Consider the following 115,343-nt stretch of genomic DNA (forward strand, 5'->3'; position numbering starts at 1 on the left):
TCCCGCATCACCCAACTGGCACTTGAACAACGCCATGCCGAGACGGGAGTAAAGGATACCAAGAGTATCATGACCGCCATGGATGAGCAGCGTGAATCTGTCGCCGGGGTAAACCTGGATGAAGAAGCTGCCAACATGCTCAAATATCAGAGAGCATACCAGGCTGCTGCCAGATTAATGAATACATTTGATCAAATGCTTGAACTGGTTGTCACCAACCTTGGTCTGGCTGGAAGATAACCGGGAGGTGTATTATGCGGATAACAAACAGAATGGTTGTCAACAACAATATCAACAATATGACAGATGCCATGGATAAACTCTATGACCTGCAGAAACAGTCTGCAACTCATAAGAAATACTTGAAAGCGTCAGACAACCCGAGCAATAATGCCAGTGTATTAACCCTCAAATCCGCTCTTCAAACCTCACAGGTTTATGAAGCCACTGCTCAGAGTACAAAGGACTGGATGGATGCCACTGATTTTGCGCTGCAACAGGCTGGTGATATCACTCAGCGGGCTATTTCTGCGGTGATGCGCGGGCTTTCTGATACATCAGGGGCAGATACCCGCAAGACAATCGCCGAAGAAATTGATGGCATGATCAAAGAAGCCATGGATGTGGCCAATACCAAACACTTGGACCGATATATTTTCTCCGGATTTACGACCAACACTGTACCATTTACCATGGGAACAGATCCAGCTGATCCCACAAAGGATATGGCTATTTATAAAACCGGTCTGCCCCAGGATTTTCAAGCCATACGTCGGGATATTGGGCCGGGGGAAACAATAACAGTAAATATTGACGGCAAAACCACATTTGAACATATGATTAATACCCTGATCAAAACGCGGGATGCCCTTAAGGACAACAATACGACTGAACTGAGAGTCCAGGCCGCTCAGTTGGATATTTCACTGGATGAAGTCACACTGGCTACCACTATTAATGGATCGCGAATTCGGGCTCTTGAAGCTGCCCAGGATCGGATCAGTGAAAGCAATAAAGAAATAAAAGCCCTGATTTCTCAAAAGGAAGAGGCCAATATGGCTGAAGTGACGGCAGAGCTGGCCAATCAGGAAAATATTTACCAAACGGTGATTACCATCAGCTCAAGAACTCAATCAATGGTGAATTTGTTCGAGTCATTGGGTTAAGCGTATAATTCAACTACATAGTCAGAACCTTGAGACACAATGGAAAATTGCGTTCTGAAAAGGATTCCCAATGCTCGTTCTCACGCGAAAACTGGAAGAAAGTATTGTTATTGGTAAAGATATCACCATAACAATTCTCGCCATTGATAAAGAAAAAGTGAAAATTGGGATTAATGCACCTCGAGACATCCCGGTGGTTCGAAAAGAGCTGTTTCAGGCTATTCAGGAACAGAGTGCTGTGGCAGAACAACTGGCTGCCCAGAATAAAGTTGACCATTTTGAAAGTCTGAGGGATTTATTACTCCAACAGACTCCTTCTGAGGAAGAAACTGAAAAGGACTTTGATCAGGGAAAATAACAACCTGGCATCTTTATAGATTTTTACGCAGGTTTCATCCCTGATTTACGGAAGCACAAAAGACTATAGGATACAGTAATCTGGAACGAAAATCATTCATCCGGATTTACATATCATATGGTTATTAACGAGCCTGCAGAAAATCTTACCAATCTCACCGAACTGACGCGATTACGCGATCTGGGGCGATACTATTTACAGCGCGACATGGTTGCCCGGGCATTGGAGACATATGCATCATTATTGGAGAAATTTCCGGATGATGTATCTACAATGGTAATCATCGGGGATGCATACTTGATGGCCGGTGATACTCAGGCGGCGGGAATAATCTACAGGTTGGCCGCAAAGACCGAGCCACAACGTATCGATATTCAACAGCGGTTATCCCTGGCAGATACTGCCACGGCAGATCATGTCAGTATTGCCGGAGGATTTCCTCCATTGCATCCACAGGCGATCAACCGTCTGGCAGAGAGTTTAACCGGGCATTCTCTGGAGATCGATGAGGGACAGGTCAAACGGGCGGCAGATCTCCTGGAAAAGACCATGCATAGCGACTCACCGGCAGAAAGTGTTTCGGAACATCTCGATGAAATTGATGCTCTGCTGCCGGCTATTTTGGAATTGAATATTCGTCAGGCCCGGTCTCAGGGTAGAGTTGACCTGGCCGCAGAGTTAATTGATTTGCAGCGTACATTAATCTCCAATACCGAACAAAATGCAGAAATCATTTCAAATGATTCAACTGAAAATTCCATAACTGTTTCGCAGGAACAAAAAGCGGTTCGTGCAATTCTGATTGGTGAACCTTCCATGTTCTCCCCTTTGCGTCTGCCGGTGATGCAGTCTGCCCTGGAACAGAGCGGTACTATCATCGAAACTCGCTGGGAAAACATCTCACTCCCCTGGGAAGGTTATGACCTGGTCATCGCTCATAATCCTCATGGTAACCCGGTTTTTATGAAAGCTCTGGCTGCCTGGGCAGGGTCGGGGAATCCGGTGGTTATGGATTTGGACACCGATTTTCGGATTCTTCCATCCGGACATCCGGCCTCACGGTCTTTGAATAACACCAATCTGGCTGATCCGCGCACTTTTACAGCGGCGCTTCAGCTCTCCGATATCCTGGTTTTTCCATCCAGTCAGGCGGCGTTGAAGTTCTCTGACGAGGGATACCAGGCTTACACCATACCTGATGGCTGGTCCATGAAAAACAGCCTTTGGACAAAAACCACAACTCCCTCGGCGCGGGTTAACCTGGGTATTTTCACCGAACCAGGAAACCTGGAAAACGTTGCCTCCATACGACGTGTGGTGATTCGGATATTACGTGAATTTCCTCAGACTCGTCTGGTTGTCAGCGGGGATCCCGAAGCATATCAATTATTTGATTCCATTCCAGATACCAGGCGAATATACCTTCCACCAACAGAACCCGAAGATCATCCTTTCCTTCTCGCGCAGGCTGATATTCATTTATTCCCCATTCAAACAATGGATGAGGTAACCCGGTTGGAAGGAGATCGAAAATACCTGGAAGCGGGTGTACGCAAGGCTGCCTGGGTAGGGTCACCTTTGCCTGCTGCAGAAGAATGGCATGCCGGCGGGCTCATCGCCAGATCTGTGGACGATTGGTATAGTCATTTGAAAACGCTGATCACCGATACAGAACTTCGATCCAAATTGGCAATGGATGGTTTTGAGAAGGCAGGCAAACGGGAAGCCCGGCAAATGGCTGCCCAGTGGAGTGCGATCATTCAAAAGGCTATCCATGCCACCCAGTCAAAGCCTTTCCCCAAGGAGGGTAAATGAATTTTGTATTTGTTTGCCCTGAATCTGAAGAATTAAGATGTTCTGTCGAAAGACGCTGCGTAGCACCGGCCAGGGTGATTAACCGCACCGGTCGTTATTCTGCCGACCTGATCAGCTGGCATGATTTCGCCGTCAATACAACGGAAGTCAATGATCTGCTCGAAAACAGCGACTATATTATCATTCACCGGGGATTATGGCCTGAACTCCTTCCCCGAATTCAGCATTGGAAAGCCCGTGATAAAACCATCATTGCAGATTTTGTGGATGCCTATCAACTGATGAATGAAGATGAACTGGCCGATGTCCATGACATGGAGATTAATGGCGGTCCACAGGCAGGTAAAGCGGCTGATAACCAGACAGCTTTATTAACACAATTGAAATGGACACTTCAGTCAACTCATGGGGCGACCACACCATCACAACGCCTGTGTGATGATTGGAATGCCTATACACGAACCCTGGTGCTTCCTGATTTTCTCGATTTGGAACGTCTGAGTTTGATAGCGCCGCAGTCGCACAAAGGGATTACCCTTGGCTGGAGGGGCACCGTACGCCGCCTTCAATCCATGAAACAGAGTGGTGTATTAATGGCTCTGGAAGCTTTGTGCCAGATGCGCCCGAATGCCCGCATCATCTTTTCTGTTGACCATCCAGAAGCGGTAGGGGCATTAAATCTACCCACCGGTCAGGTGGAACTTGTTGATTGGAATTCATCCGGTGGATGGTACCGGCTGCTCAGTCAGATAGATATTGGCCTAATTCCATATGTAACTGATTTAGAGCAACGGAACTCCTGCAGTGCGATCCTGGAGTACATGGCGTTAAAAATTCCATGGATAGCGAGCCAGGGTGCTGCTGTATACGATCTGCAGAGCTATGGATGGATTGTGGAAAATACCGCCGAGGGATGGCTAAAGGCGGTTGTAGAGACTGTGGATTACCTGGCGGATTATCAGGCGGAAGCATCTGGTGCACCGTATTTGTATGCCCTATCCAGAAGTCTGGAGGAGAATATTCAGACTATTGTAGACACGTATGTGCGTCTCGGCAGCCTGTATTCCACCCGCCCGCTGGGAGCTCCTCCTTTAAATAACAGCAGCCGGCTGCTGTTGACATCGCAATGGGAAAACGAATTATGAAGAATCAAGATTATATAGCTACCATGAAACAAATCCAATCATTGATTGATAAACGTGAATGGCAGGCTGCCTGGGAAAAATTATGCATGGCTGATTCGAGATTCCCGAATACACCGGCCATCCTCACCGCCATGGGAGACTGTCAAATTCACCTTGAAAAACCGGAAGGCGCTGTTGCCCGGTTTATCCGAGTTACAGAATTAGAACCCGAATCGGTGGAGGCGTATAACAATCTCGGTGTAGCTTATATGTTTTCCGGTGATTTCCATCAGGCTGAAATTGCCTATCTTCAGGCTTTGCAATTCAAGCCCAATCATGAACAAACTGTCAAAAATCTGGCTTTTTTATACTTTCAACAGCAGGACCGATTGGGTGATGCTGCCACATTGCTGGCTGGTATTGTGAGAAGCAATCCGTCTGATTGTGAAGCCCTGTATCTTATGGGGAAATGTTATGAAATGGGCGGGGATTTGGCTTCTGCCAAACTATGCTTTGAACGTATATTAATGTATCAATCTGATTCCCAAATGGCTATCGATGCCCTTAACCAGCTACAAAGTGTGAATTAATTTTTTCTGCTGGTTTATAATTTAATTAAAATTAGAAATTAAGGTTAAAAAATGTCGCCCATCCCCCGGATGCATCCTTCACAATCATCAAAAAATGGCAGCGTTGGTACGGCCAAAAGCAATGCTTTTGAGCCTAAAATGGTCTATGTACCGGCAGGACCTTTTTGGATGGGAAGTTCTGAAGACCATGTGATGCTCCTTGTTCAAAATGAAGATTGGGCGCATGAATGGTATGAAGACGGACTCTTCCGTATAGAACAACCCTGTACCCAGGTGATTGGTAAGGAATTTGAGATCGGGATGACCCCCGTTACCAATCTTGAGTATTTTTCGTTTGTCTGGAAGACCGGCTACAAAGTACCCAAAGGTTGGCAGGGATTTAAATATCCCGAAGGAACGGAATTTCTACCTGTGGTGAATGTTAGTAAAAAGGATGCAGAAGCTTACTGTGCCTGGTTAAGTGAAGTTACTGGTAAGCATTACCGACTTCCCACAGAAGGGGAGTGGGAACGGGCGGCATCTGGCACCGACGGCCGTATCTATCCCTGGGGAGATGATTTTGATCCCTGGCGGTGCAATACACAGGATAGCGGAAAAGGCGGCCCAACTCCGGTTGGATCGTATTCTCCGGCAGGCGACAGCCCGGTTGGTGCCGTGGATATGGCTGGAAATGTATATGAATGGACCAGCGATCTGCTTCTCCCTTATCCGTACGGAGAAGTTCCGCCGACACCGCCAAAAGATCCGAAATACGTAGTTCGTGGTGGGGCGTGGTACTACAGCCATCGGCTGGCGCGCTGCCAGAGCCGCGAAGGTCAAATGGCTGATCATATCTCCTTTGCTGTAGGTTTCAGAATAGCCCGATCTTTGGATTGATCTGTGAAGTACGGAAAATGAGACCCGGTGGATTAATCATTCACTGGATCAGTTATTGTTAAGATTCATTGTGGTGAGCATGGCCGCACCCAGGAGCGTTTCTGTTCCATCGAAAAATGAATGAACCAGCTTGACCCGTTGTTGAAAGAGCGGAGATAGGTATTTCTGTGTTGCTTTTATTATCAAAGGATACATAACGTCCCAGGATCGGGTAACGCCGCCTCCCAGTACGATCAACTGTGGATCAATCAACTCAACTACATAGCTGATCCCCAACCCAAGTGCATCGATTCCCCGTTCAACGATTTTCACAGCTTGAATATCACCTTCACGACAGGCCTCAAATAAGAGTTGAGCATCGATCTTGCCAAGATTATTATTCCCCAGGCGGTACAGTGGACTGTCCATTTCGGCATTCTGGTAGGCTTCAGTTCCGTATTTACTGAACGCCCATCCTGAGGTGAGAGTTTCAACACAACCATACTTTCCGCAGGCGCATAACGGACCATCCGGTTCAACCGTCATATGGCCGAATTCACCGGCCATGCCCTGTCCTTTGAAAAGCCGGTTGGAAAGGATCAGTCCAGAACCCACCCCTGTGGATATTTGGATGTAGAGCATATCTGATACGCCTTTACCGGCACCAAATATCCATTCTCCGATGGCGGCTGCGTTGCCATCGTTTTCCATGTACGTTGGCAAATTGAACAATGATGAAATCTTTTCAGGAAGCGGAAAGTTGTTCCAGTTTTTTACATGCATTGATTTCACCACAGATTTGCCATCATCACTGATAATCCCTCCAAAGCTGATACCGATCCCCTTGATTTCTTCTCTGGGTATGGCGCATGAATCCAAAATTGTCGAACCGGTTTTTACCATCGCCTGAAAACAGGCATCAGCTCCCTGTTCAGCGGGAGCCGGAAGACGGATGAGATTGGATATGGTACCTGTGGCTGTATTTATCAGACTGGCGGCCAGTTTTGTTCCACCAAAATCAAATGCCAGTGCAAAGTTGGCTGTGTTTGTCATGTTGTCACCTCAATATTGCCCAGTATAGATATTTCTAATTAGTTTGTCGAATGGATGATATTGCATACAATGACAAAATAAAATCTTTTTTTCCGGTGTAAATTTCCTGATGTATCGAAATCCTTTGTTCACACCAAACGTTGGCGATCTTGTATTCCAGAGATATACGGGATTAAAAAAGACTAAAAAAGGAAAATTTTCAGATAAGATTAACAGATTCTTGTGCTAAATGCTGATAGAGTAATAAAGTTACAATTGTTCGTGAGATGACCAAACAAACCGGAATTTTGAACACTTCTTTTTATAAAAGGTAAGGCGACCTTCTATGGCTAAAAACAGAGAGAATACGAGTAATAAATCATCGAGTGGAAACGCCCCCAAAAAAAGTGCATTGAATTCAGGAACTGACAAAGTTCATCCAAAAGGAATGCCGATAAGCCCTTCTGAAGAGGGAATTTACGAAATCAATACAGATGGGCAGGTGAATACTCCCCCAGAAGAGTCTCTGGAAAAGACCCGGCAAAACCGGGTGACAGCCATACTGGGAGACCGGTCAGAGCTTGTGACCCTTTTTGTCCAGGCGTATAACCGGCTTGACAAGACAAAAACATGCCTCGAAAGCATATTGAATTACACCAAAGGTATTGATTTTGAATTGATCCTGTTGGATAACGGATCCACGGATGGCACACTGGATTTCTTCAAGCAGGTGCCGTATGACAGGAAGAAAATCTATCACATATCTCAGAATGTTGGCAGTTTAGCTCCTGCTCCCCATATTGAATGGTCTGGCCGGTATATTGTTTATATTCCTGCTGATACGTATGTCACAAAGAACTGGTTGACGAATTTACTCACCTGTGTGCGAAGTGATCCCAAAATCGGTGTGGCGGCTCCAATAATTTTTAATGTGGACCATAATGAAACGCCGACTTTTACCTTTTCTTCTTATGAAGAAATGCAGGAAAAAGCGGCAAAACATAATATCTCGGATCCGCGCCTCTGGTATGAGCGTCTCATCATGGAACCGTCTGGTGGTGTGTACAAACGTGAAGCGCTGGATATTGCCGGAAAGATCAGTGATTATGGTTTCTTCCATTCTAGCTCAGACTATGATCTGGCGTTTCGTATCCGCCGGGCCGGGTACAAAACCATTCTCTGCCAGGACACGTATGTTCACCACGACCATCCCCGCACGAATCTTCAGGGAAAAGATCTTGAAGACCGTTCCAGAGATTTACGGGCGGCCGCACGCGATTTTGAACAAAAGTACTTTGGCATTAATGGCTGGATTGATGGTAGTAACTTTGAAACGATCCTGTTATCCACGGTGGATATCGAACAGTACAATGGAAGAAATAAGCTCGAAATTCTGGGGATTGATGTTCGGTGCGGCGCACCCATTCTTGAATTAAAAAATAAACTGCAAATGGGCGATCATTTTGATACGCGCCTATCTGCATTTACAACCGATCCAAAGTACTGGCTTGACCTGAAAACCATCTGCGTCGGTGAAGTCACCTCAGACAGGATTGAATACCTGAGTGAGCATTTCACCGATACATTGTTTGATTTTATTTTGCTGGGCAGGCCGATCAATACATATGCGGTTCGGCCTGTTGATTTATTAAACATCCTTTTGAAAAAAATAAAACCCGATGGGCATCTACTTATAAAATTACGGAATACATTCGATGTGGTCACCACACTCAAATCACTGGGAGCCAACCTCAATGTTGGTGAAGCCGCAGATTTGCCAGCCTGGCAAATAAATATTGAGGATTTCAACAGACATGTGAATACTCTTGGTTATCAAATCAAGAAAATCTCTGTTGAAAATTGGCCAATGGATGCCAATATTCAGGATGTTGTGAAAAGAATAGTGAATTCAGACAGCTTCTCTGACAATAAGAACGAAGTATTAACCCGCATACTGACCAGAGATTATGTCCTGAACCTGGCGCGGTAAAACCGGTCAAACTGATATTGACAATTATTTGGTTTTGGCCCGAAGTCTATTTCTTACAGACTTCGATGACATAATCTCGGATTAATGCCCTTGTAAAAGCTTCTTCCGGGTTAATTCCCACGCCTGATGCCATGATTGTTCTTTTTAATACATCCCGGATATTGCCATCCAATGGCCAATTATCAACCAGAAATTTGCGGGGATAACATCCGGAGTCTTCCATGAGTCTGACAAACTCATCTATATGTACCTGTGCAAATCTTTCATCTGGATTGGTATTCAAAGTTGAGAGTTGAAGATTGGCACCACACGTCTGGAGGACGGCGAATACATCGTATGAGTTGTGCAACTTTAGTAACAGACTACCATTTTTGTCTAGTAGCGGCAACAAACTTCGGAAAAGAGCAAATGGATTGGGAAATGCGTTTATTGGTTTGCCCAGTAAAACATAATCAAAGGTCTGATTTTTGAATTGCGCACTCAGCGTTTCGATGGGATCACAGACAACCTGCCCGTCACAAATTGTATGTAGGTCCAACCAATACCTGGGATCGCTGGAAAATGCATTTAATTGACAAGTTTTCCCCCCATATTCACGGATTTTATTTTTTAATTCAAGCAGGGGAGTGCCACACAAAACGTCTATTCCAAGAGCAGAGAGTGGATTCTTTGATGAGATTTTCTCCGGGGAAATCAAAGATATCAGGGAACTTTCAAAATTATTGACATCATCAAATGCATCAATACCGAAATACTTCTTCCGAAACTCTTTTCTCCCGGTTTCAAAAGATACATTTTTTTCTGTCTGATTTTTCTCCTGTGGATTATTTCGATCATGATCATGGTGGACAAATGTATCTTTACATAAGATCAATTTGAATCCGGCCCGGCGAATGCGAAAGGAAAAATCATTATCTGCAAGATAATGGTGAAATCCTGTGTCTCCGAGGCCGCCCAATTCGAGAGCTTCCCGTCTATACAGACCAACAGCCGGAAAGAGAGCCAGTCTTTCTTGCCAGAGAGCAGGATTCGACGTATTGAAAGCGGCAGCTTTTTCCTGCATCTCTTCTAGTGTATTGAATTTTAAATCGACTGTTTGCAGGCTGACATTGGATGCCACTGGTGATACCATCCCGATGGTGTCATCACTTTTCATGCAGGTGAGCAGATTCTTCAACCAGTTCTTCGTGACATAAACATCGCCCATAATGTAGGCAAGATAACGCCCGGAATAGTGGTTGAAGACGATATTGACAATCCCGCCGAGGTTTTTTGTTACCCGGATGATCTTTTTTCGCGGATGGTTAATCGATTTGAAGTAATCCAATGTGCCATCCGTTGATCCATTATCAAACAGGATGAGTTCATAATCAAAATCATTCGTCCACCGCAATATGGAGTCAATACATATTTTTGTTTTCTCAAGCCTGTTGAACGCCTGCACGGCTATGCTGACCATGTCTGCTCGATCTCCCAGAGCCGCGATGACCTTTTCTCTTCTCGCTGTCAACATGTCGTCGTCTGGCTGGGATGGACGGTTATGATCTGTGTTGATGATGATGATTTCATTCGATGGGCCTGCCAACTCTCTGACGTGGTTAATTTCACTAATTCCTGCTACTGTCAAATTGGCTGCTGAATCATTCTGTTGAAATTCTTTTTTATTCGGTGATTTTCTATTTGATAGTTCACTCATTGCATTGCTCCTTCCATGTTCAACAGTGATTCCAGGAATTTACGACACAGGCTGACGATTTTTAATTTGTCTGATTGATCAGTGACAAAATTTCTGAAATATATGGATTTTTATTGATTCGCTGATCTGCATATTTCATTAATGGTTCTGCAGACGATATGGCTTCCTTGATTTTTCCCTGTTTCCATTGAGATAGCGCCAGAATGGCTATGGCATTCGGCTCCAGATCACCTTGAGATGCTGCCAGCAGGCTGGTTTTTTCTGCCTGGGCAAAATTACCAATCGCATAGAAATAATCGGTCATACAAAGCAAAACATACAGCGATTTCGGCGCAATCCGCCAGGCTTCGGCCAGAGCCGGCCAGGCAGTCTGAAGATCACCCATCTGGATGCACACAGCGGCGAAATTCGTGTAGCGGGTTACATCAAATGGGAATCGGGATATCTCGTTTGCATAGAATTGACGGGCTTCCATCAGCTGGCCTGAATTCAAAAAACTTATGCCCTGTTCGGACGTTCGGAAATAATCAACCAGCTCTTGACGGGGATGTATGTCATTCTGGTTTTCATTTTCGATTGACGGCAATTCAGGAACAGGCACGTGAGCTGCCACTTCATGGAGGATTTGTGGCAGGTCCCCTTCAAAATCATCCGAAGCAGGCAGGTGTTCTCTGTAATGATTTTGGATAATGCTTTTTATTAACTCTATTGCCCGGTTGTCTTCAACGGTGGAAAACCTGTTGACATTGGCCCAATGATCTTCTGAGTACTGGATTCCTGCTCCACCTCCCCTCGCCATTTTTATTTTCCATTCTTCTTCAGAGCGGGTAAAGTAATGATTGATATGAATTGAATCGGCATGGCAGGGAAATTCTTGTGCATCGACACGCAGTTTTTTCTCATTAACACAATATGCACCTTCCTTAAAGAGGAAGGAATGAGGAGAGATAGGGTAGATCACTTTTTCGGGTTGGACGATCATTTTCACGAAACGATTCCGGGAAAATCTTTCAGGGGTTCGTTTTCGATACCCGGCGATCTGTCCGGCAGGTGGACTGTGTTTGTGACCGTTATCGCCAAAGAAAAGTGAGCTAATGGCGAATCCGCCGTATTGTTCAAAATCTCTTAAGTAAGTACTTAAGAGATTGGGAGTGTGAGGAACGATAAACTCGTCTGTATCGAGAAAACCAATCCATTTACTGAGGCGGCCGTATGTCTGAATGCAGTGATCATAGGCATACATCTGCACTACCCGGCCTTCAATATGGTGGACGGTCACCCAACCCGACTGGATATAAGTTTTAAGTGTATTCTCAACCGGAATGGTACTTTCGTTATCATATATCCAAAAATGCTCAACACCCAGGAGAATATGATAATCAATCCATTCCTGGAGGTAGTTGTTTTCATTTTTTACGATCAGACACAGGGAGAGGTACATATATCCTCATGAAGGGATAAGGAGTCTTTCACGCGGTGCCTATCAAGAAAGAAATTCATACTGAGCCCAGATCTTCGCGGAATCGATTTTGCCATTGTCTGGCGATTACTGGCCAATCATAATATTTAACGACATCCAGATTGTGCAATGCCAGACGTTCGTATTCATTGTCATCTGAAAGAATTTTTATCAGGGCTTTTTCCCAGATTCTGAGCCAGTCATTCCCTGGAGCAATAAGCGGATTTTGCCAGGCGGTCTCAATTAATGCACCCACGCTGGTGCTCACCACAACGCACCCGGCGGCCATAGCTTCCATGGCCGCAATACATGATGTCTCTGGGAATGTGCATGGATAGGCAAGGGCACGGCAAGATTCTGCGGTTTCACGCAATTCTTTTTGCCCGACCACTCCACGATAATTTATTCCCGGCAGGTTTCGGGCTTTTTCGAAAAGCTGCAAAAATTCGATGTTATCTTCTGCATTGTAGACTTTCATGGATGAAAAGATATGCAGTTGAGCACGGGGTACCGCCTGACGGATAGCCGGCCAGGATTGCAATAACAGATGAAGCCCTCTGAATGGTGTAGAAGCATAGTAGCACCAGGGTTTACGCTGACGTAATGTGGTTGGATTCACATGGAATTTTTCCATTGGAATCCCATTGGTTGTCGGGATGATCTTTTCAACCGCAAGGTGCAGTGATTTAATCCACCGTACCTGTTGATAGGTTGAGAGCAAGAAAAGGCCGGTCAGCCGTTTATAAATCGGTAAAGCGACTTCCGGTTTATGAAGGTCTTCCACCAGTTTCTGGTCAACATCATCTTGGCACCAGAGATAGTTAACCTTACCCGGATATAAACCCAGCTGGAAAACTTGCCACACGCGTAGAGAAACAAATACATCGCAAGTCAGGCCATTAAGTAGATCCGCATCTGTAATAATCCGTACCTGGTTGCCCATTTGCCTGAGGGTATCTGCCAGCCGCAGGGCGGCTGTCTCACTGCCACCCAGCGGATTGAGTTCGGGATAGTCGGGTTCGTGAAGGCGTTCTCCGTGGGAAGAGAGGATATAAAAGACGATATCCAGCGGCCTGTCTTGATGGGTGTGTCTATTTCTGGTCATGACCGACCTTTCCTTCCAGATTCATCAGGGATACCATTTCCTGGAACAACACATGGCTGGATGCCAGTTCGGGTGTCAGCTGTGGAAGTAATAACCGGGCTGTTTCCATAGCCTGCTCCTTCTTCCCCTGTTTCCATTGTGAGAGCGCCAGGGCGGCAACGCCCAGCGGTTCCAGGTTGCCATAACTCTGGATCAGGTAGGAACATTTTTCCGCCTGGGCATAGTCACCGATGGCATAAAAGTAATCCACCATGCAAAACAGAAGTGTCCAATTTCTCGGTGACATCCGCCAGCCCTGTGCCAGAGCTTCCCAGGCGGCTGGGAAATCTTTCATTTCAATACAGGCAGAGGCAAAATTGCCGTAAAAATTCAGATCATGGGGGAACTGCCGAATCAGTCGGCTGTATAACTGCCGGGCTTCCAGAAATCGGCCAGAACCCATATAGTCCATGCCGTCTAGAAGATCCTTAATAAGGTCTACCATTTCTTTGCGATCAGTGATTTCCTCCACCGGCGCTGCGTTACATGGGGGAGGAAGGACTGATTCGGCTGCCGTAGACATCAGGCCAAGGAACTGTGTGGATGTCGGGTCGGTGAGGGCAGCGAAATTTCTGGCTCTGGCTGGCGGAAGTTTAAGATGATGTATGATTGCCCATGGCGCGGCTTCGTCACGAACTGTGCTGTTTTTCGAGATATCAATCCAGCGCTGGTTGGAATAGGCGTCACCCATGTCTCCCCGGCCGCGGGATAGTTTATCTTTCCATTCCTGCGCCGAGCGGGTATAGTAATGGTTCAACTGGATTTTCTGTACACTGCAGGGAAAATACTGTGTATCCACCCGGCTGCCCTGTTCATTTACGCAATAGTATCCTTCACGAAACATGAAGGAATGCGGCGAAACCGGAAACATCACTTTTTCCGGCTGGATGATGGCTTTCACCGATCGGTTTTTGGATAGCTCTTCCGGGGTTCGCATCAGATAACCGGCTACCTGCCCGCAGCGGGGACGGTTCTGGTTGCCGCCAGGCCCGAAGAAAAGCGAACTTAAAGCCAATCCGCCGTATTGTTCAAAATCTCTAAGGAATTCGGGGATGTCTTTCCCTGTTTTGGGCAGAATAAATTCATCGGTGTCGATAAAACCGATCCAGCGGGAGTAATGGCCGTAGGTTTGCAGGCAGTGATCATAAGCAAAAAGCTGCCTGCCTTTGCCATGGATGGTATTGCAGGTTACCCAACCTTTCTGGATGTAGTCACTGATAGATTCAGCCAAAGGAACAGTGGAATCGTTGTCATATATCCAGAAATGTTCCACCCCGAATAAGATATGGTAATCAAGCCATTCCTTGAGGTACGTATTCTCATCTTTGGCGATCAAACATAATGAAAGGTACATAGAATTATTGTAGTATATGTGCTTCAGCCGGTTGTGGTTTTAGTCCCCAATATTTATGCAATATTCACGCCGAAATTCAAAAAGGGCTTAAGTTTTCAGGCTGATCTACGATAATCTTCTATAGATTGATCAAAGGATACACTGAAGGAGGCATTATCGTAGAGATACCTGCCAGAAAATAGTGAAGGAACGCGAACCGGTTATCAGGGTTCCAGACCGGAAGCGGAAAATAAAAAAAAAAGGAACCCAAATTCCCAAATGCTGGGGGAAGGAACCCCCGGCGAACCACAAACATGGAGGTTTGAAATGGCTAATCAAGATGTAACTCGTATTGCTTCAAATATCGGCGCTTTGAATTCCCTGTGGGCTTTGACCTCTGTTAACAAACAGTTAGGCGTTGCCCAGACCCGGTTGTCAACCGGTAAGCGCATCAACTCTGCCGCCGACGATCCCGCCGGCCTGACCATTGCCACCAAATTGAATGCCCGCAGTCAGGGTTTGCAGGTGGCTCTTTCCAATATTGGCGATGCCAAAAACTTGCTGGCTGTTGCAGAAGCCGGTGTCGGCCGCATTACCGACATTCTTGTGCAGATGAAAAACAAGGCCAGTCAGGCAGCTTCTGACACCATGGGTAGCGCAGAGCGCGATGCCATTAAAGAACAGTTGAATGCCTATGCCGCACAGATCGATGATATCGTTGACCAGACTGCCTGGAACGGCAACAAATTGATCAGTGGTAATTATAAAGACACGGCTCTTTCCTTCCAGACAGGTGCCGATGCCAATGACATAACCAATGTCAGTGGTCTGGTCAACCTGGCCGCCACCGGTGATACCGGTCTTGGTCTGGCGGTGAAATCCACAACTTCTGAAGCAAAAGTTGGCGCACAGGCCACTACGGTTTTATCTGCTGCCACCACAAGCGGCACAATCAATGCCAACCTGACCCAGCTGGGGACCGGTACTTACACCGTACGCGTCACGGTCAACTCCAATACCGGCGCCGATGACAAGATTGAACTGCTTGATGCTTCCGGCAACGTGATGAATATTGCCCAATCTGATACCGGTACTGGCACTGTGGCCAAGAGCTGGACGACTGATCTGCATGCTGGCGGCGACATCGATTTTGGTAATGGCCTGGTTGTCACTTTTGCGGCTCTTACCTCTGATACCGCTCCCGTAACTGCCACAGTCAACTATTCCGCCCAGGGTGAATACACGGTAAAAGCGGGTGGCTCAACAGGCAATGCTCTGACAACCGCAGCAGATTATCGGCAACTGATGACCACGTTGGAAGAAAAGCTGGACACAGTCAACGGTATTATGTCCAAGATTGGTGCCTTCACCGGCCGGTTGGAATTCAAGGAAGAACAGGTATCTGCCGCCCAGATCAACGTTGAAGCTTCTTACAACCGTATTATGAACGCCAACATGGCGGAAGAGCAGGTGAATTCGAGCAAGTTCCAGATCTTACAGCAGACAGCCATTGCGATGCTGGCTCAGGCCAACCAGGCTCCTGCTTCCCTGTTGACCCTCTTCAAATAATCCTTTGATCAAAACACCCTTCACTAACACGTTTTGACCCCGATGGGGGGAGCCGGTAACGGCTCCCCCCAAAGTACAATCAAGAACCGCCGCGGAGGCGAAAATGGCAAGTTCAGTTTCTTCATCCACTTCCAAATCCGGCATCGAAAACCTGGATTCTTACTATCAGAATCTGATCAATTACACTCTTACCCAGGAAAAACAGCCGCTTACCCGATTAACGGAACAGAAAGATACCATCACCCTTAAGAAGGCGGCGTATACGGATTTAAAAACCAAGTTTGATGCCCTGCAAACCGCCATCAATAAACTCCGCAGTTCAAACACCGCCTACGATCTTAAACCGGGGCGCAGCGTTACCGTAACACCGCTGACCTCAGGAACCACTGTGGCCACGGCAACCGTAGGTTCAACCGTCTCCGCCGGGACATATAAATTATCGGTGACTTCGCTGGCGACTGCCCATGAAGTCCATTCCACCCGCCAGACCTATTCCAACCAGGCTCTCGGCCTGACTGGAACATTCGTCATTGGCGGTGCTGCCCAGCGGAGCGTTTCTATTGTCGATTCTCTGCCCGACACAGTTTCTTCTGTGGATGCTGGCAGTTCCAGTATTATCCTGCCCGGACAAAAAGAGCTGGGTACAGGTTCGTATTATGTTGAAACCCGTAACGATGCCACTTCTGGCTGGCAATTCCGCATAGTGGATTCAGAAGGCAATGCCCAGAGCATTCAGGAAGGTTCGTCTGCCGAATTTACTTCTGCCTGGCAAAGCATACCCACTAACGGCGGCAACTACGATACCGGCCGCGGGCTTACCGTAACATTTGGTACCAATTCAAGCCTGTATACGGCTGCCAACAAAGCCAGCGGTGCTGTTCAACTTTCATATACAGCCAAGGGCGCTTCCATCTCTGTAACAAGCGGGATGAGCCTGGTGGATATCAATTCTGCTATTAATGCCGCCACCTATGGCACCGGGAATGAAGTGGTATCTTCGATCATCAACAACACACTGGTGTTGAAGAACGGGGCGACTGGTTCAGCTCATGTGATGCAGGCTTCCGACACGACCGGGAGTGTGCTTTCCAATCTGGGGGTTCTCTCCGGCGGCGTACTCAATACCAAAGTCAGCCCGATCAATGCGTCTTTCTCGATCAATGACATGGAAATGACCCGAAGTTCCAACACCGGGCTTACCGATGTTATCAGCGGCATGACGCTGGATCTGGCTTCTGATGCCGAAGGGAAAACAGCCAATATCGTTGTCAAGAGTGATGCCTCAACCTCAACATCAACGATCAATAGCTTCTTAACTGCTTTCAACGATCTGACATCCTATGTTCGTACCAAGACCAGCACAAAAAAGAATGATGATGGTACCTATACTCGTGGTACGCTGGCGGGTGAATATGCTATACGATCAGTTGGCAATGAATTGATTGCCCTGATGAATCAGGACTTCACCAACACTGGCATTTATTCCAATTTGTCAGAAATCGGTATCACTGTAAATTCTGACCTGAGTGCCACCATCTCGGATTCTTCTGCCCTGACTACTGCCCTGAAAACCCATTTCAGTGACGTGACGGCATTGTTAGATGCTGCCATGAATTCCATGGCGAGTAAGGTGGATTCTTTTGCCGGAACAGAAGGATATGTCAACAAAACCATAACCACCCAGAATTCCACCATCACGAATCTCAACAGCCGGATTAAATCCATCAATGAACGATTAACCCGCCGAGAGGAATCTCTGGTGAAATACTATGCTGATTACCAGGCGCAGATGGAGACCTTTATGAATCAATCTAAGATCAATTCAGCGCTCTACGGATAATCAGGTTTTAACAAGTGTTGTACCGTCCCTGACAAGGATGTCGGGGCGTTGGGAAAAGGAAGGAGCCATGTCTGATCCTACAATTTCCTCCCTTGGCCGGGCAGCTGTTGAACTGACCGGCAGCCTTACTTCTCCAAAGCAGGAGAAGAAACCGGAAAAGCCAGCGGGCCAACCGGTGAAAGCAACACAGGCAGCACGCTCTTACAATGCTACCAAGTTGCAGTTCCAGGTGGATTCCAAGACCAATGACGTTATTATTTTGATCAAGGATAAGGAATCGGACAAAATTGTCCGAACCATCCCTGCAGAAGCCATCAAGGATATTCCACCAGGTCAAATCCTGCAAAAGTCAGGTTAAGGCGGCAAGAGGCTGTCACCGAAGGGACAGCCTCTTGCTTTAATATATTTCAGACTTGTCGAGTAAAGTCAATCCAGACATAAATTTAATGGGTTGCTCTATTCCAATCCCCAAAAACCTCATTCGAGTTTTCCAATTTGTTTCACATTCTCGATTTTGCCCGGTTTAAACTCTTTCGTGGTTGTAGAAAATCCATAAAAATGGATAAATCAATTCAATAAATCTCTAAAGTATTTTTCCATTTTGCCGATAAGAAGAACAGAGATAAGAGTAGTAATCAGCAGAATGCATTAACCATGAAGGTTGATGCACCCGAAATAAGAATTCGGGGCAGAAAGGCAGGATGCCATGTCAAATTCCATTTCTAATCCCGTTGGACGCGCAGGAATTGAATTGATTGGTTCGATGAATCGAACTGAGCAAAAGCCGCGCCCGGCCGTCAAACAGCAGGAAGCCAAGAGTGCTTATGCATCGAATTTAGCTGGCAATAACACACGCCTTCAATTTAGAGTCGATGATAAAACCAACGATGTGACCATCATGATCATGGATAAGGATACAAATAAAGTCATTCGGACCATCCCACCGGAAGCTATCAAAGATATTCCCACCGGTCAATTGATGGAATACTCTACCTGAGTTTTATTAACGGTATCAATCGCGGAAGCGTGTCTGCCAAAGGCAGACACGCTTTTTTTATTTCAGACTTTAATTCTCTCTTTATGCATAAAATCTATTGATCAACCGATTATAGATATAGAACTGGTCATGGAGGACCAGTCCAGCAAGCGGCAGAGATTTATCTGCCAGTGGACGAAAGGAAGGATCCTATGTCTGAGTTCTTTGTTTATTCTGTTGGAAAGTCCAGGCAGCAACCACCGGCGCAGGTAGAACCACGGCACACATCTGCTGAACCATCTGAACCGAAATCACCTGTTCCCATGTACACCTTTCCTGGAAACACCCGGTTGGTTTTCAAAGTGGATGAGACCAAACACGAAGTTGTCGTTATGATAATAGATGAGGCCTCGTCTAAAGTCATTCGCACCGTGCCTTTAGACGCATCACAGGAATCGCAATCAGGCGGTTTGATCCAAAAAGATGCGTAATCATCTTTATGCCAATTTTACAGAATGGCACTTCAGAGACAGACCGAATAACCGAATATAGTATTTGTAACACCAGTGAAATTCAGGAGGACGCATTCAATGTACAACCAGGGCCAGGTTTATCGGAAACAGGAAGTACAAACAGCCACGCCGCTGCATCTTGTCATCATGGCCTATGATCTGGCGATCCGGTCATGTGATCAGAAAGACATGGTTACAGCTTTGAAAGCGGTCAGCGCCTTGCGGGATGCCCTCGATTATAACTATGCTGAAATTGCTATGAATCTTCTGGCACTGTACAACTGGTGCCTGGATTGCATCCGGAAACAGGAATACAAACAGGCCAGGCAGACTCTGGCAGAATTACGGGAAGCCTGGGTTACGATTGAAAACCAGATGAATGCTCCAAAAGCTCATCCGGCCTCTACTGGAGTATCAATGGCTGTTCGCACAGCCTGATAAAAAAGCACCAACCGTGTAATCCAATCTATTCGCTCTGGGAACAACCGTCAGAGGGGGCAATCTGGCGGGGTTTCCGATTCTTAGACTTCTTTCACGCGTTTTTTACACATCATTCATTTCACTTTTACTGTTAATAAAAGGTGGTCATGTTAACCTATTTCCAGAGCGAAGAAACGGTTGTCCGATTTCGTTAATTGTTAACGGAGAGTCTTATGAGTTTTTGGACGAGTTTAAAAATCTCATCATCTGCCCTTTTTGCACAGCGTTTACGTTTGGACACGATTTCCAATAATGTAGCCAACGCCGAGACTACCAAAACTGAAACGGGCGGACCTTATCAGCGTAAGGATGTGGTTTTCACTGCCAACAACAGAGTGCCATTCCTGGCGAACCTGATGTTGACAAACCGGTCAATTGGCGAAAAAGCTCTGAATCTTCAGGGTGTGAAAGTGGCTCAGATTAAGACAGATACAACTCCCGGCGAGACTGTCTATGATCCAACAAATGTAAATGCTGATGCCAATGGTAATGTCACGTATCCAAATGTGAATCTGGCGGTGGAAATGACCAACATGCTTTCTGCCACCCGTTCATACGAAGCCAATCTTTCCATGATCGATGCTGCCAAGACAATGGCCACTAAAGCCATTGAAATAGGCAGCTGATCTCCACTGATTGAATAAGAGGAGAGCACTCCTATGAATGTTCCAGGAATTCGTACATATCTGCCTTCACAGGTTAATTCCACCGGAAAAACGCCCGCTACGAATACGCTAAAAGAGGTTGGCAAGACCTTTGACAGCATGTTGCAGCAGTTGAGCGATACACAGCAGACCAGTGATGATCTTCTGACCAAATTGGCGGCTGGTGAAGATGTAGATATCCATCAGGTGATGATTGCCGCAGATCAGACGGATATCAGTTTCCGGATTGCCCTCGGTATTCGTGACAAACTGGTAGATGCCTACAAAGAAATTTCTCGGATGAGTGTTTAGTCCCTTCGGGGTTCCAGATAAGACTAAGGATTCGGATATATGTTAGCAAAAGTAACCACCCAGGCCACATCTTTTTGGGAAAAACAAAAACCGACACAACGCGTGTTGATCATTGCCGCGGCCGTTCTGGCTCTTGTAATGGTTCCGGTATTGTTTACCTGGGCTACCCAGCCGACCTATACAGTGGCTTACAGCGGCCTCGATGAAACAGATGCCGGGGCAATTGTGGAGCAACTCAAAACACTGGGTGTTAGCTATAAATTACAGGGAACAACAATCCTGGTTCCCGCCGATAAACTGTATGATGTACGCCTGCAAATTGCCAATGCCGGTTTGCCCAAAGGCAGCAGCACTGGCTATGAATTATTCAGTCAAAATACACTGGGGATGACGGAATTCACCCAACGGGTAACCTACCAGAGGGCTATTGAAGGTGAATTGGAACGCACGATTGGAAGCCTGGATGCAGTGGAAGGTGTTCGGGTTCATATTGTTCAACCCGAAAAAACTTTACTGGCTTCAGATCAAGCTCCTACCACAGCCTCGATCACCATTCAGGAACGGTCTGGCCGACAGTTGGATGCCGGTCAAATTCGTGCCATCACGTATTTAACAGCCAATGCTGTCGAGGGGTTAACCCCTGAAAACGTGGTTGTTGTAGATACAAACGGCGTTGTGCTGGCTGCGGGAACCAGTGATGCCAATTCTGGCGCACTCTCACAGGTAGACAGCCGGCGGGCGGCTGAACTGGCTGCTGCCCAGGATGTTCAGAAGAAGGTTAAGAGCCTTTTGGATACAGCTCTGGGTCCAAATAAATCGGTGGTACAGGCTTCTGTGCGGTTGGATTGGAGTGACAAAGAAATTACATCCACCACCTTTGAGCCGACCCCCAATGCTATAAGCAGCTCTTCCAAAATATCTGAAAGTTATACATTGGAAAACGGCACTGCGGGCGGTGTGGCAGGCGCCACATCAAATTTGCCTACACCGGCAGCCGCTGCCACTACTACCACAGGTTCTCCAACGCTTTATCAGCGTTCAGAAGAAACGATTAATTACGAAATGGCCCAGGTTCAAAATCACCAGATCATCCGGCCTGGCATGGTGGATAACATCAGCCTGTCTGTTCTGGTGGATGGAATCAGTGACCAGCAGCAACTTCAAACACTGCAGTCGGCCATTGCCGCTGCCGCTGGAATTGACCAGAAACGCGGTGACCAGCTTTCAGTGCAGTCGTTGACATTCGACAAGACCTATGCACAAAAACAGGAAGAAGATCTGGCTGTGGCTGACCGTACCCGCATCATCATCATGGTGGCAGAAATCGTAGGAGGGCTCCTCCTGCTGGCCGGTCTGTTCTGGTACATCAGCCGATTATTGAAGAACCTGAAAGTAGCTTCCATCGATGTCTGGGAACCTGTTTTAAAGGCTGCTCCTGAATTGGCAGCTCCTCAAACGGCTGGCGGATTGGAGCTGGCCTCTGGAGCTACCAGTCAAAAACCTGCTGGATTATCGGCTGCTGCGGCTGCAAAGAGCAGTAATCTGTTGCAGGAGGCTTCGGCTAAATTCCAGCCCAAGGTGACCAGTGCTGAAGAACAGAAGATGCAGCAATTGATCACACGTCTGGCAGAAGATAATCCTGCGAGTGTGGCGGATGTCATTCAGATGTGGATGAACCAGGATAAGAAGAATGGCTGATCAGGAAAGTCAGATAACCGGCCTTGAAAAGGCCACGGCGTTATTGCTCACTCTAGGCGTTGAAACGTCTTCACGGGTATTGCAATACCTGGGTGAAGCTGAAATGGAACGTCTTCTTCTAACCATCAGTGAAAGCGGATCTGTACAGCCGGAAGTCCGACAGACGGCTCTTGAAGAAGCGTATGCTCTGAGCATTTCCGGGGTAGATCTGGTTGGCGGTGGAACCGAATACACACGCCAGCTTCTGGCCAGGGCAGTAGGTCCACGCCGTGGCGCAGAAATTTTGGAACGTATTTCAGCCCGGCAGCAGATTTCTTCGTTTGAGATGCTTCGAAATGCTGATCCGGCTCAGGTTGCCGTGCTATTACAGGATGAACACCCGCAAACCATTGCATTGGTGCTCTCCTATCTGGAAGCCAAACTGGCTGCCGATATCATGACCAATCTGCCAAGCGACCTGCAGATCGAAGTTACATTGCGGCTGGCCCGCATGGACAGAGTATCACCCCAGGTTGTCCAGGTGGTCGAACGCAATTTGAAACAAAAACTATCTGGTGTGCTTTCTGCCGCAGATTTTCGGGCAACAGGTGGTGTAAATTTCCTGGTCAAAATGATGAATCAGGTGGACCGGGATGTTCAGAAACGGATTTTTGAAGCCATGGAGCCAAAAGATCCGAAACTTGTGGAAGAGATCCGGGCCTCCCTGTTTACCTTTGGTGACCTGGCGAGTATGGATGACCGCACCATGCAGCGTGTACTGCGTGAGGTGAATAAGAATGACCTGGCACTTTCACTCAAAGGCGCTCCGGAAAAACTTAAAGAATTGGTATTTCGCAACCTTTCTGAACGCGCCCGCGATAGTTTGAAGGAAGAAATTGAAATTCTCGGTCCGCAGTTGGCGAAGGATGTTTACGCTGCACAAAGAAAAATCATCGAATTGGTCCGCGCCCTGGAAGAAGCTGGTGAAATTGTGATAGTCGGTTCAGGTGGAGGATCTGGTGATGCCGTCATCCTTTAGGGTGATCAAAAACGGACAGGAAGATGGTATCTCTCCGTTTTCATTAAACGGATTGAGTGCTTTTACTGCCGATGAGGTTTCGTCTGGGGACGCAACCCTTGAAACTTCAGCCACCGTTGTCCATCCATCCGAATCCCAGCCGAAAACCACCCAGGCAGCGGTTGAATCACCTGCTGCCCGAGTGACAACGGCTGTCTGGTCAAAAAAGCATTCACCTATCATCGAGGATAACCAGGCAAGGAACGATATCCGAATGTGGGTGGTTCAGGAATTTATCAAAGAGAATCGCAAGAAAAGTGATAATCCTTCAGAACCGGCCGCTCCTGTTGCGGCGCCTCCCGTGCAGGATTATTCTCATCTGCTGGATGAAGCCAAAGCGAAAGCCGATGAGATCATCTCGACAGCCGAAAAAAATGCGGCTGCCATTCTTGAACAGGCCAATACTGACGCTGAAACCATCAAGCAAAAAGCGTTTATGGAAGGCATGACAGCTTCCCGTAACGAAATCTCTCAGACGCTGCATCAGGTGAAACGGATATTTCAAGAGGCACAACTCTGGCAGGAACAGGTCATGCGGGAGAGTCAGGGTCGGATTATTGATATGGTTCTGGCAATAGGAAAAAAATTGTTTGGTAATGGTTTTGAATTACCTGCCGAACAAATTGATCATATCGTCAGCCGGGCTATTAATGAAGCCAGTCGATTGGGGAACCTGCGGATTTACTTGAACCCGGAAGATGCCAAATTGCTGGTTAATCTCTGGCAGGAATCAGAACTGACTATTAACGGCCAGCAAATACAGATTGTATCCAGCCAGAATATTTCACGCGGCGGTTGTTTTGTTGATGGACAATTCGGTATTGTAGACGGACGGGTGGAAGAACAAATTGATCAGATTAATTCTTCCATCAAGACAGCGGAAACGAATATGGAGATAAAAGAATGAACCAGGTGAATCCTGTTGATTTCTCTCCATTGCTCCGCTCGCTGGATAATTGCAATGCTTTGCGTGTGTCTGGCAGAGTGGTTCAGGTGATCGGACTGACAATTGAGGCTGTAGGGCTTGATTGCCAGATCGGTGAAGTTTGTGAAATTCGAGCCCGTTCAGGCGAGAAAATTCTCTCAGAGGTGGTGGGTTTCCGCAACAGCACCACTTTGCTCATGCCTCTGGGGAACATGGAAGGAATTCAACCAGATAGTTCCATCTATCCGCAAAAAACTGTTTTACGGGCACCAGTCGGATCTCAATTGCTCGGGCGTGTGCTTGATGGACTGGGCGAGCCAATCGATGGCAACGGCCCGCTGGGAGAAGTCGAGACACGGCCGATTAACAATGCCGCGCCCCACCCAATGGAGCGGCAAATTATCACCGAACCCCTGGTGACGGGTGTACGGGCGATTGATGGATTCTTGACCTGCGGTAAAGGTCAACGTATGGGCATCTTTGCCGGTTCAGGTGTTGGTAAAAGCACTCTGATGGGGTCAATCGCCCGCAGTTCCCATTCCGATGTATCTGTGATTGCCCTGATCGGTGAACGCGGTCGTGAAGTTCGCGATTTTGTCGAAGGTGATTTGGGTAAAGAAGGTCTTGAACGATCTGTGGTGGTAGTTTCAACATCTGACAAACCGGCCTTGATGCGCTTAAAAGCGGCTTACGTTGCCATGACGATTGCCGAAGATTTTCGTGATCAAGGTATGGATGTAACCTTCTTGATGGACTCGGTCACCCGGTTTGCCATGGCACAACGAGAAGTTGGACTGGCTATTGGTGAACCGCCTGCTAGCAGGGGCTACACTCCATCTGTATTTGCCCTGCTGCCTAAACTGTTGGAGCGTGCCGGTACCGGACAGCGCGGTTCAATCACAGGTTATTTCACCGTATTGGTGGAAGGCGATGATTTCAATGAACCCATTTGTGATGCCGTCCGCTCTATTCTGGATGGGCACATCATTCTCAGTCGTCAACTGGCCACCCGCAACCATTACCCGGCCATTGATGTTCTGGGAAGTATATCCAGAGTCATGCCGCACATCACCTCTCGTGAACACCGCAGCTGGGCGGCCAAAGCACGGAGATTACTGGCCACATATGAAAAAGCCCGCGATCTGATCAATATTGGTGCCTATGTGGCTGGCAGTGATCCCGAAGTGGATGAAGCAATTTCTGCCATGCCCATCATTGATTCATTCCTGTTACAGGGAAAAGAGTTCTCTGAATTTTCAGAGACGTTATCTCAATTGGAGAGCATCGGGGGAGAAATAGGAGTTGATCATGCCGCCTAAATTCTCTCTGCAGAATGTTCTGGATTATCGACACAGTAAAGTAGAGAAGTTGGAAGTCACATTTGGTCATTTGCAGAACCAATTGCAGAATGCCAGGGATCAACTGGGTTCTTTGGAAAAAGAACGCGAAGGGTTGCTGCAAGAACTGGCTTCATATCAGAATGGTGATCTAAATCTGCAAAAAATTCTTCAAGCCCGCACATTCTTAAAACGTCTTCAAAAAGGGATTGACCGCCAGAAAGGTGAAATCGCCAATCTGGTCATTGAAGTGGAGAATGCCCGTCAGGCGCTGATTCAGGCTAAGCAGGATGAAGCCGCTCTCGAGAAATTAAGCGAGAAAGAATTGCAGATATATACCGAACGCGTAAATATGCGTGAAAAACAACAACAGAATGATATTTACATCAGTCAGGCGCATGCTGCCAATGAAAAGAAAATGCGCGAAAGGGTTTCCAATGTTCGATATGTCTTCTAGCTCCACCTCAAATGTTCAGATGGTCATGATTCAGGCTTTGATCAAACTGCTCGAAAAGACGCTGGCCGGTAAGGGATTATCCGGTGATCTGTCTGAATTATCGGGTTCCTCAACAAGTAAAAAAGCTGGTAGCTTTGAATCGATCATTCAAAAAGCCAGTGCCAAATATGGCGTTGATGCTGATCTTGTCAAGGCGGTCATTCAAAACGAGTCTGCGTATGACCCGGAGGCCGTTTCTTCTGCCGGGGCGATGGGACTTATGCAGCTCATGCCGGCAACGGCAGCCAGTCTGGGGGTTGAGAATCCACTCGACCCGGAAGAAAACATTGAAGGTGGGGTGAAATTACTGCGTGAATTATTAAACCAGTTTGGCGGAAACCTGACCAATACTGTGGCTGCATACAACGCCGGAGCCGGCGCGGTGCAGCAATATGGCGGAGTTCCCCCGTACCAGGAAACGCAATTATATGTAAATCGGGTTCTTTCTACCTATGGAAAGAGCTAGAAAGGGATTCTAGATATGACAGATCCAATCACGGGTGATTCTTCTCTCAATATTGCCAGCAAGGCAATGGATGGGTTGTCTTTACGCAGAAATGTCATCAGTCAGAATGTTGCCAATGTGGATACCCCAGGGTATCACGCCCTGGAATTGAACTTTGAAAGCGAGTTGAAGCGGTCCATGAGTTCATCACCGAAATTGAGTATGAAACTGACAAGCCCCAAACATCAGCTTCCAAAGGATCAGGCATCCGGTCCTTATATGGCAAAACTCCGCTCGGGAGGAACTGAACGGGCGGATGGCAATAATGTCGATATCGACCAGGAGTTAGTGGAAATGACCGAGACCGGCATCCGGTACAGCGCACTGACTACGGCCGTTACGAAAAAACTCAGTCTTTTAAAAAATATAGCGAGGTGAGCCTATGATATGTGCAGATGTGCAATCGTTGGCGCGTGCTGCGCCAGAAACGACATCCACCCCAAAAATTTCGTATGGGGATCCGGGCAGTTCGTTTGATCAATTCCTGCAAGCTGTAAAAACTGATCGTTCTGTGAAGAACGAAACCTCTTCCACTGATCGGATGGTGGAACGGAAATCTTCTCGAGAAGACAGGCAGCCTGAACGGACAGAGACGGTGGACGAGAAACCGGTTGAACAGAAACCCGTCGCGCAGAAAAAGACCGACGAAAAACCGGTAAAAGAAACCAAACTCGATGACACTGCCCCATCGGAAGATGCACAAAAGGCAGAAGAGATTGATAAAACCCTGCAAGAGGCTATGGCTGCTGCTCTAGCTGTACAATCTGCTGCTGCCCAGGTACAACAGCCGGAGACACAGGTTGACACAGCTAACGCTGATGTCGCTGATGCCGAAGTAGCTGTCCCTGCTGCCAATGTGGCGGTTATGCAAGCTCCGCAGCAAACTGTCATACAACTGCCGGAAACCGAACCTCAGCCGTTGCCGGACGAGCTGAAACAGGCTGTTCAACAGCCAAATACCGAAGTGAAGGATTTTCAGAATCTGGCAAATACTGCCGCTCAGAACCTTGAGAATCAGGAAGCGGTCAATCAACCGGCCGTCAATACCGCGGTAACCGAGAGCACACCCAAGGGCGAGTCTTCTCAGTTGAAAAACCTGGATGCCCAGGAACCAGCCGTCAAATTGGTTGACATCACTGCCCAGGCAGATGATATGGCGCAGGTGGATACAAACAACCAGATCAATAATGTCTATGCCCTGGCGAATGCCAAGACCGACAATCTGGTTCAACCGAAAACGCTTCCCATGATCCAAAAGATCAGCCATGAAGTGACCGAACTGGCTCGTGAAAACGGGAAATCATTGCGCATTCAAATCCATCCTGAAAATCTGGGAAAAATCGATCTGAAATTGATGTCAAACAGCGATGGGTTGAAAGTTGTCATGACGACCGAAATCCCGGCTACGGCAAAACTTCTGGAAACTCACATGGATCAATTGCAGCGTTCACTGGCCGATGCCGGTCTTTCCCTCAGTGGAATGTCAGTTAACAGTCAGGGTGCGCAAGGCCAATCCGCAAATTCTTCACTCAACCAGTCACAGCCTGGCAACACAAAAAATTCTCTTCCTGTTTTCCAACAGGATACAGAGGCAACTGTACCAGTGAAAAGCCAGGTTTCAACGTCCGGTTTGGATTACCGGGTATAAGCGAGGTAGAAAATGATAAAAGTTGGAGATCGAAACTATACCGGGGCCGCGAGTGAAACATCCTCCTCGAGTAAGTCAACAACGTCAACCCAAAATACCAGTGCTGATTTTATGAGTTTGCTGCTGGCTCAGTTGACTAACCAGAATCCTCTTGAGCCTATGGATGACACCGAGATGGTTTCACAAATGGTTTCAATGAACAGTCTGGAAGAATTGCAGAAGATCACCAAAGCCATACAGACCATGTCACAAACCAACCAGTTTGCTTCAGCCGCTACTCTGATGGATAAAACGGTTACCTATCTGAACGATGACGAGGAACCTGTTTCAGGCAAGGTAAGCGGAATCACCATGGCCAATTCCGAAGTCTACCTCACAGTAGGTGGCACATCCGTAAAACTTTCGGATATCGTCAAGGTTACTTCTTCTTCGACAGATAATTCAACTGTTAAAGAAACTGATGCCACGGAAACGGAGGCATAGGAGAAGCTGATGGTAGATCCGATTCGGGTAAACGCTGTTCAATCACAGACTACCCAATCTGGCAGTCAGGCAACCAGCCGGGTTCAATCAGGCGGCAGCAGTTTTGCCGATACTCTGGCACAAGCCCAGGGAGTGCGTTTTTCAAACCACGCCCAAAAACGGTTGGATGATCGGGCAATCAATCTCCCGGAAGATGGCCTTCAACGATTAAATAATGCTGTTGAAAAAGCCAAAGCCCGCGGTGGAAAAGAATCGCTCATTCTGATGGATGATCTGGCGTTCATCGTCAACGTAAAAGATCGGGTGGTCGTAACCACTATGGATGCAAAACAACGCGGCGAGGGTGTCTTCACCCAGATTGATAGTGTTGTTTTTGCCGATAAGGCCGAAGGTTCTGCGAAAACGGCCGATAACCAGTAATACTCTAGTTTCATAGGCCGGCCCTCTTGGAGGAAGCCTGTGAGAAATGTTCGGAGGGTAAAATGATACGTTCTATGTTCACAGCGATCAATTCGCTGTATATCAATCAGCAATACCTGGATGTTGTGGCAGATAATCTTTCCAATGTCAACACACCGGGATTCAAATCAAGTTTTGTGCGTTTTATGGACCAATTCGCCCAGGATATGAGTGTGGGCGGTGCCCCTACTGCTACCTCTGGCGGCACCAACCCTATGCAGATCGGTCTGGGTACCAATGTGGCTACTATTGGAAAGAGTTTCACCCAGGGGCCTCTCTCATCCACCGGTAACGATCTGGATATGGCTATCTCTGGCGATGGTTTTTTTGTCTACAACAACGGCGTAACCGACCTGTATTCACGGGATGGCTCACTGGCGATTGATGCACAGGGTTACCTGGTGCATTCTTCTTCCGGTGATCGTATCCAGGGCTGGATGGCTACTGGTTTAGGCGCAATCAATACCGGTTCAAAGTTGGAATCCATAAAACTTCCCATTGACTCTACCGTTGCCCGGGCTACAACCCGCGCCTATATCCTTGGCAACCTGAATGCCAATACCACCATACCGGCGACCACTTTTCACGCCTCTCTTTCCGGAACTTTAAATGCCAATGCAGCCGTAGGCACAACCTATGACACCAGCTTTGTGGTTCAGGATACCACTGGGGCTTCCCAAACAGTAACATTTCGATTTTCAAAAACAGCAGCCAATGAATGGGATTACACCAGTATTTCGCCAAATGCTACTGGAAGTGGAACCGTTATATTTGACACGGATGGCAATTTTGATTCAGGTGCATCAACCATTGGGACACTCCATGTGGGAACCGGCCAAATTGAATTGAATTTTAACGACCTGACACAACCGGTGGGTGCAGCCAATAACGTCATCCTGGGTACACAGGATGGAACGGCGGCTGGATTTTATGATGTCACCATGGGTGTTTATGATGAGTTGGGCGTATTGACTCCTGTTACCATACGCTATACCCGCACCAACAATGCCAATGTATGGACATATGATATTTCGCCCACAGATACAAGCGGCGCCTCCATTGTGGATGCGGATAACAACCCGATCGATAATGGTACGATTTCCTTCGATACAAGTGGTCAATATGTAAGTTCTTCAGGGCGGGTCAGCGTTCCCGGTTCCCGGGGTGCAGCTACCCCCACTCTGGTCGATATGAACCTTTCAGGAATGACCATGCTTTCCACAGCCAGCAGCGCCGCCCTGGGCAGCCAGAATGGTCTGGCGGCCGGTTCTTTGTTAGGCTTCAATGTATCTGCCAACACCGGTGAAATCTACGGCGCTTATTCCAATGGTGATCAACGTCTGGTTGGTCAGCTGGCTCTTGCAATGTTCGTCAATCCGGCTGGCCTGGTTCGTACAGGCGGCAATAACTATGTGGCCGGGTTGAACTCCGGTGAAGCCCGGATTGGCGCTGCCAATGCCGGCGGCCGCGGCAAAATTGCATCCGGGTATGTGGAAGGTTCCAATGTGGATATGAGCCGTGAATTTTCAAACATGATCCTGGCGCAGCGTGGTTTCCAGGCTTCATCACGCATCATCAACACATCAGACTCACTTCTGCAGGAATTGGTCAATCTTGGCCGGTAATCAACACCCGGAAAGATGGACTATGGGATAACGTGAAATGCTAGTCCAGGGTTTGCAGCCGGTTCAACCCGGAGCCCGACCGATCGATCAGCCATTACAACTGCACCTGAATCAGAAGGTGACAGCCGAAATATTGAGTGTGAATGGTGAACAGATTGATATGGTCATTCAGGGAATTCGGGTGGTTGGTCGGCTGCAAACCGGCGATCAGGCTGCCCTGCTTGAAGACCATAAACTGGCGCAATTCATTGTCAAAGGTTCCATAGATGGGATTCTCCAGCTTGCGCTGGCAAAACCAAATGAAACTACAGTGGCAGCACAGCCATCGTCAACACTGGCTGTGCTGTCACAAAATTTGCTTGTTCTGAATAATATTGAAATTACTGAACAAAACCTGATGTTGGGGAAAGCTCTACTGAATCATGGACTTCCCATCAATCAGCAAGCCATTGACGAATTGTCTCAGGCTTTGAATGGTATTGGGAACTGGGGACAGGCAGAAGCCGATATGGCAGCTGCTCTCAAAGCCGGAGGAATGCCATTAACAGAAAACACCCTGTCATTGGCTATGCAGACATTGCCAAACATGGTTGACAGTATCAATAAATTACGGAGTCAATTGTCACGCCTGGCTGCCGGCCAGGGTGGTCCTGAAATCACCCGGCTGGCTGAACAGGCGTTGAAATTGATTCAATCTGGCACGATTGATTGGTCGAAAGATTTACCTAACCTGTTGAATGATTTGAAACAGGCAATATCTGTGTGGGGAAAATCACTTGAATCAGAACTGGCACGACAGGTCAAGGGGGATACTGTTCAGGGTAATGAAGGGTGGTTATCCCTTATACAATTACGAAAAGCACTTGATTCGAGTGGGTTCAGAACGGCAGTTCAGTCAATTGACCAATTTATGGAAGGTGTTCGACAGATGCAATTCCTCAACACCGCCCGTCCGATTGAAAATGGGAATCCGCCCTGGTTGTTGGTGAATCTACCAATCGCTGCTCATATCCCCGGGCAGACAACCCAGCAGAACACATTTTTCCCGACCAGTCTGCGTATAGCCTACCGCACCCAAGGGAATGTGAAACGAATTGATCCGGATAATACCCGGTTGGTATTAACGGTAGATCTTCAGAATGGTGACTATGTTACCGCCGATTTGTCTGTAATAGGAAAGCGGGTGGGTGCGTGGCTGTCTGTTTCGACAGAAGAATTGAAAGAGAAGGCTGTGGCCACGTTGCCTGATCTTGAAAGCCGGTTGGAATCACTGGGGTTATCATTAAAAGTTGCCCACTGCGATGTGGCCGCCATTGGGCCTGTTCTCTCGCAGGAAGAAAAAGAAGTTTTCCCTGGCTCACAGGGAATCAATATTGAGGTCTAAGCATGGAACAACCGGCTGATCCTCAAAAAAGAAATCCGATAAAAACAGCCATTGCGCTGGAATATGACCCGAAAAAAGACGAAGCTCCCCGGGTTATTGCTACCGGCCGGGGAGAAATTGCTGATAAAATCTTAGAGATCGCGCAGGCAAATCAGATACCCATTCGGGAAGATCCGGTGCTTGCTCAGGCATTATCCATGGTGGATCTGGAAACAGAAATCCCGCCAGAGTTGTATGCCGTGGTTGCCGAAGTATTAGGTTGGGTTTACCAGCTTCGAAAAAAATCTGTCGAGGAATGACCCTGATATGTCTCTTCCCCAAAAACCGGCTGTAGAGCGCAGACAATACTACCGGCTTATTTACCCACCGGAATTAGCGCCCGAGGTAGTAATATCCAGCATCACGTTCAAAGTACTGGATATTTCTGAAAAAGGGGTAAGATTTCGAAAAGATTTCAACACACGCCTGGATACAGGTCAGACCGTTCAGGGGGTGGTTATCTTTCAGGATCTTTCCAAGTTTGAATTCAAGGGCTATGTTCTTCGCGTAGTCAATCGCGAAGCTGTTGTCATCTTTTTAAAAAACCTGCCTTACCAAAAAATCATGACCGAACAATTGTATATTCAAAGGAACTCCTGACTATTTACATATCACATTAATATTTAATTCCTCTCATTTTTATGAGAGGTTTACAGTGGTAAAGGGTGGATATCGTTAGGATAATATAAGAATTCTGCAAAGAGTTCTATCGCTATTTTGCACTATGATGGTCAATTCATTTGTTGTATGCTAATACGTGAAGATGCTTTTTAGCATCGTATTTGTGTGCTTTTATCTCACTCACTTCAGGAATACAGCTGGACATCCCGTCAGAATGGACTAAGGATACTTCTATGGAATTGATTTTTGACCTGGCAGAAGACGAATTTCCAATCTTTATGGCTGAAACCGATGAACAGCTTCAAGTACTTGATGATGGCCTGATCCGTCTTGAACGGGAAGGCGAAGACATGGAGTTGCTGCAGGCATTGTTCAGAGCAGCTCATACTCTAAAAGGTACCGCAGGAATGATTGGCCATAAGCGCATGGTCAACCTGACGCATTCGATGGAAACAGCATTGGATTGTTTGCGGAAGCATACAATGCCTGTGACAACCGCATTAATCGATCTGTGTTTGGAAGCTACCGATGCACTCCGTAGTTTAAGGGAAGAAGTTATTACCCATACGGAATGCGGTGTTGCAGTAGATACACTTACAGATCGGTTTTCCAGTCTCGTGCTGGCAGGAAAACCAGCCGCACAACCTGCTGTAAAACCGACAGAATCCCCGGTGCAAACACCTGCACCGGTCATCAAACCTGAACATCAAAATGGGGCATCCTCTGTTAGAACGACGGCAGAAAATGTAACCATCCGGGTAGAAATTTCGCAGAACAGCATAGCTTCCGCTGCCCGGGCGTTCCAGGTCATGATGGAATTACAGGGATTGGGTACCATCAGGCAGATGGACCCAACTCAGGAGGTTATAGAAACCTCGAAACCTGTGCATGTTATGACGACTGTGCTTGAAACATCCCGATCGGATGAAGACATCCTTAAAGCGTTAGATACCCTTTCAGAATTAGATAAAGTGGAGATATTCCCGGCGGGGGCTGTTGTTCCAGTCAGCACGCCAGTACAGGCTGTGGAGACTCCAGCTGTACCACCTCCACCACCCGTTGTGGCAACGCCTCCACCTGCGGCCATTAAACAACCGGCTGCTCAGGCAGAACCTCAACCGAATGCTGTTGCGCGACCAGGTGCAGCCCCTGTTTCTGTAGAGAAAACGGTCCGTACCAGCGTGGAACGCCTCGATAATCTGATGAATCTGGTCGGAGAATTGATCACAGACCGAAACCGCCTGTACCAGATCCGCAGCACACTGGAAATGTCCATCCACAATAGCAACCAGTTGGATGTTCTTTCCGATACCATTACCCACGTTGGCCGCATCACAGACCAGCTGCAGATGGAAGTCATGGGTATTCGAATGCTACCTATTTCGAATACTTTTAGCAAATTTCCCCGCATGGTACGGGATCTCTCTGCAAAATTGAACAAGAAGATTGATCTGGCTATTGAAGGTGAAAACACAGAACTGGACCGATCTGTCATTGAAGAGATAAATGATCCATTGATTCACTTGATACGTAATTCAGTGGACCATGGGGTGGAATCGGCGGAGGAAAGGTTGCAGGCTGGCAAGCCGGAACGGGCGCTTGTCAAATTGACTGCCCGGCATGAACAGGGTCGTATCATTATCACCGTGGAAGATGATGGCAAGGGAATTGATCCAGATAAGATTCGGGCGGTGGCTGTGGGAAAGGGAATTCTTACAGAAGCAGAAGCCGCTTCATTAAGTGATGATGAAGCCATTAATCTGATCTTCTCTTCAGGTTTTTCCACCGCAAAGGTTGTCAATGATGTTTCGGGCCGTGGTGTAGGGCTTGATATTGTACGAAATAACATTCAACGCCTGAATGGTACTGTCATGGTAGAGACAGAAAAAGGGAAGGGTACCCGGTTCATGGTCACTCTGCCTCTGACATTGGCGATTGTACCTACATTATTGGTTTCTGTCGGTAAGAACACTTTGGCTATTCCGCTGGTGACAGTACTGGAGACACTGCGGATATCCACCGATGAAATCCAGACGGTAAATTCCCGGCCTGTCATTCGATTGCGTGATAAGGTGCTCCCATTATTGGAGATGTCAGAAGCATTTGGATTCCAATCAACGAAAAAAGACCAGGGATACCGGTATGTTGTGGTTGTCGGTATGGGCAAACAACAGATGGGGCTGGCTGTTGACAGGCTGCTTGGACAGGAAGAAGTTGTGGTCAAGTCCCTTGGTTCCATCATTGGCGAAGTAGTGGGCATCGCCAGTGCTGCGATTCTGGGCGATGGTTCGGTAATCCTCATTGTTGATGTTCAAGATCTATTCCAGATTACCGGGCAAAAATCCGGCACAAATAAAAAGGAGTAAATAATTATGACCCCGGACGAACGAAAGGTTGACGAGAACCTACTGGCAAAGATGCGAATTGTCGCTGCCCGTGGCTTTTCCAATTCAGCCCAGGGTTTATCACAGATGATCGGGCAAGATTTGAGCGTTCATTCTCCCGACGTGGATATGGTTCCCCTCGCTGACATTCCTGAAATTCTTGGCGGCCCTGATAACGATGCCGTTGGAGTATATCTACGAGTAGATGGTGAACTTATTGGTCAGATTATGCTGGTCATCCCATATCAGCAGGCGCTTGAGTTTTGTGACATGGTGATGGATGTCCCTTCTGGAACAACCAAAGAATTTGGCCGCATGGAACGATCTGCTCTGGCGGAAATTGGTAATTTGACAGGTTCCTTCTTTTTAAATGCTATTTATGAAATAACGGGTTTATCTTCTCATCCAAGCCCCCCGGCCGTGATGGTAGATATGGTTGGATCTATCCTGGATGTCGTCATCGCCACCATGGGGGCTATTTCAGATCATATTATGATGTTCAAGGCTTCATTCCAGATAGGTGATCGGAAAATCCAGGCAGATTTCTGGATTATTCCAGATCCGGTAACACTGGAAAAATTAACCGTAGCGGAGATGAAAAAAGAATGAGTGGAGCCATGTCCTCTGTCGGCCTGGGTGAACTCTGTATCAGCCGTGATCCTACGGATGTTTTGATTGCGTTTGGATTGGGTTCATGCCTGGGCATTGGCATGTATGATCCAGTGACCAGGGTTGGAGGATTAATCCATGTAGTCTTACCTGAACAAAAGGCTGGTAACGACCCCAATACGGCGAAATTTGTTGATACTGGTATCCCGCTTTTATTGGGTAAATTGGTTGAGGCAGGTGCTCAACAATCGCGGTTAATCATCAGGATGGCTGGAGGGGCTAACATGTTAGTCTCGCCTGGTCTTTCAGGCACATTTGATATTGGAACACGCAATATCAATATGGCCCATGAAGTTTTTAAAAAGTTGAACCTGAAATTGCAGAAAGAAGAAGTAGGTGGGCAGGTTGGAAGAACTGTGCGCATGTATATTGCAGATGGACGCATGACGGTTCGAATGATGGGTTCTCAGGAGCGCGACCTGGGAGCTGTATAAAAACGGAAAAGGAGTTGCAGAATGACAAAAGTCCTTGTTGTAGATGATGCCGAATTCCTTCGAGTTCGCATTACAAAAATGCTTGCAGGTGAAGGTTATGAAGTGAATGAGGCAGAAAATGGCGCGAGAGCGCTAGAGATGTATCAACAAATAAAACCGGATGTCGTCCTGATGGATATCACCATGCCCGAAATGGATGGGTTGACTGCATTAAAAACCATCCGGGGAATCGATCCGAACGCACGGATCATCATGCTCACGGCATTGGGTCAAGAATCAGTGGTAATGGAAGCGGTAAAAGCCGGCGCAAAAGACTTTGTCGTCAAACCTTATGATTCTGACAGAGTTCTGCAGGCGATCTCTAAGGCAATTAAATAATTCCTATGGTCACTCCTGCATCTGGAACACCTCCTGTGAAGGTTTTAGTGGTTGATGATTCAGCCTTCATGCGATTCACCATTACAAAACACCTGAATGAATTTTCAGGGATCACTGTTTTAGGCGCGGCCAAAGATGGCCGCGAAGCTCTCGATATGATCCCGAAACTCAAGCCAGATGTGGTCACTTTAGATGTGGAAATGCCCAATTTGGATGGCCTTTCTACACTGCGAGAGATCATGTCCAGGCATCCATTACCGGTGGTCATGCTTTCCAGCCTGACATCAGAAGGTACTCTGGAAACAGTAAGGGCACTGACACTTGGTGCTGTGGATTTTGTGGCCAAACCGGATAACAAAGCCAATATGGCTTCCATTCTGGAAGAAGTGGGGAACAAGGTACTTCGGGCAGCCAAAGCAAAAGTATGGCAGACACCGGCCAAATCTGCGTATATCGAAACGGCGCCAACCGCCCGAGTCCTGGAGAAAAAAGTTCGTTCACTTCGGAATCAAGACAAAATCGTGGTTATTGGTTCATCAACAGGCGGTCCGCGAGCTTTGAACACCGTGGTTCCAATGCTGGATGCCAGCATACCGGCTGCATTTGTCATTGTTCAACATATGCCCGCCGGGTTTACGCGTTCACTTTCTGAAAGATTGAATGGAACATCGGAATTGTATGTAAAGGAAGCCGCCCCTGATGACCGGTTGGAAGTGGGAAAAATTCTGCTGGCACCCGGCGGATTTCATATGGTTTTTGACGAAAATGAAAAAGTAACGTTAAACCAGAATCCCACCGTACATGGAGTCCGTCCGGCGGTGGACGTAACACTGCTTTCCATTGTGAAGCTTTACGGTCCCAGGGTTGTCACAGCCATCTTAACAGGCATGGGAAATGATGGAACCAATGCCGCCCTTATGGTACATAACTCGGGTGGCTGGGTTATATCTGAGGCAGAAGAAACCTGTGTTGTTTACGGTATGCCAAGGTCAGTGTATGAAGCTGGTGCTTCCAATGAAGTTGTTCCCCTAGACAGGGTAGCTGAAGCCATAAAGGCGGCAGTAGGAAGATAATATGGAGCAGGATGTTTACGAACGCATTAAGAAAGTGGTCAAATCGAGCGTCGGGATAGACCTCGAGCATTATAAAGACGAACAAATGCGCCGCAGGTTGGATTCATGGTTGGTTCGCTCGGGTATGAAAACCTGGGATGATTATTTTGCCAAAATTAAAGTAGACCCCGATGAGCTGCTGAAATTCCGCAACTACTTGACGATTAATGTAACAGAGTTTTATCGTGATGCAGAACGTTGGAAACACCTTCAAAATACGGTTCTGCCTATGATTATCCGAGATGCAGGAGCCAGAACCGGCCTGCGAATCTGGAGTGCCGGCTGTTCCATTGGCGCTGAACCTTTTACCCTCGGTATGATCCTGGACGAGCTCACCCCGAATAGAAAACATTATATTCTGGGCACCGATCTGGATAAAGGTGCAATTGCCAGAGCCATGTCTGGCGGGGCATTTATTACCGAAGAGGTGAGGGGACTCTCACCTGCACAGAGGTCAACCTACCTGCGGCCAGGCGGACCTCCTTTCTATGTTGTCGAATCTTTAATTAAAAAGATCACTTTCCGAGAACAAAATATGATTTCAGATTCTTTTGAGAAAGATTTTGATCTGATCGTCTGCCGGAATGTGGTTATTTATTTCACCAGCGAAACCAAAGAAATTCTTTACAGGAAATTTGCCGAAGCCCTGCGTAAAGGCGGCATACTTTTTATTGGTGGTACTGAAATTATCCCTCATCCACAAGATTTCGGATTGCGTAGTATTGGCATCTCTTTTTATCAAAAACTCTGATGGTTATCAGATCTTCTGGAGTACATACGATGGCAAATGTAAAGTTCATGAATCCTTTTGTTGAAGCAGCTGCTGAAGTTCTGGCGAAAGAAGCAGGTGCCACTGTAGAACGTGGAACTCTTAGCCTTCAAAAATCCTCCATGACTTCCGATCAAATCACTGTTCTGTTGAGCCTGGTAGGTCAAGTACAGGGAGTAGTCCTTTATGGGCTTTCCATTGAGACCGCCTTAAAACTCGTTTCTAAAATGATGGGGCAGGAGTTCACTGAGTTTGACAACCTGGCTCAAAGCGGTGTTGCAGAACTTGGCAATGTGATTACCGGTTGTGCTACTGTCAAGTTGAGCAAAGAAGGATTTGATGCGGAAATATCTCCACCAACCCTGGTTCAGGGAGAAGGGATACAGATATCCACCCTTGATTTCCCCCGAATCGTTGTCCAACTTAAAACTGAAATGGGTGATATTACAGTTCATCTGGCCCTGCGGGAATCCCCTCCGGGAAGTGAATCTGGAAAAAATTATGTTCCCATTGCCATCCAGATGAAATAGGAAAGGAGTAAAAATCATGAAAGTTCAATACCTGATTCCTTTTGTGGAAGCAGCGTATGAGGTGCTAAAAGCAGAAGTGAATATTCCGATGCAACGGGGTGATCTGTCACTGGATAAAGGCGCGTATATTACAGATGATGTTACTGTTATTATCAGTCTGGTTGGTGATATTGAAGGGATCGTCTTTTATGGTTTTAGCAATGAAGCCGCACTGGGGATTGCCTCAAGTATGCTTGGTGAAAATCTGAGTGAAATGAACGGACTGGCCCAGAGTGGCATTGCTGAATTAGGTAATGTGATTACCGGCCGTGCCAGCGTTAAGCTTTCAAAGAGTGGTTTCCAATCGACCATATCGCCCCCTACAATGCTTCTAGGAAAAGGAGCCACAATTTCAACTCTCGATTTTCCACGTGTTGTTGTTCCATTGACCAGCAACATGGGCAGGATAACCATTCACCTGGCATTGAGGGAAGCGCTTCGACAGGGTGCTAATGCCGCTTTGTTGAAGGTTCCTGAAGCACCCGGATTAAAAGATACACCTGGCAAGGATTCATAGGAGTTTTATTGTTTATTTACTTCTCCTTAATTCGTACGTCTGCAGGAAAATTGTAGAATAAAAATGGACATTCTTTCTCTGAAATTGTCTATTAGCTATTGTTCGAACGACGGAAATATTGGAGAAGTACGATGTTGGAACCAATAAAAAAAACCGATGATGATTTGGGAAAAGTAAAAATGGACCGTGAGGCGTTGGAATCAACCATGAAGTCGTGGTTGATTCCAAAATCTACCGGAGCACTCCATCCATCTGAGAAAGTAGATGGAGACAGTGAGACATATGAATTTCCCAATCCTTTAATTAATGACGATGAAGGAAAAGCATCGTAATCCACGAGATTTTGAGGAATTCCATGGCACACGTTGTAGCGATCAGCAATCAAAAAGGCGGTGTGGCAAAAACAACGACTTGTATTTCTCTTGGAGCCTGCCTTACAGAGCGGGGACATAAGACATTGCTGATTGATCTTGATCCGCAGGCGAATCTCTCACTATCACTCGGGCATTTTGATGATGCCCCCGGTGAAACTATTACAGATGCCCTGGAAACCACCCTGAATCCGAGGAAAGTTGACTGGGATAATCTGGTCAGACCTACATCAATGCCACATCTCGATGTTATTCCCTCTGATGCACGCCTTTGGTCGGTTGAGCGTTTAATATCGGAAAAGACCGGGTATGAATTTGGCCTGAGTCAGCTTATTGGGCGATGGATGGATAACTACGACTATATATTATTCGATTGTTCTCCCTCTCTCGGCCCTTTGATTGTGATGGCATTGACGGCTTCCAACCGGGTGATCATTCCCATTCAGACGGAATTTCTCGCAGCCGTGGGGCTGGTTCGTTTGATCGAAACTGTGGATGCCATAAGAGAGCATACAAATGCCAATCTGGAGTTTAATCTTTTGGCGGTAATGTATGATCAACGTAACGGTATATGCCGGGAAGTTTTAAATAAATTGCAGGAGAATTTTTCTGCCCGGTTATTTTCAACGGTAATTGGTGTTGATACCCGTCTGAAAGAATGTGTGGCTACAGGCCAGCCGATCAATCAGTATGATCCTAAAACCAGAGCGACACAACAATATGGCATGCTCGCCGCTGAATTGGATCAAATGGTGATCGGTGAACAGGAGGGTAAATGAATAAAAAAACAAAAATAAAATCAACTTTAGATAGCCTGTTTTCTGGAGGTAAACTCACAACCGGTGAGGATAAAAAAGTTGTTGCGGAAAAAGTGGAAAAACCTGAGGAAAAATCTAAAGCCGTCCGACCTTCCAGAGTATCGAAGACACCCCAGCAGGAAAAATCCGCGGCAGTCATTCCATCGAAAACCGTGAAGGCTGATCCTGATACTGAACCTGTTATTTCAGCCGCAACCGAATCTGTTGTAGAAGTATCAAAAGAACAAAAGGTGGATATCGTGGAATCTCCCCAAAAGGAAAACCCTGTGGAAACTCCCGCTGAAAAAAGTATTCAACCAGCAAATGGCTCGTCTGAACAAAAAGTTCCTCAAACATCAAGCACCAATAAAAAGACAATAGAAGATGATGCATTAAAGGTTGCCAGAGAAATTGACCAGGCTGTTGCACATGGTGATGGTGATGAAGAGCATCTTGTCATATTCTCTCTTGGCAAAGAGCTATATGGAGTGACCATCCATGCCGTAGAAAGCATCATCAAACTACAGGCAATAACCGAAGTTCCTCGAACAGCTGCCTTTATTCTGGGTGTTACCAACCTGCGGGGGACTGTCGTTCCTGTAGTAGATTTACGGAAACGATTTAACCTGACATCCAATGAAAATACACCCAACACCCGAATCGTAATAGTCAATGCTGAAGTAGGAAAAGTTGGAATTGTGGTAGATGAAGTGACTGAGGTTCTAAAAGTACCACGAGAAGCTGTTCAACCGCCACCGCCAATGTCAACAACTATTGAATCTGCCTTTATCAATGGCATTGCCCGTATCGCGGACAAATTGGTTATTCTATTGGATCTGGAAAAAGTATTGGCTTCTTCCACAAAACAACATAACTGGTAGCTTTGCAGATTACATTTTAGAGCACTACCCATAAATGGAGTATTCTCCAACAGGAGGAAAGATGAGAGTGCTGAATAATATACGTATACGAACCAAGCTTCTTGGAAGTTTTGTCATAATTATCGTTTCTATGATAATCGTGACACTTCTAGGCGCTGCCGGTTTAAGAACAGTGTCAGATTACAGTTCTGCCATGTATGAAAACCGGTTGATTCCCGTTGAGCAACTCGGCCATGTTGAATCGTTGATGTTTACCATACGCGGTGATTATTACAAGATTTATGCTGTTGCCGGTGAACGGACGAAATACATAGGGGAGATGAACGACAACCTTGCGTCCATTTCTACTGAAATGGATGAGTATCGAAAGGGGAAACTGCTCGATTCAGAAGTCACCGCCCTGGAAACTTTTGATACAGCTTTTAAAGAATTCTCCGCAGCTCTGAGTGTGTTTGAAGACAAAATCAAGGCTGGTGACGAAGAAGGAGCGTTTGGGTTAATCAGCGGCGACGGCCGGGTGGTTGCTGCCCGTGAAGGTTTGGGAAATGCGATTGATGCTTTGTTGACAATCAATCGTGAAGAAGCCAAGCGGTTGAAAACTGAATCACAAGAAGTTGAGCAATCGCAAATCATATTTATGATTGTTGTTGGCACTGCAGGTGCTTTTATTGGTTTGATCATTGCCATTTTGATTAGCAGTTCATTGACCAGCGGAATGAAAACGCTGGTCAATGGATCCAAAGCAATGTCAGAAGGCGATCTTCTGCGTGATATGGATCAAAAAACCAAGGATGATCTTAATAACCGCGGGGATGAATTGGGTGAAGTGGGGAAGGCATTGAGGGACCTGATTTCGTACCTTCAGGAAATGGGTAAAACGGCCAATCAAATCGCCAATAATGATATTTCTATGACCATCCACCCCATTTCTCCTAAAGATGAATTGGGAGTGGCATTTAAACGCATGACTGAGGGATTGCGCGATGCTGTGAAGTTGATTGCAGAAAGTGCAGATTCTGTTACATCTGCTTCCAAAGATCTGGCGGATGCATCGTCACAGGCCGGAAATGTGACCGGGCAAATCTCAGCGACCATCCAGGAAGTTGCCAAAGGTACAACAATACAGGCAGAGAATATTTCCAAAACGGCTTCTTCTGTTGAGCAAATGTCCAGGGCGATTGACGGGGTAGCGAAAGGGGCACAGGAACAAGCCAGTGCTGTAGGGCGGGCCAGTGAGATCACTGCTTTGATAAATAATACAATCCAGAAGGTGGCTGCCAATGCACAATCTGTTACAGATGGCTCCCTGCAGGCAGCCAAAGCTTCACGTGACGGTAGCAAAGTGGTCGAAGAGACTATTTCTGGAATGGAGATCATTCGTCAAAAAGTAGGACTTTCGGCTGAAAAAGTGCAGGAAATGGGATCTCACAGCGAGAAAATTGGCGCAATTATCGAAACTATTGATGATATTGCTTCGCAGACAAACCTGCTGGCCCTCAACGCAGCCATCGAGGCAGCCAGAGCCGGGGAACATGGAAAAGGATTCGCTGTGGTGGCGGATGAAGTGCGTAAACTGGCAGAACGGTCCAGTAATGCAACCAAAGAAATTGGCGAGCTGATCAGAGGCATCCAGAAAACTGTTGGAGAGGCTGTGGCTGCCATGGAAGAGGGAGCCAATGAGGTTGAACGCGGTTCCCAGAAAGCCAATGAAGCCGGTCTGGCATTGGATGCTATTTTAAAAGCGGCAGAAGAAGTCAACCGGGAAGCTGAACAGGCGGCAGAAGCAACCAGGCAGATGAGTATGAATGCGGATGAATTGGTCGCATCCATGGATACAGTGTCGGCTGTCGTTGAAGAAAACACAGCCAGTACAGAAGAGATGGCAGCAGGTTCATCAGAGGTTACCCAGGCTATTGAAAGTATTGCCAGTATTAGTGAAGAGAACAGCGCGGCGGTTGAAGAAGTGAGCGCATCTGCTGAAGAAATGACAGCCCAGGTGCAAGAGGTCAGCGCATCGGCGCAATCGCTGGCAGAGATGGCTGACAAGCTGCGGGCTGTTGTTCAACGGTTTAAATTGAATTAATGGCTCTTGCAAAATTAAGCGAACTGGAAAATAATGCTTTATAAAGAGAGGTATACAAATGGAACAACAACTTGTGGTTTTTGAACTTGCGGATGAACATTATGGTGTGGATATTTCAACGGTGGAAAGTATTATCAAAATGCAGGAGATAACACGGATCCCCCATTCACCATCTTTTGTGGAAGGTATTACCAATCTGCGCGGTCTGGTTCTTCCGGTTATAGATCTGAGAAAACGATTCGGACTGGAACCGGTAGAAACATCACGAGATTCACGCATTATGGTTGTTGCGCTTGGAACCGTCAAAGTGGGCATGATTGTGGATGCCGTGTCTGAAGTGCTTCGAGTGCCATCTGAATCCATTGAGCCGCCACCCTCCATGACGACTTCTTCGCGGGCCAACTTCATAACCGGAATTGCTAAATTGAACGATATTCTGGTCATACTGCTGGATATGAGCAAAATCCTCACATCTGATGAACAGATTGAGTTGACGGCAGTAGCCTGATTCAATCGGCCTTGAATTGGGCAATCTACCATAAAGGTGCGAAATACGTCGTAATTATCGGATTGTTCTGCACCATGTAATTTCACTCCGGAGATTAATACTCCGGAGTTTTGTTGATGGATTAAAATAGACGAACCCCTCTTTGAGGGATTAAGAAAAATCTTTACCAGATATCCCAACAGCCCTGGTTTTTGTGGATTGGAATTAAATGAAACGTGCCTCTTTATTTTTTCTATTGGTCTTGTTGATGACTGCCTGCAACTCCGGAAAACCTGCCGAATCGGAAGGAAAACCGACTTCCTTAGCCACTGAAATTCCCTGCCCGGGTGTCACCCCGAGGGGAGTTATAAAAGGTGGAATGGCGTATACAGTAATAAATGGGTCAGTCCTATCTGTTGATTTGTATTCCCGACCTGAAAGCTCTGAAAAAATAGCCTCAATCGAACACCATATTCGAGTCACCGTGCAGGATGGCCCTGTTTGTTCATCTGATTCCGCCTGGTGGCAGGTTGCCTTGCTGGATGGGAAGAAGGGATGGCTGCAAATCGGCAATAAAATAAAAGCTGGTGATTCTACGTATGAACTTGCCCTGGAACCATATAAAGATGATGCTGTTCAGCGTGATGTACCGGATAACCGGAAGACAGAAGCTCAGATACGTTATATCGTGGCAGACATTGAACTGGGGGGATCGGATGTTCGGAAGTATTATGAAGATCAGATCGCTGCCAGACCCGACGATCCAGAGACCGACCTTATGAAAACAGCCATAGACATTATTCAAACTGGAAAGAACGGACAGGTGCTGGCCAATGCTTCTGCGTTTGAACGCAAGCCGTTGCGGGGCGGGACGTCAGTTGTTGATGCTGGAACGGAATATGTTCAACCTGGATTGGATATTATTTTGACCCCTTGCGATGGAGCAGCGGCGGATCCGGTTTGTGCAAAGCTTAAACCATAAACAAAAAGCAGTCTGTCTGAAAACAGACTGCTTTTTTTCAAGTTGTGTTATTGTCTATTCGTACTTAATTTCCACTCCAGCCATCTGCTCAATTACTTTTACAAAAGCAGAGGCGTTTTCATCTCCCCAGCCTTTATTCACACCTGTTTTAATCACTTCACGGATGGCAGAGCTGGCTGGCAGGGGCACGTTCAAATCCTGAGCAAAGGATGAAATCAGATTGGCATCTTTCAGCATGAGTTTCAAGTAAAACGAAGGCGAGAAATCTCGCCGGCATACGGCATCGCCAACTCCGCTGAGAATGGGAGACTTGAAATCCGTCACAGCCAGTACTCCCAGAACATCTTTTATATTCAACCCGGCTTTTTGTGCCAGAGTAAGTGATTCGGCTACGGCTTCAATTTGAGATGCAACAACAAGATTCCCGACAAGTTTCATGGAAGTGCCTTTGCCGTTCTCGCCCATATAATGCTGGGTGGCACTGATCTTTTTCAAAACCGGCAGGACCTTTTCAAAGGTAGATTTTTCTCCGCCCACTACAATCCATAGACCGGCATCACGAGATTCGTTCTTGCTGCCAAATACTGGCGCATCAAGGAATTGGACTCCTTTTGCATTAAAAGCAGCGGCTTCTTTTAGAGAGGTTTTGGGGAGACATGTGGTTAAATCCAGGACAATCTGACCGGATTTGACTCCGTCAATGACACCGTCTTTCCCAAAGACCACCTGGTCTATTCCGGTATCATCATTCAGCATAATCATCACAATATCGGCACCGGCAACAGCTTCACGAGGCGTTCTGGCTTGAACAGCACCTTGTTTTACCAGCGGCAGACATTTATCTGCCGTCCGATTGTATACGGTAACGGGATGGCCCGATTTCAAGAGGTTGACAACAATATTATGGCCCATCACACCGATACCCAGGAAGGCGATCTTTTCCATCTTCGTTTTTCCTTTCTGACTAACGATATTCTTAATGTTCATTATGATTTTATCAAACAACAAACCGGTTAAATTTACCTGTGGAGTTTTGTACAATATAGCCGGAAAATTGTTCATTCCGAATAGTAGGATGTTATGATTGCATTTCTCATCACACACACGGTGGAAGAACTTGGACGATAATTCCCTGCTGGCTGGTCTTGCTCCACATTTTCAAGAATTGCGGCGTCGATTGCTCGTCGCATTAATTGCCCTGGTGGTTTGCGTTCTGGCGAGCTTTGTATTTGCTGATCGAATCATCAATTTTCTTGTTGAACCAATTGGAGGGCTTCAGAAACTGCAATCCATTGAAGTCACCGAGAATATTTCGGTGTTCATGAAAGTGGCGTTGTTATCTGGATTCATTCTGGCACTCCCCATCATTGCCTACGAGATTGTGGCGTTTATCGTGCCTGGATTGGAACCGAGAGAAAAGCGCTGGCTTTTTATCAGCCTGCCGTTTATTGTGATTTTGTTTGTGGCAGGTGTGGCCTTTACCTATTTTGTTATGTTAAAAGCTGCCATCCCATTTCTGGTTAATTTCCTCGGGGTGCAGACGGTTCCTCGGCTTTCCAACTATGTTGGATTTGTCACCAATCTAATGTTTTGGATTGGTTTGAGTTTTGAATCACCCCTGGTGGTTCTACTGCTGGCAAAATTGAAACTGGTAAATGCCAGAATGCTGCTGAAAGGCTGGCGGGTAGCCATTATTGTATCTGCGGTATTGGCCGCCATTATCACCCCAACGACCGATCCGGTGAATATGGGATTGTTAATGGTCCCTCTTATGGGGTTATACTTAATAAGCATCTTCCTGGCCTATCTGGTACGGTAGAGAACCGGGAAGTTACCAATTGGAGGATTTATGAGTCTGGGTATGCCTGAACTATTGATTATTCTCGTCATCATTCTTCTGCTATTCGGCGTAGGCCGCATTTCGAAGATCTCCGGCGAACTGGGTAAAAGTATTCGTGCATTCAAAGATGGCCTTAGCGGCAAGGATGATGAAAATTCTGTTGATAAATCAAAGACCGATGATTCTGATAAGAAATAAGCTGACAACCTGTTCTGGTTGATTGTAATGATCGATGGAAATTTTTAATATTGGCCCCTGGGAATTACTGCTGATCCTTGTTCTGGCGCTGATTGTCTTTGGCCCGGAAGGGATGGTCAAATTTTCCAGAGATGCCGCCCATTTTATACGCAAATTGGTTCGTTCTCCCCTGTGGCGTGACCTTGTATCTACGTCGGAAGAGCTGAAGACAATCCCGCAGCAGATTATTAAGGAGACTCAACTCGAAGAGAGTATGCGGGAGATTTCCCATCTCAGCAACACAATCTCACAATCAATTTCCAGTGATTTATCTGAAACTATAAATCTCGATGATAAATTGCAGGATGCAGAAGACAAAAACGATTCGCACCATCCATCCGATTAATCGTTTTATCTACAAATTCAGGTATTGATACGACCAGAATCTATTCAAATGTTATCGTATCACCCCCAAAAAAAGAATCATTCCACGGTTTAATCACGCATGGATGAAAAACCATTGCGGAATTCTTAAATGAACAGTGCCGGTTAGACACCCGGCACCCTCAGGTGATCCACCAGGGACTTGAACCCTGAACCCACTGATTAAGAGTCAGTTGCTCTGCCAATTGAGCTAGTGGACCGCGAACACGTATTATACCCGAAAGCCGGAAGGTGTCAAATCAGGCAGCAGCCGGTTGATTTCCGGTGCCGCGAAGTTGTTCCAGAACTTTACGGTACTCAATCGTATTTGGCGGCCCCAGTGCAATGATGGTTTCCAGATGGACAATGGCTGCAGCGGTGTTTTTGTTTTCCAGTAACTCATCGGCATAGGAATCAAGCAGAGAGATAGCATCGGGCATATTCTTTACCCGATGGCTGACGGCAAATAACCGGCTTTGCATATCCTTGTTGTCTGGCCGAATAGCCACCAGATTGCTGACCATACGCATGGCTGTGGGAATCTTATTCATCGAATCATAATACGTCACGGCACTATCGAGCTCACTGATGGCAGCGGCATCCTGCCCGAGGCGGTAATTTAACTCCACCAGGCTGGTGCGGGTTTCCACATCATCGGGATCAAGTCCTCTGATTTGATCAAAGATACGAAGTGCCTGCCGCCAATCCAACCGCTGCAGGTCAATATCGGCTACTCGTTTCAATATTTCAATATTCCAGCTTTTATTGGTCTCGCCTTTCTGCGACAACCGTAAAACATTAAGATACGTTGCCCGGGCTTTATCCAGGTCGGCCAGGCGGTAATATGTTTCGGCCAGGTCCAGATATTGCTGGATGGCATCATCACGCCGGTCGAGTGAAAAGAGCAACTCGATCAGCCGGTTACGAATGGCTAGATTGGTCGGCGCCAGTTTTTGGGCCTGCATAAGCACTCTGACAGCCTGATTCCTATCGCCGGTGAGTTCATACTTGCGGGCAATCAATAGATACTTGTCGATGGCTGCATCAACATGCTCACGTTTGATCATCATTGAGGCGATCAATTCATGCAGCAATGTTTCTGTTGGGGCAAATTGAAGGTCGTAATATAGCTCTTCGAGCGCAGGCAGCAGGGCATTATTGCTGACCAATCGTTGGGCACGCGATAACCCTGCCACAATCTGATTGCTGTTGGGTAGGAGCATCAACATTACCAGTGCGCTGGGCGGTGTTTCGTCACTAACCGGGGGCAGCAATTGCCTGATGTTGGATACCTGCTGCCGCCAGCCGCGCCGCATGATTTGCCCGCTGATACTGCGGCACACATATCGTAGCTGGTCTGGATCGTTGACTTTAAGAATCTGGTCGCTGATCTGACGGTATTGCAACCTTAACGGAGCAGACATCTCAACCGGCAAGGTGGTGGCATCTGCCTCATACATGGCTTTCAGGTAGGCATTGGCAGCTTCTTTCAGGTTGTCAGCTTCCTCTTGCACCTGTCCTATCAGCAATTCAGAAGCCATGGCAAGCCGGGCATCAGATGCCGAGCGTGATAAAGCCTCAAGAGCCTTTTGTCCATCATTCTTATGAGCTAAAAATCCCAACAGATAAAACACAGCCGGATGAACCACGCCGGCATTTATAGCTTTTTCTGCTTCGGCAGCGGCCTGAACAGATCGCCCACGGCTGTGAGCTTCTACAGCAGACAGCAGGTGATTCAATGCGGAAACGCGATCCATTTCGTTTTTTACAGCAGGCGTTGTTTCATTTAGATGAAGTGTTTGGAATAGGGGATTGCTTTCAGAGGGATCAAGGACCAGGTCGGCGATAATGCCCAGAGCGTAATGAGTGGCATCTTCAATGGGATCCCGCAAAGGTTCGCGTCCTCGAGCCTGATCACGCTGACCAATTTTCCCCAGAGGGCCAGATTTGCCGGGCTGATAAATCGGCAACAACTTGCCAGCTCTTATCCGCTCATACGCTGACAGAGCTTCTTCATTGTTTGGCTGTATTTTTAGCGCATATTCCACCATCTGACGGGCGGTCTGTGCGTCACCATTATGCTGGGTGATGCTGGCCGCCGCCAGATATTCTTTCACAGCCGATGGGAATCGCCCAATGCGTTCATAGATTACAGCGAGCTGAGTATGCGCCCGCATGTTTTGAGGACGGTAGGCGCTTGCCCGCAGCAGGTTCTGTACTGCCCGGTCAGCGTTATGTGCCTTTAAGTACAGGTCAGCAGCCTGAAAGGAAAGGAGGACAGCTTCTTCTATGCGATTTTGCGCTTCATAGATTTTCGCCATGTTCTCCTGCGGGGCTGGATCTTCGGGAGAACGCTTGGCGGCTTTTCGATAAACCTGAAGTGCCTCGTCATATTGTCCCTGTTCCATCAAGGCCAGACCAAGGCTGTTTAATGCGAGGTAATCTTCCGGGACTTCTGCGAGAGCCTGACGGTAGTATCGGGCTGCCTGCTCCCAGTGTTGATCCCAGGCAGCAGAATGACCCTGACGCATTGCTTGAGTGTAGTTTTCTTGATTCAATCTAAACCTGCATATCCAAGAATAATACTATTTATACTCTGATAGTGGCAACATGTCTTCCCAGTTTTGACCATATTTTGCTTCCGTCAACAATGGGATGGATAATGGATAAGCTGATTCCATTGTTTGCATCACTATTTTACCGGTATCAATCAATTCTCCTTCAGGACATTCGAGTACGAGTTCATCGTGCACCTGGAGGATCAGTTTGGCCTGTAATTTTGCCTCGGCCAGGGCAGGTGGAACTTTGATCATGGCCAGTTTCATGATATCCGCCGCTGTCCCTTGAATGGGTGCATTGATGGCTTCCCGTTCTTCACGGTTTCTGAGGTTAGGATTCATTTGATTACGAAGATTTGGAAAGTATCTGCGCCGACCCAGCATAGTTTCAACATAACCCTGACGGGCAGCCTGTTTCCGCAAGCCATCAAGGTAATTTTTTACGCCCGGGAATTGACGGAAATACGCGGCTACAAAGTCTTCCGCTTCTGCCAGGGTGAGGTCCGTTCCACGACTTAAGCCAAAGGCACTCATTCCGTAGATCAGGCCGAAATTGATTGCCTTGGCATGGCGGCGTTGTTCTTTTGTTACTTCACTTAATGGGATGTTGTAAATCGCAGCCGCTGTAGCCGCATGAATGTCCTGCCCGGCATGAAAAGCCGCCAACATGGCCTCATCATGAGCCATATGGGCCACAATCCGCAATTCGATCTGAGAATAATCGATGGAGAGAAGCAGCCAGCCGGGATCGGCGATAAATGCATGCCGGATTTTCCGTCCCAATTCAGTGCGTGTCGGAATGTTCTGCAAATTCGGTTCTGAAGATGCCAGCCTGCCTGTGACAGAACCCGTTTGATTATAACTCGTATGCACTCGCCGGGTTTGAGGATTGACCTGTTGGGGAAGAGCTTCTATATAGGTGGAAACAAGTTTGGATAATTCGCGGTGTTCCAGAATAAGGTCAACTACCGGGTGCTTACCTCGTAAAAGTTCCAGTACATCTGCGGATGTGGAATAATGCCCGCTGGCGGTGGTTTTTCTTTTGTCCGGTGGTTCAAGTTTCAATGTGGTGAAAAGCGCTGTGGATAATTGTTGTGTGGAATTCAGATTGAATGGATAACCCACCCCTTCCTGCACGTTTCGTTCAATCTCTTTCAATCGCTCCGTCAATTCGCGGGACATGGTCTTCAAAAAATTGGTGTCCAACCCGATACCCGTCTGTTCCATATCCGCCAGGATCGGAAGCAGCGGCATTTCAATTTCATCCATCAGCCGGGTGGACTGATGTTCGTTCAATTTGGGTTCGAGGGCTTCTCGCAATTGAAAAGTGATTTCGGCATCTGCGGCGGCATAGGGTGCTGCTTTTTCAACGGAAACATCGGCCATACTTCGCTGGTTCTTGCCCGTCCCGATCAGTTCTTCGATATGTGTCATCTGCACACCGAGGACATCTTCTGCCATGTCTTTTAATCCGAGACGGTGGGAAGCCGGATCAATCAGCCAGGCGGCAATCATGGTATCAAAGGATGCTGGTGATACTGGAAGTCCATGCCGACGGAGCACCAGCATGTCATATTTTAGATTGTGCCCGACCTTCCGAATTTTAGGATCAATCAAGAGCGGCCCCAGACTCTTCTGGATATCGGATAGGAATACCTGAGGAGTATTGTCGCGGTGCCCAACTGGGATGTAATAGCCGGTACCGACTGAGTTGGAAAGGGAAATGCCGACCAGATTTGCCTGCATCGGGTTTGTTGATGTGGTTTCGGTATCCAGTGCGATCCAATCAGATGTAGAGAGATTGGTGCACATTTCTTGAAGACCGGCAGTATCGCGAACAATAATCGTCTTTAATTCATGTTTGGGATTCTCCCCCAAAATCTTCGGAGTATCATCAAAAAAAGTCAATTGAGCCTGCTTCAAGGGTGCAGCCGGAAGGGAGGCTCCGGAAAGTACTTTCAACCTGTTTTGAAGTGACCGAAATTCCATATCGGCAAAGAAAGCTTCCACTTTGTCAAATGGAATGTGGTCGGTTTTTGCCTGTGTCAGGTCGATCTGGATCTGGAGGTCTGTGCGAATGGCCGCCAGTTTTTGGCTCATTTCTGCATTTGCCCGGTCAGATTCAATTTTGGCTTTTATTCGGGGAGGCAGTTCATTCAAATGTTCAAAAATGGCTTCTAATGTGGGATACGTTTCAAACAGACTGATGGCCGTCTTTTCCCCAATACCCTGTACTCCAGGAATATTATCCGACTTATCGCCAACCAGTGCCTTGTAATCCACCACCTGGTTAGGCCAAACGCCAAGGAATTCTTTTACATCAGGAGCAAAAAAATCTTTTGCTTCTGACAGACTTTTTCCGGCCAGATTGACGATGATGTGATCATTGACCAGTTGAAGCAGATCACGGTCACCCGTAACAATTTTTACGGCAAGTCCTTTTTCAACAGCCAGTCGGGCAACACTGCCCAGAATGTCATCGGCTTCAAATCCTTCCATCTCTAGCCGTGGGAATCCAAAGGCATCTACCAGCTGTCTGATGCGTTCTATCTGAGGCCGCAGATCATCGGGCATCTTTGCCCGTGTCGCCTTATAAGCCGGGTAGATATCATCGCGGAAAGTTTTACCTGTGTCAAAAGCCACCGCGAGATAATCGGGTTTATTTTGTTCTAAAATCCGGATCATTACCGAAGCAAAGCCATAGATTCCGGCTGTCGGTTCTCCAGACCGTGTGGTGAAATGAATACTGGGGGAAGAACTCAGGGCAAAATACGTGCGGTATGCCAGAGCATGTCCATCGATGAGGTATAGGGTTGGCGGCACAGAGACATCTCCTGTCAGTCCGGGAAAATTAGCAACAATTGTGCCACATTACGCGATCTCGTGGGTTTTTCGCCGCAAAATAAAGTTTTGCCAGTGAATGGAAGGGATGAAATCTTTACCCGGTGCGCTCATACTTTCAGATGCCCAGAATTCTTCCTCTGTGGCTGATTCGACAAAGCCCGATTTTTTAATCTCTTGTGTGGTTTCTTTCTTCACAATATTGACCATATCTTCTGGAGCAATGGATACGGGAATGGTGACCATCCATTGCATATATGTAGGGCGGATGGTGAGGTTGTCGAGTTTCCAGTTGAACGCCAGGCAGAGCCTTGACATTGTCTGATTCAGGATACCGGCCAATTGACGGTGCAAAATGGTGCTCTCGAGGCGGGGAACCATGGCTACGGTGTACGTCTCGGTTTCTACCTCATGGTCTGGCTCTTCGAGATGATTCATTTTCAAGAGGAGATTATCATCAGGCGGTTGCAATGAGGCCTGTAAAGGAGATACACCGGCAACAGAAGATTCAGACGATTCAACCGAAGCATCTTCTTTAGTATCTTCCGCCGCAAACGGGGTAATCACAGGTTCTGTAAAGCCGGTGTGGATTGTCTCATTGACAGGGGCCTGTTCTTTATCTAAAGGTGCCATCTGACTTTGTGTTTCTGGAATCGGTTCCGAGTCTATCTCTACTTTTTCCTGAGCTGTATCAACATAAGAGAGATATCTGTCAAGTATCTCTTCTTCCATTGGGGCAACGGCTTTCTTTTCTTCCATATCCCCAGATGATGAGAGTTCCGGTTCTTGATCCAATCCAGAATCGGCACTTACTTCAGGATTGATCTCTTTGTCAACCGGAATGGATTCGTTCGGTTCTTCCCTAATTTGCCTTACCAGCGGTTGTGTAATCTCAACAGGCGGATGTTGATCTGCAGGATTATCCAATTTCTTCTCAGTTGAAGTATTGACAGAAGAGGTAAGGTTTTCTTTTTTCCGTCCCAGAGGAATGGGTTGCATTGAATCCAATCCGTTATCCACGTAAGGTTCAACAGTGAGGTCAACGGAAGGGAAGTGTTCTTTTTCGCTTTCAACCGTCGAAGTCAGTGGTTTTTCCTGTATTTCAACAGGACTGATGGGAACATTACTATTAATTGTTTCTACCGGAGATTGTTCCAACCTGTCATAAGCAGAAGAACTTTCCACCGGTTCGGGCTCTTCGGTCAATTTATTTGATTTTTCTGCATCAGGTTCATCAGCGGATATTCCAACAGGCGTTTTACCTGAATTTGTCTGTTCAAATTTTTCTGTTTCATCCGCAGGAGTGTATGGAACCTGATCGGATGTATTTGCCTCTTGTTCAGGATTTCCCTTCTCAGATGATTGATTGAATTCGGGCAGGTCTGCCTCTCGGAACCATTCCACAGGGAAACTGTTCTTAATCACGCGGGGTGCTTCAGGCTCAAGTTTTTGTCCGAGGATTTCATGCAGTTTGGGCGGCTCAGGACTTTCAAAAAACCGAACCTCTGACGTTTTTTCTTGAACAGCCGGTTTGACCATGAGAGTAGAAATCTCTTTGGCCATATTCAGTGTCTGTGAGCGTACTTTTGTGACAGGTGTCTGCGGTTGAAATAACAAGGCAAGAACAGAGCCGTCTTCCACTTTGGAGGCGTACATCATCCATTCCTGCCCAGTAACCAGGTCTTTTACATACCGCATCAGGTCAGAAGATTCATCCGGGTTCCAAAACCTTAAAACGGAAGCGGTTACCTGTTGTTGAAGGGCTGCACTGATTCCGGGTGTACTGGCTATTACCAGACCATTCTGGATGATTAATCCACCCGTGGCAGCCGTTTCAAGGATGCCTACTTGAAATGCATTCCACCAGGATGTGTCTTTTCGGATGATCGGTTCTGGTGAAGGATCAACTGCAACAGGAGTTCTTTTCTTCTGAATGGCAGCTCGGACGGTAGCCTGAAGAATGGACGAATCAAATGGCCGCGAAACATAGCCAGCTGCCGGAATGGATCTTATCGCTGTCGAATCCATGCGATGATCCGATGGGATTAATAACAGGGCAATCCCTGGGAACTCGTCTTTTAAAAGGGCAGAAACCTGCGTAGGATCAGGTTGAAGGAAGGAGCAGTCGAAGATCACCGCCTGAAAAGTACTTTCCTGTAATGTTGACCGGAGTTCACCGCTGTTATCCAATAATGTGCAGCGAAATTCCGGATCAGCTTCCAATGTCAGTCGGATTAATTCCCCGAATGGTCCAGAAGGTGTGGTAACCAACACATCCAACGGCATATGTAGAGTTTATCACGAAATGAATGTGCCGATTTATCTCTATGCAGGGTTAATGAAAGGCTTTTTCTGCCCAATAAATTACAAATGTCATGCAAAATGACCCGGCTCCCAGAGCAAATAAAACCAATCCGGTTGTTAAAATTGACTGGTAACGGGTGGTATTCCGCTCAATGACTGCTTCTTCTGGATGCAGAGGATCGTAATACACTGTAACTGGAGCTCCGGCCACATACCGGTCGGCTATTTCCCGAGCTTTGCTCTCTGTGTATTCCAATTGGTTGAAAGTTACCCGTAAGCCGGCAAAAGTCCTTCCAGTGCAGGTATATTGATAATGAACCAATGGGGAGAAGACTGTACGATCCTGATTGCCGGGTTTTATGGACTGGTGTTCCTTTACCTCACTGCTCAGTATGACTCCGGCGGCTGGAAGCCAAGAATTGGTTGTGATCTCTGTCCGCTTCCTGTGCAATGCCATGACGATTAAAGCGCATCCTGCTCCACCGGCGAGTATACTGAAAACCAGAGGGATCAATGTTCCGAGGTTGATATTGTTCAAGATTTCACCACCGTGTAGTAGAATTCACTTTATTATAGATATATTTTGTCGCTCCGGCAGGGCTTTTCATGCCTTATGAATCATGGGATAATTCCGGGCGCAGTAAAACTACCTTTCAGGTGATCCTGTGAAATTTGAGAAAATTTGTATTCTGGGTATGGGGTATATTGGTCTACCAACCGCCAGCACATTTGCCACACACGGCATTGAGGTGGTCGGTGTAGATGTTAATCCTCATATTATTGAGACGCTTCAATCTGGTGAGCTGCATATCTACGAACCCGGTCTACGTGACCTGGTCAAGACAGCCGTTGAGAATGGGAAATTGCATGTTCAGGCGAAACCGGAAAAGGCAGATGCGTTCATAATTGCCGTTCCCACTCCTTTTAAAGGGGAAAAGCTGGCAGACATGTCTTTTGTTACATCGGCTGCTCATGCCATTGTTCCCTGTCTTCGAGAAGGCAATCTGGTTGTTCTCGAATCCACATCGCCACCATTAACCACAGCCGGATTGGTCGCACCCATTCTGGAAGAGAGCGGCCTCAAAGCTGGTAAAGATTTCAAATTATGTTATTCGCCTGAACGGGTGTTGCCCGGTCAGATTTTGCGTGAATTAATTGAAAATGACCGCATTATTGGCGGTGTTGATCGGTCCTCAGCAGAAGCAGGACGCGATCTCTACAGCGCATTTGTCAAAGGAACTATTCACCTGACGGATGCCACCACGGCCGAAATGGTCAAGTTAATGGAAAACACATACCGCGATGTTAATATCGCGATTGCCAATGAATTCTCACGACTGGCTGACCGGTTTGGAATTGACGTCTGGGAAGCTATTGCTTTGGCCAATAAACACCCACGGGTGAAAATCCTCAATCCCGGCCCCGGTGTGGGCGGGCATTGCATCAGTGTTGATCCCTGGTTCCTGGTCGAAGCAGCTCCCGATATCACCCCTCTGATTCATACAGCACGGAAAGTCAATGACAGCCAGCCTGAATTTGTTGTCAAACTGGTAAAAAAAGCTCTGGGTTCTTTACGCAACCGGCGGATAGCCTTGCTCGGATTATCCTATAAAGCAGATGTGGATGATATGCGTGAAAGTCCGGCTGTGGAAACAGCCCACCTTTTGGTGCAGGAGGGAGCAAAGGTAAAGGCTTTTGAACCGTATAAAACTACAGCCGAAATTCCGGGGTTGGAATTGGTGTCTTCTCTGGCTGAAGTTTTTGCTGATGCCGAGGCTGTTCTAGTCCTTGTTCCGCATACCCCCATCCGGACTCTGGAACCGGAGGTTGTGGCAAAATTGACTCCAGCTCGAGTTGTGATAGATACTGTCAATACATGGCCGCAGGATAAATGGACGGCCGGCGGTTTCAAGGTGTTTCGATTGGGTGTGGGACGTTTCTGATTCGCAACCTGATAAAGACCTAAAATCATTGAAGACTGTCAGAGTGCTCTCCATATTTGGAACCCGTCCGGAGGCTATAAAAATGGCCCCCGTAGTAAAGGCGTTGCAGGCAAACCCGTCTATTGATTCCCGTGTTTGTGTCACCGGACAGCACCGTGAAATGTTGGATCAGGTCTTATCATTATTTGATATTCACCCGGATGTTGACTTGAACTTAATGCAGCCCAACCAACAACTGGCAGGGTTGACGTCTGAGATTCTTGTACACCTGGATGCGATATATTCCAAAATGAAACCTGAATGGATTTTGGTGCAGGGAGATACCACAACTGCCATGGCTTCAGCTTTGGGGGCGTTTTATCAACGCATTAAGGTGGGGCATGTGGAAGCTGGATTGCGCACCTTTGATAAATGGCAGCCATTCCCGGAAGAAGTCAACCGCCGAATCATCAGTACGGTGGCAGATTTGCATTTTGCACCAACAGAACATAGCCGGAATAATTTGCTTCACGAAGGTATTCCTGATGAGTCTATCAAAGTAACGGGGAACACTGTTGTGGATGCCTTGAATACCATTGTTAATCGTCCGGCTCCCGTAGAGGTGACGGATCTTCTGGAAACATTGGGGATATCCGAGACCCGCCAGTTAATTCTGATAACGGCTCATCGGCGGGAAAATTTTGGAGAGCCGTTGGAGCATATCTGCCAGGCCATACTGCAATTGGCTGATGCCTTTGGCGATCAAATGAGGTTTGTCTACCCTGTACATCGGAACCCCAATGTTTCTGAACCGGTTCACAGACTGCTTGGTCATCATAAGAGCATTCAACTCCTGGACCCGCTTGAATACTTGCCGCTCGTGCATTTGCTTAAAAACGCCAGACTGGTGCTGACAGATTCCGGTGGAATACAGGAAGAGGCTGTAAGCCTTGGAAAACCGACTCTCGTACTTCGAGAGAAAACGGAACGTCCTGAAGGACTTGAAAGTGGGATTCTTAAGCTGGTGGGAACTGACCCCAAGACCATAGTAAATGCAGTAAATAGTGTGTTGAATTCTTCTGATCAGAATTTTCGGCAAGGGTATTGCAACCCCTTTGGTGATGGTCAGGCTTCCCATCGGATCGTTGATGCCATTCTTGACCACAGGGAGTTTACTGGTTGATGCAGCCTACTTTATCAGGTGTTACGAACCGGGGTGTATTCATCCTTCCTAAGATAGATGGCTTAGGCGGACCTGCCTCTTTCCGCGGCCGGTTGACCCGTGGATTGAAGGAAAGAGGTATTGAAGAACTGGATTCCATCGAAGATGAACGATGCGGTGCTGTCCTTGTCATCGGGGGAACAAAAGACATCGGCACGCTTCTCAAAGCAAGACGGAAAAATCTTCGGATTGTTCAACGGCTGAATGGCATGAATTGGATACATCGGAAACTCAGAGTGGCTCCCGATTATTACGTTCGTTGTGAAATTAACAATCTTCTCTTGCGATATATTCGTAAAAATTTGGCCGACCGGATTGTTTATCAAAGCCAGTTTGCCAGCAAGTGGTGGCAGACGGTTTGCGGGACAACCCGGGCTCCTTCTTCCGTTGCTTATAATGGCGTTGATTTGAATGAGTTTTCCCCGGCAGGAAGTGAGGAACTTCCATCCGATATCTATCGGCTATTAATGGTAGAAGCTCATATTGGCGGTGGGTATGAACGTGGTTTGGATACTGCAGTCAAGTTGACCCAACTTTTGAATCAACAAATGGATAAACCTGTTCGATTAACGGTGGCCGGGAGTGTTCCAGAGCACTTGAAAACTTACTGGTCACGCCAATCGGGCGGTCAGGTTGACTGGGCGGGAGTGGTACCTGGAAATCAGATTGCCTCTTTAGACCGGTCTGCACATCTACTGTTTTCAGCTGACCTAAATGCTGCCTGTCCCAACGCCGTCATCGAAGCCCTGGCTTGCGGACTGCCTGTTCTGGCATATGCTACAGGTTCTCTCCCTGAAATCATTACGGGAAATTCGGGTTTGGTTGTACCCTATGGATCCAACTACTGGAATTTGGAAAATCCGGATATTGCCGGACTGGCAAAAGGAGCGGCTGAGATCCTGTTGAATCAGGATAAATTCCGTCAGCCGGCCCGCCAGAGGGCGGAAGAAGCATTCGGTATATCCCGAATGGTGGATCAATACACTTCGATCCTTTTTGATTAAGGTCTGCTTCTATAAAGGGGGTTCCATGCCTGGAAGTAAAACACCATCCTGCCCCCGGCTGATTTCCCATGGGTAAACGATATATGCATCGGTAATTGCTGCATAGAAATCTGGCCTGACGTTGCCGAACAAATTCCGATATGGATTAAAGTGAAGCACACAGGTGGAAGGCATTCCACCGGCGCCGGAAATGCGGTTTTTGACGGCTGTTATAGTTCGCCCGGAACCCCAGACATCGTCTACGATAAGAATGCGTTTATCACGAACCAGGGTTTCATCGGGAAATTGCAGGAATTTTGGCCAAACGCGCAACCGGGCATGTTCCTTTTCCCCTTCAATTTCTGCCGGAAAATCAACGGCTGCTGTCAAAATAATCGTGATACTTAATGCTTCTGCGAGCAAACCGCCTGGAACGATCCCCCCGCGGGTAATCATCAGCATGGCATCAAATTCTGATTCAAACTGGGGAATGATGTGGTCGACTAATTGATCAATATCCTGCCAGGTGAGGATTTCACGGCGCATGTTGGATCACCCTTCCGCTAGTAATTGTGACGAATAAATTATAGCAAACACTCCCTATAAATCGAATATTTGCGTCTTAATCTAATTATAAAAATACGAGCGGTGAACCAATAATCACCGCTCGTTTATAAGAGTATGGCTAACTATTAAATCGCTTCAACGGAAGGATTGTTTTTCTGCTTGAAAACCAACCACATGGCGCCGACACCCAACAGGGTAGCTATGATTCCGAATAGAAGACCCAGGAATGGGATGGCCCGTAATATGGCATAAACGACTACTCCAATGATCAATGGCCAGACAATATTTGAATTTGTCGGCGCAAGTTTGGAGAAAATCCATTGACCGGCAAAGTACGACACGATGACTTTGCTGATGAAGGACACAGCCAGACTGAAAATGGCACCCGCAGTTGCCAGAGCGGAAAGTCCTAGAGCCACTGTGATTCCACCCAGACCACCCACTGTTACAAATCCGATGATTACTCCCACCAGAATTATGAGGAATAATGCCAGGAAGAGGGCTGCATACCCCACAATAACGATGACGAAACCGTAACCCGTGGATTGCCAGGGTTTCATTTTTACCATGTCAATATTCTCGTTAAGTAGGGTCGGAAATTTCCAGAGTAATAAGGCACCCACCAGCAGAAGAGAGATCAGGTTGCTTGCAAATCCGGATAGAGAGCTAAAGATGGCCAAAGCTTGACTTGCAGGAGAAGGTGCAGGAACTGGCTTTGTGGCTGCGTTAGTTTCTTCTTCAGATGGGACAGGAGTGTGGAAGACGATCCCACCGGCAGGGGTGGCGGCAATAGAACTGCTTTGATTGACTTTGCTGGTATATGTCATTACACCACCAATCATAGCAACCGGATCAACGCGTAAACCGGGTTTAAGATTGCGGGAAACACCCATATTTTGGATGAATGGAGGTGTTTGATTAACCTGACTGGATGGATTGCCGACAATGAATTCTGCATTACGGCCAATTTTCCCGCTGACTTCAATAGCTTCGCCGTATACAACGGCATCTTGCCCGGTTTCACCGTCTAACACAGCCTGGTATAGACCGGCGCGAATATCCTTGCCGGTTTTTGAACCAGCCGATTGAATATAGCTGTATCCAGCATAATACAGGTTGCGGTCAATGGCAGAAGCAGCTCCATTGGTCAATGTTGCACTGGCACCGAGAACACTTCCGGTTACTTTGCCATCTACAGTGATGTTTTGGGCTGCCGTAAAGATATTTCCATCAATTGTTGCTCCTTCAACTATGGTAACTGCGCGCCCCAATGCGATCAGATCGCCATTAACATCGCCTTTGATGATGATATCATTTCCAAAAGCCATCAATGTGCCATTAATGGTTCCGTCCATACGGACGGTATCGGCACTGAGGACAAGATCATCATTGATCGTTTCGCCTTCTTTGACGACGCCTGAATTATTGATCTCGGCGGCATGCACAGGCGGAACTATGGTAAATAACGCCATAGCAAGAATAAAAAGAGCGGCTATTCCCCGCCAAATGAAATTCCCTTTACTCATGTTCATCTTTCCCTTCCTTTGGTTAAATGGGTATACCCCATCTTTCTATTAAACATCATGTTTCATGAAATAATACGAGTTTCTGTATAATTCGTTGCAAACCTTATTTGGAATAGTACCGATTGTTATTAAAGAAAGCAGAATCTCCCGCTCAAACGGGAGATTCTGCATATACCTCGGGTAAAGATTGGAGGAAATGTCTATTGTTTTCCTAAAACCAGCAAAGTTCCACCAATCGTTAATGCAAGTAGAATCCCACCCCCCAGAACAATTCCCAATGTTTGATCGCGATTTTCTTCGATTTCAATCTGATAAGCTGTAGCACTGGCTGCCAGTTGGGTTGGATTCGGTGGGGCAATGTGCTCGCTTTGCGGTGCTGGCGGAAGGTCTGCCACTTCAAATGGATTGGGCTGAATGGCAATCCAGTAACATACCAGCAGAAAAACAATGACAACCACAAACTGTGCCACAATTTGCTTATCAAGGTTTTGAAAGAGTTTGGTCCATTTTGTCATGGAAAAAATCCCGGAGTTATTTTGACGCCGGAGCGGCGAGGCGTTCTTGTACTGTATTAGCCGCTTTGGCAGGATCACTTTGTTTTTTCAGGATCAAGATGGTTGCCTCCTGTACAGCAGGACCCAGTGTAGCCATGATTTCAGCCGGTGGGCGGATTTCTGCTGCCAGTGCAATCAGGTTTAGTTGAGACTTGAGAGGAGTATCCGGCCAGGAAGTCAGCGCAGACGGCCGGGGGGGAAGGCTGTTATTAATCAGATTCCATTTTGCCAGAAATTCACTGCGAGTGAGAAATTCAGCCAATCGCACACTTAATTGCCGCCGTTCAGGATTGGTATCAGTGAGTGCCCAGACTGTGCCGCTGGCATATGTGGCACTCTCATCGCCGAGCGACGGAACCGCATATATGCTGGTGTCTTCTGGTTTTACCGCAAGATAATTTGACAACCAGGTGATTACCCAATTTCCCTGCTGGTTAATAAAAAGATCAAAAACCTGTTTGTCGGTCTGGTAATTGATCAACCAGGTTGGAAATACATTTTTCTCCACACCGGAAGCAAGCAGTGAAAGTGTTTGTTCCAGTTTTTCTGTTTGGATTTGCGGAAGGAATTGTACATCCTGGGTGCTTCCACCGGCGGACCGATACAAAGCCAGCGGAACGGCCGCTTGTGGGTCTGCTGCTGCAAATAATACTGACGTTCCTAATTTTTTAATATCTTCCCAGGTTGGAGCTTGAGAAGCCTGACGATTACTGCGATTGACCAACACCAGGGCATCACCGGTTAGAGGCAAACCATAAGTGTCATCCTGGAATGTGGAAAGTTCTCTGGCGAAGGGATACCAGTCTGTTTCATCCAGCACATTTGAGAGCCCGTCATAAGGGAAAATGATCCCTTTTCGGGCGGTATCTTCCATTTGACTCCGATTAAGAAGCGCCAGAGATGGCATGGCATCCGGAGCTGCGGCAGAGGTAAGTGTCAATGTTTCCAGTAATCCCGAGGTTCCGCTGTCAGCTTTAACCCGAATATCAACACTAACCCCGGGATTTTGTTCCTCGAATTCTGAAATCGTTTTTTGCAGCAATTCAGAAGCCTGAGATTTTCCCGCTGGATCAAATTGCACAGGAACCCAGATGGTCAATTTTTGCAGATTCTTTGTTGGCGGAATGCTTGTAGCGGTTGGACTTACCGGGCTTGGTTCAGGAGTCTCAACCGTCGGAAGCTCAGGCGTAGGAGTTGATGCCGGAAGAATGGAACATCCGGTTAGCAACAAAGATATCAGAATTAATGAGAGAAATCGCATTTATAGATTTATTGGATCACTGAGGAATGATAGGATCAATCGAACAGCGTTTTCTACATCATCCATATCAACCATTTCGGAAGGCGAGTGAACGTACCGGCATGGGATCGAAATACTACCTGATGGAACACCGGCACGACTCGTTTGAATAGCCCGTGCATCTGTTGTGCCGCCTTCAAGGACTTCCAATTGATACGGAATTTTCTTTGATTCGGCGATTTGTATAAAATGTTGAACAAGACGGGGATCTGCCAGCATCCCGCTGTCTCGTACTTTTATTGCCGGTCCTTTACCCAACGATACTGACATACGGGCGGATTTTGGTGTATCACCGGTTACTGTGACATCAATGGAAATTCCAAGATCTGGATTAATTCCATAGGCTGAAGTCGTTGCACCGCGGGTGCCAACCTCTTCCTGGGTACTAAAGACAAAGAATACATCATGAGGCGTTTGTTTCAACTGGCGCATTACATCAATTTGAATAGCCACACCAATACGGTCATCCAGCGCTTTGGATACAATCCGTTTTCCCATATCGATAAATGGTCTTTCAAAGATAGCAAGGTCACCTACTTGGAGTGGACATTCCTTCCGGGTTGAAAACCCGCAGTCAATATATAACTGATCAAACGTGGGGACCTGATTCGCATTTTCAAGTTTTTCCACAAAAATCACACCGTGAAGTCCATTCAAGAATTGGACACGCCCGCCAATACAATTGACTGCTCTGACACCGCCGATGGTGGTGAAACGGAGAAAACCATTGTCATCCACATGGGTGACAATCACTCCAATTTCATCCATATGGGCGGATAGCATAATACTCAAACCGCCGGGTTTCTTGTTCCCCATGTGGGCAATCACATTACCCAGAGCATCAACTTTAACATCTTTTGTATAACGAGAGATATTTTCTATGACAAGGTCGCGTACTTTACTTTCATATCCTGATGGACCTGTGGTTTCGACCAGTTGTTGAATCAATTCTTTCATGCCAGTCTCCTGGAAAATCGTATTATTCTTGGTCTAGCGTGGTAATGCGAGAATATCGTTATTAATCGTATGGAGCACGGATTGAAGCAGGTCAACCATACCAGCTATATCCGAGTGCCAGGCAACGGAACAGGGTGTATGGGCAAACCGGATGGGTACGGATATTGACATGCTGGGTATGCCTTCACGCTGTTTATGGATGGAACCAGCATCCGTCCCTCCGCCGCCAGGTTGACGGATCTGGTAGGGAATGGATGACTTTTGTGCACAATCTTGTACCAACCGGACAAGACGCGGATCAGATAGCGTGTAGCCATCTGCCACATACAACGCCGGGCCGAATCCCATTCGGGTGTTGTACCCGATATTTTCATCGTCATTCCACACAGGTAAATCGTTGGCTGGAGTGGCATCCACAGCTATGGCAGCATCAGGATTAAAGGCATAGGCAGCCGTCCGTGCACCGCGAAGTCCGATTTCTTCCTGTGTAGTAAAAGCAGCCAGAAGGTCAATATTCTCCGGCGGATTTTCCAGCAGAGTCAATAGTATGGCTACACCCAGTCGATCGTCCAGAGCCTTTCCGGTAAAGCTGAAACCGTTATCGTGAAATTCCGTTGAAAAGACAGCCCGTTCGCCTGGCTTGACTTTTCCGGCACCACCGGGCCCCAGGTCAATGCGCAAATTCTCGAGTGTAATCGGACTTTTACGTTCATCTGGTTCCGTCAAATGGATGGGTTTGGCCCCGATGATGGCTGGAATACGTTGTTTCCCTACAAGCACTGTTTTCCCAGGGAGAACACGCAGGTCAATCCCTCCGACAATTTCGAAGTGGTAAAGACCGCCTTCTTCTTCTTCCACAATCATCAGCCCAACTTCGTCCATATGGGCCGCCAGCATCAGCCGGAATGCATTCGGTTTGCCGCAGGAATGCTCCACAAGAACATTCCCAAGGGCATCTACCCTATAGGGTATTTTCAACGAGTCCAGATACTCTTTTACAACAATCCGGACTTCTCCCTCAGCACCGGATACCCCGGATGCGTTGGATAGTTTTTCGACAAGATCAATGAAATGGCGGGAGAGGGGTTTTGTTTGTTCGGAAGTCATTTTCAATCCTCCCACCGGATTTGCTGAACGAAATCTGCTTCAAGACTGGCCACTGTCTGTGCCAGTAAATGCCCGGCGCGCTGGATATCTTTCATTGATACAAGTTCAACAGGCGTATGCATGTACCGGATGGGAATGCTGATATAAAGTGATGGCAGGCCGGCACCGGAAACCTGTAGATCCATGGCATCTGTCCCGGATTGAGCTGGTGAGACTTCCGTCTGGAAGGGGATATCCAGGTGTTCAGCCACCTTCTTAAATACTTCAAATATAGCAGGGTGTGTATTCGGTCCCCAGCCCAGGGTAATACCTTTGCCAAAAGGAACAGTCTTATATCCACCACCGCCGGGACCTTTTGCAAAGGTCACATCGATGGCCACGGCAATATCAGGTCGGACATCGTAGGGTGATGTGATGGCTCCTGCCAGAGTCTCTTCTTCCTGTACAGTGGCAACCGCCCAGACATCCCAGGTATGTCGTATGGTCGAAAGTTCGTGCAGGCAAACGCTTAACGCAGCTACCGAGGCGCGATTATCCAGTGTATGACCGGCCAGCGTGTTATCTGTCAATTCGATCGGAGGTTGCGCAAAGGAGATAGGGTCACCTGTTCGAACCAGTGCTCTGGTTTCTTCGGTAGATAAACCGACATCGATTAAAAGATATTCCATGGGGACGGTCTTTTTGCCGATAAATTCAGGAAGCAGGCGTGGAGACGGCTGTCCGATAACACCGGGCAAATCCCGGCGGCCATGAACAATCACTTTCTGGCCTGGCAAAATCCGTGGATCAACCCCACCGATTCTGGTGAATCGGATAAAACCGTTCTGCACCTGGGTGACCATCAAACCAATGGCATCCATATGAGCTGCCAGCAGAATCCTTGGTCGAGGTTCTGAGGCTGTGCCGCGGCGGATTCCATAGAGGTTTCCCAGCCGACTGGTTTGAAGCTCATCGACAAATGGACCCCATTCATCAGCAATAACCTGACGTACAGGGCTTTCATATCCGGATAAGCCCGGAAGAGCCAGAATTTTTTTCAGAAAAGGAAGGGAATCATACATAATGGTTTAAGGTTCAGTTGTCGCTGTTTCCGTTATATTTACAACAGTTGGCAGGATTTCGGTAGATGTGGGAGTTGGAGGTTCCATCGTATTTGTTAACGTAGGTGGAACCTGTGTTTCCGTGGGAATCTTGGTATTGGTAGGAGGAGGTACCTCTGTAAATGTTTTCGTTATGGTACGAGTAAACGTCATGAAAGGTGTTCGGGTAAGAGTGGGGGTAAAGGTACTCGTTGGTGTGTGAGTGATGGTCGGGGTGAAGGTCTGAGGTGTCGGAGAAAGAACAGGTGTAAAAGTCACCGTCATAGTCGGCGTGGCAGTGACCTCTTTCGGGCCTATCATCAACCGGCTGCCCCAGAGTGTGACCAACCCAAGACAATAACAGGGAATCGTGGCTGCAATGATTAAGAGCAGGATGGTTCTTGTTCTTTCACGGCCACCCTTACGAAGTGTGTCCAATATCCCTTGCATAGTGTGAATGATGATATCACCACGTTAAAGGTGATGCAAGTCCGGGGAATAATGACCCTCATCCTCATTCATCCCTTTATTTCACTCCGAATTACTGCCACCCAGGTCCAGATCAGCCGGAGTAAAAATCCCATCCTTCTGAACGGCTCCATTCATCTTATATCGAAGTGTGGTAACACATTCCTGTTCCGTGGTACCTTTGGATTTATCGAAGAGATTCACGTAGGATATGCTGAAAATGTCCATTTTGACTGTGCCGGTTCCCTCAGAAAGCAGCCAGTACGTATCTCCATTGGTGGGATAACTGAAATCCTTTTCCGGGTATTCCAATTTCGTGAATATGTATAGTCCGTCAATTCTTCCATATATATTTTTCAAACCGCAGCCGGTGGATGTAACCAGGAGTACCAGCACCAAACAAATAATGATGAACATCAATCCTTTGCGTCGATTCTTCCAGAATGGATAACTTACCAGTGAAAGACCAGGTATGACGGCAAATCCCCACGCCGGGATCGGATTTTCAGTATCCTTTTTTCCAGGATAGTTGACAAATTGCCGTTCGAACAGACTGGATGTTTTCTTGGGAATATCAATCATATAGGAGACACGGATATCATCTGCTCCGACAATGGCTTTAGCCAGAATTGTTCCTGTAAAATCTGGAATAGGTTTATCCTGTTTCCATTCCAGTGTCCTTCCGGAAGGATCATCTTTATTCTTAATAAATGTCCCATAGGCAGAAAGGATATCCAGAAATGGATCAGAGTCTCTATATTTGCTATCTTCATCTACTGATGTATCGGGACATGAATTCTCTTGCCCTACAATTTCCACATCCTGGCCGAACCAGTCTCCACTCAGGTCAACAATGCCTACGGCGGCGTGAAATTCAGACGATTTTGATTTTGCATAGGCATTTACGCGGACAGAATCCAGACCAAATTTATCGTGAATTGGGCCCAGCATGAGCTGTCCTTTCCCGCTGCCATCAAACGGTGCATTATTTCCAGCTTTTACCCAGTAGTTTTGACCCGCATCTATCCGTAAATAGATTGGCGGGCCTGATTTTAGAGGAATCCCTGTTTCATCCGGTCCATTGGCACCATTGCTTACCCGAAGTGGGTACACATTTCCGGCCGGGATTGTTTGTGTAATTATTACTCCCTGTTCACTCCTGGCCATGTTCGGACCGGATTTGGATAATTGGAATTCGATGCCATCGCCTTTTTGTTTCCCATGGATGAAATCACCATACAGCTTGCCGGATTTCACGGCTTCGGGTATTTCAGCATCGGTCTTGCTGTTTTGCGGAGGAATGCCAATCAGGTATCTGGCGACATCATCTGCGTTTGCCATGAATCGTTCTTTGGCCGATGCCTCTTCAAAAGGATTACCAGCCTTATTTATATAAAAGACAAATTCATCTTGATTAATAGAACAACCTTGACCACCATTGCATAGACCCACATAAAGGCTCTGACCATGAACATATCTGGCTTCTTCTCCTTTGACCCAATTGAATGGTTCAAGCAAGAAACCAAGTTTCCCCTGTGTTTCGGTGCGCCCATATTTCTCCAGGTTATTATTGATGAACTGGGGATCAACCTGATAGGCGGCATTTTCTGCGGCCACCTCCAACCACCAGAAGGTTGAACCAGACATTCCGTCTGTTGTCATGGCATAGGTTTCATCTTCTGTCCAATGGAAGAGTTCGTGAGACAGCATATACCGGGTTCGCGAATCATTTGAATTTTCAAGAGTATCAACAGGTACATAGATGTTCCCCGTTATTGAACTGTAATACGGAGCCTCCTTACCTCCGACAACGATATACAGTGGATTATCTTTTGAATAATTCGCACCGGTAAAACCAAGTTTCAGGTATTTATCCAAAGCGGTTTTTGAGGTGGTTATCAAATCTATGAACGGATAGGGCAGGTTGGTTTTCTTGTCAAAAAAAATCATTATGCTGGCTTCTTTATTCTTCCAGCAATAATTGTGATACCAGGTTCCACAGGATTCCAGTGTCTCCTCATGATTGGGCGATTGAAGCCCGCCTCCCCTGGTCGTGATCTGTTGACTGGTTTGTGAAGGCAGAAGATTGCTTTTTTTCGGTCGAACAACCATATATTTGGTTGGCACCGTAATTGTATCTTTCGGAGAATAAGCCGGGTCGCCGCCGGGCAAATCTACCCGTGAATTAATGGTCAATTTGCCATCTTGAGGAGTGATAGAGAGAATCCCGACAAATTGATTATCGATAACGACTGCCAGCCGGTCATCCGGTGATTTTGCCGGAAAGACCAGTGTTCCTTGCCGGGCTGTATCGGCTGCACCTTTGGCCGACAGGTTGTAGGCGAGAGATTCGACGGAATATTGGTCATCAAAGGCACGGGTAAAATTTTTATCTGGTTTGCTGGCTGTAAGGCTTAATGGAACATTGGCTTTGCCTTCCATCGGGTTGACCTGCAATCCCACACCTTTGTCATCTGTGTGCAGTTTCCCATCAACCTTGATCGTATTTTCTTTAACCAGGGTGAAATTTTTATAGACAGTTTCAGGGCGGTTACCAGTGTTCACCGATGGTTGATCAGTAGATGAAGCAAGAATAGTCGAAACCAGGAAATATCCAAAGGCAAATCCGGCTGCCATAACAACGGCGGACAGGAACAATCCGGCTGCTATCAGAAGAATTGTTTGCGGGGTATTTTTCTTGTTTGATGAAGGTGATTGTTGGGGTTGAATGGTTGGAGGATTTGACTGGATAACGGGTGCCGGGGAGACAGGAACTTCAGTTGGAATCGGAGGAGGGATAACAGGGGTCGGTGTTTCAGGATTTTTCTTCTCTGGAACAGGCGGCTTGTATACGGCTGATGGACTCATCAAACCCTCCGTGAGTTTTTAGTATGAAATTATGAATGAATTAACTATAGATAGTTGAATTGTGTTAATCAAGTGAGAAAATATCAATCAACCATTCTCACCGGAATAACTATTGTGACCCTCGCGATTCTATCTGACGGATTTTCAAGGCGCATACCGCCTCCAAATTCGGCCAGCATGGCATTGTGAAGTTTGATCCCCTGTCCGCCATCTGTTACGGATTTATTGTCATACCGATCTGTGCCGTTGTTTTCAATCTGAATGAAGAGAAGCCCATCCGCTTTTGAGGTTATTTTTATTTTCAGCCTTTCATCTTCTGGGAGATGGGTATGTTTTTGTATATTCCGAAGAGATTCACGGACCGCATGGTAAACAGCTTCTGCCGCATCCGCAGAAAGAGAAGCGGCTGCCTGTTCAGCCTGGGGATCAACATCCACGTTCAAGTCAGCATGAAGAAATTCTGCCTCACTATTGGCAATTTGCCGAATGGCAGTGAATAGCCCATGCGCGGCAATTTCGGGAGGAGGCGGGGGAGGGGCTTCTCGTAGGAGTTGAGATACTTGATGATGTGCTTCAGTGATTTGTATGGCTGCCGGGCTTTTTGAGTCAGATATCAAAGCCGTGTGCAAAAGCGGCAGAATGTCATCATGCAGAATCCGGCGGGCTTTCTGATCCAGAAGCCGCGAACTGATCCGGCTTTCCTGTTGAAGTGAAACCAGCCGGCGGGCAATCTCTGCGGCAGACTGGTTGTCCATCCAGCGTTCCACAGCAGATCGGGCAATTTCAATATCTTCTTTTGTATAAAATCCATGATTGATATGTTTTCCAAGAAACAACCATCCATCCAGACCTCGCCTAGAAACCAGTGGAATGGCCCAGTAAAAACCATCGCAATTTTCCGGCACCAGGGCTTTGGGTTGGGTTGTTTCATCCACCCATTCTGCTGGTATGGGAGGTGTGTTTTTAGCTGATTGTTCTGGAAAGATAACGATGTCTGGAAGGAAACTCTTAAGTACTCCAGATGGCAACAGGATAATTTTCTCTGCCTGAATTAGATCGGTGCAGATCCAGGCAAATTCTTCCAATCCGTTGCTGGATGGCACATCCTGCTGTGAATTTGAAAAGATACTCTCATAGATTTGTTGCGGCCGGGCTAATCTGCGCAGCTGTTCCGTTTGAATTATCTGGTCTTTGACCGAAAGATGATTCTGAATTGTTAAAATGCCAGTTATCAGGGGGATGAGAACCAGATAAGCCAGTTCTGGCTGTGTGAAGAAAAGGAATACAGAAGAAAGAACACAGGCCAACAATGCCCCGGTTACAATGGCAAACGACCAGCGTTTTCGCAGTCCTGATCTTGGAAGTGGAATTGAGCTGAACACCTCGTATACCATGGCTGCCTGTCCGATCAGCAGTATGGCAATGGTGATCAAGACTTCGATAATCACATCCAATTCAGTGAGCGGTAGGAGAATGGAAGGAGAAAAAACCTGGTTCCTATAGCCGGCTTCAAATGTGTTGATTCCCCAAATCAGGGCAAAAGCAACGAGAAAACAAACCAGCAATAAAACCAGAGTGGAAGCCGTCAGCCAGGGGCGGGCAATCCGGCGGGCTTCATTACCCATAAAATGTGCCGTTGGCCCCGGGCGTAAAATCGCATCCAGCGATAGCAGAATACAGAGAAGAATATAAACCGGAAATGCAATGGCAAGCCCGTAAAATCCGGCAAAGGTCCCCATTTGGTCATCCAGATCGGGAAGCGGATTTGCCAGCGCCATCCAGGCCAACAGGAAGGCAGTAATCACCAGTACCAGCCCAAACCAGGAAGCCTGCCGGTGGTGTAATGACGACTCCGCATTATCCCAGAAACCAGAGTACCAGAGGATGACGCAATACCAGGCAAAGGGAGAAAGGATCAACGGCCACCATCCGGCGCGCCACCAGAAATTAATCAACGGATTATTCCAATCCCATCCGCTTCTCAAAATGGCAGTATGGGCAATAAAAAAAATTGCCCCAAGCAATAGTCCTTCTGCTGAAAGCCAGACACCCCAGGCGCGCCGGTCGGCTTCGAGTAATACAGTAAATCCGAGCCAGCACAAAATAAAGGCATTAAATATGGATAAGGTTAACGCCGGCCAATCTAAAAGCGGCAGGCCGCTCATCCGCCCTCCCAGGGGATCCAGTTATGGGCAGCATCCAATACGAATGGACGGCCTTCCGTGTCCCATTGAATCAAACGATGGGTCTGGTAAATAATGACGGCGCGCGTGCGAGCTACTTTTTCGTCGGTGGTTGTATCGGCCAACCCCCAGGCGGCATAAATACTCCCGTTTGTCCGGCTGATGGTGCGCTTGTCTTGAAAGCCCATCCGGCTGGCAATCTGTTCATTGGTTAGTCCCTGGGCGATCATTTTGATCACGGCCAGTTCATTCGGTTCAAGGAGGCTGAGTGGATCCTGTTCGTCAAGGTTGCGGACTTCATGAACGCGTTCTTCAATTTCAGGATCAATGAAAGACCGTCCGGCAATGGCGTCAGAAATCAAAGGGATGATCATCTCTGGAAGCAGGTAATTGGATTTGCGCACATATGCGTAATGGCTCAGAATCCCGGAAGCCCTGAAATCGCGGTAATACTGGTCATCATCCTGGATGGAATAAAAAACCACCGGCAGACGGGGTATCTCACGGCGTAACGCCACGGCAGTTTGAATCCCGTTGAGGCTGCCTGCCAATCGTACATCCATCAAGACAGCATCAGGATTGGTGCTGATTCCCAAATGAAGAGCTTCTTCTCCTGAATCTGTATCGGCACAGATAACGATGCTGCCAGATGCTTCAAATCCGGTCTTGAGAGCTGCTCGAAGGCGTTGATTATCTTCCACCAGCAATAATTGAATCATGAGCTAATTATAGTGTCAGGCCGGTAAGCCTGAAAACAGGAGAAATCATCATCGCCGCGCTTTATCTTCCCAACAGATTCCAGAAGGCATGAATCAGAATTGATCCATACAGGTTCCCGGTTTTCCAACGACAAAAGCCAGTCCACAGGCCAATTATCGAAGCAATCACCATTTTCATCAGCATAATATGGATAAGACCGGAGGTAGTTGTACTGGAAGATACATGCATGGCCACGACATCCCAGTATCCCAGATGCCACAGGGCGAACAGCTGGGTGGTCAGGAGTATGGTGGATATGCCATTCCATTTTGCCGGCAGCACCGAACTCATGCGCTTCCAGATCCAACCACGAAAGATGGGTTCTTCGAAGAAGGGAAAAATAAGGCACGATAAAACGGTTGGAATGAATTGACGGGGATCCATACAGATATTAAAACCGGCCATCACGACAAAAATAGCCAGACCCGCCATCATGCCGATGAAACCTTTGGAAGAGATCGTAAATTTCGAAAACCCGGGGTTGCCAAGACTGTGACGAACCATCAACCAGAGGCCCAGTCCGGTCAGTAGCATTGTTAATCCGTTGGTAATGTCCCCGGCAGGTTCAAATAGTTGACTGACTGAACCCAGGCCAACCATGATTCTATACATAAAATAACGGAACAACTGAATTCCAATCAGCGCCAGGAGTATCTTTGTCAACTCGATTAACCATGCAAACCGGGTATTGAATGGCAAATTGTTTATTGAGAGTTTCATGTTCCTTGTTCTTTTCTTTGAAAAATTATCTGCACAGGCGGAATAGAAGGTACTTCAAAAAATGACAGGAATTAAGCACTTGAGTGCATGGATTTTGTATTCTGAGAGGCTGGTTTATTTTTTCTCCAGGCTTATTCTTATTCCAAAGGAGAACCATAATGCAAATAAAAAAACCATCACGTATTCTCTGGATATCGATTGCCCTGGGTCTGTGTTTTGACCTGTTATTCTGGAAAAAACCAGTGGGAATATCCTACTTCCTGTTTGTCTTTGTCCTGATTGCGGCCGGATTTGTTCTGGCATATCTGGAAGGACGCAAACCGGCTGGTCTGACCTGGCTTATGGCCGGAATTACACTGTTCTTCTCTGCCATGATTTTCATTCGTGAGGAGCCATTCACGACCTTTATCAATGTGTTATTGTCACTGATTGGACTGGGGCTGCTAGCGCTTACATTTTCCAGCGGTTTATGGATCCGATATAGTCTGGCGGATATGGTTACGGGAATCGCCCGTTTAGTTTCCGGCACATTGGCGGGGGGAAGCTCGCTGCTGGCAACTTCGCGCAAGATGGAAGTGGAGGATCATAAGGATGTTGATGCTCCAAAGAAACCCAAAGCCATATCCTTCTGGGCGATATTTCGTGGAGTGTTACTGGCGTTCCCGATTGTCTTTTTTCTCGCCTTGCTGCTGGTGTCTGCCGACCCGGTGTTTTCAAAAGAGCTGGAGCGGATTCTTGATATTAATAAATTCATGGAATACGCCGTACGCCTCGCCATGGTCGGTATCATTGGTTACCTGTTATCCGGTGTTTATCTTTACAGCCTGGAAAAAAGTCACCGCTCAGACCTGATTGGTATGGACAAACCCTGGTTCCCGGCTTTTCTGGGTTTCACTGAAAGCGCCATTGTGCTTGGTAGTGTAAATATTCTGTTTGCTTTTTTTGTGGTGGTCCAATTTAAATATTTCTTTGGCGGGCAAACCAATATAGTCGTAGATGGCTTCACGTATGCCGAATATGCCCGGCGAGGATTTGGCGAGTTAATTGCTGTGGCAATTCTCAGTCTCATCCTTTTCCTGGGGCTGAGTGCTGTCACGCGTCGGGAGTCTCCGGGTAAACAGAAATGGTTCACAGGACTTGGACTGGTATTGGTCTGTCTTGTGGCTGTGATTCTGGTTTCATCTTTCCAGAGACTTAGTCTGCTGGAAGCCGCTTATGGTTTTACGCGATCCAGGACATACAGCCATATTTTCATGGTCTGGCTTGGAATATTGCTGGCCGCCGTCATCGTCCTCGAGATAATAAATTATCGCCGTGGTTTTGCTATGGCAGCCCTGATTGTGCTGGTTGGGTTCGGTGCGACTTTGAATTTCATCAATATTGACGGATTTATCGTCAGAGCTAATGTTGAACGAGCCAGAGCCGGTGAAGAATTGGACTATATGTATTTTCAGGAATTGTCTACTGACAGTATTCCTCAGGCTTTATCAGAATTCCGTGCAACAAACGATCCAGAGGTAAAGACTCTGCTGGGTGTATCAATGGTCTGCCGTAGTGCTGAGATGGAAGGACATCTCGATAAATGGGAATGGACGGGTTTTAATATTTCATACAACACAGCGGTTAATGTCTTAAGAGAAGCGGCACCTGAGTTTAAAGAATACCAGCTTATTGAGAATACTGAAGGCGGGTGGCGGGCAAACACAGTAAAAACGCCGTTTGGCGAAAAAGATTGTTATAAATCCTACCAAGATATGGATTGACCTGAAAACAGGAGGGTGTTGATTTATATATCAGCATCCTCTTGTTTTTTTACTTTCAATTGAGCAACAATTGCCTGAGATCGACTTGTCACCCCGATTTTTCTAAAAATGGATGAGATATGTTTCTTTACCGTGGACAGTGAAATGGATAACCGCGCGGCAATCTCGTAATTTGATAACCCCTGTTTAATCAAACCGAGGATTTCTTCCTCCCGTGACGTCAGGGGGATGATCATGTCATTTCCACTATGTAGAAGAGTTGATGAATGAAGACTTCTCACAGAAAAACGGTAGACAGGTTCATCCATGAACGATCGAATAAACTTAAGTGGATCACCTAATTCATGCGCGAGGAGAAGATCCTCGTTACTACCTGTTAAATCCCCCATGGCATCACGAATCCTCGATCTAACGATAAGGAATTTAATTAAAACACCGGTCATATCCGATTTTTGGCATAGAGGAATGCACTGATTCGCATAATTTAATGCATCAGACAACTTACCGGCGGCTGCCAGAGCACGAATATGAATGAGAATGGAGGTATGTGACGCGTGGAATTGATAAAGCCAGGGAGAGAGATCACTTACCGGCAATTCAACTGGTACCTCTCTGATTCTTGTATTAAAAATTAACAGATAGCGAATCGCTTGCAGATCAGCGAAAACCTGAGAATTATTATCCGGGGTTATATAATGTGAGACTCCATCCACAACCTCGAGAGCTTCATCAGCTTTCCCTCGGGCAATCAATAGTCTGATCTGTGAAATTACTGAATTGAATAGAAAAAGCAGAGAGTGATTGATGCGACCGGCAGTAAGACCCTTGTTAAGGATTTCTTCGGCTTCATCAAGCCTGTTCATTTCAATTAATATGTATGCTAATGCAATATAAAGCGGGGCAGCAGCCGGTGTTTCTGCCATACGATTTTCGGCTGCCAGCCTGATCCCATCATGGCATATTTGGGCAGCTTTTATTAATTCTCCCCTGTCTGCCAGCAGATTGGCCAACGCAGTATGAGCGCCAATCAATGCTTGAGTGTTACCTTCCCGCCAGGTCATAGGGATACCTGTTTGAAAAGCATATAATGATTCGCTAATCTGCCCCATTTGTTTATAAAGATGCCCGGATATGATCCATGCATTGCCTTCCAGAAGTGGAAAATCCGGGTGTGCTGTCTCTTTCGCCTTGTTGGCAAACTCCAATCCAGACTCACTCTGATGCCGGGAATACTCGAGCAGAGCCGTTAGAAGCATCTTTTCAATTTGCCATTGCTTCCACTCGAGAGTTCGAGAGTAATCAGGATTTAAACGCAATTTTTCACCGGTTGCGCGATCAAACATATTCAATTTTGATGGGACACTGGAGAAATCTCCTTGCAGCATCAATGCCCAGGCATATGCGATATTTATACCGGGGTAGGAAATAAACACTGACGAGGACAACCGTTTACACCAGTTGATCATCAGATCGATGTTGCCCTCATGTAACATGCGAGGCCAATTTTCAAGAATTATTTCCACCGCTTGATCGTGTCTTTCCCTTTGAAGAGCGCAATCAACGGCTTCTTCCAGATATCCTTCTGTTTGGAACCATACCCCTGCGATATATAGCAAGTGATCGACATCCACCGACTGTTTTAAGACAAGACGGGAACGAAGAAAAGATGAAAACAAATGGTGGTATCGGAACCATTGATTATTTGAATCAAGGGGTAAAAAAAACAGGTTGTTTTGTATAAGCCGATTCATTATGGAATCTGCTTTTTCTGCCGAGATTTCAGATAGAGCGGCACCCAGGAAAATATTGAATCGATTCACAACCGAGGTTTTTAACAAGAAATCCTGAACAGATCCTTCTTGAAGAGAAAAAACTTCATCCATCAAGTAACTGGTAATGTATTCCTGGTTCCCTGAAATTGACCGAATGAATGAATCTGTTTCGTGACCTGTTTTGCCAGATGCGATGACCATGGCCGCCAGATGAATGGCCGCTGCCCAACCTTCTGTCTTTTCTGTCAATGTGTTGATTTCGTCATCAGTCAGGCTAAGTTCATGGTTAGCCTGGATGAACGCTTTCGTTTCTTCTGAAGAAAAACGCAGATCAGCGGCTGTCAATTCGAGAAGCTGACAACGAACTCGAAAACGTGCTGTTGGAAGTGGCGGCCGTGTACGACTGATCAGAATGATCGTTGCCACCGCTGGTAATCGATCTACCAGCAACACAAGAAACCGATAAATCTCAGGTTCTTCAATCAGGTGAAAATCGTCAAAACAGAAAAGGATAGGTTCTGGAACGGAAGAAAGACAGTCGAAGAAGCAATTTTGAAGGGCGGTAAATTCATCCGGTTTAATGTTGGATAGGAGTGGGGTAATCTCAGAGCAAAATCCAGGCAGTCGGGTTTGGATCAATGCAACAAGTTGAAAAATAAAACGCGGGAAATCTATGTTTAATGAGTCGCAGGGAACCCATATTGAAATCCCATCGTATGTCTTAAGCCATGATGAGATCAATACAGTTTTTCCATACCCGGCCGGAGCAGTGAGGCAGACCAATTGTCGTCCACGTTTCACAGCTCCATCCAGCTTTTCAAACAAGCCGGGACGGGGAATTGTTTTACCAGAAAAAGAAGGCCTGAAGGATTGTGCCTTCACTTGGTTGTGTGCCATATAGAACTTAAGTATACCGGTTGATCTGGAATCAGTCGGTGAAAATTCTACTTAAGCCTGATTTCAATATGAGCCTTTACGGATAAAGTTGAACAGTCAGCAGGTCAATTGATAGCAGGAGAGAAACCATGGAAGAGACAATTAGTCGACGGTTATTCTTAAAAAAGGCAGCGATAACCGCGGGAGTGATTGGATTAACCGGAATCATAGGCGCTGATGCCGGAAAACGTGCTTTGATGGAACCTGAGATTGAATTCCCAAGAAAAATAATAACAAAGGATGACAAAATGATAAGAATGTTAGTAACATATGCGAGTAAATGCGGTTCAACAGGTGAGATAGCGGCCGTCCTGGGGGAGGAATTAAGTAAAGGCGGTTTTGCTGTAGATATTTTCCCGGTTGATGAGATTCAGACTCTGAAACCATACGAGTTTGTTGTTTTGGGAACAGCTTTACGATTTGAAAAGCCATTGAATGAAATGATGAACTTCATCTCAAAATATAAACGGGATATCTCTGATAAGAAAATCGCGTATTTCTCTACCGGGGTCTACATGCGGGATCCATCAATTGAAAACCAAAATAAAACAAGAAAAATGTTGGAACCTTTAAAAGTTTCTTTGCCAGAACCGGTTAGTGAGGCTATGTTTGCTGGAAAGGTGGATTATAAGAAAATAGCTCCATTCTGGCGTTTTCTCATTTCAATGGATTCCTCCGGGCTTATGCGTGAAGGAGACTGGCGGGATTGGCAGGTTATTCACACCTGGGGCAAACAACTTGTTGAGCAATTTTCTGGTAAAACGACTTTTTACAATGGTCCTATTCAATAACTCTCAAAAGCCAAAAATTAACATTCTCTAATTTGACGATAGAATAAACACGTGTTATAGTCGTAAAATAATTCAATAGCCTCTAAAGGCACTCTTATCCAGAGAGGTGGAGGGACCGGCCCGATGATACCTCGGCAACCTGGCAAAACTGATATGTGGATCAGCGATGCTCAGGTGCCAATTCCGGCAGAGAAATTCTGGGAGATGAGAGGGCGACCGAAAAGAAAATTCTTGCCCCTCGCAGTACCGGAAGGGGCAAATTTCTTTAATTAAAGGAGAAAAACATGCAGTCCACATTCCTGAATTCTGAAAAATACCTGTTCACATCCGAATCGGTGACCGAAGGACATCCTGACAAAATCTGCGATCAGGTCAGCGATGCTGTCCTTGATGCCTGCCTTGCCCAGGATCCTTATTCCCGTGTAGCCTGCGAAACCGCCACTAAGACTGGTTTTGTCATGCTGCTGGGCGAAATTACCACCAATGCCCACATCGATTTCGATCGGCTGGTTCGAAAAGTTGTTACGGATATTGGTTATGATGACAGCTCCAAAGGTTTTGATGGCAATTCCTGCGGTGTACAGGTTGCCATTGCCAAACAATCTGGTGACATTGATATGGGTGTTTCTAAAGCCGACGAAGTTAAAAAAGGTCAGGCTTCAGAAGATGAAATCGCCAAAATTGGCGCCGGCGACCAGGGTATGATGTTCGGCTTTGCCTGCAATGAAACCCCGGCTCTCATGCCCATGCCGATTTATTTGGCCCACAAACTTACCCGCAAACTCACCGAAGTTCGCAAGAATGACACTCTGCCGTGGCTGCGCCCCGATGGCAAGAGCCAGGTGACAATTGAATACCGCAAGGGAAAACCCTATCGCGTCGACACTGTTCTCATCAGCACTCAGCACGATCCAGATGTAACCCAGAAGGAAATCTTCGACGGTGTCAAGAAATATGTCATCGATCCTGTGCTGAAAGAATCTGGCATCATCGTTGACGGTGACCTGAAGATCTATGTCAACCCCACCGGCCGGTTTGTTATTGGCGGACCTATGGGCGATGCCGGTGTTACCGGCCGCAAGATTATTGTTGATACCTACGGTGGAACCGGTCGGCATGGCGGCGGTGCCTTCTCAGGCAAAGACCCCACAAAAGTTGACCGCTCTGCGGCTTATGCTGCCCGCTGGGTTGCCAAGAATGTAGTAGCTGCCGGTCTGGCTGACCGTTGTGAAATCCAGGTGGCCTATGCCATCGGCGTGGCCCATCCTTTGAGCATCAACGTCGAAACCTTCGGCACCGGCAAGATCGCTGATGAAGATATCGCCGAGATCATCAGCAAAACCTTCGACCTGCGCCCCGGCGCTATCATTCGTGATCTTGACCTGCGCAAACCTATTTACCAGCAGGTGGCCGCGTACGGTCACTTCGGCCGTGATGACCTGGATTTGAGCTGGGAAAAAACCAACAAAGTAGAGGCTTTGAAAGCTGCGGCCGCCGCAAAAGCTTCCAAATAATCTCGTCTACTTATTCTGAGGAAAACGCCGTTACCTCAGACAAATGACAGAGGCAGGTTCGATAACCTGCCTCTGTTGATTCATCCATGACAGGACAACCGTTTATAATTCAACCATGCTCTATCTTGTAGCCACACCTATCGGCAACCTGGGCGATATCACCCTCCGCGCACTGGAAACGTTAAAAAACGTTGATCTCGTTGTCAGCGAAGACACCCGTACAACTGGCTTTCTCTTAAAACATTTTGAGATCAAAAAGCCTCAGATGGCATTCCATGAATACAATGAAGAGAAAGCTGCCGACCGGGTGGTAGGTATGATGCTGGAGGGGAAAAATGTTGCCCTGGTTTCAGATGCCGGCAGTCCTTCTGTGTCTGATCCCGGATACCGGCTGGTTCGGGCAGCATTGAAAGCAGGTGTGGAAATAACGGCTATTCCCGGCCCAACAGCGGTGATTACAGCACTGGTACTTTCTGGCCTGCCGGTGCATTCCTTTACGTTTCGAGGTTTCCCTCCGAGAAAAAGTTCTGCCCGGCGGAAATTCCTGGCTGTAGATGAACAATCTCCTCATACACTGATCTTCTATGAAAGCCCTTTCAGACTGGTCGAATTCCTGAAGGATTGTCTGGCGGTTTATGGAGACAGGCCTGCCGCTGTGGCCAATGACCTGACCAAAAAATTTGAGCTGGTGGTACGGGGAACGTTGTCAGAACTGGTGGAGAAATCTGCCACCATGGATCTGCGCGGAGAATTCACTGTGGTGATTGCCGGGTTTGAGGCCAACCTGTGAGCGGAAACCGATTCTTCGTCCCACTTGATGTATTTAATCAGGCGGAAACGTTCTTTCCGCCGGCCATATCGAAACAGATTACCAGTGTACTCCGGTTAAAATCGGGGCAGATGGTTACAATTTTGGATAACAATGGTCACTGCCGTTCTGTAGAACTGCTTGATATTGATTCAAAACAGGTGACCGGCCAACCGGGTGAAATTTCCCCGGCAACCGGTGAACCGAAAGTTAACCTGACGCTATGTGTAGCGCTCTCACAACGCGAAAAATTTGAATGGATTTTACAGAAGGGCTGTGAACTCGGCGTCAGGCATTTCATTCCAGTAGTAACCAGCCGTTCACTGGTGCAGGATACTCGCGGTCGGGAAGAAAAAATGGACCGCTGGAATAAAATTTTACAGGAAGCGTCTGAACAATGCGGACGGGGATTGATACCTTCAATCAACAATCCGCAAAAATTGGATGATTTTCTGAAACAGAATCAGGGTCGCAGGGGTTATATTCTTCATGAGAAAGTTAAGGGTTCTTACTTTGCCGCTTCTTTACAAAACAGCCTGATTTCAGGAGAGAAAGATTGGCTCCTGCTGGTGGGTCCGGAGGGCGGATTCAGTGAAGATGAGGTGAATCTTGCTGAACAGGCGGGTTTGCAACCTGTATCGCTTGGACCACGCATACTGCGTATGGAAACAGCCGTTCTGGCTGCCTGTGCGGTGTTCATGGCGGCTGCCGGAGAGCTGGGCAGTATGGATTTATAAAATAAATTTGGATGGATGGATAACGTGTTATTTTCAAAAAAATTTGTCAACCGAATTGTGCGGGCTTACTGCGAATTGACCATCCGGCCGCATCTCGAGCAACTTGAAAAGGTCCCCATGAAAGGGCCATTTCTGATCGCCGGGAACCATGTCAATACAATGGATGGACTGGTGATGTTCACATATATCCAGCCGCGCCCGCTTACCACGCTGAGCAAGGAAGAGAATTTCACCAACCCCATAAAACGCATGATCTCTGAAGCCTGGGGAGCCATTCCGATCAAACGAGGCACGGTGGATAACACCGCCATGAACCTGGCATTGGATGCCCTGAAAGAAGGCAAGATGTTGGCGATATTACCGGAAGGCACGCGATCACATGATGGAGTGATGCAGCGTGGTAAACCGGGTATTCTGCCGTTAGCGGTTAAATCTGGTGTTCCAATTGTTCCAGTGGGATTCCACGGACATGAAGATTTCTGGAAAAACATGCGCCGCTTCCGGAAAACTGATTTTTATCTGGAAATCGGGCAACCTTTCCGGATCAAAGCTACCATGCGTGACCTGGACCGTGAAAAACGACAGATCATTACAGATGAAGTCATGTACCGCATTGCCATGCTGCTGCCGGAAAAATACCGGGGCGTATATTCTGACCTGAGCCAGGCTACCACGAATTATCTGGAATTTACCACGTTTGAGGAATCAGGACTTTAATGCCAGATGCCGGGGAAGGAGATTCTTGATTCCGCGGCTGGACATACGGCCTGTTCCTGCAACATATCCTTCCGGGCTGATCATCACCAGTATGGTTCCTCTGGCGGGTTCGACGGCATTTTCATAAGGCACGTCTTCTCCACGTGACCAGCGGAGAAAATTATCCGGCGAAAGGTTATACCGGTTTCCGGTTATCAATTTGCCATACCGGGTGGTCCATTCCAGGCTCGGTTCAAATCCCGATTCTGCATAATCACCCAGACGAAGTCCACTCGAATTAACAGGCAGACCGGCAAACGAATTCTCCAATATATGCGGGAGTAGATATACCGACTGTTTGAATAAGCCGAGTGTTAATGCCTGTCCTTCCAACAGATTCGTCAGATCAACACCATAGTTTGCCGCAAAATGCGATATTAAAAATTCTTGATCTTTCCTGCCCAGTGGAATGATGTGCGACGGTAAATAAGGTCGGGTGGGGGACTCCCTGGATTGGCCGGGGAGAGATGAATTCTTGCGGAAATGAGCTGAAAAGAAGCCGGAGGTTCTCAATCGATGGGGCCACAGGCGCAATGACTTGACGGTTTCCGGTGAAAAAGTCTGTCCGAAGGCACTTTCAAGGCCGGGAGCCTGTACTCCAAGCCGTTGGGCGGCAGGCGTTATAGTCACGGCATGTCCGGTCAGGCGGAGGATGGTATCAACGACGCCTTCATCTTCTTCCGGGGCCAGCGTACAGGTGGAATAAACGACCTGCCCACCCACCTTGCAGGCCTGTAAGGCACTCATCAACAATTGCACCTGACGCTGTGCCAGACGGCTGCGTTCTGGGGGTTTAATATCTCGTTTGTTCTTTTCACCGGGATGCAGGTTTTCCATACTGCACGGGGCATCCAGCAGAACCAGGTCAAATGTCTCTGGAAACCATTGTCCAAAGCGTTCGCCGGGAAAATTGGTGACGGCACTGCAGGCTGCCCCCCAGTTTTTTAATGTTGAGGTCAGAGCAGGAATGCGTGAGGAGGTGCCGTCATTGGCCAGGATCAACCCCCGGTCGTGAAATCGGGAAGCCAGGTGTGCTGTTTTCCCTCCTGGAGAAGCCGTCAGATCAAGGATGAGAGGTTCGGTTGTTTCAACCGGTTCAAATAACTCTACCGGCAGCATGGACGCGGCATCTTGAATGTAGAAATATCCCAGCCGTCCTTCCAGAGTGTGCCCTGGCGGAATCAAAGACGATGTCATTGTGAAGCCATCCCGGCAATGAGGTACTGGTTGAAGGTCCCATTGATATTTATGGCTCATCTCTTCAGATAGCTGCCGAGGCTCGGCTTTCAACGGATTGACTCGTATGGCTGTGGGCGCAGGATTAATAAGCGACGATTCAAGCAAAGCCGCTTCTTTTTCGGATAACAATTCACGGTAACGACCAATGGGATCTGCAGGGAAAGCTCTTTTTTGTTTCATGCCGAATCTTTCTGTATACAGAAGATCAGTTCATTACCAACCAGAATTTCCGTTACCGGCAAATCAAGGCCGGATAATGTTTCGTAAACCAGTTTCCGCTGCCGGTCTGCCAGGTCGAAGCGGCCGGTTAAATTGGTGGCCGGCAGGCTGACGACCAGCCAATGCACATTTAAGGCCTGCCAGAAAGCGCGGTTGCAGCCTTTTTGCCGCTGTTCAAAACGATGGGCTTCTTTAAAAAAGAAAGCCACATCTGCCTGTTGGTGAGGGGGATTTAGAAGAATATCACCGTAAAATGCCTGCCCATTGACCCGTGCGGCATGGAAATACTGGTTGATCAGGTTGACCCGCGGCTGATGAAGGTCATAAGCCTGATAGAGGCTGTCTGATGGAAAGTCCATCCAGGGGTAAGCAAAGGGGTGCATGGCGCAGGCCAGGTCCAGCAGGGAATGAGGGACACCGGTCACCGAAAAAATCTGATGATAAAAATGATCCAATAAGGGAATACGTTCGCGGGTGGAGGCATGGCTTTCCAACATTTTTAGACTGAAAGTGCGCAATGAGTCGGCATTTGTGAACGTCCCCATCAATTCCAGCTCTTTGATGGTCTGGGGATAATCCGGGTCTCCCAGATAAGGTGCCACAATGATGTGCAGTTTCTCGCGGGCGTCATCCACAGCCTGAACTGGTTTCAGGCCGTGATCTAAGGCATGCCGGATCAGATCAATGACAGTCTCCGGCGGAAGGTTCAGCGCTTTGTACTTCCGGCTGGTAAGTATGGATTGTGCCAGTTCAACCGGATCTTCGTTGGATGTTTTCATGGCTGGCAGCACCGGAAAACAAGCTCGTTGGTGAACTCGAACCGGCTTATCTGCCAGTTGCGCCCTTCGGCCAGCCGGTTGAAGTCAGTTTCGTATGTAGCCCCCAGTCCTTTACGGCTGCCGCCTAATGTACGCAGCGGGTAACTGATGATGATTGTTTTTGCCTTAAGGCGGTTGACCAGGGCGGCTGCCATACCTTTTCCCTGCTGCTCCAGGCAGGGTAGGGTTTTCAGCAGAAGCACTACATCGTATGACTGCTCCAATGGGAATGTGACAATATCAGCGACAACGGCTTTCCCGGGAATTCTGGTGTGATCAAAGAATTCTTGCAGGTTCACAGCCATCCGGTTGTACATATCCACGGCTGTATAAGGGGTATCCGGTTCCAGGGGCATCCAGGGGAGTGAAAGAGGAGTCAGACCGCAGGCCAGGTCAAGCACGGAATGAATCACCGGGAGACCAGCCATGATTTCCTGAAAGAAGTGATCCAAAAGGGGTAGACGTTCTTTCGTGGATGCATGTTGTTCCATCTTCTTAAGGCAAAACTGACGGATTTCAGAGGATGTGATATCTCGCGGTAAAACTGCCAACTCGGTTTTGAAGATTTCTGGATCCAGGTTGGTAGGCAGGTAGGCGCCGCCAATTTGATGCAGCCGGCTGCGGATGGATTTGACCAATTCTCGTCCCTGTAATCCTTTTCGACCTTCGGTTTCACAGACCCGCCGGATCACATCCATATGGATGTCTTGATAAGCATCACTGGCAGATGCCTGCCGGATCACGTCTTCCACGGTCAATATGGTTTTCATGCGAACCTCATGCCAGCAGCTCGCACAGGCGGGTCATAAATCGCAGGTTGTGCAGAGTTGCCAGCCGTTGGAAGGAGCTGTCACCTATTTTAAAAAGATGATGCAGGTAACCGCGCGAATATCGGGTGCATACCGGGCAATCGCACCCTTCTGATATTGGACGTGAATCACGCATGAAACGGTCATCTGTGCAATAAATGTAATCCAACCAGTTGACTGTGGTCATCAGGCTTTGTTTTTCGGGACTATAACCGTCTTCAAAGGCATACAGCCGACCATGCCGGGCATCGCGTGTGGGCATGGCACAATCAAACAGGCCATAACCCAGACGCCAGCAGGCTGCCAGGTTGAGGGGATGCCCGATACCCAGAGCGTGCATGGGGAACTGCGTCGGCACAAGACGCCGGGTCAATCCGATGATGTCTTCCAACAGGGCTCCGGCAGTATCGATCGGCCAGCCGCCGTAACCGAAACCGTCAAATCCGATATCCAGCAATGCTGAAGCACACTCCTGGCGGAGGTCTTCTTCTGCTCCACCCTGGATAACTCCGAAAATTAGCGGCCGGTTTTCCTGTGGAATTTTCTTCTGTTCCATCAGACGATCAAATTCTTTGCGGCTGCGGCGAGCCCAACTGATGGTCCGTTTGATGGAGGTTTCCTGCTCGGCGCGTGAGGCTTCCACATCGGTGCAATCATCCAGGCAGATCACGATATCAGCCCCGAAACCGACTTGAAGCTGAATGGATTTCTCCGGGGTCAGATTGATCTTGCGGGTGGAGCCTTCTGGTTGAAAAATAATGCCGTCGTTTCCCAGCCGGCCATATTTGGGATTTTGCCGGATCAGCGAATAGGCTTGAAATCCACCCGAATCGGTGACAATCGGTCTGGTCCACCCGCTCATGCGGTGAAGTCCGCCCAATGATTGCACCGTCATGGAACCGGGGTGCTGCATCAAATGAAAGGCATTCATCACCACTGATTGGATTTTGACAGATTCCAGGTCAATGGAATCGACAGAACGAACCACCGCCTGGGTGGAATCAGGCATGTAAACCGGTAATTGAAGGTTGCCATGTTGAAGATGAAGAGTAGACGTCACGCTTGAATTATAGTGTGATTTCTACCCGGTTCCCATCAGGATCGAGAATGGTGGATTCGTAATATCCATCCCCCGTCCATCGCGGCCCGTCTATGGGTGGAAAACCATCTGCCTGAAGCTGTTTTGTCAAATGGTCAACCGTTTCTTTGCTGCCTACAGAAAATGCAACATGAATGTAGCCGACATGCGGTTCATCTGTACTTCTGGGAAGAATGTCCGGTCGGTTCATAATTTCCAGCCGGCTTCCACCGGGAAAGACCAGGAAGCGGGAAGTAAACTTCCTGGCTTTATTCTGATAAAGAGGTTGAACTTCTGCGCCAAAGTATCGGGTATAGAAGTCAACGAGACGATCCAGATCCTGGGTCCAACATGCGATGTGGTTGATATGCATACAGACTCTTCCTCTTGAATAAGGATCGGGGCGGTTTTTGGGCCGCCCCGATAATCCAATTGAGGCTAAAGAGAGACGTCTAATTGCAAGTCAATGTAAATGTGCCGCCGGTGGCAAAAGTTTGATGGTTGGGTTTATTAATGTACAGCACTAGCTGGCTTGCAAAGCTGCCAATTCCGGTCTGGACATAGGAATAGTTATAGGTAACTTCCTGTGTTCCAGCAGATTTATATTCCAGTGAATCGGAGGCCATTACAGTTCCATCTGTCTTGCGCCATTCATATGTCACTGTCCCGGCCGCGCTGGCGGTGATGTTGGCCGTGTAGACATAGTTAACACCAGCCGCGCAATTCGCCTGGGTGGTGGTTAATGTCTTTGGACTTACGTCAATGGTGACACTGGTGACCGCAAATCCGCTGGACGAAGTAGTTCCTGTGGAAGCAGAACTTCCCGAGTTGATTAGAACCCAGAAGGCCTGATCACCGTTGATGCCCCAGCCGAACGCGCCGCCACCCGCATTCTGCAGCCGCCAGTATCCCTGATGGGCGCCGGCGGATGAAGGGGCTGTCAGACTGACAGACAGGTTAATCGTCTGACCGGGCAAAACATTTCCGGGCAGGTTGGTTAACGTCTGTCCTCCCATCTGTTCGCCGCTGGCAAAAACCAGGGCATAGGCAGTCGTCCAGGTGCAGGAACCGGAGTTTTTCAATGTCCAGGTTTTCGTAAATGTGGTTCCGGGTGCGATATAGGTATTATCGGGGATGGTGGCATCAGCCACGAAATCAGCCCGGTCACAGGGAATAGGCACAAAGGTGGAGGTTGGTTGTAACGTGGCTGTTGGCACCTTGGACGGAATCAACGTGTTGGGTGGGGTGAAACTTGGCTGCGGCATCTGAGTAGGTGGTGTCACAGGAGACAGCGGTGTAAGGGTATTAATGGGAGGCAGGGTAACAGCACCCACGCTCGAACTGGCTGCCTCTGTCCGTAAGACCTCAACCGTTTTGGCGGCTGAAGTTCGGACTGCATCGGCTTCTGATAAAGATGATCCAAAAGGCAGGTTGCATGCCGTCAGAATAAGGGCGGCAAGAATTAGCTGAGGTAATGATTTGATTAATCGCTGCATAGGGCTCCTCCTTGTATTTGGACGCAATCGCAGTCGAAAATGTTCCCGTCAATAATAAGGAAATGCAAGATGGTGCAAGAAGAACGCCATTATTTCAATAACTTAACTGTGGATGATATCACAGCGTGCGTTTTTTTCCATCTTTTTGACAGAAAAATCCTGCGTGCATAATGAGGTATTTCATCTTCCTAGATATTATACGAAAAGAGAACTTGCTTTGTTTTCTTAAAACCGGATGAAAATTAGACTACGAACCTCATACGGCTTTCTAAAAATCTGACAAAAACCAGCAGGTTTAGAAATTTTTAATCTGGATATTAAGTGAATTTAATCCCCCGGTGTAAACATTTACACGGAAGAAATATACTCCGGATCACGTTGTTGATTTCACCAGAGCTGTGATCCAAAATCCTGGAGGATCGACAAATGAATAGCAGACTTTTCCGGGCTGCACTGGTAGCTGGTGCGGTTTTATTAGCCGCGGCCACACCCGTGTTAGCCTGCCCGGTAACACTGGATATGGATGATGGAATGCCTGCCGACAAACCAACTGGGAGCGTGGCCCCGAATTTTCCAGAAGATTCCCCTAAAGATGAACCGACACCTGAAAAGGATTCTCGCTTTGAAACATTCAAACAGGCTGTTACCAATGGTAGAGCCGGTAAGATAACCGGCCTTTTTGTGCCTGGATTCAAAGGATTGTATGTTGTTCAACAGGGAAAAGGCGACAACACCGGTGTATCTCCGGTTGACGGGGTGGTCACACAATTCAGCCTTCCATCTGGTGGTGTAGTGGGTTTGATGGCTCATAACTATGCAGCGGGAAAATGGTTTGAGTCATTTACACCAAACAGTCTGGTCTATGTGATTTACGGAGATGGAAAATCCGTTGCTTATCGAATTACAGACACGCTGCGGTTTAAAGCCAAGAATGGAAAAAGCCCTTCATCTGACCTGATCGATCTTTCAACGGGTGAAACCAGAACCGCTGATCAGGTATACAACCAGGTCTACACCGGTCGCCCGCATTTGACTTTACAAACCTGCATAGAAGAAGATGGTAATTGGAAATGGGGACGTCTGTTCCTCCTTGCTGAACCTGTGTTGTAAGGAAATATTTATGGACGTTTTATGTGTAATTTGGCGCCATTTGGTAAAATGATGACGTACAAAGTTTGAGACAGATAATGTAAATTTTTGCTGAAATCTGTCGATAACAAAAGATGTAAACCAGTACCTTAACTTCTCTTCCGATAATGGCAAATCCGGCAAAAGCCGGAGACGCAAAGCCATGGGTCTGTCGCCGGTCACTGTACCGGCATGATTGCCAGGTTGCCGAAGAAGGATTGAAACTCCTTAATGTATGATGTACGTTTGCAACCCCGGCATATTTGACACCCCGGGGTTGCTTTTTTTGTCAGAATTGGAAGCCAAACCAAGCGACAAAGGCAAACCCGGTGAAAACCGGGGACGCAAAGTTACGGGTCTACATTCACTTTTGTGGATATGATCGCCGAACCACCGAAATGGTAACACCTTCTGTATATCAGCGTCACCTGTAGAAGCAGGTATTTCAGGCCTTTGTCAAGAGAGTTGACATGGGCCTTTTTTCTAAAATAAATCGTTTTTTCCTGACAGTAACAACAGTTTTTACTTTGTTCGTTGCTTCGCCAGCTTTTGCCATCCCCGTCACCGGTGTGGCAGTCAGCGATGATGCCAAAACATCCATCACCAACCTTATGTCGTTGGAAGATTTCACCGAAGCTGTAAAAGATGGGAATGCGAAAAAAATCAAAGGATTGTATGCAGAAGAAGTATTTTCACTTCGCGTCATCCAGCAGCCAGCCGGAAAACCCGGATTTGTCTCACCGGTAGAGGGAGTGGCTACCCAATTCAGCATGGCCGCGAACAATAACATCACCGGTATGCTGGCACACAACTTTTCTTCCGGCCGGTTCTTTTTTGACCTGGCCCTGGATGACAAAATTGATGTGGTGTATGGTGATGGCACCATCAAGTCATATAAAGTTACCAATATTAAGAGATTCCAGGCTCTCTCACCCAAAAGCGCTTCAAGCGATTTCATTGACCTGGACACAAAAGAAAAATTATCGGCTGCCGGTCTGTTCAGCCGCATGTACACCGGCAACCATCACCTGACCCTGCAGACCTGCATTCAGGAAGGAACCCAGGACTCCTGGGGCCGTCTGTTCGTCATTGCAGAACCTGTGCAAGGCTGATCTTCCATAATAAAAAGAAATAAAAAGATTATTGGTTAGGATGGGACCGTCATTTGGCGGCGGCCCCATCCTTTTTTCTATTGGGGGCTTGAACCTACTATAATTGTCATCGGGTGCCGGTTTGATGCTATCTGGTCAGAGAAAATTGAACCGGTCTTTCAGATTGAGAAAGAAAGTCCAGAGGGAAATAACCTGTGAATGATTATGACAATTACCTTTCGCCGTTAAGTTGGCGGTATGCCAGTGAAGAAATGCGTCATATCTGGAGTGAAACCAATAAACGCCGTCTTTGGCGCCGGCTCTGGGTGGCTCTGGCGCGCACCCAGGCTGAGTTTGGTCTGGTGACTGTATCACAGGTGAACGAGCTCGAAGCTCATGCAGAAGATATTGATATAGACACTGCCCTGCAAATCGAGGCGGAAATCCGGCATGACCTTATGTCTGAGTTGAAGACATTTGCCGGCCAGTGCCCCACGGCAGGCGGGGTCATTCACATGGGTGCCACCTCAATGGATATTGAGGATAATACAGACGCATTGCGTATTCGGCAATCTTTGGATCGTGTCCTTTCCCTGTTAAGTGAGGTGTTAATCTCACTGGCTGAAAAAATGGAAGAAACTGCCGATCTGCCGGTGATGGCCTTTACACACCTGCAGCCAGCCGAACCATCCACACTGGGTTACCGTCTGTCTATGTATGCCCAGGACTTGCTGGCAGATTACGACACATTGCGCGATGTAAAAGCCGGAATAAAGGGTAAAGGGTTCAAAGGTGCAGTTGGCACGGCGGCTGCGTATGGAGACCTGATGGGTCTGGAGAATTATTTCCGGTTTGAGTCTTTGTTGAGTAAAGAGCTTGATCTGCCTTTTTTCCCGGTCAGCACACAGACGTACACACGGAAACAGGACTATACCGTGCTTAGTGCATTGGCCGGATTGGGAGCTTCTTTGCATAAACTTGCTTTTGATTTACGTCTGCTTCAATCACCTACGATTGGTGAGATCAATGAACAGTTCGGGAAAAAACAGGTCGGGTCATCGGCGATGCCATTCAAGCGTAATCCCATTAATGCGGAAAAAGTGGATTCACTGACCCGTATGCTGGCAGTGTATCCGCAGGTTGCCTGGCAGAACGCGGCGGAATCTCTGCTTGAACGTACTCTGGATGACAGCGCCAACCGGCGCATGATTCTGCCAGAGGCATTCCTGGTTAGTGATGAAGTTTTGAGCGTCACCCTGAAATTGATTAAAAATATGACCATCCATCGGGAAAACATTCGACGAAACCTGGAAATCTATGCCCCCTTTGCCTGTACCGAACGGATTATGATGGCGGCCGCCCGGCAGGGTGGAGACCGTCAGAAAATGCATGAACGCCTTCGCGAACATGCTTTGGCTGCCTGGCTGGCGGTACAAATCAGCCAGCCTAATCCGTTAATCAGGCAATTGCAGTCGGATGATGAAATTCTGAAATGGATTTCGGCGGATGAAATTGCCCGGCTTTCAGATGTATCTTCCTATACCGGTATTGCCGCGCAGGCCACACGTGATATGGCAGCCCGAATTCGTATGGTGATCGGCAACGGCGGTGAGGCGGATTGAGGTATTTCGAATGCGAATGTGAATTAATCCCTTAATCATAAATCGGTACGCAATTTGTCATATATTTCTCTGGACAAATATCGGCGTTTCTATTACAATCTTCCCGGCTAACTTGATCAGAACCGGGGGTTCGTGGCAATGAGAAACAGTATTAAGACGTACCGTTTTATCATCAAACCCAGAAGTAAATCTGATCCCCGATCCAGAGGGTACTTAAGTGACGCGCATGCCCTTGGGCTGACCGGCGTGAAAGAAATAGAGTGCAGTGACCTGTACTTTGTACGGGGTGAGTTATCGGAAGGTGATATGAAATCACTGGCAGACCGCTTGCTCCATGATCCGGTCACTCACCAGGTGGAGGCAGATATCCTTGAAGATATGTCTGCCGACAGCCGGGAGGTAATGAAAGTAATTCCTGGCATCATTGAGGTGGCTCTGCGCCCCGGAGTCACCGATCCAGCCGCCGAGCAGATTGTTCGGGCTGCCGGTATGATAGGAGTAAAAGGAATAAGCGCTGCCTGCACCGGGCTGCGCTTTTTTGTTAAAGGGGAAAATGTCAACGAATCTCTGCTCCGCCAACTGGCGGAGCGTTTGTTTTCTAATGCGGTCATTCAGCGATACGCGCTGGGTACGATCATGCCGTCATTTACCGAAGCAACCGAAGCCAATGGAGCTGTTGAACATATTCATCTCCGTGGGTTGGACCCGGCTGGATTACTGGCAGTCTCTGCTGACCGCCGGGCTGCATTGAGCCTTGAGGAAATGCAGGCCATCCAGGCGTACTGCGACAGGGAGCAGCGCGACCTGACGGACATCGAATTTGAGATGCTGGCACAGACCTGGAGTGAGCATTGTGTTCACAAGACATTCAAATCGAAGGTGATTGTGGAACAGGATGATGAGAATACCCATACCTTTCCGATGGAATACAATCACCTTTTCAATCAAACCATCCGAGCAGCCACCCGCAATATTAATGCCTGCTGGGTGCTCTCTTCTTTCAAAGAAAATGCCGGAATTGTAGAGTTTGACGGCAAAAATGAGATCTCATTCAAGGTAGAAACACACAACCATCCATCTGCCATAGAACCCTTTGGCGGTGCCAATACTGGCATTGGCGGGGTGATCCGGGATGTTATTGGTGTTTCAGCTAAACCGATTGCATCCACCGATATCCTGTGTTTCGGCCCGCAGGATTTGCACCTGGAGGATCTGCCGGAAGGTGTTCTGCACCCCCGGCGGATCGCTTCAGGGGTGGTGGCCGGTATAGAAGATTACGGCAACAAAATGGGCATACCCACCGTGAACGGCTCGGTCTGGTATGACCCTGGATTTGTGGCCAACCCGCTTGTTTTTTGCGGGAGCATTGGAATTGCTCCGAAAGGATCCAACCCGCACGGCATTCAACCGGGTGATCACATTATTCTGCTGGGTGGACGGACCGGCCGTGACGGTCTTCGGGGGGCAACTTTCTCATCGATGACTATGGATGCCCAGACTGGCGAGGTTTCCGGAGCCTCTGTTCAAATTGGAGCACCCATTGTGGAAAAAGGTCTGGTGGATGTCATCGTCCCGGCGCGGGACCGCGGTTTATATCATGCCATAACCGATTGCGGGGCGGGTGGATTGTCATCGGCTGTTGGAGAGATGGCATCAGAATGCGGTGGTGATATCCAGCTGGCAGATGTACCCCTGAAATATCCGGGGCTGGTTCCCTGGGAAATCTGGCTGTCTGAGGCCCAGGAGCGCATGGTGGTTGCTGTTCCAGACAAAAACCTGGCTGAATTAAAGAATCTGTGCGATTTGTACGATGTTTCTTTGACGGATATCGGTACATTCAATCAGAGCGGTCGAATACGCGTATTTTTCGGTTCAAATCTTGTTTTGGATTTGGATAATGAATTTTTACATAACGGTCTGCCACAGCGGCAGTACCGGGCTCATGTGCGGGCACCTGAATTTGAACCTGGCTGGCAGAATGAAGACAGTCAGGTTCTTGATATCGATTATTCAACCACACTTCTTAAACTACTGGCGCATCCAAATATTAAATCAAAAGAGCACATCATCCGCGTGTATGATCATGAGGTGCAGGGAGGAACTGTAGTCAAACCACTGAGCGGTGTGATGCATGACGGGCCGTCAGACGGCAGCGTGATTAAACCGGCAGGTTGTGACGGAAAACAGGCATTTGTCCTTTCCAATGGACTGAATCCGGAATATGGCAAGCAAGCCCCGTATGAAATGACCCAACTGGTGATGGATGAAGCCATCCGAAACGCCGTCGCCTGTGGGGCTGACCCGACCCGAATTGCCGTTTTAGACAATTTCTGCTGGGGTGATCCCACCCGGCCGGAGGTGATGGGCGATCTGGTGCAATCTGCCCAGGCCTGTTATGACACGGCGCTGCATTATGAAACGCCATTTATTTCTGGAAAAGACTCTTTCAATAATGAATATCTGGGTTCTGATGGCAACCGGCATTCCATTCCGCCTACACTGGTGATTTCAGCCCTGGGATGGATGCCTGATTGGGAGCAGGCGTTGACCATGGATTTGAAGAAGCCCGGTGATCTGCTATACCTTGTGGGCGATTTTCAACCGGGATTTGGAGGCAGCCATTTTAACCTGATCCATCCTGAATCGCCTGTTGAAGAAGGGATACCGGTTTGCAGTCCTGGCAATCCTGCCGTATATCGGGCATTCTATACCGCCGTTTCTAAACGACTGGCAGCTGCCTGCCATGACCTGAGTGAAGGCGGACTGGCGGTGGCGGCAGCAGAAATGTGCATGGGCGGCCGTCTGGGACTACAGATTGATCTGGGTGATGATACAGACCCATTAAGATGTCTCTTTGGTGAGACGAGCGGTTGCCTGCTTGTGGAAGTATCGCCAGACAGCCAGTCGGAATTTGAAAATGTCATGCAGACAAATCCCTTCCGGCAGATTGGCATCGTGCATTCTTCACCGGAACTTGTGATTAATCATTGTAAAGAAAACCTGCTGACAGTTGGCATATCTGACTTGCTACTTGCCTGGAAAGAGGGTGTCATTGGAGGGCAGACAGCATGAAACCAAAAGCATTGATTCTGTTTGCCTCTGGAACAAACCGCGACCACGATGTGTCTGATGCATTGGAACTGGCCGGAGCGGAAACGACCATCTATCCGGTAAAATATCTGCGCGAATCAAATGTGGATTGGTCTGCTTACCAGATGCTGATCATACCCGGCGGGTTTTCGTACGCTGATGCTCTGGGCGCCGGCCGGCTTTTTGCTCTTGACCTAACGGCATATTTCACCGGACAGGTGCAGAACTTTCTGGCAGCCGGGAAACCGGTCATCGGAATCTGTAATGGTTTTCAGGCGCTGGTTAAATCAGGCATCCTGCCGGAAATGCGCATGGCTGGAGAAAGACAGAAAGCCACATTGACATTCAATCAGAGCAATCATTTTGAATGCCGCTGGGTGACATTGAAACCGGTATCTCAAAAATGCCTCTGGACACAGGGTTTAACAGCATTGATTGATTGTCCGGTGGCGCATGGAGAAGGCAATTTTCAGGTGAGCGACCCGGGATATGCCGAAACACTCTTTCAACAAGATCAGGTGGCTCTACTTTATACATATCCTGATGGGGCACTGGCAGATGGCAAATATCCCATGAATCCCAACGGATCCATTCGTGATATTGCCGGAATATGCAATCAACAGGGCAATGTGCTCGGGTTGATGCCCCATCCAGAAAACAACATTTTCCCGTATCAAACCCCTGACCGTGCCAATCGGCCGGATCACTTTGGGCTGCCATTATTTATTAATGGCGTTCGTTATGCCAGTCAATCTTGAACAGGAGGCTGCCTTGACGCTGTCTGATGATGCCATTCTTTCTTTGCTATCGAACGCTTTTGAAGCCAGCAACCTTCCCCTGCCCGAACGAAATGCCGGGAAGGTGCGTGATTGGTATTCCCTGCCCGATCAGCGCCGGTTGATTGTCACAACAGACAGACTTTCAGCTTTTGACCGCAATCTGGCGGTTGTGCCGTATAAAGGGCAGGTACTTAACCAGCTGTCAGCCTGGTGGTTTGAACAAACGACCGGGCTGATTGGGAATCATATCCTCTCGATACCCGACCCCAATGCTGCAGTAGTGAAAGAAGTCACTCCTTTCCCGATCGAAGTGATTGTGCGTGGATACATCACCGGAGTGACCAGTACGGCATTGTGGCACAGATATTCACTGGGAGAGCGCTCCATTTACGGATATACCTTCGGCGAAGGATTGAAGAAGAATCAAGTGCTTCCTGAACCCATCATCACCCCCACGACCAAGGGCGGTGTGACCGGTCATGATGAACGCCTGACCTGCCTGGAGGTGGTGGAAAAAGGATATTTGAACAAGTCAGACTGGGATCAGATCCAATCAGCCGCTTTATCCATATTCAAACTGGGGCAACAGATAGCCGAACAGGCGGATATGATCCTGGTGGATACGAAATATGAATTCGGGCGATCCACCGATGGACAGATCTTATTGATTGATGAGGTGCATACGCCGGATTCGTCCCGTTTCTGGAAAAAAGACACCTATGCCGAACGGTTTGCAGCCGGAGAAGAACCGGAAAACTTTGACAAAGAATTCATCCGCATCTATTATGCCGACCGCGGTTACCGTGGCGATGGTCAGCCGCCGGTTGTTGAACCTGAGCTATGGCTTCAGGCCAGCCGGCGGTATATAGCTATTTACGAAAAACTGACCGGGAGAGAATTCTTACCGGGCAATTACCCTGTCAATCCGCGTTTGATCGAAAATCTGCGGAAAGGAGGATATATTCAATGAAGCCGTTGTTGGTCATTTTGATGGGTTCACAGGCTGACCGGAAACAGGCTGATGCCGTGGCTGAGGCTGCCCGTCCGATGGGAATGGATGTGAAAATGCATATCGGTTCAGCCCATAAGACGGCCACGCATGTGCTTAATTTGCTGAAAATGTATGAATCTGACCCGCGCCCCAAGGTTTATGTCACCATTGCAGGGCGTAGTAATGCCCTCTCCGGTTTCACTGATGGAGCGGTGATATCACCGGTGATTGCCTGTCCGCCCATTCCCGAGAAATTTGGGGGAGCGGATATCTTTTCCTCATTAAGTATGCCATCTGGTATTGCTCCGGCGGTCGTACTCGATCCGGCCAATGCGGCCCTGCTGGCAGCCAAAATCTTTGCCTTATCAGACCCTGATATTCGTGAAGCTGTAAAAGAGTTTCAAGATTCTGCCCGGCAAAAAATTCTGGATGATGATACGGCATTAAATGTTGAAGGTTGATTCCCGGTCATTATGACCGGTTGAGTTTTTTCCTCATCAAATTTCCTGATAAAGAGTGGTGAATTGAATATGTTCCGGGAAGATTCGCCTGAAGAAGAGTGTGGTGTTCTGGGAATTTTTGCTCCAAAAGAAGATGTAGCGCGCATGGCTTACTTTGGCCTGTCTGCACTGCAGCACCGCGGACAGGAAGCAGCCGGTATCGCCGTTTCTGACGGCCAGACATTGCGCCTGCATAAGGATATTGGACTGGTCTCACAGGTCTTTGACCCACTCACGCTCTCGAAGATCAAGGGTGATTTTGCCATCGGGCATACCCGCTATTCCACCACGGGATCGTCGTCAGCACGCAATGCCCAGCCATTCCTGATCGATACACAATATGGCCCCATTGCGCTGGCCCATAACGGCAACCTGATCAATGCGGCGGAATTAAGGCAGGAATTATTGAAGAAGGGCATCGGCCTGTCATCCACGTCAGATACAGAGGTGATGACTATGATGCTGGCCTGCTCTAAAGGTGATACCTGGTTTGACCGTCTCAAAGATGCCATTCTGCACTGGAAAGGTGCTTTCTCGCTGGTTATTTTGACCCGCGACCAGGTGTTTGCTGTGCGCGACCCCTGGGGTTTTCATCCGCTGAATGTGGGCATGCTGCCCGGAGGTGGTCATGTGGCGGCTTCCGAGGTGGGCGCACTGCGGACCCTGGGATGTGAAGCGTACCGCGAGGTGCTGCCAGGTGAAATCATTGCATTGAGCAATACAGCCATGATAGCCTTCCAGGCCGTTCCAATTCCCGAGCAAACTGCTTTTTGCACCTTTGAGAACATTTATTTCTCGCGGCCAGATAATGTTTTTGACGGCAAAAGCGTTCACGCCATCCGGCAGCGTCTGGGTGAAAACCTGGCGAAAGAATCGCCTGTGGAAGCCGATGTGGTTATTCCTGTACCCGATTCTTCCATCCCCGCAGCCATTGGTTTTTCCCGGGAATCTGGTATTCCGTACAATGACGGCTTTATAAAGAACCGGTATATCGGGCGGACATTCATTGAACCCAATGATTCCCTCCGGCAGCTTGGCATTGCCCTGAAATACAACGTCATCATGGAGAATGTACTGGATAAACGGGTGGTCATGGTAGATGATTCCATCGTGCGGGGGAATACAACCGGTCCGTTGATCCAATTATTGAAAGCAGCGGGAGTCAAAGAGGTGCATCTGCGTATTACCTGTCCGCCCATCAAACATCCCTGTTTCATGGGTGTTGATATGGGAACGTATGACGAACTGATCGCCCACCGCTGTACCGTGGATGAGATTTGCCGGAAGGTGGGTGCGGATTCTTTATCGTATCTTTCATTGCAAGGAATGATGTCTGCCATAGGTCGCGAAGAGGGGTATTGCAATGCCTGTTTTACCGGTCTGTACCCCATCCCTCCTACGATTGGTATGACCAAAACCGGATTTGAACAATCTATCGGGGAATAATTAAGGAGCTGCCGCATGAATGTTTTGATTGTTGGTTCAGGTGGAAGAGAACATGCCATAGCCTGGAAAGTCCGTCAGTCACCATTGTGCGATCGGCTCTTTATCGCGCCCGGAAATCCCGGTATGGCCGATCTGGGAGAACTGATTCCGTTGGATGTGGAAGACAGCGCCGGAATTGTAGCGGCAGCCATCCGTGAAAAAATTGACCTGGTGGTGATTGGACCAGAGGCGTCTCTGGCAGCCGGGGTGAGCGATCGGCTGCGCGCCAACGGCATTGCTGTATTTGGCCCGTCACAATACGCGGCCAAAATCGAGACATCCAAACGTTTTGCCAAACAATTTATGCAGCGGCAGGGGATACCCACGGCCGGTTTTGCGGTTTTCTCCCATTTCAGGGAAGCCTGCTATCATCTTCGGTCAATTCAACACCCGTTCGTCATCAAGGCATCCGGCCTGGCAGCAGGGAAGGGCGTTTTCCTCCCGCAGACAGTGGATGAAGGGGTGGAAATCCTTCGTGCCATCATGGTCGACCGGCAGTTTGGCAATGCCGGTGAGGAAGTCATCATTGAAGAACGGTTGGAAGGGGAAGAAGTCTCCCTGCTGGCTTTTTGCGACGGCAATACACTGGTCACCATGCCGCCAGCACAAGATCATAAACGTCTGATGGATGATGATGAAGGTCCAAATACCGGCGGGATGGGTGCATATGCTCCTGCCCCGGTGTTGACTTCTGATCAAATAGTTGAAGTAACACGTACAGTATTGCAGCCGGTTCTTGACGGTCTTCGGGCAGAGGGTCACCCGTATATTGGTGTGTTGTATGCCGGGCTGATGGTGACGAAAGACGGTCCCAGGGTGCTGGAATTTAATGCCCGGTTTGGAGACCCGGAAACCCAGGCCATTCTTCCCTTATTACAGAGCGATCTGCTGGGTATATTTCAGGCCTGCGTAAAGGGCGAGCTGCATAATCAGACGGTTTCCTGGACTGATGGTGCTGCGGTTTGTGTCGAGTTAGTTTCCGCCGGATATCCGGTACATTCAGAAACCGGTTATCCCATCAAGGGATTGGATTTAAGGATGGAAAACGGTGTGGTTTTCCATGCCGGAACCCGGCTTGATGATGGTCAACTGGTGAATGCCGGCGGCCGGGTACTCGGCGTGACCTGCTGGGGAAGCGGTCTGGCTGAAGCCATAGAACGGGCGTACCTTGCCATTGAATCTATTTCATTTGAAGGTATGCATTACCGAAAGGATATCGGGCACAAAGGGCTGGTTCGATTGAATCGCTCGATTGCGTATCAATCTGCCGGGGTAGATATTGATGCCGGAAACCGGGCTGTCGAGTTGATGAAAGCCAGTGTAATGGAAACCTACACATCACGTGTGCTGGCCGGGATTGGGGCATTTGGCGGGTTGTTTGATGCCGCGGATCTTGGAAAGCAACCGGTTCTGGTAGCCTCTACAGATGGTGTTGGCACAAAAGTGGAACTGGCTGCCCGGCTGGGACGCTATCACGGCATTGGCGAGGATATTGTTAATCATTGCATTGATGATATTCTGGTACAGGGTGCCCGGCCGTTGTTTTTCCTTGATTATTTCGCCACAGCAAAATTGAATCCCGGCGTGGCAGCGGAAATCGTCTCTGGCATGGCAGATGCCTGCAAAGCAGCCGGGTGTGTGTTGTTGGGCGGTGAAACGGCTGAAATGCCCGGTGTGTATCAGGAAAATGCGTTTGATGTGGCTGGTACCATTGTTGGTATAGTGGAAAGGGGGAAAATTTTGCCGGATCAACCGTCTATGCAGGCGGGTGACATCCTGATTGGGTTTGCCTCCAGCGGGCCTCATACCAATGGCTATTCCTTGATACGAAAATTGTGTGAAGGTGAAGACTTACTGGCATATAACGAATCCCTGAAATCCTCTCTGGCAGATGCCCTGCTGGCCCCCCATCGTTCTTACCTGAATGTGGTGGGGCCGGTATTGCCTATGATTAAAGGCATGGCCCACATCACAGGTGGTGGATTTATTGAGAACATCCCACGCATGCTGCCGGAAGGCCTTCAGGCTGTGGTGGACCGGTCAACCTGGCCCCAGCCGACGCTGTTCAAGTGGATGCAACAGCAGGGGAATATTGAGGAGCGGGAAATGTACCGCGTATTCAATATGGGGATTGGTCTGGTGGCCGTCATTCGGCCGGATGTCTGGGCAGCCGTCAGATCGACTGTAACGGAACCTGTCTGGCGGATTGGCGAATTGCGGAAAGGGAATCGTTCCGAGGTGGTGATTCAATGACGCAGGCCGGACTGGTGGTTCTCATCTCGGGGAACGGTTCGAATTTGCAGGCGATTCTGGATGCCATATCGACAGGAGAACTCCCGGCAGAAGTGAGGGCGGTCATCTCCAATAAGAAAGATGCATATGGCCTGGAACGGGCCCGAAAGGCAGGCGTTCCGGCTGTGGTCAAATCCCGACGTAGCGATCAGAATCGGGCAGAGTATGATACCGAACTGGCCAACCTGGTGGCTGGATACCAACCAGATTTGATCGTACTGGCGGGCTGGATGCGCCTGTTAACCCTGAATTTTCTTGGCCGGTTTCCAGGCCGAGTGATCAATTTGCATCCAGCCCTGCCGGGCATGTTTCCCGGGGTGGATGCCATCGAACGAGCCTACGAAGCCTATCACCGGGGAGAGATCAAATATACCGGAATTATGGTGCATTATGTGCCAGATGAAGGTGTCGATATCGGCCCGATCATCAACCAGCAGATTGTTGAGATTCGGCCGTCCGATACGCTGGAAGAATTGGAAATGCGAGTCCATGCCTGCGAACATGAACTTTTAGTCAAAACAATACAGCAATTGATCAATCAAATGGAGGAAGAAGATGCCTAAAGCATTACTCTCGGTGTACGACAAAACAGGTCTGGTGGATTTTGCCCGTGGATTGATTAACCTTGGTTGGGATTTACTGGCTTCCGGGGGAACAGCAAAGCTGCTCATGCAGAATAACCTGAAAGTTACCGAAGTGGCAGATTACACCGGCTCACCGGAAATTCTGGGTGGACGGGTAAAAACCCTGCATCCGGCCATTCACGGCGGGTTGCTGGCCCGTAACACTGAGGATGATCTCAATCAGCTCCATTCGCTTGGCTGGGATTACATAGATCTGGTAGCCGTCAACCTCTATCCATTTGAAGCTACCGTGGCCAAACCAGATGTTACTCTGGCGGAAGCCATTGAGCAGATTGACATCGGAGGTGTGGCGTTGATCCGGGCGGCGGCTAAAAATCATGACCGGGTCACCCTGGTTTGTGATCCCTCCGATTACAACATGGTTTTAGACAGATTAACTCGAAAGAATCTTGATGAAGCTACCCGAAGGAGTCTGGCATTGAAAGGTTTTCGGTTAACCTCGCACTATGACCAGGCGATCAGCCGTTACCTTGACGGTGGGCAAGGCGAGACTCTGGAACTCTATCCGGTCCAATCTTTACGGTATGGGGAGAATCCGCACCAATCGGCTGTTCTGTTGGGGTATCATCCTGGAGACACACCCCTGGGCGGGAAAGTCTTGCAGGGTAAGGAACTCTCGTATAACAACCTGCTGGACCTCGATGCTGCCTGGCGGACGGTGGTCAGCTACAAGAAAACCAGCATTGTCATTGTCAAACACCTCACCCCCTGCGGTGTGGCCTCCAATGACGATCAGGCGGAAGCCTATAAAGCCGCCTATGAATGTGACACAGTTTCGGCGTATGGCGGTATCATTGCCGCCAACCGTCCCATCACTGCCGCGACAGCCGAAGCCATTAAAGACCTGTTCGTGGAATGTATCATCGCCCCCGGGTATGAACCCGCCGCCCTCGAGCTCTTTGCGAAAAAGAAGAATGCCCGGCTGATTGAAATGCCGGATCTGGAAATCGAGCCGAAGGTGGAATACCGTTCTGTAATGCGCGGAGTGTTGCGCCAGCAGGTGGACCTGGGCGATCCTGACCAGAGCGGCTGGAAAGTGGTGACGGATAAACAACCCACGGCGGAGGAAATGGCCGCCATGAAGTTTGCCTGGGTTGCCTGCCAGTATGTGAAATCCAATTCGATCGTTTTCGCCAAAGGTGAAACCACTGTTGGCATTGGTGGCGGCCAACCCAACCGGGTTGATTGTGTGCGCATCGCCGCAAGACATGCCGGAGATAAGGCAAAGGGTGCCGTGATGGCTTCGGATGCGTTCTTCCCGTACCCTGATTCTGTTGAGGAAGCGGCGAAAGCTGGAATCACTGCCATTGTGCATCCCGGCGGTTCCATCCGTGACCAGATATCGATCGACCTGTGCAACAAACTTGGACTTAGCATGGTGGTCACCGGTTTCCGGCATTTCAGACACTAATAGTTGATGGAAGGTAGAATGGCGAAGAAAAACATTTTTGAGCAGTCTGAAAGTTTGACATTTGATGATGTGCTGATCGAACCCGGTTACAGCGAAGTTTTGCCTTCCGAAGTGGACGTGCATGCCCCGCTGACTCGTGATATTCAACTTAACATCCCCATCCTTTCCGCCGCCATGGATACCGTCACCGAATCACGGCTGGCCATCGCGCTGGCCCGCGAGGGCGGTATCGGCATCATGCACCGCAACATGCCGCCCGCCGAACAGGCGCTTGAGGTGGAGAAGGTCAAACGCTCTGAATCTGGCATGATCATGGATCCCATCACTCTGCCGCCTACCGCCACGCTGGCGGAAGCAGAAGAGATCATGGCGCGATTCCATATCAGTGGTGTGCCTGTGGTGGACCTGGCGACCAATCGGTTGGTGGGCATTCTGACCAACCGTGACACGCGCTTCACCGAAGCGGCGGATATGTACCGCCCGGTAACAGAGTTCATGACATCAGATAATCTGGTGGTGGCGAAAATTGACACCACACTGGACCAGGCCAAAGAGATTCTCAAACAGCATCGCATTGAAAAGCTGCCCCTGGTGGATGAAGATGGTCACCTGAAAGGGTTGATCACCGTTAAAGATATTCAGAAACGGATGCAATTCCCCAACGCGGCCAAAGACGAGCACGGCCGCCTGCTGGTGGGTGCGGCGGTCGGTGTGGGTGCTGATCTCGAAGAGCGTGTTGAAGGCCTGATCGAAAAAGGTGTAGATGTGGTGGTGATTGACACCGCTCATGGCCATACCGCCGGTGTGATCAAAGCCATCAAACGCATTAAGGCTGTTCAGAAGAATTTGCCAGTCATCGCCGGCAATGTGGTGACCGAAGAAGGCACCGAAGCATTGATTGATGCCGACGCGGACGCCATCAAGGTGGGCGTGGGTGCGGGTTCCATTTGCACCACCCGCATCATCTCGGGCACCGGCATGCCGCAGTTGACGGCTGTCTACCGCTGTGCGAAAGTAGCCCGCCCGAAGAACATCCCGGTGATTGCTGATGGCGGAATCAAGTACAGCGGGGATATCGTCAAGGCGATTGTGGCCGGGGCGAACACCGTCATGCTGGGCAGTCTGCTGGCCGGTTTGCAGGAAGCCCCTGGCGAAGAGATCCTTTATGGCGGCCGCCAGTTCAAGTCATACCGCGGCATGGGCTCCATGGGCGCCCTGCAGGGATACGGCAAGGACCGCTATGGATCACAGGGCGGCAAGCTTGTCCCCGAAGGTGTGGAGGGCATGGTGCCGTTCAAAGGTCCGCTGAATGAGTTCATCTACCAACTGGTAGGCGGCCTGCGTTCGGGCATGGGTTATGCCGGTGCGGAGGATCTGGAGCAGTTGTACAAGAAAACCAATCTGGTGCGCATCACCGGAGCCGGGCTGATCGAAAGTCATCCGCACGATATCACGATCACACGTGAAGCGCCGAATTATCAGCGCGGAGATTGATTTCGAGCCATCTCCATTTCGAAGAAATCGAGATGGGTGGCTCTATCGGATAATAAACTTCCCTGTTTGGTTCAGAAAACAGGGAAGTTTTCATTCTGGTTAGTCCAAATTTTCGGTTGCTTCTACCCTGCAAAATCACCGTTCCGTTGGGCAGGGTAGAAGCAGGCGGTACGTTTCCAAGCATGGAGAAGAGACAGCATTTCCGCCTGCTTCTACCGTGGCATGTTGGGACAAGGCACCGGAGAATAGGTTGGTTTTACATGGATGGAGCAATATCGCGGCAAAGCGCCGGTAGAAGCAACCGGAGACGGGAAGATTTTATTCAGACAGGATGCCTTCCGGTTGCTTCTACCCTGCAAAATCACCGTTCCGTTGGGCAGGGTAGAAGCAGGCGGTACGTTTCCAAGGGTAGAGAAGAGACATCATTTCCGCCTGCTTCTACCGGGGGCATGTAGTGACAAGGCAACCGGGAATGGGTTGATTTTACATGGATGGAGCAATATCGCGGCAGAGCGCCGGTAGAAGCAACCGGAGACGGGAAGATTTTGTTTGGACAGGTTGCCTTCCGGTTGCTTCTACCCTGCATACATAGAACCTATGCCAGTGTCTTTTCCACCACCCGCTGCAGCGGTTTGACCATTTCCTCTTTGATGCGCTCATCAAACTTCGCACGGATGGCCGGTATGTTGACCAATGGCGCGGCGAATGTGTTCAGCATCATGATACCGAAATCGTTCTGTGGGAATGTCTTATAAAAACCGAGCCGTTTGTAGGCTTTATGGTCAGCCATGAATATGGTGCGCAGCCGGCCGTAGATATCATCACGGAAGATCTTCATGCCGCCTTGCCCCAGGAATGTTTCAGGGCGCAGGTATCCGTTGGCGAATGCTTCCAGCGCGTCAGCGGCTTTCTGATCGATCAGCGCATCGATATCGGCAGAAGTACCGGATTCGTCACTGATATAGCCCAGGTAGTTCGCGCCCTGGAATTCGAAGAACGCCGACATGATCTCCTGCAGGTTGGGTATCTGGCCAATTGGGCCAGATACGAGAAGGAAAACCTGCTTTTTCTGTAATGTCGGTTGATGCGAATTGAAAAAGATTCGGTCGAAGAACGTCTTCCAGCGGGCGGAAAGCTGGCGGTCAACAATGCTTCCAGCGTACACCAGGATTTCGGCGGTCATCACTGTGTTTCTGTAAAATTCGATGTAGTCATCCTTGCCTTCATAGAAACAGTGGTTGGCGGAACCGCACACCAGGCAGCCGAGGCAATCCCCTTTGATATTAAGTTCATTAATGTTGACAACGGTCACATTTCCGCCGAACCGATCTTGCACGCGGCTGACCATGTGCGCCAGGTTGCTTTCGGGGTCCTTCGAATCATGTAAAATGACGATCTTGCGTCCGTCTGCCGGTAATGCTGACGAAGTGTTTCCGGGCTGGTAAATAAAATCTCGCTTTTGAAGGGGAAGATACTGCTTTTGAACCGGCGTGTTGTTTTGTACGGCGGAAAACAGGCGCTGACCGAAAAGTGTCAACTGGCGGCGGTACTCTTCATTGTGCAGGTCGTTCATATCTGCTGAGAAATAGTCAACATATTTCATGTCCAGGTCATCGCACACGGCATGCATGTAGTTATGGGCGGTATGGTCATAGAAATGGATGGAGGTGGACAGGGTGGCGGTGTATTTTCCGGCGAAGGCATCCTTCACACCGCGTTCCGAGATCAATTCGATAAAGCGTTTGTAATTTCCGTGCACGCTTAAAACATACAGGGGAAAAGCCCACAGGACGATATCCGACTGGCGGACCCGGTCAATTATGGCATTAAAGGCAGCCGGGTCATTTTCCAGATGTTTGACCTGCAGTGCGATGTTCTCATAGGTGAACCTATGCTGCGGGTTAACTTTCTCCAGATAGCGCGCGTACTGTAAGGTGACACTGAGGTCGCCTTTGGGACTGCCGTTTAATACAATGACTTTCATTTTTACTCCTTGATATTTATTACATGTCAAAATTGACATAATAGGGCAAAAAAGAGAAGCTACTTGCCTTTTACCACTTCAATTGCTTTTTCCAGCCATTCCTGATACATTTTTTCGTACATGATGCCCATTTCGAGGGTCAATTTCCAATACTTTTGCTGATCTGACAAGTTACCCGTCTGCGGATGACCGTAATGGCAGATGGCGTCTTGCATCTTTTCATATACTTTTGATGTGGATTTATGAAGCTTCTGTTGAATAGCCAGTTCTTCCAGCACTTTTTGCGGGTCACGTTTGCCGGAAAAGAACATGCGCACCAGAAAATCTTCCTTCAACGGTTGGATCTCTTCCATCGGAGTGTCCAGCCATTCCATCAGTTCTTTTTTTCCGGATTCTGTAATGGTGTATATTCGGCGGCGCAGGGCATCTTCTGAACTCTTAAATACCGAGGAAACCAGGCCGTCTTTTTCCATCTGGCGAAGGGTGGTGTAGATCTGGCTGTGATGGGCATGCCAGAAATGACCGGTCGAATTGTCAATGGTCTGTTTCAATTCGTAGCCTGTCATCGGGCCGTAATCCAGGAAACCCAGAAGGATATATTTCAGCATAGCAACAGTATACTCTGTCAAAATTGACATGTCAATATGGTAATGAATAAACAAAATACATGTTGGGCCATGAACTGTATCTTTTCCCAACCTGGGAAATTCACTTAATCAATTGTCTATTCGTAAGCCAGCGTTTCCCTGATGGGAATCTTCGAGGCATGAGACGCCGGCGCAATACTGGAAATTGCGGCCAATGCCAGAACACCTGCAAGCCAGGCAATGGAACCGGTCAACGAAAAAACTGCATCCAGCGGTGATTGAAAAATTGAGATTCCAACGCCATAATCCAGCAACATTGTGAATGGAATCGAAAGGATCACACTCACCACCCAGCTCAGCAGGCCTATAACGATTCCTTCCATAACCACGATTAATTGGATGTTGGTATCAGATGCCCCGATCGCCCGCATCACACCGATTTCACGCGTCCGCTCAAGCACATTCAGGTTCATGGTGTTCGATAAGCCGAGCCCGCCTACAATGGCAATCAGACAGGCCATGATCAACATACAGTATGCCAGCACATCCGTGGTGCTTTTCTGTTGCGAAACCCATTCGGAAGAAGTTTGAACATACGATACAGCGATCTTTCGTTTCTTTAACTCCTTCTGCAAAGCTTCAGATATTGTTGATTGTGATAGCGAATCGTGTTCATAGGTAATGGCACGCAGTTCATAAACCTTGTTGGGCAAACCGGCTTCATAACTCAGGTATTCATAATTTGTATAAATCAGTGGTGGATCGATATTCCCCGGCATCCGGTAAAATCCGATAATCTGCCAGTTTGTCCACTTGTCATTGATTTTTATCTTCACCCAATCGTTCAATTTCAAATCAGGGCGAATTTTCTGAAGATGGTTTCCGATAACAATGGCATTCCTGTCATCCGGGGTTAACCAACGCCCGGATACCATCATGGGTTTGATCAGGGTTGAATTGGAAGGGGGGCCAACAAAGACCACGGCATCTTCCTTTTTCTGATCCTGCTTCTGCAATTTTCCTTCAATTGTCAACCAGCCTTCCACGCCCGAAATACCGGGTATGGATTTCACAATGTTGGAAATCATTTTAAACGGGTATGACCGTTCCAGAACAACATTAACATCAGAGAGGTAGTAACCCTGAATGTCGACCATTACTTTGTCAAAGCTGGACCAAAGGTTGAATACTGCGATAAAAATGGCACCGGCAAGTACCAGAGTAATGAATGTGAGAGAAGTACGTGCTTTTTTTCGGAAGGCATTGCGCAGGGAAAGCAGGATCGGCCGGGGAAGCAACTTCCACCGGGACTCAATCCCTTTTTTAGGTTTCGTTCCACCGCTCAGTCCAAAGTCGCTTAAGGCTTCGCGGACCGGCCTATTCAAACTTGTGACAACCGGAATACCCGATGCCAGAACCGGCACGAGAAAAGAAATTAACCCCTGTTGGAGAACAATATCCGGGTAGAGAGAGGCGGGTGCGGAATCGTAGTTGAGCATATTTCCCATGAAACTGTTCATCAACGCTGCTGCCCAGGAGGATAAGGGTACAGAAACAACGAATGCCAGAAACCCAAAACACATCAGTAGTACCATGTACATCGGCAGTATTTGATCCATACTGGCGCCAATGGCTTTCATCACACCGATTTGTTTGGTCTGCTGCATCATCAATGCGACAATGGTATTAACAATCAGGAAGGCGCTCAGTATAACGGTTAGCCAACCAAAGAAGCTGAGAATGAAAATGACGCCCTGGGTAATTTGCCAGGCGAAATGATGGCCGGGATCATACATTGAGACACTGTAAACATTTACACCATTTTTCTCAAATCGGTCAGTAATTTTCTTAACGACATCAGTAACATGGGTTCGGTCTGTGGGGTTTTCAGCCACACTGACAAGAAGCCGGTTATATCCGTCATACGCACCCAGCCATTTACCAGTTTCACGGGTTACATACCCCGTAATAATTCCGGACATGGGGTAAGGAAAGCAGGTTGAATTATGGATGTATCCCGAAAAGGTCAATTGACGTTTTTCACCATTGGGGAGTTCAACTTCAACAGGATCACCCGGTTTTAGCCCCAACGATTGCGCCGATCGGTCAAAGACCACACCATGATGGGTCAGCGGGGGCAGACTTTCACCTTCTCCGGCTGGTTTTACGGTATCTAAACGCTTTTTTTCAAATGTATCAATAGCGAGAAAATCGATATTTGTGGTTGTCCCTGAAGGGGTCACCCATTTGGCGATCAGCTCATATACACCTTCGGCGTCCCCAACACCTGATATGTTGCGAATGGATCGCACCCAGTTTTCATCAAACATCGAGGTGGAGATCTGGGCTTCTGATGGATTGGACGAATTGAAATCCGTCTCCATATTCTGATTCATCATGCGGCCCATATTATTTACCAACCCAACCGAGAACACACCGACAAGGATCGTTGATACCATCAACAGGCTGCGGGTTTTATTACTCCAGAAATCAGCCCATACTTTTCGCCAGCGTGTAAAAAGGATCATTTATGCCGCCAAAGGTATAGATGCCCGTTTTTCAGCCACGATCATGCCATCAGCAATCATGGTGGTGCTTTGAGTGCGTTTTGCCAGGCTGTCATCATGCGTAACGATGATGATGGTTTTCCCCTGTTCTGCCAGGCGGGTAAAGAGTTCAAAGATTGATTCCGCCGTTTTTGAATCAAGGTTTCCGGTGGGTTCATCGGCGATGAGCACGGGGGGATCATTAGCCAGCGCGCGGGCAATAGCCACACGCTGCTGCTGCCCGCCGGAAAGAGCCAGGGGTAGTTTATCGGCATGATCGAGCAAACCGACCAGATTCAACAGGTACTCAGCACGTTCTTTTCGTTCTGAAATCGGGATCTTTCCGCAGAAGTCCATAGCCAGTAGAAGATTCTCCATAATGGACAGCGTGGGAAGAAGCTGGAAGAACTGGAAAACGATGCCCATATTGCTGCCGCGCCAGCGAGCCATTTGACTTTCGCTCATTTTATGGAGAGGGGAGCCGTTGACCCATACTTCGCCGTCAGATGGTCTATCAATTCCTGTGATCATATTCAGTAATGTGGTTTTACCGCTGCCCGACTTGCCGATTATGCTGGCGAATTCGCCTGCATTGAATTCCAGGTTTACACCTTTTAAGACAGGATATTCTCCCGATGATGTTTGGTAACTCTTCTTTACCCCGCGCAGCTCAATCATTGAGAAACCTTCTGGCTTTTGTTTTGAGGGGGTGTTGGAATTTGAAAATGGGAAAAACATCATGATCCATACCTTACGAAAAGATTCTAATAATCAACATACGTGATTTATCCTGAAAAAGTTTTATGAAAAATTTATATTTGACTTTTCTCAAGCGCTTATAATCCCCGATCCCTATGCCAGTCATATGGTTTTGTAGTTACTTTGACGTAACAACTCTAGTGTGATATATTCCATCTGCCGGTTTTTCCGGCCGATGGAAAGCAAGTTGTAGAGGTTTCTCTGAATCGGGCTTTTTAGAGGCACTTATCCCCGGCAGTTATTGCCGGGTTTATTGTTTAACAAGGATTCAATTCGACTTGAAGCGCCGAATTGAAGGTTATGGTAAAGTATGAGAAAAGAAAGACATCAAAAAGAAAAAATGATCGGTAAATCATTGCGCATTATTCCTCTGGGCGGACTGGGGGAAGTAGGCAAGAATATGATGGCCTACGAATATGATGAAGACATCATCCTGGTAGATACCGGGATTATGTTCCCTGAAAATGATATGCTCGGGGTGGACTATATCATCCCTGATTTTAAATACCTGCTGGACAAAGTTGATCGGGTAAAAGGAATTTTCATCACCCACGGACATGAAGATCACATTGGGGCCATTCATCATGTGATGGAAGCGATCAATGCTCCCATCTATGCCACGCCGTTAACCCGAGGTCTTCTTGAGAACAAGCTGGCCCGCAACGGGCTTTCACAAAAAACTGTTGTGCACACTGTTAATGCCGGGGAAAAAGTGAAGGTCGGGCATTTCACCGTAGAATTTTTCCATGTCTGCCACTCGATACCCGATGGGGTGGGTTTCGGCATTGAATGCCCGGCTGGGCTGGTGGTTCATTCCGGTGATTACAAATTTGATCATACCCCTGTGGATAACTGGCCGTCAGACTATGCCAAGCTGGCTGAGTTTTCACGGCGGGGCGTACTGGCGCTGCTCTCTGATTCGACCAATGCTGAACGCCCGGGTTGGACACCATCTGAACGTGTGATTGATGACGCTTTTAACAAAGTCTTCCGTGAAGCTCAGGGGCGAATCATCATTGCCAGTTTTGCTTCCCTGATCTCGCGCATGCAGCAGGTGGCCAATGCTGCCCGTGCCCACGGGCGGAAGATGGCTTTCGCCGGACCCAGCATGCAGGATAATATGAAAATTGCCCGCAAATTGGGCTTTCTGGATATTGATGACACTCTGGTTGTTCCCATTGACCAGGCGCTGACCATGAAGGACAGGGAAGTGGTCATTATGTGTACCGGCTCACAGGGTGAGCCGACCTCTATTCTGGGGAGGCTTTCCACAGGAACCAACCGGTTGTTTGACATCAAACCGGGAGATACCGTGGTGCTCTCATCTCATCCCATACCGGGAAATGAAGAGAATGTTTACCGAACAATCAACCGGTTGTTTGAACGTCAGGCTAACGTGATTTATGAAGCCATTGCCCCCGTGCATGTTTCCGGTCACGCCAGCCAGGAAGAAATGAAACTACTGCTGCACCTTACACAACCAAAATTCTTCATCCCTGTACACGGCGAACTTCGTCAGTTAAAACAGCATGCCAAGCTGGCGAGAGAAGTGGGCATACCCGAAGAAAACATCGCTGTGGTCGAGAACGGACAGGTGATTGAACTGACCGCCGATGCCATGCAATTGGATGAAAAAATCCCCAACAGCTATGTCTTTGTGGATGGTTCCAGTGTGGGCGAATTGGAAGCTGATGTGATGCGCGATCGCGAATCTCTGGCACAAGACGGCGTGGTTGTGGTTAATGTGATTCTTGACCGGATGTCAGGCCGGCTTTTTAGAGAGCCGGATATCAATTCAAAAGGTTTTATCGGCGAAAAAGATTCGGACGCCTTGATGGATCAAGTTCGCAAACGGATTGCCGAAGTGGTTCCTTACTCCAATGGTTCTGTTACTCAAGATGTAGAACGAGCTGTCCGTGATGTGTTGTACGCAGAAACCCACCGCAAACCCACCGTATTCGTTTCTGTCAGCAAAGTCTGATCATTGCCAGATCCCGGTGATCAGCCGGTTTTCTTCCAGCGCTGCCTTGCCGATATATGGTAGATTCCAGGCGGCGCTGATTGTTTTTAATATGGAATAGTGGGTATATGGTGTGGCATCCTGAATTCCTGATTTAACTTTATTGGAAATGAAAACCGTAGCCACCCGACCACCGGCTGGATCCAATCCGCAGCAACCGTGATTGCCCTGACCTTCATCCCAGGTAAGAATGATCAGCCCGTTTTCCCGCATTCCGGGATAGGCTTGAAGTTGCTCCACCCAGGGACCCAGCCAGGTATCCGCAGTTTTTAGATCACAATCATGGGCTGAATGACATATATTGGGGGTAATGAACACAAAGTTGGGAAGACTGCCTGATGCCAGATCGTTCGGCAGTTCGTTCAGGTTGACGATATGCGATTCACAACGGTCTTTATCCAGCCGGATTGAATCAAAGTATATGAATGGATTGTGTTTTTGAGCATAGGTGAGTGAGCTTCCCAGAAAACATGGCCGGGGAAAATCTTCCTGATAGGTTTTCCAGGTCAGACCGGCTGCTTCGATGTCATCCACCAGGGTGTGGGCAGAAAAAAAGCAGTCTTCGCAGGAACGGGTTATACCGAAGGTATCCCCACCGATCAGCGCCAGATAATTGGGCAGACTGGGATGGGTGATGGCGAACTCTTGCGTGAGCAGGGCATTTTCTCTGGCCAAACGGTTGTAGTTTGGCATCTGTGAATTTCCGATGACAAAACCGAATTCCTTGTTTTCAAACAGGATCATCACAATATATTTAAAGGTTGGAACCGGCCGTGGGGTGGGAGAAGGGGTTACCGTGGGAAGAATGGTTGGAGTAAGAGTGACCCGGGTGGGAGTTTTTGTTGGTAGAGGTGTAATTGACGGCATTTGCTCTGTTATTGTGGGCTCGAGGGTTGAGGCAGGCGGCAAAGGTGCAGGTGTACAACCGGTAACCAGAAGAAGGATACAAGATAAAGCAAGGAAAAATCTCGACATTATCGCTCCTTCCATCCATATTGGCCCAGCAATGGCACAAAAACCACCGGTAGTATGTCTTCACTATCGAAATGACTGCCCCGGCGTTGCCAGACCTGCAACTGTTGCAGGCTGCGGGTTCCTGTCGGGATGATCAAACGTCCACCATCTGTCAGTTGATCCAACAACACCTGTGGGACAGAAGGAGCAGCGGCCGTCACCAGTATTGCCTGGTAGGGGGCTTCCGGCGGATAACCGCCCGTCCCATCCCCGATAATAATCTCAACATTCTTGATTCCCACCTCATCTACTATTTTTCGAGCCCGTTCAGCCAATTCGGGAATTCTTTCCATACTGATTACACGGTTAGACAGCATACCCAACAGGGCGGCCTGATAACCGGAACCTGTACCGACCTCCAAAACGGTTTCTTTCCCCTCGAGAGCGGCCAATGAGGTCATCAGGGCAGTGATGTAAGGCTGGGATATAGTCTGATGAAAACCAATGGGGATGGGTTCATCATAATACGCATAGATTTCATCTCCCGGCTGGACAAACAAATGCCGGGGCAATTTTCGCAGAGCTTCCAGCAGACGCTGATTGTGAAGGCCGCGTTCTTCGATCTGCCAGCGGACCATGTCTTCGCGTTCCTGTTGAAAATGAGGGAACATTTCCATAGCAGGCTCCATTTCCATTATAGCGACCGGTGGGAAATTCTCACGGTTTTCTTCTGAATTCCCGTCGCACAGTGTACAATTCAACCTGTATGGATAAAAATCAAACGAATCTCTCTAGAAAAAACGAAAAGCCTCGGGAATTGCGACAGGAAACTCTGTTTGTTGTTCTTGCTGCACTGGTTTTTCTCTTTGTGGTCATCCGCACAGCCTGGATTTCAGATGATGCCTATATTACATTCCGGGTTGTAGAAAATTTTCTACATGGCTTTGGCCCGGTCTACAACCTGGGGGAACGGGTACAGGCGTATACGCATCCTCTCTGGTTTTTTGTCATTTCAGGCGTGTACGCCGTGGTCAATGGAGTCTTCGGTCGGTTCTTCCTGGCAGCCCGTTTGCCGTGGACGGTTATTTTTGTGTCCATCGCTTGTTCAGTGGGTGCCGCCTGGCTCTTTGCACGCCATATCGCGCGTGATTGGAAAGCTGCCGTGGCAGGCCTGGCCCTGTTGACATTTTCACGGGCGTTTACTGATTATTCAACATCTGGATTGGAAGAAGCTCTCACCTATCTGATCCTGGTCTGGTTTTTTATC

At 47.9% G+C, this 115,343-nt stretch carries 106 protein-coding genes, 1 tRNA gene and 3 riboswitches (2 of these 110 running past the window's edge); of the genes, 71 read left to right on the forward strand and 36 right to left on the reverse strand.

Going from position 1 to position 115,343, the window contains the following annotated elements:
* The 7 genes from flgK to LTAR_RS13685 all read left to right on the forward strand — a co-directional run.
* Positions 1-240: the 3' end of a flagellar hook-associated protein FlgK gene (gene flgK / locus LTAR_RS13655; RefSeq protein ID WP_062422822.1), read on the forward strand. 1,263 nt of this gene lie to the left of the window's left edge; the window shows 240 of its 1,503 coding nt (coding positions 1,264-1,503); the start codon falls outside the window, past its left edge; its stop codon occupies positions 238-240.
* 14 nt (positions 241-254) lie between these two features.
* Complete coding sequence (locus tag LTAR_RS13660; protein ID WP_062422823.1) at positions 255-1,166, forward strand: flagellin N-terminal helical domain-containing protein; 912 nt, start codon at positions 255-257, stop codon at positions 1,164-1,166.
* Between the two features lie 70 nt (positions 1,167-1,236).
* A complete protein-coding gene (csrA, locus tag LTAR_RS13665) occupies positions 1,237-1,524 on the forward strand; it encodes a carbon storage regulator CsrA (RefSeq protein WP_062422824.1) in 288 nt (95 codons plus the stop codon).
* 117 nt (positions 1,525-1,641) lie between these two features.
* Positions 1,642-3,339: a tetratricopeptide repeat-containing glycosyltransferase family protein gene (locus LTAR_RS13670; protein WP_062422825.1), complete on the forward strand. Its 1,698-nt coding sequence runs from the start codon at positions 1,642-1,644 to the stop codon at positions 3,337-3,339.
* Positions 3,336-4,484 (forward strand): glycosyltransferase family protein, encoded by a 1,149-nt coding sequence (locus LTAR_RS13675; RefSeq protein ID WP_062422826.1) that lies wholly within the window; start codon positions 3,336-3,338, stop codon positions 4,482-4,484. Before LTAR_RS13670 ends, LTAR_RS13675 begins: the two co-directional genes overlap by 4 nt.
* Positions 4,481-5,053: a tetratricopeptide repeat protein gene (locus LTAR_RS13680; protein ID WP_062422827.1), complete on the forward strand. Its 573-nt coding sequence runs from the start codon at positions 4,481-4,483 to the stop codon at positions 5,051-5,053. Before LTAR_RS13675 ends, LTAR_RS13680 begins: the two co-directional genes overlap by 4 nt.
* A gap of 51 nt (positions 5,054-5,104) precedes the next feature.
* A complete protein-coding gene (locus tag LTAR_RS13685; RefSeq protein ID WP_062422828.1) occupies positions 5,105-5,929 on the forward strand; it encodes a formylglycine-generating enzyme family protein in 825 nt (274 codons plus the stop codon).
* A 48-nt stretch (positions 5,930-5,977) separates the two neighbouring features.
* Here LTAR_RS13685 and LTAR_RS13690 read toward each other — a convergent pair whose 3' ends face one another.
* On the reverse strand, positions 5,978-6,961 hold the full coding sequence (locus tag LTAR_RS13690; protein ID WP_062422829.1) for an ROK family protein: 984 nt from the start codon (positions 6,959-6,961) through the stop codon (positions 5,978-5,980).
* Between the two features lie 325 nt (positions 6,962-7,286).
* Between LTAR_RS13690 and LTAR_RS13695 the strand changes: the two genes are divergently transcribed.
* A complete protein-coding gene (locus LTAR_RS13695; protein ID WP_062422830.1) occupies positions 7,287-8,930 on the forward strand; it encodes a glycosyltransferase in 1,644 nt (547 codons plus the stop codon).
* 46 nt (positions 8,931-8,976) lie between these two features.
* Here LTAR_RS13695 and LTAR_RS13700 read toward each other — a convergent pair whose 3' ends face one another.
* From LTAR_RS13700 to LTAR_RS13715, 4 genes are all read right to left on the reverse strand, one after another.
* The gene (locus tag LTAR_RS13700; RefSeq protein ID WP_062422831.1) at positions 8,977-10,626 is read right to left on the reverse strand and encodes a glycosyltransferase family 2 protein; all 1,650 of its coding nucleotides are present in this window, start codon (positions 10,624-10,626) and stop codon (positions 8,977-8,979) included.
* Between the two features lie 61 nt (positions 10,627-10,687).
* Positions 10,688-12,067, reverse strand: a complete 1,380-nt coding sequence (locus LTAR_RS13705) for a glycosyltransferase family 92 protein (protein WP_062422832.1) — start codon at positions 12,065-12,067, stop codon at positions 10,688-10,690.
* A gap of 55 nt (positions 12,068-12,122) precedes the next feature.
* Positions 12,123-13,190: a glycosyltransferase family 4 protein gene (locus tag LTAR_RS13710; protein ID WP_062422833.1), complete on the reverse strand. Its 1,068-nt coding sequence runs from the start codon at positions 13,188-13,190 to the stop codon at positions 12,123-12,125.
* Positions 13,177-14,583 carry a glycosyltransferase family 92 protein gene (locus tag LTAR_RS13715; RefSeq protein ID WP_062422834.1) on the reverse strand — a complete coding sequence of 469 codons (1,407 nt, stop codon included), beginning with the start codon at positions 14,581-14,583 and terminating at the stop codon, positions 13,177-13,179. Before LTAR_RS13715 ends, LTAR_RS13710 begins: the two co-directional genes overlap by 14 nt.
* A 306-nt stretch (positions 14,584-14,889) precedes the next feature.
* Here LTAR_RS13715 and LTAR_RS13720 point away from each other — a divergent pair, with 306 nt between their 5' ends.
* The 36 genes from LTAR_RS13720 to LTAR_RS13895 all read left to right on the forward strand — a co-directional run bounded on the left by LTAR_RS13720 (position 14,890) and on the right by LTAR_RS13895 (position 45,605).
* Positions 14,890-16,131 carry a flagellin N-terminal helical domain-containing protein gene (locus tag LTAR_RS13720; RefSeq protein WP_158423445.1) on the forward strand — a complete coding sequence of 414 codons (1,242 nt, stop codon included), beginning with the start codon at positions 14,890-14,892 and terminating at the stop codon, positions 16,129-16,131.
* 103 nt (positions 16,132-16,234) lie between these two features.
* Positions 16,235-17,971, forward strand: a complete 1,737-nt coding sequence (gene fliD, locus LTAR_RS13725) for a flagellar filament capping protein FliD (protein ID WP_062422836.1) — start codon at positions 16,235-16,237, stop codon at positions 17,969-17,971.
* A gap of 67 nt (positions 17,972-18,038) precedes the next feature.
* Entirely contained in the window at positions 18,039-18,329 is a 291-nt protein-coding gene (locus tag LTAR_RS13730; RefSeq protein ID WP_062422837.1) for a flagellar protein FlaG, read from the forward strand.
* A gap of 348 nt (positions 18,330-18,677) precedes the next feature.
* Positions 18,678-18,968 (forward strand): flagellar protein FlaG, encoded by a 291-nt coding sequence (locus LTAR_RS13735; protein WP_062422838.1) that lies wholly within the window; start codon positions 18,678-18,680, stop codon positions 18,966-18,968.
* Between the two features lie 191 nt (positions 18,969-19,159).
* The gene (locus tag LTAR_RS13740) at positions 19,160-19,438 is read left to right on the forward strand and encodes a flagellar protein FlaG (protein ID WP_062422839.1); all 279 of its coding nucleotides are present in this window, start codon (positions 19,160-19,162) and stop codon (positions 19,436-19,438) included.
* A 99-nt stretch (positions 19,439-19,537) separates the two neighbouring features.
* A complete protein-coding gene (locus LTAR_RS13745) occupies positions 19,538-19,897 on the forward strand; it encodes a flagellar export chaperone FliS (RefSeq protein ID WP_062422840.1) in 360 nt (119 codons plus the stop codon).
* Between the two features lie 215 nt (positions 19,898-20,112).
* Positions 20,113-20,565 carry a flagellar basal body rod protein FlgC gene (gene flgC, locus LTAR_RS13750; protein WP_062422841.1) on the forward strand — a complete coding sequence of 151 codons (453 nt, stop codon included), beginning with the start codon at positions 20,113-20,115 and terminating at the stop codon, positions 20,563-20,565.
* A gap of 33 nt (positions 20,566-20,598) precedes the next feature.
* A complete protein-coding gene (gene fliE, locus LTAR_RS13755) occupies positions 20,599-20,895 on the forward strand; it encodes a flagellar hook-basal body complex protein FliE (RefSeq protein WP_062422842.1) in 297 nt (98 codons plus the stop codon).
* Positions 20,896-20,934: 39 nt separating this feature from the next.
* Positions 20,935-22,593: a flagellar basal-body MS-ring/collar protein FliF gene (gene fliF, locus LTAR_RS13760; protein ID WP_062422843.1), complete on the forward strand. Its 1,659-nt coding sequence runs from the start codon at positions 20,935-20,937 to the stop codon at positions 22,591-22,593.
* Positions 22,586-23,611 carry a flagellar motor switch protein FliG gene (gene fliG / locus LTAR_RS13765; protein ID WP_062422844.1) on the forward strand — a complete coding sequence of 342 codons (1,026 nt, stop codon included), beginning with the start codon at positions 22,586-22,588 and terminating at the stop codon, positions 23,609-23,611. The genes fliF and fliG overlap by 8 nt, the downstream gene beginning before the upstream one ends.
* Entirely contained in the window at positions 23,595-24,557 is a 963-nt protein-coding gene (locus LTAR_RS13770) for a FliH/SctL family protein (protein WP_062422845.1), read from the forward strand. Before fliG ends, LTAR_RS13770 begins: the two co-directional genes overlap by 17 nt.
* Positions 24,554-25,894, forward strand: a complete 1,341-nt coding sequence (locus LTAR_RS13775; RefSeq protein ID WP_062422846.1) for a FliI/YscN family ATPase — start codon at positions 24,554-24,556, stop codon at positions 25,892-25,894. Before LTAR_RS13770 ends, LTAR_RS13775 begins: the two co-directional genes overlap by 4 nt.
* Positions 25,884-26,369 (forward strand): flagellar export protein FliJ, encoded by a 486-nt coding sequence (gene fliJ / locus LTAR_RS13780; RefSeq protein WP_062422847.1) that lies wholly within the window; start codon positions 25,884-25,886, stop codon positions 26,367-26,369. Before LTAR_RS13775 ends, fliJ begins: the two co-directional genes overlap by 11 nt.
* Entirely contained in the window at positions 26,359-26,874 is a 516-nt protein-coding gene (locus LTAR_RS13785) for a lytic transglycosylase domain-containing protein (RefSeq protein WP_201776000.1), read from the forward strand. Before fliJ ends, LTAR_RS13785 begins: the two co-directional genes overlap by 11 nt.
* Positions 26,875-26,889: 15 nt before the next feature.
* Positions 26,890-27,291, forward strand: coding sequence for a flagellar basal body rod protein FlgB (gene flgB / locus LTAR_RS13790; protein WP_062422848.1), 402 nt, complete (start codon positions 26,890-26,892; stop codon positions 27,289-27,291).
* A gap of 4 nt (positions 27,292-27,295) precedes the next feature.
* A complete protein-coding gene (locus LTAR_RS13795) occupies positions 27,296-28,561 on the forward strand; it encodes a flagellar hook-length control protein FliK (protein ID WP_062422849.1) in 1,266 nt (421 codons plus the stop codon).
* 12 nt (positions 28,562-28,573) lie between these two features.
* On the forward strand, positions 28,574-29,044 hold the full coding sequence (locus LTAR_RS13800; protein ID WP_062422850.1) for a flagellar hook capping FlgD N-terminal domain-containing protein: 471 nt from the start codon (positions 28,574-28,576) through the stop codon (positions 29,042-29,044).
* 9 nt (positions 29,045-29,053) lie between these two features.
* Positions 29,054-29,464: a TIGR02530 family flagellar biosynthesis protein gene (locus LTAR_RS13805; protein ID WP_062422851.1), complete on the forward strand. Its 411-nt coding sequence runs from the start codon at positions 29,054-29,056 to the stop codon at positions 29,462-29,464.
* Positions 29,465-29,526: 62 nt separating this feature from the next.
* Positions 29,527-31,128 carry a flagellar hook protein FlgE gene (locus tag LTAR_RS13810; RefSeq protein WP_062422852.1) on the forward strand — a complete coding sequence of 534 codons (1,602 nt, stop codon included), beginning with the start codon at positions 29,527-29,529 and terminating at the stop codon, positions 31,126-31,128.
* 37 nt (positions 31,129-31,165) lie between these two features.
* Positions 31,166-32,512, forward strand: a complete 1,347-nt coding sequence (locus tag LTAR_RS13815; RefSeq protein ID WP_062422853.1) for a hypothetical protein — start codon at positions 31,166-31,168, stop codon at positions 32,510-32,512.
* Between the two features lie 2 nt (positions 32,513-32,514).
* Entirely contained in the window at positions 32,515-32,811 is a 297-nt protein-coding gene (locus LTAR_RS13820; protein WP_062422854.1) for an EscU/YscU/HrcU family type III secretion system export apparatus switch protein, read from the forward strand.
* 7 nt (positions 32,812-32,818) lie between these two features.
* Positions 32,819-33,151 (forward strand): PilZ domain-containing protein, encoded by a 333-nt coding sequence (locus LTAR_RS13825; protein ID WP_062422855.1) that lies wholly within the window; start codon positions 32,819-32,821, stop codon positions 33,149-33,151.
* Between the two features lie 254 nt (positions 33,152-33,405).
* Positions 33,406-35,538, forward strand: coding sequence for a chemotaxis protein CheA (locus LTAR_RS13830; RefSeq protein ID WP_062422856.1), 2,133 nt, complete (start codon positions 33,406-33,408; stop codon positions 35,536-35,538).
* Between the two features lie 6 nt (positions 35,539-35,544).
* Positions 35,545-36,165 (forward strand): chemotaxis protein CheC, encoded by a 621-nt coding sequence (locus LTAR_RS13835; RefSeq protein ID WP_062422857.1) that lies wholly within the window; start codon positions 35,545-35,547, stop codon positions 36,163-36,165.
* On the forward strand, positions 36,162-36,659 hold the full coding sequence (locus LTAR_RS13840) for a chemotaxis protein CheD (protein WP_062422858.1): 498 nt from the start codon (positions 36,162-36,164) through the stop codon (positions 36,657-36,659). Before LTAR_RS13835 ends, LTAR_RS13840 begins: the two co-directional genes overlap by 4 nt.
* A 21-nt stretch (positions 36,660-36,680) precedes the next feature.
* Positions 36,681-37,037 carry a response regulator gene (locus LTAR_RS13845; RefSeq protein ID WP_062422859.1) on the forward strand — a complete coding sequence of 119 codons (357 nt, stop codon included), beginning with the start codon at positions 36,681-36,683 and terminating at the stop codon, positions 37,035-37,037.
* Positions 37,038-37,042: 5 nt separating this feature from the next.
* Positions 37,043-38,110 carry a protein-glutamate methylesterase/protein-glutamine glutaminase gene (locus LTAR_RS13850; RefSeq protein WP_062422860.1) on the forward strand — a complete coding sequence of 356 codons (1,068 nt, stop codon included), beginning with the start codon at positions 37,043-37,045 and terminating at the stop codon, positions 38,108-38,110.
* A 1-nt stretch (position 38,111) separates the two neighbouring features.
* Positions 38,112-38,900, forward strand: a complete 789-nt coding sequence (locus LTAR_RS13855; protein WP_062422861.1) for a CheR family methyltransferase — start codon at positions 38,112-38,114, stop codon at positions 38,898-38,900.
* Positions 38,901-38,929: 29 nt separating this feature from the next.
* Positions 38,930-39,448 carry a chemotaxis protein CheX gene (locus LTAR_RS13860; RefSeq protein WP_062422862.1) on the forward strand — a complete coding sequence of 173 codons (519 nt, stop codon included), beginning with the start codon at positions 38,930-38,932 and terminating at the stop codon, positions 39,446-39,448.
* Positions 39,449-39,464: 16 nt separating this feature from the next.
* Positions 39,465-40,004: a chemotaxis protein CheX gene (locus tag LTAR_RS13865; RefSeq protein ID WP_062422863.1), complete on the forward strand. Its 540-nt coding sequence runs from the start codon at positions 39,465-39,467 to the stop codon at positions 40,002-40,004.
* Between the two features lie 131 nt (positions 40,005-40,135).
* Positions 40,136-40,336 (forward strand): hypothetical protein, encoded by a 201-nt coding sequence (locus tag LTAR_RS13870; RefSeq protein ID WP_062422864.1) that lies wholly within the window; start codon positions 40,136-40,138, stop codon positions 40,334-40,336.
* A 23-nt stretch (positions 40,337-40,359) separates the two neighbouring features.
* Positions 40,360-41,154: a ParA family protein gene (locus tag LTAR_RS13875; protein ID WP_062422865.1), complete on the forward strand. Its 795-nt coding sequence runs from the start codon at positions 40,360-40,362 to the stop codon at positions 41,152-41,154.
* Entirely contained in the window at positions 41,151-42,053 is a 903-nt protein-coding gene (locus tag LTAR_RS13880; protein WP_062422866.1) for a chemotaxis protein CheW, read from the forward strand. The genes LTAR_RS13875 and LTAR_RS13880 overlap by 4 nt, the downstream gene beginning before the upstream one ends.
* 67 nt (positions 42,054-42,120) lie before the next feature.
* A complete protein-coding gene (locus LTAR_RS13885; protein WP_158423446.1) occupies positions 42,121-44,136 on the forward strand; it encodes a methyl-accepting chemotaxis protein in 2,016 nt (671 codons plus the stop codon).
* 58 nt (positions 44,137-44,194) lie between these two features.
* Positions 44,195-44,644, forward strand: a complete 450-nt coding sequence (locus tag LTAR_RS13890) for a chemotaxis protein CheW (RefSeq protein WP_062422868.1) — start codon at positions 44,195-44,197, stop codon at positions 44,642-44,644.
* Between the two features lie 208 nt (positions 44,645-44,852).
* Positions 44,853-45,605 carry an SH3 domain-containing protein gene (locus tag LTAR_RS13895; protein ID WP_062422869.1) on the forward strand — a complete coding sequence of 251 codons (753 nt, stop codon included), beginning with the start codon at positions 44,853-44,855 and terminating at the stop codon, positions 45,603-45,605.
* A gap of 54 nt (positions 45,606-45,659) precedes the next feature.
* Here LTAR_RS13895 and LTAR_RS13900 read toward each other — a convergent pair whose 3' ends face one another.
* Positions 45,660-46,550 carry an NAD(P)-dependent oxidoreductase gene (locus LTAR_RS13900; RefSeq protein ID WP_062422953.1) on the reverse strand — a complete coding sequence of 297 codons (891 nt, stop codon included), beginning with the start codon at positions 46,548-46,550 and terminating at the stop codon, positions 45,660-45,662.
* Between the two features lie 172 nt (positions 46,551-46,722).
* Here LTAR_RS13900 and tatC point away from each other — a divergent pair, with 172 nt between their 5' ends.
* From tatC to LTAR_RS13915, 3 genes are read left to right on the forward strand one after another with little or no spacing between them, the layout of a single operon-like run.
* On the forward strand, positions 46,723-47,424 hold the full coding sequence (tatC, locus tag LTAR_RS13905) for a twin-arginine translocase subunit TatC (RefSeq protein WP_062422870.1): 702 nt from the start codon (positions 46,723-46,725) through the stop codon (positions 47,422-47,424).
* A gap of 30 nt (positions 47,425-47,454) precedes the next feature.
* A complete protein-coding gene (gene tatA, locus LTAR_RS13910) occupies positions 47,455-47,643 on the forward strand; it encodes a twin-arginine translocase TatA/TatE family subunit (RefSeq protein WP_062422871.1) in 189 nt (62 codons plus the stop codon).
* Between the two features lie 34 nt (positions 47,644-47,677).
* Entirely contained in the window at positions 47,678-48,028 is a 351-nt protein-coding gene (locus LTAR_RS13915) for a twin-arginine translocase TatA/TatE family subunit (RefSeq protein WP_062422872.1), read from the forward strand.
* 165 nt (positions 48,029-48,193) lie between these two features.
* Here the strand turns inward: LTAR_RS13915 and LTAR_RS13920 are convergent.
* The 5 genes from LTAR_RS13920 to LTAR_RS13940 all read right to left on the reverse strand — a co-directional run bounded on the left by LTAR_RS13920 (position 48,194) and on the right by LTAR_RS13940 (position 56,286).
* A tRNA-Lys gene (locus LTAR_RS13920) sits at positions 48,194-48,266 on the reverse strand.
* A 39-nt stretch (positions 48,267-48,305) separates the two neighbouring features.
* Positions 48,306-50,603: a tetratricopeptide repeat protein gene (locus LTAR_RS13925; RefSeq protein ID WP_139044566.1), complete on the reverse strand. Its 2,298-nt coding sequence runs from the start codon at positions 50,601-50,603 to the stop codon at positions 48,306-48,308.
* Positions 50,604-50,630: 27 nt separating this feature from the next.
* The gene (gene polA, locus LTAR_RS13930; RefSeq protein WP_062422874.1) at positions 50,631-53,426 is read right to left on the reverse strand and encodes a DNA polymerase I; all 2,796 of its coding nucleotides are present in this window, start codon (positions 53,424-53,426) and stop codon (positions 50,631-50,633) included.
* A gap of 48 nt (positions 53,427-53,474) precedes the next feature.
* A complete protein-coding gene (locus LTAR_RS13935) occupies positions 53,475-55,730 on the reverse strand; it encodes a transposase (protein WP_062422875.1) in 2,256 nt (751 codons plus the stop codon).
* Positions 55,731-55,779: 49 nt separating this feature from the next.
* The gene (locus LTAR_RS13940) at positions 55,780-56,286 is read right to left on the reverse strand and encodes a DUF3592 domain-containing protein (RefSeq protein WP_062422876.1); all 507 of its coding nucleotides are present in this window, start codon (positions 56,284-56,286) and stop codon (positions 55,780-55,782) included.
* 127 nt (positions 56,287-56,413) lie between these two features.
* On the opposite strand from LTAR_RS13940, the gene LTAR_RS13945 reads away from it, so the two are divergent.
* Genes LTAR_RS13945 through LTAR_RS13955 form a run of 3 tightly spaced genes read left to right on the forward strand, consistent with a single transcriptional unit; the run spans position 56,414 to position 59,896 of the window.
* Positions 56,414-57,691: a nucleotide sugar dehydrogenase gene (locus LTAR_RS13945; protein ID WP_236686613.1), complete on the forward strand. Its 1,278-nt coding sequence runs from the start codon at positions 56,414-56,416 to the stop codon at positions 57,689-57,691.
* 28 nt (positions 57,692-57,719) lie between these two features.
* Positions 57,720-58,853: a non-hydrolyzing UDP-N-acetylglucosamine 2-epimerase gene (gene wecB / locus LTAR_RS13950; RefSeq protein WP_269079274.1), complete on the forward strand. Its 1,134-nt coding sequence runs from the start codon at positions 57,720-57,722 to the stop codon at positions 58,851-58,853.
* The gene (locus LTAR_RS13955; protein ID WP_062422878.1) at positions 58,853-59,896 is read left to right on the forward strand and encodes a glycosyltransferase family 4 protein; all 1,044 of its coding nucleotides are present in this window, start codon (positions 58,853-58,855) and stop codon (positions 59,894-59,896) included. Before wecB ends, LTAR_RS13955 begins: the two co-directional genes overlap by 1 nt.
* Positions 59,897-59,905: 9 nt before the next feature.
* On the opposite strand, the gene LTAR_RS13960 is transcribed toward LTAR_RS13955, so the two are convergent.
* From LTAR_RS13960 to LTAR_RS14015, 12 genes are all read right to left on the reverse strand, one after another.
* A complete protein-coding gene (locus LTAR_RS13960) occupies positions 59,906-60,421 on the reverse strand; it encodes a phosphoribosyltransferase (RefSeq protein WP_062422879.1) in 516 nt (171 codons plus the stop codon).
* A gap of 146 nt (positions 60,422-60,567) precedes the next feature.
* On the reverse strand, positions 60,568-61,974 hold the full coding sequence (locus LTAR_RS13965; RefSeq protein WP_062422880.1) for a DUF8173 domain-containing protein: 1,407 nt from the start codon (positions 61,972-61,974) through the stop codon (positions 60,568-60,570).
* 194 nt (positions 61,975-62,168) lie between these two features.
* Positions 62,169-62,483 (reverse strand): hypothetical protein, encoded by a 315-nt coding sequence (locus LTAR_RS13970; RefSeq protein ID WP_062422881.1) that lies wholly within the window; start codon positions 62,481-62,483, stop codon positions 62,169-62,171.
* A gap of 16 nt (positions 62,484-62,499) precedes the next feature.
* Positions 62,500-63,783 carry an ABC transporter substrate-binding protein gene (locus tag LTAR_RS13975; protein ID WP_062422882.1) on the reverse strand — a complete coding sequence of 428 codons (1,284 nt, stop codon included), beginning with the start codon at positions 63,781-63,783 and terminating at the stop codon, positions 62,500-62,502.
* A complete protein-coding gene (locus LTAR_RS13980; protein WP_062422883.1) occupies positions 63,784-64,779 on the reverse strand; it encodes a M42 family metallopeptidase in 996 nt (331 codons plus the stop codon).
* A 33-nt stretch (positions 64,780-64,812) separates the two neighbouring features.
* Positions 64,813-65,886 carry a M42 family metallopeptidase gene (locus tag LTAR_RS13985; RefSeq protein ID WP_062422884.1) on the reverse strand — a complete coding sequence of 358 codons (1,074 nt, stop codon included), beginning with the start codon at positions 65,884-65,886 and terminating at the stop codon, positions 64,813-64,815.
* Between the two features lie 2 nt (positions 65,887-65,888).
* Positions 65,889-66,947 carry a zinc-binding metallopeptidase family protein gene (locus LTAR_RS13990; RefSeq protein ID WP_062422885.1) on the reverse strand — a complete coding sequence of 353 codons (1,059 nt, stop codon included), beginning with the start codon at positions 66,945-66,947 and terminating at the stop codon, positions 65,889-65,891.
* Positions 66,948-66,953: 6 nt separating this feature from the next.
* Positions 66,954-67,403, reverse strand: coding sequence for a hypothetical protein (locus LTAR_RS17300; RefSeq protein WP_139044568.1), 450 nt, complete (start codon positions 67,401-67,403; stop codon positions 66,954-66,956).
* A 93-nt stretch (positions 67,404-67,496) separates the two neighbouring features.
* Positions 67,497-70,301, reverse strand: a complete 2,805-nt coding sequence (locus LTAR_RS14000; protein WP_062422887.1) for a hypothetical protein — start codon at positions 70,299-70,301, stop codon at positions 67,497-67,499.
* A gap of 83 nt (positions 70,302-70,384) precedes the next feature.
* The gene (locus LTAR_RS14005) at positions 70,385-72,466 is read right to left on the reverse strand and encodes a sensor histidine kinase (protein WP_062422888.1); all 2,082 of its coding nucleotides are present in this window, start codon (positions 72,464-72,466) and stop codon (positions 70,385-70,387) included.
* Entirely contained in the window at positions 72,463-73,203 is a 741-nt protein-coding gene (locus tag LTAR_RS14010; protein WP_062422889.1) for a response regulator, read from the reverse strand. Before LTAR_RS14010 ends, LTAR_RS14005 begins: the two co-directional genes overlap by 4 nt.
* Before the next feature lie 61 nt (positions 73,204-73,264).
* Positions 73,265-73,963, reverse strand: coding sequence for a CPBP family intramembrane glutamic endopeptidase (locus tag LTAR_RS14015; RefSeq protein WP_062422890.1), 699 nt, complete (start codon positions 73,961-73,963; stop codon positions 73,265-73,267).
* A gap of 158 nt (positions 73,964-74,121) precedes the next feature.
* On the opposite strand from LTAR_RS14015, the gene LTAR_RS14020 reads away from it, so the two are divergent.
* Entirely contained in the window at positions 74,122-75,726 is a 1,605-nt protein-coding gene (locus tag LTAR_RS14020; RefSeq protein ID WP_062422891.1) for a DUF4153 domain-containing protein, read from the forward strand.
* Between the two features lie 23 nt (positions 75,727-75,749).
* On the opposite strand, the gene LTAR_RS14025 is transcribed toward LTAR_RS14020, so the two are convergent.
* Positions 75,750-78,395 (reverse strand): winged helix-turn-helix domain-containing protein, encoded by a 2,646-nt coding sequence (locus LTAR_RS14025; RefSeq protein WP_062422892.1) that lies wholly within the window; start codon positions 78,393-78,395, stop codon positions 75,750-75,752.
* 128 nt (positions 78,396-78,523) lie between these two features.
* Here LTAR_RS14025 and LTAR_RS14030 point away from each other — a divergent pair, with 128 nt between their 5' ends.
* From LTAR_RS14030 to LTAR_RS14050, 5 genes are all read left to right on the forward strand, one after another.
* On the forward strand, positions 78,524-79,225 hold the full coding sequence (locus LTAR_RS14030) for a flavodoxin domain-containing protein (RefSeq protein ID WP_062422893.1): 702 nt from the start codon (positions 78,524-78,526) through the stop codon (positions 79,223-79,225).
* Positions 79,226-79,316: 91 nt separating this feature from the next.
* Positions 79,317-79,436: riboswitch (SAM riboswitch) on the forward strand.
* A gap of 73 nt (positions 79,437-79,509) precedes the next feature.
* Positions 79,510-80,739, forward strand: a complete 1,230-nt coding sequence (gene metK, locus LTAR_RS14035) for a methionine adenosyltransferase (protein ID WP_062422894.1) — start codon at positions 79,510-79,512, stop codon at positions 80,737-80,739.
* A 115-nt stretch (positions 80,740-80,854) separates the two neighbouring features.
* Positions 80,855-81,529 carry a 16S rRNA (cytidine(1402)-2'-O)-methyltransferase gene (gene rsmI, locus LTAR_RS14040; protein ID WP_062422895.1) on the forward strand — a complete coding sequence of 225 codons (675 nt, stop codon included), beginning with the start codon at positions 80,855-80,857 and terminating at the stop codon, positions 81,527-81,529.
* The gene (locus LTAR_RS14045; RefSeq protein WP_062422896.1) at positions 81,526-82,284 is read left to right on the forward strand and encodes an RsmE family RNA methyltransferase; all 759 of its coding nucleotides are present in this window, start codon (positions 81,526-81,528) and stop codon (positions 82,282-82,284) included. The genes rsmI and LTAR_RS14045 overlap by 4 nt, the downstream gene beginning before the upstream one ends.
* A 15-nt stretch (positions 82,285-82,299) precedes the next feature.
* Positions 82,300-83,001 (forward strand): lysophospholipid acyltransferase family protein, encoded by a 702-nt coding sequence (locus LTAR_RS14050; RefSeq protein WP_062422897.1) that lies wholly within the window; start codon positions 82,300-82,302, stop codon positions 82,999-83,001.
* On the opposite strand, the gene LTAR_RS14055 is transcribed toward LTAR_RS14050, so the two are convergent.
* The 6 genes from LTAR_RS14055 to LTAR_RS14080 all read right to left on the reverse strand — a co-directional run bounded on the left by LTAR_RS14055 (position 82,990) and on the right by LTAR_RS14080 (position 88,699).
* Positions 82,990-84,459, reverse strand: a complete 1,470-nt coding sequence (locus tag LTAR_RS14055; protein WP_062422898.1) for a hypothetical protein — start codon at positions 84,457-84,459, stop codon at positions 82,990-82,992. The two genes, LTAR_RS14050 and LTAR_RS14055, sit on opposite strands and share 12 nt — an antisense overlap.
* Positions 84,456-85,277, reverse strand: a complete 822-nt coding sequence (locus LTAR_RS14060; protein ID WP_062422899.1) for a class I SAM-dependent methyltransferase — start codon at positions 85,275-85,277, stop codon at positions 84,456-84,458. The genes LTAR_RS14055 and LTAR_RS14060 overlap by 4 nt, the downstream gene beginning before the upstream one ends.
* Complete coding sequence (locus LTAR_RS14065) at positions 85,274-86,086, reverse strand: class I SAM-dependent methyltransferase (RefSeq protein WP_062422900.1); 813 nt, start codon at positions 86,084-86,086, stop codon at positions 85,274-85,276. Before LTAR_RS14065 ends, LTAR_RS14060 begins: the two co-directional genes overlap by 4 nt.
* 7 nt (positions 86,087-86,093) lie before the next feature.
* The gene (locus tag LTAR_RS14070; RefSeq protein ID WP_062422901.1) at positions 86,094-87,185 is read right to left on the reverse strand and encodes a tRNA-ribosyltransferase family protein; all 1,092 of its coding nucleotides are present in this window, start codon (positions 87,183-87,185) and stop codon (positions 86,094-86,096) included.
* Positions 87,186-87,192: 7 nt separating this feature from the next.
* On the reverse strand, positions 87,193-87,576 hold the full coding sequence (locus LTAR_RS14075; protein WP_062422902.1) for a VOC family protein: 384 nt from the start codon (positions 87,574-87,576) through the stop codon (positions 87,193-87,195).
* 79 nt (positions 87,577-87,655) lie between these two features.
* Positions 87,656-88,699: an NBR1-Ig-like domain-containing protein gene (locus LTAR_RS14080; RefSeq protein WP_062422903.1), complete on the reverse strand. Its 1,044-nt coding sequence runs from the start codon at positions 88,697-88,699 to the stop codon at positions 87,656-87,658.
* 426 nt (positions 88,700-89,125) lie between these two features.
* Here LTAR_RS14080 and LTAR_RS14085 point away from each other — a divergent pair, with 426 nt between their 5' ends.
* From LTAR_RS14085 to LTAR_RS14145, 13 genes are all read left to right on the forward strand, one after another.
* Positions 89,126-89,809, forward strand: a complete 684-nt coding sequence (locus LTAR_RS14085) for a putative sortase (protein WP_062422904.1) — start codon at positions 89,126-89,128, stop codon at positions 89,807-89,809.
* A gap of 138 nt (positions 89,810-89,947) precedes the next feature.
* A riboswitch (cyclic di-GMP riboswitch) is annotated at positions 89,948-90,039 on the forward strand.
* Positions 90,040-90,136: 97 nt separating this feature from the next.
* Positions 90,137-90,225, forward strand: a riboswitch (cyclic di-GMP riboswitch).
* A 72-nt stretch (positions 90,226-90,297) separates the two neighbouring features.
* Complete coding sequence (locus LTAR_RS14090; RefSeq protein ID WP_062422905.1) at positions 90,298-90,939, forward strand: putative sortase; 642 nt, start codon at positions 90,298-90,300, stop codon at positions 90,937-90,939.
* 194 nt (positions 90,940-91,133) lie between these two features.
* The gene (gene purB / locus LTAR_RS14095) at positions 91,134-92,540 is read left to right on the forward strand and encodes an adenylosuccinate lyase (protein WP_062422906.1); all 1,407 of its coding nucleotides are present in this window, start codon (positions 91,134-91,136) and stop codon (positions 92,538-92,540) included.
* Positions 92,541-92,678: 138 nt separating this feature from the next.
* Positions 92,679-95,612: a phosphoribosylformylglycinamidine synthase subunit PurL gene (gene purL / locus LTAR_RS14100; RefSeq protein WP_081419999.1), complete on the forward strand. Its 2,934-nt coding sequence runs from the start codon at positions 92,679-92,681 to the stop codon at positions 95,610-95,612.
* Complete coding sequence (gene purQ / locus LTAR_RS14105) at positions 95,609-96,388, forward strand: phosphoribosylformylglycinamidine synthase I (RefSeq protein WP_062422907.1); 780 nt, start codon at positions 95,609-95,611, stop codon at positions 96,386-96,388. The genes purL and purQ overlap by 4 nt, the downstream gene beginning before the upstream one ends.
* A complete protein-coding gene (locus LTAR_RS14110; protein WP_201776002.1) occupies positions 96,372-97,379 on the forward strand; it encodes a phosphoribosylaminoimidazolesuccinocarboxamide synthase in 1,008 nt (335 codons plus the stop codon). Before purQ ends, LTAR_RS14110 begins: the two co-directional genes overlap by 17 nt.
* The gene (locus tag LTAR_RS14115) at positions 97,376-97,861 is read left to right on the forward strand and encodes an AIR carboxylase family protein (protein WP_062422908.1); all 486 of its coding nucleotides are present in this window, start codon (positions 97,376-97,378) and stop codon (positions 97,859-97,861) included. The genes LTAR_RS14110 and LTAR_RS14115 overlap by 4 nt, the downstream gene beginning before the upstream one ends.
* Before the next feature lie 69 nt (positions 97,862-97,930).
* Complete coding sequence (purF, locus tag LTAR_RS14120) at positions 97,931-99,346, forward strand: amidophosphoribosyltransferase (RefSeq protein WP_062422909.1); 1,416 nt, start codon at positions 97,931-97,933, stop codon at positions 99,344-99,346.
* A 15-nt stretch (positions 99,347-99,361) separates the two neighbouring features.
* A complete protein-coding gene (purD, locus tag LTAR_RS17305) occupies positions 99,362-101,638 on the forward strand; it encodes a phosphoribosylamine--glycine ligase (RefSeq protein ID WP_158423449.1) in 2,277 nt (758 codons plus the stop codon).
* Positions 101,635-102,240, forward strand: a complete 606-nt coding sequence (purN, locus tag LTAR_RS14130) for a phosphoribosylglycinamide formyltransferase (RefSeq protein ID WP_062422910.1) — start codon at positions 101,635-101,637, stop codon at positions 102,238-102,240. The genes purD and purN overlap by 4 nt, the downstream gene beginning before the upstream one ends.
* Positions 102,233-103,732: a bifunctional phosphoribosylaminoimidazolecarboxamide formyltransferase/IMP cyclohydrolase gene (gene purH / locus LTAR_RS14135; RefSeq protein WP_062422911.1), complete on the forward strand. Its 1,500-nt coding sequence runs from the start codon at positions 102,233-102,235 to the stop codon at positions 103,730-103,732. The genes purN and purH overlap by 8 nt, the downstream gene beginning before the upstream one ends.
* Positions 103,733-103,750: 18 nt before the next feature.
* Complete coding sequence (guaB, locus tag LTAR_RS14140) at positions 103,751-105,226, forward strand: IMP dehydrogenase (RefSeq protein ID WP_062422912.1); 1,476 nt, start codon at positions 103,751-103,753, stop codon at positions 105,224-105,226.
* Between the two features lie 264 nt (positions 105,227-105,490).
* Entirely contained in the window at positions 105,491-105,748 is a 258-nt protein-coding gene (locus LTAR_RS14145) for a hypothetical protein (protein WP_062422913.1), read from the forward strand.
* 73 nt (positions 105,749-105,821) lie between these two features.
* Here LTAR_RS14145 and LTAR_RS14150 read toward each other — a convergent pair whose 3' ends face one another.
* The 4 genes from LTAR_RS14150 to LTAR_RS14165 form a co-directional block, all read right to left on the reverse strand.
* Positions 105,822-107,210, reverse strand: coding sequence for an NAD(P)H-dependent oxidoreductase (locus LTAR_RS14150; protein ID WP_062422914.1), 1,389 nt, complete (start codon positions 107,208-107,210; stop codon positions 105,822-105,824).
* Positions 107,211-107,269: 59 nt separating this feature from the next.
* Complete coding sequence (locus LTAR_RS14155) at positions 107,270-107,818, reverse strand: PadR family transcriptional regulator (RefSeq protein ID WP_158423450.1); 549 nt, start codon at positions 107,816-107,818, stop codon at positions 107,270-107,272.
* A gap of 116 nt (positions 107,819-107,934) precedes the next feature.
* On the reverse strand, positions 107,935-110,325 hold the full coding sequence (locus LTAR_RS14160; RefSeq protein WP_062422916.1) for an ABC transporter permease: 2,391 nt from the start codon (positions 110,323-110,325) through the stop codon (positions 107,935-107,937).
* Positions 110,326-111,021 (reverse strand): ABC transporter ATP-binding protein, encoded by a 696-nt coding sequence (locus LTAR_RS14165; RefSeq protein ID WP_062422956.1) that lies wholly within the window; start codon positions 111,019-111,021, stop codon positions 110,326-110,328.
* Between the two features lie 391 nt (positions 111,022-111,412).
* Here LTAR_RS14165 and LTAR_RS14170 point away from each other — a divergent pair, with 391 nt between their 5' ends.
* A complete protein-coding gene (locus tag LTAR_RS14170; RefSeq protein WP_236686614.1) occupies positions 111,413-113,083 on the forward strand; it encodes a ribonuclease J in 1,671 nt (556 codons plus the stop codon).
* Here LTAR_RS14170 and LTAR_RS14175 read toward each other — a convergent pair whose 3' ends face one another.
* Complete coding sequence (locus LTAR_RS14175; protein ID WP_062422917.1) at positions 113,084-114,097, reverse strand: alkaline phosphatase family protein; 1,014 nt, start codon at positions 114,095-114,097, stop codon at positions 113,084-113,086. It abuts the gene before it with no gap.
* Positions 114,097-114,753, reverse strand: a complete 657-nt coding sequence (locus LTAR_RS14180; RefSeq protein ID WP_201776003.1) for a protein-L-isoaspartate(D-aspartate) O-methyltransferase — start codon at positions 114,751-114,753, stop codon at positions 114,097-114,099. The genes LTAR_RS14175 and LTAR_RS14180 overlap by 1 nt, the downstream gene beginning before the upstream one ends.
* Before the next feature lie 89 nt (positions 114,754-114,842).
* On the opposite strand from LTAR_RS14180, the gene LTAR_RS14185 reads away from it, so the two are divergent.
* Positions 114,843-115,343 carry the start of a glycosyltransferase family protein gene (locus LTAR_RS14185; RefSeq protein ID WP_139044572.1) on the forward strand. It continues 1,110 nt past the right edge of the window, so the window shows 501 of its 1,611 coding nt (coding positions 1-501); the start codon lies at positions 114,843-114,845; the stop codon falls past the right edge of the window.

The sequence above is a fragment of the Leptolinea tardivitalis genome (assembly GCF_001050275.1).
Taxonomy (GTDB): Bacteria; Chloroflexota; Anaerolineae; order Anaerolineales; family Anaerolineaceae; genus Leptolinea; species Leptolinea tardivitalis.

What these genes read in the sequence shown, in the direction of transcription:
- LTAR_RS13660 (WP_062422823.1), top strand. Translation starts at nt 255, where the DNA reads ATGCGGATAACAAACAGAATGGTTGTCAACAACAATATCAACAATATG.
- csrA (WP_062422824.1), top strand. Translation starts at nt 1,237, where the DNA reads ATGCTCGTTCTCACGCGAAAACTGGAAGAAAGTATTGTTATTGGTAAA.
- LTAR_RS13670 (WP_062422825.1), top strand. Translation starts at nt 1,642, where the DNA reads ATGGTTATTAACGAGCCTGCAGAAAATCTTACCAATCTCACCGAACTG.
- LTAR_RS13675 (WP_062422826.1), top strand. Translation starts at nt 3,336, where the DNA reads ATGAATTTTGTATTTGTTTGCCCTGAATCTGAAGAATTAAGATGTTCT.
- LTAR_RS13680 (WP_062422827.1), top strand. Translation starts at nt 4,481, where the DNA reads ATGAAGAATCAAGATTATATAGCTACCATGAAACAAATCCAATCATTG.
- LTAR_RS13685 (WP_062422828.1), top strand. Translation starts at nt 5,105, where the DNA reads ATGTCGCCCATCCCCCGGATGCATCCTTCACAATCATCAAAAAATGGC.
- LTAR_RS13690 (WP_062422829.1), bottom strand. Translation starts at nt 6,961, where the DNA reads ATGACAAACACAGCCAACTTTGCACTGGCATTTGATTTTGGTGGAACA.
- LTAR_RS13695 (WP_062422830.1), top strand. Translation starts at nt 7,287, where the DNA reads ATGGCTAAAAACAGAGAGAATACGAGTAATAAATCATCGAGTGGAAAC.
- LTAR_RS13700 (WP_062422831.1), bottom strand. Translation starts at nt 10,626, where the DNA reads ATGAGTGAACTATCAAATAGAAAATCACCGAATAAAAAAGAATTTCAA.
- LTAR_RS13705 (WP_062422832.1), bottom strand. Translation starts at nt 12,067, where the DNA reads ATGTACCTCTCCCTGTGTCTGATCGTAAAAAATGAAAACAACTACCTC.
- LTAR_RS13710 (WP_062422833.1), bottom strand. Translation starts at nt 13,190, where the DNA reads ATGACCAGAAATAGACACACCCATCAAGACAGGCCGCTGGATATCGTC.
- LTAR_RS13715 (WP_062422834.1), bottom strand. Translation starts at nt 14,583, where the DNA reads ATGTACCTTTCATTATGTTTGATCGCCAAAGATGAGAATACGTACCTC.
- LTAR_RS13720 (WP_158423445.1), top strand. Translation starts at nt 14,890, where the DNA reads ATGGCTAATCAAGATGTAACTCGTATTGCTTCAAATATCGGCGCTTTG.
- fliD (WP_062422836.1), top strand. Translation starts at nt 16,235, where the DNA reads ATGGCAAGTTCAGTTTCTTCATCCACTTCCAAATCCGGCATCGAAAAC.
- LTAR_RS13730 (WP_062422837.1), top strand. Translation starts at nt 18,039, where the DNA reads ATGTCTGATCCTACAATTTCCTCCCTTGGCCGGGCAGCTGTTGAACTG.
- LTAR_RS13735 (WP_062422838.1), top strand. Translation starts at nt 18,678, where the DNA reads ATGTCAAATTCCATTTCTAATCCCGTTGGACGCGCAGGAATTGAATTG.
- LTAR_RS13740 (WP_062422839.1), top strand. Translation starts at nt 19,160, where the DNA reads ATGTCTGAGTTCTTTGTTTATTCTGTTGGAAAGTCCAGGCAGCAACCA.
- LTAR_RS13745 (WP_062422840.1), top strand. Translation starts at nt 19,538, where the DNA reads ATGTACAACCAGGGCCAGGTTTATCGGAAACAGGAAGTACAAACAGCC.
- flgC (WP_062422841.1), top strand. Translation starts at nt 20,113, where the DNA reads ATGAGTTTTTGGACGAGTTTAAAAATCTCATCATCTGCCCTTTTTGCA.
- fliE (WP_062422842.1), top strand. Translation starts at nt 20,599, where the DNA reads ATGAATGTTCCAGGAATTCGTACATATCTGCCTTCACAGGTTAATTCC.
- fliF (WP_062422843.1), top strand. Translation starts at nt 20,935, where the DNA reads ATGTTAGCAAAAGTAACCACCCAGGCCACATCTTTTTGGGAAAAACAA.
- fliG (WP_062422844.1), top strand. Translation starts at nt 22,586, where the DNA reads ATGGCTGATCAGGAAAGTCAGATAACCGGCCTTGAAAAGGCCACGGCG.
- LTAR_RS13770 (WP_062422845.1), top strand. Translation starts at nt 23,595, where the DNA reads ATGCCGTCATCCTTTAGGGTGATCAAAAACGGACAGGAAGATGGTATC.
- LTAR_RS13775 (WP_062422846.1), top strand. Translation starts at nt 24,554, where the DNA reads ATGAACCAGGTGAATCCTGTTGATTTCTCTCCATTGCTCCGCTCGCTG.
- fliJ (WP_062422847.1), top strand. Translation starts at nt 25,884, where the DNA reads ATGCCGCCTAAATTCTCTCTGCAGAATGTTCTGGATTATCGACACAGT.
- LTAR_RS13785 (WP_201776000.1), top strand. Translation starts at nt 26,359, where the DNA reads ATGTCTTCTAGCTCCACCTCAAATGTTCAGATGGTCATGATTCAGGCT.
- flgB (WP_062422848.1), top strand. Translation starts at nt 26,890, where the DNA reads ATGACAGATCCAATCACGGGTGATTCTTCTCTCAATATTGCCAGCAAG.
- LTAR_RS13795 (WP_062422849.1), top strand. Translation starts at nt 27,296, where the DNA reads ATGATATGTGCAGATGTGCAATCGTTGGCGCGTGCTGCGCCAGAAACG.
- LTAR_RS13800 (WP_062422850.1), top strand. Translation starts at nt 28,574, where the DNA reads ATGATAAAAGTTGGAGATCGAAACTATACCGGGGCCGCGAGTGAAACA.
- LTAR_RS13805 (WP_062422851.1), top strand. Translation starts at nt 29,054, where the DNA reads ATGGTAGATCCGATTCGGGTAAACGCTGTTCAATCACAGACTACCCAA.
- LTAR_RS13810 (WP_062422852.1), top strand. Translation starts at nt 29,527, where the DNA reads ATGATACGTTCTATGTTCACAGCGATCAATTCGCTGTATATCAATCAG.
- LTAR_RS13815 (WP_062422853.1), top strand. Translation starts at nt 31,166, where the DNA reads ATGCTAGTCCAGGGTTTGCAGCCGGTTCAACCCGGAGCCCGACCGATC.
- LTAR_RS13820 (WP_062422854.1), top strand. Translation starts at nt 32,515, where the DNA reads ATGGAACAACCGGCTGATCCTCAAAAAAGAAATCCGATAAAAACAGCC.
- LTAR_RS13825 (WP_062422855.1), top strand. Translation starts at nt 32,819, where the DNA reads ATGTCTCTTCCCCAAAAACCGGCTGTAGAGCGCAGACAATACTACCGG.
- LTAR_RS13830 (WP_062422856.1), top strand. Translation starts at nt 33,406, where the DNA reads ATGGAATTGATTTTTGACCTGGCAGAAGACGAATTTCCAATCTTTATG.
- LTAR_RS13835 (WP_062422857.1), top strand. Translation starts at nt 35,545, where the DNA reads ATGACCCCGGACGAACGAAAGGTTGACGAGAACCTACTGGCAAAGATG.
- LTAR_RS13840 (WP_062422858.1), top strand. Translation starts at nt 36,162, where the DNA reads ATGAGTGGAGCCATGTCCTCTGTCGGCCTGGGTGAACTCTGTATCAGC.
- LTAR_RS13845 (WP_062422859.1), top strand. Translation starts at nt 36,681, where the DNA reads ATGACAAAAGTCCTTGTTGTAGATGATGCCGAATTCCTTCGAGTTCGC.
- LTAR_RS13850 (WP_062422860.1), top strand. Translation starts at nt 37,043, where the DNA reads ATGGTCACTCCTGCATCTGGAACACCTCCTGTGAAGGTTTTAGTGGTT.
- LTAR_RS13855 (WP_062422861.1), top strand. Translation starts at nt 38,112, where the DNA reads ATGGAGCAGGATGTTTACGAACGCATTAAGAAAGTGGTCAAATCGAGC.
- LTAR_RS13860 (WP_062422862.1), top strand. Translation starts at nt 38,930, where the DNA reads ATGGCAAATGTAAAGTTCATGAATCCTTTTGTTGAAGCAGCTGCTGAA.
- LTAR_RS13865 (WP_062422863.1), top strand. Translation starts at nt 39,465, where the DNA reads ATGAAAGTTCAATACCTGATTCCTTTTGTGGAAGCAGCGTATGAGGTG.
- LTAR_RS13870 (WP_062422864.1), top strand. Translation starts at nt 40,136, where the DNA reads ATGTTGGAACCAATAAAAAAAACCGATGATGATTTGGGAAAAGTAAAA.
- LTAR_RS13875 (WP_062422865.1), top strand. Translation starts at nt 40,360, where the DNA reads ATGGCACACGTTGTAGCGATCAGCAATCAAAAAGGCGGTGTGGCAAAA.
- LTAR_RS13880 (WP_062422866.1), top strand. Translation starts at nt 41,151, where the DNA reads ATGAATAAAAAAACAAAAATAAAATCAACTTTAGATAGCCTGTTTTCT.
- LTAR_RS13890 (WP_062422868.1), top strand. Translation starts at nt 44,195, where the DNA reads ATGGAACAACAACTTGTGGTTTTTGAACTTGCGGATGAACATTATGGT.
- LTAR_RS13895 (WP_062422869.1), top strand. Translation starts at nt 44,853, where the DNA reads ATGAAACGTGCCTCTTTATTTTTTCTATTGGTCTTGTTGATGACTGCC.
- LTAR_RS13900 (WP_062422953.1), bottom strand. Translation starts at nt 46,550, where the DNA reads ATGGAAAAGATCGCCTTCCTGGGTATCGGTGTGATGGGCCATAATATT.
- tatA (WP_062422871.1), top strand. Translation starts at nt 47,455, where the DNA reads ATGAGTCTGGGTATGCCTGAACTATTGATTATTCTCGTCATCATTCTT.
- LTAR_RS13915 (WP_062422872.1), top strand. Translation starts at nt 47,678, where the DNA reads ATGGAAATTTTTAATATTGGCCCCTGGGAATTACTGCTGATCCTTGTT.
- LTAR_RS13935 (WP_062422875.1), bottom strand. Translation starts at nt 55,730, where the DNA reads ATGCCGTTGGATGTGTTGGTTACCACACCTTCTGGACCATTCGGGGAA.
- LTAR_RS13955 (WP_062422878.1), top strand. Translation starts at nt 58,853, where the DNA reads ATGCAGCCTACTTTATCAGGTGTTACGAACCGGGGTGTATTCATCCTT.
- LTAR_RS13960 (WP_062422879.1), bottom strand. Translation starts at nt 60,421, where the DNA reads ATGCGCCGTGAAATCCTCACCTGGCAGGATATTGATCAATTAGTCGAC.
- LTAR_RS13965 (WP_062422880.1), bottom strand. Translation starts at nt 61,974, where the DNA reads ATGAACATGAGTAAAGGGAATTTCATTTGGCGGGGAATAGCCGCTCTT.
- LTAR_RS13970 (WP_062422881.1), bottom strand. Translation starts at nt 62,483, where the DNA reads ATGACAAAATGGACCAAACTCTTTCAAAACCTTGATAAGCAAATTGTG.
- LTAR_RS13975 (WP_062422882.1), bottom strand. Translation starts at nt 63,783, where the DNA reads ATGCGATTTCTCTCATTAATTCTGATATCTTTGTTGCTAACCGGATGT.
- LTAR_RS13980 (WP_062422883.1), bottom strand. Translation starts at nt 64,779, where the DNA reads ATGAAAGAATTGATTCAACAACTGGTCGAAACCACAGGTCCATCAGGA.
- LTAR_RS13985 (WP_062422884.1), bottom strand. Translation starts at nt 65,886, where the DNA reads ATGACTTCCGAACAAACAAAACCCCTCTCCCGCCATTTCATTGATCTT.
- LTAR_RS13990 (WP_062422885.1), bottom strand. Translation starts at nt 66,947, where the DNA reads ATGTATGATTCCCTTCCTTTTCTGAAAAAAATTCTGGCTCTTCCGGGC.
- LTAR_RS14000 (WP_062422887.1), bottom strand. Translation starts at nt 70,301, where the DNA reads ATGAGTCCATCAGCCGTATACAAGCCGCCTGTTCCAGAGAAGAAAAAT.
- LTAR_RS14005 (WP_062422888.1), bottom strand. Translation starts at nt 72,466, where the DNA reads ATGAGCGGCCTGCCGCTTTTAGATTGGCCGGCGTTAACCTTATCCATA.
- LTAR_RS14010 (WP_062422889.1), bottom strand. Translation starts at nt 73,203, where the DNA reads ATGATTCAATTATTGCTGGTGGAAGATAATCAACGCCTTCGAGCAGCT.
- LTAR_RS14015 (WP_062422890.1), bottom strand. Translation starts at nt 73,963, where the DNA reads ATGAAACTCTCAATAAACAATTTGCCATTCAATACCCGGTTTGCATGG.
- LTAR_RS14020 (WP_062422891.1), top strand. Translation starts at nt 74,122, where the DNA reads ATGCAAATAAAAAAACCATCACGTATTCTCTGGATATCGATTGCCCTG.
- LTAR_RS14025 (WP_062422892.1), bottom strand. Translation starts at nt 78,395, where the DNA reads ATGGCACACAACCAAGTGAAGGCACAATCCTTCAGGCCTTCTTTTTCT.
- LTAR_RS14030 (WP_062422893.1), top strand. Translation starts at nt 78,524, where the DNA reads ATGGAAGAGACAATTAGTCGACGGTTATTCTTAAAAAAGGCAGCGATA.
- metK (WP_062422894.1), top strand. Translation starts at nt 79,510, where the DNA reads ATGCAGTCCACATTCCTGAATTCTGAAAAATACCTGTTCACATCCGAA.
- rsmI (WP_062422895.1), top strand. Translation starts at nt 80,855, where the DNA reads ATGCTCTATCTTGTAGCCACACCTATCGGCAACCTGGGCGATATCACC.
- LTAR_RS14050 (WP_062422897.1), top strand. Translation starts at nt 82,300, where the DNA reads ATGGATAACGTGTTATTTTCAAAAAAATTTGTCAACCGAATTGTGCGG.
- LTAR_RS14055 (WP_062422898.1), bottom strand. Translation starts at nt 84,459, where the DNA reads ATGAAACAAAAAAGAGCTTTCCCTGCAGATCCCATTGGTCGTTACCGT.
- LTAR_RS14060 (WP_062422899.1), bottom strand. Translation starts at nt 85,277, where the DNA reads ATGAAAACATCCAACGAAGATCCGGTTGAACTGGCACAATCCATACTT.
- LTAR_RS14065 (WP_062422900.1), bottom strand. Translation starts at nt 86,086, where the DNA reads ATGAAAACCATATTGACCGTGGAAGACGTGATCCGGCAGGCATCTGCC.
- LTAR_RS14075 (WP_062422902.1), bottom strand. Translation starts at nt 87,576, where the DNA reads ATGCATATCAACCACATCGCATGTTGGACCCAGGATCTGGATCGTCTC.
- LTAR_RS14080 (WP_062422903.1), bottom strand. Translation starts at nt 88,699, where the DNA reads ATGCAGCGATTAATCAAATCATTACCTCAGCTAATTCTTGCCGCCCTT.
- LTAR_RS14085 (WP_062422904.1), top strand. Translation starts at nt 89,126, where the DNA reads ATGAATAGCAGACTTTTCCGGGCTGCACTGGTAGCTGGTGCGGTTTTA.
- LTAR_RS14090 (WP_062422905.1), top strand. Translation starts at nt 90,298, where the DNA reads ATGGGCCTTTTTTCTAAAATAAATCGTTTTTTCCTGACAGTAACAACA.
- purL (WP_081419999.1), top strand. Translation starts at nt 92,679, where the DNA reads ATGAGAAACAGTATTAAGACGTACCGTTTTATCATCAAACCCAGAAGT.
- purQ (WP_062422907.1), top strand. Translation starts at nt 95,609, where the DNA reads ATGAAACCAAAAGCATTGATTCTGTTTGCCTCTGGAACAAACCGCGAC.
- LTAR_RS14110 (WP_201776002.1), top strand. Translation starts at nt 96,372, where the DNA reads ATGCCAGTCAATCTTGAACAGGAGGCTGCCTTGACGCTGTCTGATGAT.
- LTAR_RS14115 (WP_062422908.1), top strand. Translation starts at nt 97,376, where the DNA reads ATGAAGCCGTTGTTGGTCATTTTGATGGGTTCACAGGCTGACCGGAAA.
- purF (WP_062422909.1), top strand. Translation starts at nt 97,931, where the DNA reads ATGTTCCGGGAAGATTCGCCTGAAGAAGAGTGTGGTGTTCTGGGAATT.
- purD (WP_158423449.1), top strand. Translation starts at nt 99,362, where the DNA reads ATGAATGTTTTGATTGTTGGTTCAGGTGGAAGAGAACATGCCATAGCC.
- purN (WP_062422910.1), top strand. Translation starts at nt 101,635, where the DNA reads ATGACGCAGGCCGGACTGGTGGTTCTCATCTCGGGGAACGGTTCGAAT.
- purH (WP_062422911.1), top strand. Translation starts at nt 102,233, where the DNA reads ATGCCTAAAGCATTACTCTCGGTGTACGACAAAACAGGTCTGGTGGAT.
- guaB (WP_062422912.1), top strand. Translation starts at nt 103,751, where the DNA reads ATGGCGAAGAAAAACATTTTTGAGCAGTCTGAAAGTTTGACATTTGAT.
- LTAR_RS14145 (WP_062422913.1), top strand. Translation starts at nt 105,491, where the DNA reads ATGGAGCAATATCGCGGCAAAGCGCCGGTAGAAGCAACCGGAGACGGG.
- LTAR_RS14150 (WP_062422914.1), bottom strand. Translation starts at nt 107,210, where the DNA reads ATGAAAGTCATTGTATTAAACGGCAGTCCCAAAGGCGACCTCAGTGTC.
- LTAR_RS14155 (WP_158423450.1), bottom strand. Translation starts at nt 107,818, where the DNA reads ATGCTGAAATATATCCTTCTGGGTTTCCTGGATTACGGCCCGATGACA.
- LTAR_RS14160 (WP_062422916.1), bottom strand. Translation starts at nt 110,325, where the DNA reads ATGATCCTTTTTACACGCTGGCGAAAAGTATGGGCTGATTTCTGGAGT.
- LTAR_RS14165 (WP_062422956.1), bottom strand. Translation starts at nt 111,021, where the DNA reads ATGATTGAGCTGCGCGGGGTAAAGAAGAGTTACCAAACATCATCGGGA.
- LTAR_RS14170 (WP_236686614.1), top strand. Translation starts at nt 111,413, where the DNA reads ATGAGAAAAGAAAGACATCAAAAAGAAAAAATGATCGGTAAATCATTG.
- LTAR_RS14175 (WP_062422917.1), bottom strand. Translation starts at nt 114,097, where the DNA reads ATGTCGAGATTTTTCCTTGCTTTATCTTGTATCCTTCTTCTGGTTACC.
- LTAR_RS14180 (WP_201776003.1), bottom strand. Translation starts at nt 114,753, where the DNA reads ATGGAAATGTTCCCTCATTTTCAACAGGAACGCGAAGACATGGTCCGC.